A 112,890-nucleotide genomic window follows, 5' to 3' on the forward strand; every position below is an offset into this window, starting at 1 on the left:
GCCCAGCACCAGGTCATCGGCCATCGCCGATACCACGCCGGACATGTGCGAGGTGTACTGGCCCACGGCCAGGAAGCCGCCGGCATTGACGGCCCCGGCCACAAAGGCCAGCGAACGGCCCAGCTGGCGGTTGGACGACTCGGAACGGGCCGGGCTGGTGAGCCGGCGCAGGTAATTGATGGGCATGGCGATTCCAGAGAAAGCGGCGCACAAGCTTTGCACATTTCATGCCATTGCCGTGCGCCGGGCGATGGTCAGGCTCATCTTCAGTCAATCCTACAGGCACAGACGGCGAGTTCTTGCTGTCATCGGCCGGCACGCTTTCTATGCTGGAAGGGAGGATGTCTAGGATACGTCCTCTTGAGCCGATTCGCTGCCCTGGCGGCGGGTCAATGCGGCGCGGCGTGACGCAGATCAGGCCGATGGCGGCGATCTGCCCCCGATGCGCGTCCGTGCAACACCCGATAAACCTCAACTGAAGACAGGAGACGCCATGTCGATCCCGGTGGACTTGCCCGGTGGGCAGAAGATGCACGAATGGCCGGCGCCCAACATGCAGCCGGGCGTGGAGCAGATCGCCGGCGGCGGTTTTCGCGGCGTGGTGCTGATTGGCCGCGCCGAGGGCGGCGAGCCCAGCACCTATCTGTGCGAACCGGTGCGCGCGCTGCGCGATGCCGCCTATGACGACGCGCTGCAATATGTGGCGCAGCACCAGTCCGCGGCATACAAGCGCGACGACGTCAGCGAGCATTTGTAGGGCGTGCCAGGATATTCAGGTCGAACGGCCAAAAAAATGGCCGCCTGGGGAGGCGGCCGGAGGGGGAGGGATATAAGACGCCGGAGATCGGGGGAATCTCCGATGAATTTCTGCTTATGAAACGACCCGTGGGGATAAACCGATTAGGGGTGGACATCTTTCATGGCACGACGGAGGGGGACGTTCGTGCCGGAAATTTGCTGTCCTCGGTTTCGAGTTCGTTGGAATGCATAGTAGCCATGCACTGCAAAAAAGAAGATCGGACAGCGCCCCATCCGCGTGTCAGAAAAACCCTTACAAGAGCGGCCCGGGCGTTCAGCTGCGTCCCAGATTGACTTCGGCCAGGTCGGCATTGACCACCTCCGGCAGCTCATATTCGCCGGAGCGCGGCACATTCGGGCGGCGGCGTGCCGGGGCCGCCGGCAGGGAAATCTCGCCCAGCGCGCCGGCGATGCCGCTGTTCTGCGTCTTGGCGGCGACGTCGCCCAGGCTGACGATGCCCACCAGCTTCTTCTGGCGATCCATCACCGGCAGGCGGCGGATCTGGCGCTGCACCATGTCGTCCAACACATCGTCGACCGGCTCGTCCTCATAGCACCATAGCACTTCATGGCTCATCACGTCCCTGAGGCGAACGGAGTCGTTCAAACGATTCTTGGCGACCGCGCGCAGCACGATGTCGCGGTCGGTCACCAGGCCGACCAGCTGTTCGCCGTCGCAGACCGGCACGGCGCCGATATCGAGCTCATCCATGGTCTGCGCGGCCAGGATCACCGAGTCGTCGGGTTTGAGCGTATGGGCGCCGCGCGTCATGACGTCGGCAATGGTGCGGGTGGGATGCATGGCAGTCCTCCTGGGGTGTGGTGTGAATGTCCGGGATGCGCGCAAGCCCTGCGGCTTCCCGGGCTGATATTTCAGCCTAGGCAACAGCGCCTTATGCCGCAATGCCGCATTTCCCCTTTGTGGCGTCGGCAGATTCGCGCAGCGCTGCCGGAAAACACCGACTGCCGCATGCCTGAGCCATCGGTCACCGCCGGTGCAGCATCGCTGCCCCGCCAAGCTCGACGCTGGCCGATGCCAGCTCCGCCGGTGCTCCTTCATTGCTCCTTGATTCTTACAAGCGTCATTGGCGCCGTCTGATGCAAAGCGGGCGGGGCGCTGGCTAAAGTGAAGTTATTGACGACACAGAGAAAAGGAAACGCCATGCCCTCCATTCTTCGCCCTCATGCCCAAGCCGTTGGTTCGCGCACCTCCGGCAAGTTGCGCCGTGTAATAGGCACTACCGCCTTGTGCGTTGCCGGCGTGGCGCTGGCGATCAATGTGCAGGCCGAGAGCGTGCCCGGCAAGGACAAGAGCTTCATGGTCAAGGCGGCCGAAGCGGGTAACGCCGAGGTCGCCGCCAGCAAGGTGGCCTTGGAGAAGTCCAGCAACCCGGCCGTGAAGGACTTTGCCCAGAAGATGATCGATCAGCATACCCAGGTCGGCGACGAACTCAAGCAACTGGCCTCCAGCAAGGACGTCAGTCTGCCGTCGGAGCCCTCGGTGGCGCAGCGCGCCAAGATCGCCGTATTGGACAAGCTGAGCGGCGCCACCTTCGACAAGCGCTACGCCAGCATGATCGGCGTGACGGCGCACAAGGACGCGGTCAAGCTGTTCCAGAAGGCCTCCACCTCGGCGCAAGATCCGGATGTGAAGAATTTTGCGGCCAAGACTTTGCCGGGCCTGGAGCAGCATTTGCAGATGGCTACCGAGCTCAAGAGCAAGGTCGATGCCGCCAAGTAAGCTCCAGGCAACAGCAAAGAACCAAGGCGAAACAGGAGTAATGGAGGGGGAACGCGGCACGCCGCCCCGGCCACGACCGGGAAGCGTTGCGCGCCGGCCGCAGCCTGATGGCGCGGCTGGACAGTGCGATGCAGCAGGCGCATCATCCGCAACGGAGCCGGTGCTTTCACAGGAAGCGCCGGCTCCGGTCTGTTGACTGATCTTTCCGGCTTCCGGCATTTCCGCGATCCCCCGTTTTGCTGTTCGTGTCTGCTTCATGCCATGCGGCAAAGGAGTGCGCTCATGAAACGTCTCGCCAAATCCGCCGACAAATCCCACGGCAAAACGGCCCATCAACCGCTTGCAGCGATGTCGTGCGCCGAGAAGTTCTTGCCGCGCGTGGCCAAGCTGGACAAGAACAAATATGCGGCCTATGTCGATCTGCCTCTCGGGTATTTCTGGGAAATGGCCCAGCAGGAAGCGCCCCCGGTACGCATCTGCAAGAAGCGCAAGAGCGCCGAGAAGGCAGCGCTGGCGCTGGTAGCCATGGTGAGGAAGCAGGAAGGCGCAACGCGCAAGCGCGCCTGATGCGCGGGATGGGCCTTGGAAGGCTGACTTTCCGGGGGCATCGCGCCAAGTTAATCGGCAGGTCCGTGCCGCTTAAAAAAACGGCGGATGAAGATCGCTCTTCATCCGCCTTCGTTTTGCTCCTCATCTGGTCGCTGATTCCTCGGACGTCCATCCCTCTGGCAAAAGCTCGCTCCCGGCGCCAAAGCGGCCGGAAGGGGATGCGTACGCATCAACCGTCGCTCTGGTGCGACTGCCCGTGCGCCACCGCAAAAGCCTCGCTCTCGTGCTCGGCCGGCGCCGAGGGCGCGGTACCCTTGCCGGACAGCTTCTTCTTGCCGGTCATGTCGGTACCGTCCCCACCTGCTTCATCGCCGGCGGCAGCCGGAGCCGGCGGGTTCAGTTCACGTTTTTGCTGCTCGTCCAACAGCTTCATGAATTCATTGTTGAAGGCCGGAATGTCGGCCGGTTTGCGCGAGGAAACGAAGTTTTCGTCGCGCACCACCTCCTGGTCTACCCATTGGCTGCCGGCATTCTTGAAATCGTCTTGCAGGCTGGGCCAGCTGGTGACGGTGCGTCCCTTGGCCACACCGGCCGAAATCAGCAGCCAGCCGCCGTGACAGATGGCGGCGATCGGCTTTTCGGCATCGTTGGCCGCGCGCACGAAAGAGCGCGCCTGCGGCAGCATGCGCATGGCGTCGCCATTGACCACGCCACCCGGCAGCAGTACCGCCGAGTAATCATCTGCGCGGGCCTCGTCGATGGTCATGTCGACCGAGACCACCTCACCCTTGTCGACGTGCTTGAAACCCTGCACGCTGGATTTCTTGTCCGACAGGATGTGAACCGTGGCGCCGGCCGCCTCCAACGCCTTCTTCGGCTCCAGCAGTTCGGCCTGTTCAAAGCCGTCCGTGACGAGGACGGCAACCTTCAGGTTACTGAATCGGTTTGCCATAGCGATATCTCCCTTGAAAAATGAAAAGCGGCCGCGGCGCAAGACCGGGCCGCCTGCCGTATGGATGAAATTCAGTGCTTGCCGGACTTCACCTGATTTCGGTTCTGGTGGTCGCCGCGAGCATGCGCCATGTCGGGCGCCTTTTTGATGCGAGTGATGTTGGACGTGGCCACCGGATCGCTGTTGGGAAAACTCATCTCGTTGGCCTCGTCCAGGGTCACCTCGGAGGGCGTGTCATAGTCGTTGGGGCGTTCATTCTTGCCTTGTTTGGATGCAGTCATGGATATCTCCTTTGAGTCTTGCCGTAAAAAGAGCTTACTGCCGGGCGCGTTGCAACCGATATAAGCGGGCTCCTCAAGCGCATGTAAGAAAGAACGCATATTGCTGAGGCGTAAGCGCGGCCGTGCGCGGTCATTGCGGCGTCACGGCCAAGGCGCAGGCGTGACATCCTCGAATTGCGCTTGCTGTCTGCCGCCGGCCGGCACTGCACCGGTTTGGCGGCCAGGATGCAGCATGGCGCCGGTGATCAGCTCCAGCTCGCGCTCGGCGGCGATGAAGGCGGCGTCGGTGAGGGCTTGCTCCTGCACCGGCCAGTTCGCCATGGCCCAGCGCTTGTACTCGGCAAAGCGCGCGCGCAGCTCGTCGGCATAGCGCTCACGCTGGCGTTCCAGGGTGTCGTCAGGGGAATGCATGTCAGCCTCCTTTCATTGCAATCAGGCTTTCGCGCACCTTGGCCATGCCGAAGCGCCAGATCTGTTCCATCTTGATGTGCGGCATGGTCGGCAATTCCGAGGCGTCGATGAAGACGTTCAATACTGCCGGGCCGGGCGCGGCCAACAACTGCGCGATGCCGTTGTCGAGCTCGTCGGGCGTGCGCGCTGTGAAGCCTTGCGCGCCGCAGGCCAGTGCAAAGGCGGCGAAGTCGGGGTTGGGGAATTCAGAGCCTTCAAAGGCCGGCAAGCCGGCTTCTTCCATCTCCAGGTGCACCAGGCCCCATTCGCGGTTGTTGAACACCACCACCTTCACCGGCAGCTTGTGCTCGACGCTGGTCATGAATTCGCCCAGCAGCATGGTGAAACCGCCGTCGCCCACCGCCACCACCACCTGGCGCGCGCGATCCAGCGCCTGAATGCCGTTGGCCTGGCCCAGCGAGGTGCCTACTGCGGCATTGTTGAACGAGGCCAGAATGCGCTGGCGACCGCTCTGGCGGATCCAGTTGCCGCACCACAGCGTGACTACGCCGGTATCCACCACGAACACCGCATTGTCTTGGGCCAGGTCGCCCAGGCGGCGCGCTGCGCGTTGCGGCTTGATCTTCTTGTGGTGGCGCTTTTCCTCGGCGTCGCGGTCCAGCGATGCGTTCCATTTCTCGCGGTCGGCGTTGGCCTTGTTGAGGAAGGCGCCGTCGGTCTTGCCGTCCACCCGCGCCAGCAACTGCTTGACCGCGGGCGCCACCGAGCCGGTGATGCCCAGCTCCACCGGTGCGCGCCGGCCCAGCACGAAGCCGCGCTCGTCGATCTGGATCACGCGGGTCTTGGTCGGCAGGAATTCGGAATAGGGATAGTCGGACCCGAGCATCAGCATCAGCTCGGCGTCATGCAAGGCGTCGGTGCCAGGCGCGCCGCCGATCAGGCCGACGCCGCCGATCCAGTGCGGATGGCTGAACGCGGCCATGTCCTTGGCCTTGAAGGTGTGCACCACCGGCGCCTGCAGCTTGGCGGCCAGCGCCAACACATCGTCGATGGCCTCGCGGCAGCCGTTGCCAGCGAAGATGGCCACCGTCTTGGCGGCGTTGATCAGCTTCGCCGCAGCCTCAATTTCGCTTTCGGCCGGCGCCAAATCGGCACGGCGGCGCAGCGTGGCGATGCTGGGCACCGACTGCGCCACCTTGGCGCCGATCACGTCGGCCGGGATGTTCAGGTGCGCCACGCCGCGCTGCGCATAGGCCTGGGCGATGGCCTGGTGGAACACCGCCGGCGCCTGCTCGGGGCTGGTCACGGTCTGGGTGTAGCAGGCGACGTCGCGAAACAGGATATCCGGGGTGTTCTCTTGCAGGTAGTCGGTGCCGCGCTTGGCGGCCGGCACGCCGCCGGAAATCGCCAGCACCGGCGCATGGTCCTTGCGCGCTTCATACAGGCCCGCCACCAGGTGATTGGAGCCGGGGCCGGTGGTGCCGCAACACACCGCCAGCCGCCCGGTCAGTTTGGCCTGGCCGGCTGCGGCCAGGGCCGCGCCTTCTTCGTGGCGCACGCCGATCCACTCGATGCGCTTGTCGCGGCGGATGGCTTCGGTCAAGGGATTCAGGGCGTCGCCGACGACCCCGAAGATCTGGCGTACGCCGATCTGGTAGAGCGTGTCGACAAGGGTTTCTGCAACGGTGGCGGACATGGCGGCTCCATGGAAAATGATTCGGATCATGCCGAGACTAAGCCCGGCCGCGCCGCGCCTGTATCGGCGGGAGCGGTAAATCCCTGTAGGAAAGCCTGATCTTGTAGTCGGCGCGCTGCCTTGATGCACAGCAAACCGGGACAAGCTCAAGCAGGGGACGACCGGCCGGAAGTCAGCCCGCAGCAGGAACGCATTCCTACGCCGCCTTCATCCGCCGGCTGACTGCGGGGCTGCGGCTGCGCTTCGATAATCAGGCATGGGACCAAGGGCCAAAGCGAGGGCCAAAGCGCCCAACGCCAACGGAGACTGCCATGCGCCGCGCACTGTGGAAGGGAGCGATCAGCTTCGGCCTGATCAACATTCCCGTCGAACTCTTCACCGCCGAAAAGAACGATGAGCTGGACTTTCATCTGCTCGACCAGCGCGACCTGGCGCCGGTGGGCTACAAGCGCGTGAACAAGAAGACCGGCCGCGAGGTGCCGTGGGACAACATCATCAAGGGCTACGAGTACGAAGAAGGCAAGTACGTGCTGATGTCCGACGAGGACCTGCGCCGCGCCAACGTCGAGGCGACGCAGAGCATCGATATCCAAAGTTTCGTCGAGGTGGAGCGGGTGCCGATCCTCTACTACGAACAGCCGTACTACCTGGCGCCGGCCAAGGGCGGCGACAAGGCCTACGCCTTGCTGCGCGAAACCCTGCTGGCCAGTGGCAAGATGGCCATCGCCCAAATCGTGATTCGCACCCGGCAGCATCTGGCGGCGTTGCTGCCGCAGGGCGACATGCTGAACCTGATCACCTTGCGTTACCCGACCGAGCTGCGCGCGCCGGACGACATTTCGGTGCCGTCGCGCACCGCGAAAAAATCCGGGGTGTCGAAACAGGAAGTGGAAATGGCGCGCGCGCTGGTCGAGCACATGTCGGCCGACTGGGCGCCGGCGCAATTTCGCGATACCTACCGCGACGACGTGCTGGCGCTGATCAACAAGAAGATCAAGAGCCGCCAGACGCACGCCGTGGCCGAGCCGGACGAGCAGGCCGCAGCACCCACCGGCAGCGGCAAGGTGGTGGACCTGATGGCCTTGCTGAAGAGCAGCTTGGAAGGGCGCGGCAAGGCGGCGAAGTCTTCCCGCAAGAGCGCCGATGCAGAGGACGGCGACGCACCCAAACCGCGCGTCGCCAAGGGCGCGAGCGTGCACAAGCTGCCGGCGCGCAAGCCGGCGGCCAAGAAGACTGCCGCATCCAAGACCAAGCCGAAGGCAGGCAAAGCAGCTGCGGCAGCACGCCCCGCGCGAGCTGGGACCGCGCGCGGCGCTGCGAGGAGGGCTCAGGCATGAGTGCCGGACACCTCGACCGTTACCGCGCCAAGCGCAATTTCAGCATCACGCCGGAGCCTTCCGGCACCCCCGCGCGCAAGGCGGGCAAGGCCGGCCGGCGCGCGCAGCCGCAGGCGCTGCAGTTTTTCATCCAGCGCCACCATGCGCGCCGCCTGCATTACGACTTTCGCCTGGAGCTCGACGGCGTGCTCAAGAGCTGGGCCGTGCCCAAGGGACCGAGCCTGGATCCGCATGACAAACGCCTGGCGGTGCGGGTGGAAGACCATCCGCTGGACTACGGAACCTTCGAAGGCGACATCCCCGAGCACCAGTACGGCGCCGGCCACGTGGTGCTGTGGGATCGCGGGGAGTGGGAGCCGCATGGCGACCCTGATGCCGGCCTGAAGAAGGGGCATCTCTCCTTCGCGTTGCGCGGCGAAAAGCTGGAAGGCTGCTGGGCGTTGGTGCGCATGGGCAAGGCCGATGAACACGGCAAGGAGAACTGGCTGCTGATCAAGGAAGATGACGAGGCCGCCGCGCACGGAAAGGACGCCGCCGTCACCGAGCTGAGGCCGGAAAGCGTGGCCGACCGGGGTGACGAGGCACCGCAGAAAGCGCGACAGAAGGCGGCGCGCAAGCTCGCCAAGGCCAAGCCCGCCGAGATTCAGGTAGCCGACCTCAAAGCTGCGCGCATGCCCGCGCGGGTCGAGGCCGAGCTGGCCACGTTGGTGGAACGGCCGCCGGATGGCGACGAGTGGCTGTCGGAAATGAAGTTCGACGGTTACCGCGGCCTGTGCCGCATCGCGCGCGGCAAGGCCCGCATCCACACGCGTGAAGGCCTGGACTGGAGCGCGCGCTGGCCGGTGCTGGTGCGCGCGCTGGAAAAACTGCCGGTGGACGACGCCTGGATCGACGGCGAGGTGGTGGCGCTGGACGAGCACGGCGGCATCAGCTTCGAAGCGCTGCAGAACTACACCAACGGCGAGCGCCAGCAGGCCGGCGGTGTGCGCTTGGCGCTGTATGCCTTCGACCTGCTGTACCTGAACGGACATGACCTGCGCGAGCTGCCGCTGATCCAGCGCAAGCAGTTGCTGCGCGAGCTGATACCCGGGGCCGACGACGAAGGTTTGCTGCTTTACAGCGAGCACATCGTCGGCCACGCGCGCGAGGTCTTCAGCCATGCCTGCCGGCACGGCATGGAAGGCATCGTGACCAAGCGCGTCGACGCGCCCTATACCGGACGGCGCGACCGCAACTGGCTCAAGATCAAGTGCGAGCGCCGCCAGGAGTTCGTGATCGGCGGTTACACCGATCCGGCCGGCCGGCGCAGCGGCTTTGGCGCGATCTTGGTGGGCGTGTACGACGGGCAGGGCCACTTGCAATATGCAGGGCGCGTGGGCACCGGTTTCGACGAGAAGCTGCTGGGTTCGCTGCTGAAGAAATTCAAGACGCTGGAGCAGGATGGGCCGGCCTTTGCCAATCCGCCCACCGGCCGCCAGCGGCACGGGGTGCACTGGATCGCGCCGACGCTGGTGGCGGAGGTCAGGTTCGCGCAGTGGACCAAGGCCGGCATCGTGCGCCACGGCGCCTTCGTGGCGCTGCGCGAGGACAAGAAGCCGCGCGACATCGTGCGTGAGGAGCAGCAGCGCAGCGCGCCGGTGGAGCGCGATGCCAGCGACAACAACAGCGACAACAAGCGCACGCCGCCGGCGCGCAAGCGAGCCGGCGCCCGCGGCAAGCCCGACCAGTCGTCGCCGGTGACGGTGGCGGGCGTGCGGCTCACGCATCCCGGCAAGATCCTGTTCCCCGACACCGGTTTGACCAAGCTGGAGCTGGCGCGCTACTACCAGAGCGTGGCCCGGTGGATCCTGCCCGAGCTGAAGCAGCGCCCGCTGTCGCTGGTGCGTTGCCCGGACGGCCATGCCGGCAAGTGCTTCTTCCAGAAGCATGCCGGCCAGGGCATGCCGGACGCCATCGAGCCGGTCGAGGTGCCCGAAGGCGAGGGCACGGCGCAGTACATGATGGTCAACGACGTGGCGGGTCTGGTGGCGACGGTGCAGATGGGCGTGCTGGAGCTGCACGCCTGGGGCTCGGATGCCGGTGCATTGATGCAGCCCGACCGCGTCGTGTTCGACCTCGATCCGGCGCCTGACGTGCCGTGGCCGATGGTGGTGGAGGGCGCGCAGCTGCTGCGCGGGCTGCTGCAGGAGGTGGGGCTGGAGTGTTTCCTCAAGACCTCGGGCGGCAAGGGCTTGCACCTGATCGCGCCGATCCGGCCGGAGCACGACTGGGACCTCGTCAAGGACTGGGCGCATCGGGTCGCCGCGCACCTGGCCCGGCATCTCCCGGAGCGCTTCATCGCGCGCATGAGCAAGTCCGCGCGCGCCGGCAAGATCTTCGTCGACTACCTGCGCAACGCGCCGGGAGCGACCACGGTGGCGGCCTATTCTGTGCGCGCGCGCGCCGGCGCGCCGGTATCGGCGCCGATCACCTGGGAGGAGCTGGAAGACGGCGTCAAGCCCGACGCTTTTCGCGTCGCCAACATGGCTGAGCGGATCCGGCAATTGCAGCGCTCGGATCCCTGGAAAGGCTTTGCAAGCTCACGCCAGCGGCTGAGCGCGGCGATGTTGAATGCGTTCAAAAAGATATGAATTTAGAAATATTTCTAATTTGAAATAAAGACTGAAAAATACCCCGTTGACCATTGTTTTAGGGAAATATTTTCCGTGTGATTCTTTGCCCCGCCTGCACCGGAACGGAAGACGGAAGGGGAGACACCTCATGTGGCGCAATGTCCTACACGATCTTCATCTTCCTGCCGACTGTGCGCGTCATAGGGCAACTTCATAATTCACTTTAAGTTTTTGGGGCGATATGCGCACGGCGGGAGCCGGCATGCCGATCCCGCCAATCGACCGACAGAGCACGTTCAAACGTGACATGAAGAACAACGAGGATATGGCAACCGCCATGAATACCACCAGCTATCGCCACTCCCTGACCCAGCTTTTCACCCGTCACCTGATGCACGCCTCCATGCCCGGCCTGATGCCGGCCGGCCCGGCGACGTCGCGTGCGGAAGCGCCCGGACGCATGCCTGCCGTGCTGGTCGAGCGCCTGCTGCGGCAGGAAGAAAAGCGCGGCGTCAATGCGCTCAACAGGCTCGGCCAGGGCCTGCCCATCGCGACCTTCAATGCGCCGCAGCCGGCCGCCCATCGCGCCGCCACCTACAGTTACCCGATCCACATCGAGCGCGCCAGCATCGACGCCTTGCCGGCCTCGGCCGGGGTGTATATCTTCCGCGGCGCCAACGACATGCCGCTGTACGTCGGCCGCAGCGTCAACCTGCGCAGCCGCGTGCTGGCTCATCTGCACAACCATGAAGAAGAAATGCTGGTGCGCCAGACCCGTCGCATCGAGTTTCGCCGCACCGCCGGCGAGCTGGGCGCGAGCCTGCTGGAGCAAAGCCTGGTGCGCGACCTGCAGCCGCTGCATAACAAGAAGCCGCGGCAGAAACGTTGCCTGTTCACGCTGCGCCTGAGCCTGGACGGTCGGCCGCAGGTGGCGCAGGTGGCCGAGCGCGACTTCAGCCGTGCCGAAAACCTGTTCGGCATCTTCGCCTCCGAGCGCGCCGCGCAGGAAGCCCTGCAAAAACTGGTGGAGCAGCATGAGCTGTGCTCGGTGGCCACCGGCCTCGAAGAGAGCGCCGGCGAAGGCATGGCCTGCTTCGGCCGCCAGATCCGCCGCTGCCGCGGCTGCTGCACCGGCGAAGAATCGCCCGAGCTGCACCAGCAACGCCTGATGCAGGCGCTGGAAGACCTGCGCATCCTGCCGTGGCCGTATCAGGGCCCGATGGGTGTGATCGAGGAAGTCGACGGCTGGCGCCAGGTGCATGTGATCGACCACTGGCGCTACCTGGGTTCGCTCGACGAAGAGCACCAGCAGCTGCGCGCGCGTCCCGCGGCCAGCATGAAGGGATTCGACCTCGACAGCTACAAGCTGCTGATCAAGCCTTTCCTGTTGCAGCAGCTGGACCTGCATGCCTTGCCCGGACTGAAGCTGCCGGCACTGGCCTGAGCGTTTTTCCTTCCTTGCGGCGCCTGTGCGGGCGCCGCGTTTTTGCTCGCCCGCAGAATGCGCGCGTCGATGTAAATCCTCACCGTCGATTGAACATTTTGCGCCGCAGCGTTTCATACCTGCGCTCAGAGGCGGTTTCAAGCCTTCCTGTTCGTCTCCCTCAGACGAGGTTTCGCCCGGGCATGGCGGCGCGCTCAAGTCGCCTTGCACCGATGTTTTACAACGCACAACAACGAGGATCTTTAATGCGAGGCCGACTCCATTCGCTTGCAGCAGTCATGCTGCTGCCCGGCGCCGCCACCATGGCCTGGGCCGCCGACGCCAACGGCAACCTGTGCTCCCCCGATCTCAAGGTCGACAAGGACAAGCTGGCCGCTTACCTGATCAAGACCTATCCCGTCAGCACCGGCTACCTCGCCGTGGGCGACAATCCGGCGCCGCTGAACTCGCCGCGCGCACTGGCGGCCTGGCTGCTGAAAAAGCGCGCGGCCGAGAAGGCCGCCGGCGGTGCGGCCAACGGCGACAGCGCCAACGTCGACCACATGGCCGACGACCTGCAAAGCCTGCTGGACGGCAAGGACGGCCAGTTCAAGGCGTCCCGCCGGGTCGACGCGCAAGCCTTCTTCGGCAGCGGCAACGAGGCCGGGCTCTCCTGCGTAGTGGCCGATGCCCGGCCGACCTTGGCGCATGCCTCGTCGGCAGCCGTCATGACGGCCGCGGCCGCGCCTACCGGCACTTCCGGCCAGCCCACCGTGGCGGCCGTGCCGGCTGCCGCGCCGCCGGCGCCCGAGCCGAGCTGGATGGATCACGTGCGCGTGCGCGGCAACCCCGACCAGTTGTCGATCGACCGCAACAACAAGGCCGGCTACGCCTCGGTGGAGCGCGCCCGCGTGACGCTGGCCAACGACGACGTGGCGGCGTCGCGCACCAACGACATCGTGGCCTACGCCGGCTATTCCTTCGACAAGCGCCCGATCGGCGAGGCCGGCAGCACCTATGAAGCAGTGCCCTACGTCGGCGTGAAGCAAAACCGCGTGACCGCCTACAGCGCCGCCGGCAATACCGTGACCACCACGCGCACCACCCAGATCGGTATGCTGTCGGCCTTCCACTTCACGCATCCGGACTCGGCCAATACCGAAGACCTGACCGCGCGACCCGACTACCTGATCAACAACACCGACGGCAGCCGCCTGCTGACGCTGAACTTCACGCTCACGCCGGTGCGGCCGGGCATCTTGAACGACTTCATCCGCTGGAACAACGGCCTGGCCTTCAAGCCCATCCTGATCGGCCAGAGCCGCAACGGTACCTACATCGACCGCGGCGACCCGGCCGTCTACGACCAGCACCAGGACTTCATCCGCCTGGGCGCGCAGGCCGGCTTCACGCTGGCCTCGACCAACCCGTCGCTGCCTTTCGATTTCACCACTACCTATACCGGCCTGAAGGCCTTGCAGGGCAATCGCGGCATCCACTACTGGAAGTCGGTGCTGACCTACAACTTCAACCAGAACGTAGGCCTGAGCCTGGATTACTCCAACGGCGTGCTGCCGGAAACGGCGGATCCGGAGCGCAAGTGGGGGCTGGGACTGTCGTCCAAGTTCTGAGTCGCCTGCGGCTCTCGGCGCGCGCGTACCTGCGCGGCGCGAAAAAAAACGGCGGATCGCTCCGCCGTTTTTTTTATGCCAGGATCAGGCTTGCGATCACTGGAAGGTGGTCGCCATCTTCTCAGGCAGCGGCACGTTGAGCCATTTCTTGACGATGGTGTTGAGTTCGCCGCTCTTCTTGGCGGCGGTGATGGCGTCGTTGACCTTGGCCATCAGGGCCGGCTCGCCCTTGTTCAGGCCCACGCTGCAGCTGGACTCATGGATGATGTACTTCAGCACCGGCTTGTTGCCCGGCGCCTTCTCGGCCAGCGCATAAGCCACGAAGTCGCCCGTGCCCACCAGTTGCACCTGGCCCGAGACATAGGCCGAGATCATGGCGTTGTTGTCTTCGTAGCGCTTGATGGTGGCGGACTTGGGGGCGGTTTCGGTCAGCTGGATATCCTGGAAGGTGCCGCGCGCCACGCCCACGGTCTTGCCGGCCAGGTCGGCGGCATTGGCCACCTTGACGGCGGCCACGCCGAACACGCTGTTGTTGTAGGGCGCATAGGCCTGCGAGAAGTCGATCACCTTTTCACGTTCGGCGCTCTTGCCCAGGGTGGAAATCACCAGGTCGGCCTTGTGCGTCTGCAGGTAGGCGATGCGGTTGGCGCTGGCCACCGGCACCAGTTGCACCTTCACGCCCATGTTCTTGGCGATCAGCTTGGCCACGTCGATGTCCAGGCCCTGCAATTGCAGCTCGGTATTGACCGAGCCGAAGGGCGCGAAATCCTGCGGCACGCCGATGCGGACCACGCCGGCTTTCTGGATGTCGGCCAGAGCGTCGGCGCGGGCTTGCGCGGCGGTCAGCGACATCAGCCCGAAGGCGATGGCCAGCACAGGGTTGACTGACTTCATTGGATTGTTCTCCTAAGCGATTGTTGTAGATGCAGGCGCCGTCCCGAGGGCGGCGCATGGCGATGGTGTCTGCGCACCTGGATCCCGCAGGGCGCGGGCCGTGGACGATGATACGCCTTTTTGCACAACGGCCTCAGTTGTCCAGTTGTAGGATGCGGTCCTCGGCGGCGAGGAAGATGCGCTGGCCCGGCTGCGGCTCGATGCGGTAGCCGCCGGTGAACGCGCCAAAGGCCGGCAGCATGGCCCAGTTGCCGTCGATCACGAAGCAGGGCAGGCGCAACGCGTCGCCGCCGGCGGCCAGCCGATACACAGGATGCAGGTGGCCGACGATGGCGAACGCGCCGTGCACCGTCTGCGGGTGGTGGCAGAAGGCCAGCGGCCCGAGGCGCCATGGCTCGTCCACCGCCTCGATCCCCAGGCCGGCAGGCGGGTCTCCGGCATGGCGGTCGTGGTTGCCGCGCACCAGCGTCAGTCGCAGCGCGGTGTGGCGCGCGCGCCAGTCGGCCAGCGCCGCTAGCGTGGCCTCGGCGCGCGCGGCCCTGGCGTGCAGGAAGTCCCCGAGGAAGACGATATGCCGCGCCGCATGGCGCTCGATCAGGATATCGAGCAGGTCGAGGTTGGCGCGCGTAGTGCCATGCGGCACCGGAATGCCGCCCGCGCGAAAGGCTGCGGCCTTGCCGAAATGCACGTCGGCCACCACCAGCATGGCGTGCTCGGGCCATAGCAGGGCGCGCTCGGGCAACATGGTGAGGCGTGCGCCGCCGGCGTCGAATTGCTGTAGCAGACTCATGGTTTGCCTTTCGCCGACGGCTTGTCCGCCGCGCGCTCCAGTTCACGCAGCATGCGGGCGACGCGGTCGGCCAGTTTTTCGGTAGAGAGTTTTTCGCGGAAGCGCTCGACCATCAGCGGCAGCGCGAACGGCGTGGGCCGCGCCGGGCGCTGCAGCGTCAGCGTGCGCGCGCGCAGCTCGGCCAGCGTGGCGCGCAGGCGCTGCAGTTCCAGCTCCTGCTCCAGCACTTCGGCCTGGGCCTGGTCCAGCAGCAGATTGCCGGCGTCGTGCTTGCGAAACACCTCGAAGAACAGCGCCGAGGATGCCTGCAGCTGGCGCGCGCTTTTGGGCTGGCCGGGATAGCCCTGCGAGACCAGCCCGGCGATGCGCGCGATCTCGCGAAAGCGCCGCTGCGACAGCTCGGTGGCGTTCAGGCTGGACAGCACGTCGGCCAGCAGGTTTTCCTCACTGAACAGGGCCTGTGCCTGCTCGGGCGCCAGCAACGAGAGATCGGCCTGCTGCGCACCCAGCAACTCGAAGCCGTAGTCGTTGACCGCGATGGAGAAGGTCGCCGGCTGCCCGCGCGCCAGGCGCCATGCCAGCAACGAGGCCAGTCCCACATGCACCAGGCGGCCGGCGAAGGGGTAGAAGAACAGGTGGTGTCCCTCGCGGCTCCTGATCGCCTCCACCACCAGCCGCTGCGCCGTCGGCAGCGATGACCAGTCGCGCTGGAGCTCCAGCAGCGGGCGCACTGCCTGCATCTCGGGGCCGATGAATTTGTCATGCGCGGCTTCTTCCAGCCGGTCCAGCACGGCGTGCGCCAGCGTCGACGACAGAGGCATGCGTCCGCCTTGCCAGCGCGGCACGGCGCCGCTGCCGCTGCCGGCGCGGCGCACCCAGGCAGTCATCTCGTGCACGCGTACGAACTCCAGCATGCGTCCGCCGAAGAGGAAGCGGTCGCCCGGCTTGAGGCGGGCGATGAAGCCTTCCTCGATCGTGCCGATGCGCCCGCCGCGCAGGTATTGCACGTGCATGCTGGCGTCCGAGACGATGGTGCCGACGTTCATGCGATGGCGCCGGGCGATGGCGGCCAGCTCGACCCGGTAGACGCCGTCGGCGTCGGCGCGCACGCGGTGGTATTCGGGATAGGCGGTCAGGCTCTGGCCGCCGCGCACCACGAAGTCCAGCGCCCATTGCCATTGCGCGTCGCTCAGGTTGCGGTAGGACCAGGCCGAGCGCACTTCGGCCAGCAGTTCGTCGGCGCGAAAGCCGCCGCCCAGCGCAATGGTGACCAGGTGCTGCACCAGCACATCCAGCGGATGCTCCGGCACCGGGCGCTGCTCCACCTGGCCGGCGGCGACGGCGTGCTGGGCCGCGGCCGACTCGACCAGCTCCAGGCTGTTGGTTGGCACCAGCGTGGCGCGCGAGACCCGTCCCGGCGAATGGCCGGAGCGTCCGGCCCGTTGCAGCAGGCGGGCCACGCCGCGCGGACTGCCGATCTGAAGGACGCGCTCCACCGGCGTGAAGTCCACCCCAAGATCCAGGCTGGAGGTGCAGACCACGGCCTTGAGCTTGCCCGTGCGCAGGCCTTGCTCGACCCAGTCGCGCACCTCGCGGTCCAGCGAGCCGTGGTGCAGGGCGATCAGCCCGGCCCAGTCCGGTCGCGCCTCCAGCAGGTGCTGATACCACAGCTCGGCCTGCGAGCGGGTGTTGGTGAACACCAGCGTGCTGGCGCTGGCCTCGATCTCGGCCACCACCGCCGGCAGCATCTGCATACCCAGGTGGCCGGCCCAGGCGAAGCGCGAGGGATGGGGCGGCAGCAGGGTGTCGAGGACGATGCGCTTGCGCTGCTCCCCGCGCACCAGCACGCCTTGCGGCGCATCGCGCGGGCCCAGCAGTGCCTGCATGGCCTGCTCCAGGTTACCCAGCGTGGCCGACAGGCCCCATACCGCCAGTTGCGGCCGCCAGCGCCGCAGGCGGGCCAGCGCCAGCTGCACCTGCACGCCGCGCTTGTTGCCCATCAGTTCGTGCCATTCGTCGACGATGATGGCGTCCAGCTTGCCGAAGCGTTGCCGCGCATCGGCCTGCGAGAGCAGCAGCGACAGGCTCTCGGGCGTGGTCACCAGCGCCTGCGGCAGCGATTTCATCTGGCGCGCGCGTTCGGCCGAACCGGTGTCGCCGGTGCGCATGCCGGCCTGCCAGTGCGGCAGCAGCTCCGCCAACGGCGCCTGCAGCGCGCGCAGAGTGTCGGCGGCCAGCGCCCGCATCGGCGTGATCCACAGCACGCGCAGGCCGGTGGCCGAGGTGGGGGCGGACGACGTGCCAAGCATCGGTTCGGCATGCAGCAAGGCGCCGAACCAGACCGCGTAGGTCTTGCCCGAGCCGGTGCCGGCATGCAGCAAGCCGCTGCGACCCGAGGCGGCGGCTTGCCAGAGCTCGCGCTGGAAGTCGAACACCGACCAGCCGCGCGTCTGGAACCAGTGCTCCACCGCGGCCAGACCTGCGCCGTCTTCGGCGATTCTTGTTGCGGCGTTACGTGCCATGCACGTCCTCCGTGGTATGCGGCAGCAGGGCGCGCAGGGTAGCGAGGGTGTCGGCCTGGTCGACCGTCTTGTCCTCGCGCCGGCGCAGGATGCGTGGAAAGCGCACGGCGATGCCGGCCTTGTGGCGGCTGGAGGCGGCAATGCCTTCGAAGCCGATCTCAAACACCATGCAAGGGCGCACGCTGCGCACTGGCCCGAACTTCTCGATGGTGCTCTTGCGGATGATCTGGTCGACGGCGGCAATCTCGGCATCAGTCAGGCCCGAATAGGCCTTGGCAAAAGGCACCAGCGGCCGCTCGCCGCCGGGCTCTGCAGGCTCGCCCCAGAGCGCGAAGGTGTAGTCGGTGTAGAGCGAGGCGCGGCGGCCGTGGCCGGCCTGGGCGTAGATCAAGACGGCGTCGATGCTGTAGGGATCGATCTTCCATTTCCACCAGGTGCCGACGTTGCGGGTGCGGCCGATGCCGTAGCGGGCGTCGACCGCCTTGAGCATCATGCCTTCCACGCCGCGCTCGCGCGAGCTCTGGCGCAGCTCGGCCAGCGCGTCCCAGTCAGCGGCCTCAATGCGCGGCGCCAGCATCAGGGCCGGGCCGGCATGGCGGGCGAGCAGCGTCTCCAGCCGGGTGCGTCGTTCTTGCTGCGGCAGCCCGCGCAGGTCGTGACCATCCTGTTCCAGCAGGTCGTAAGCGATCAGAGCGGCCGGCAGTTCGGCCAGCAGCCGTGCGGACAGGGTCTTGCGGCCGATGCGCTTTTGCAGTTCGGCGAACGGGGCGATGCGGTCGGCCGCGCCATAGCCGTCCGGGCGCCGGATCACGATCTCGCCGTCCAGCACCGTGCCGTCAGGCAAGGCCAGCGCGGCCAGTTCGGGGAAGCGCTCGGTGATCAGTTCTTCGCCGCGTGACCATAGCCAGCTGGCGCCGTGGCGGCGCACCAGCTGGGCGCGGATGCCGTCGTATTTCCATTCGGCCTGCCAGTGCGCCAGCGAGCCCAGCGTGCGCGGGTCGTCCAGCAGCGGGTGGGCGAGGAAGAACGGGTAGGGCTGGCCACTTTCCGACCGGTGATCCTGGCCGCTGTCGGGCGCGATCAGCTGCGTGAAGCGCTCGCCCGTGGGGCGCGCGCGGGCGTCGGTCCAGCCGACCAGGCGTTGCGCCACCAGGGTGGGGTCGAGCTGCGCAACCGCCGCCAGCGCGCGCGTGACCAGCAATTTGGACACGCCGACGCGAAAGCTGCCGCCGATCAGTTTGGACAACAAGAAGCGGCCTTGCCAGTCCAGCTCGTCCCAGGCGGCGAACAGCGCCGTGCGGATGGTTTCCGGGTCGGCGCCGCGCAGTCCGGCAATGCGTTCCCCCATCCAGCGCGACAAGCCAAGGTCGGCGGTATGCGAGGCCGGCGGCAGGATGTGGGCGATGGTTTCGGCCAGGTCGCCGACGGCGTGGTAACACTCCTCGAACAGCCATTCGTCGATCTGCGCGTATTGCATGGCGCAATGCTTGAGCAGCTTGGTCGGCACCGCCTGACGCGGCTTGCCGCCGGCCAGAAAATAAACGGCCCAGGCGGCGTCGTCGGCCTGCGCCCGTGTGAAGTAATCCTGCAGCGCGGCCAGCTTGCGAGAGGTCGAGGTGGTGGCGTCGAGCTCGGCGTAGAGCCGCGAGAACTCACGCATCGGCGGCCTCCGCGATGACGCCTGCGCCGTCTTCGGCTTGTTCTTCGCCGTATTCGGTATCGAAGGCGCCGGCGTCCAGGCCGCTTTGGCGCAACCAGCGCACCAGGGTGGCGACCTGGCCATGGGTGACGATCACCCGTTGTGCTCCCGTGTCGCCGATGGCTTGCAGCAGCGACGGCCAGTCGGCGTGGTCGGACAGCACGAAGCCGCGGTCCACGCCGCGCCGCCGCCGCGTGCCGCGCAGGCGCATCCAGCCGCTGGCGAAGGCGTCGCTGTAGTCGCCGAAGCGGCGCATCCACGGCGAGCCTGCCGCCGAGGGCGGCGCGATCACCAGCGCGCCGGCATAGGCTTGCCTGCTCCCTTTGCCGCCCTTGCCACTTTTGCCGGCGGATTCAATGTCGGTTACCGCCAGCGTGTCGGGCAGGGCGACGCCAGCCTCGCGATAGAGATGATTCAGCGGCGTCACCGCCCCGTGACAGACGATGGGGCCGATGCCTGCGTCAATGCCGTGCAGGATGCGCTGGGCCTTGCCGAAGGCGTAGCAGAACAACACGCTGGCGCGACCCTGGTCGGCGTTGGCGCGCCACCAGCGGTTGATGTCGTCGAAGATTTCGGCTTGCGGCTGCCAGCGGTAGATCGGCATGCCGAAGGTGGATTCGGTGATGAAGACGTCGCAACGCACCGGCTCGAACGGCGCACAGGTGCCGTCGGCTTCCAGCTTGTAGTCGCCCGAGGCGACCCACACCCGGCCCTGGTGCTCCATACGCAATTGCGCCGAGCCCAGCACGTGGCCGGCCGGGTGCAGCGACAGGCGTACGCCGTTGTGGGTGAGGGATTGGCCGTAGGGCAGCGTGTCCAGCGCGATATCAGCGCCCAGCCGCGCGCGCAGGATGCCGGCGCCGGCTTCGGCGGCCAGATAACTGGTGTGGCCGCTGCGGGCGTGGTCGGCGTGGGCGTGCGTGATCACCGCGCGCGCCACCGGGCGCCACGGGTCGATATAGAAATCGCCGGGGATGCAATACAGGCCTTCCTTGCGTACCACGACCATGTCTTCCATGCGCCGCGTCTCCTTGCCCGAGCTTGTCGAAGCTTCAGCTTACCCGCGCCGGCTCTGCCGTGCCGTCGGTGCAGGGCGCATTTTCCTGTCAGCGTACGGCCGGCAAAACTCGCAAATATTTGAATGGCGCATCGCAAAATGTAAATGTATTAGGTATCCTAGCGAAACCGTTCTTGCCTCTTCAGAACTTTGCATCCTGACAATCACCGAGCGATCAATGTCGACCTACATCGAAACCAAAACATTTCGTGAACTGCAGGATTCGGAAGTCTTGCCCGCGCCGTCGGGCGTGCGCCTGAACATCATGCAGATGTGCCAGCAGGAAGATATCGCGCTGCCCGAGCTGGTCTCGCAGGTGCAGGGCGATCCGGTGCTGGCCGGGCGACTGATCCAGATCGCCAACATCCCCAACATCAACAAGGGCCGCATGGTGGCCTCGGTCAACGTCGAACTGCTGCTGATGGTGGGCCTGCATGCCGTGCGCCAGATGGCGCTGGCGATCTCGCTGACCGAGTCGGCGCGCCGCGGCGACTGCAAGGAATTCAACTACGACGCCTTCTGGGCGCGCTCCACTGCGATGGCCTGCGCCGGACAGGCGCTGGGCGAAATGCTGCAACTGGCGCCGCCTGCCGAAATGTTCACCAACGGCTTGCTGGCCGGTATCGGCCGCCTGGGCCTGGCGTCGGCCCGTCCCAAGCGCTATGGCGAACTGCTGGCCGAGGGCGCGCAAGGGCAGGCGCTGCTCGACAAGGAACAGGAGGCCTTTGGCTTCGACCACCTGCGCCTGGCCGCGGCGATGATGGAAGACTGGCATTTCCCCAAGCTCTTCTGTACCGCCGTGCTGCATCACGAGAACCCCGAAGCCTCCGGCCTGGACGAGGATGACCGCCAGCAGCAGCTGGTGCGCATGCTGGAGTTGGCCGGTTGCGTGGCCGATGTCTGCGTGGCGACCTCGGTGGAGGCGCGCGCGCAGTTGTTGCCGCGCCTGCTGAAGCTGGGCGAGCGCTTCTCGCTGCCGCTCTCCAGCATGGAATACATCTGCGGCCGCGTCTCGTGGGACTGGAGCGACTGGGGCGCATTGCTGCACGTGCCGACCCAGGTGCTGCCGGAAATCGGCGCGGAACTGGCCGAGGCGGCCAAGGATCCGGCCTGATTTTTCAGCCTGGCGGCGAGTCGAGGCTCGCAAAATGCGACTTGTTTCGATTTGCCGCTGGTCATCTGTTGGAAAATGGTACAAACGCCGTTTTTGTATTTGTACCGTCAGTCTTGAATGCTAGTATGGCGCCCGTTCTGGAAGCAAACATCCGGCGCCGTCCCGCCCGCCACGGAACCCGGCGCCCTCGTCGATATCGACACTGCGGCTCGCATTCCAGTGCCGCATCCTACCGTTGAGCTTCCAGGCCGGAGCGAGGACAGTCCGATGCCGCCGGCATCGTTGTCCCGTCCACCAGGACGCGGCATCTGCCGCCATCAATAACCAGAAAACGTAGCGGGGCTGTTCCGTCAGCTTGCATCAGCCATGTCGCCAGCATTGCCGGCGCGGCGCACGTCCGTGCGTCGCGGGGAACCGGAGGCGGCGTGCGCATTGCCTGCCGATGACCCGCTGCATTCATCGCTTTAAGAACAGGTGGTTTCATGAAAAAAATCCTGTGCGCAACCTGGATCGCTTGCGCAACGATGAATCAGGCATACGCCGCCCACCCGCTGGTCACCGACGACGCAGGCGTGCAAGGAGAGGGGCGTCACCAGATCGAAGTCAACACCGATTGGAGCCGGCAAGCCGGCCAGTCCGGCCATGTCGGGGCCTTTACCTACACCTACGGGGTTACCGACAAGCTGGACCTGTTCGCCAACCTGCCGTTGACCTTCCAGGCCAAGGACGGCGCCGGCGTGGGCGACTATTCACTGGGCGCCAAATGGCGCTACTACGATGAGGAAGGCCTGGCGCTGGCGTTCAAGCCCGAGTTCTTCGTGCCCAGCGGCGACGCCGAAAAAGGCCTGGGCAACGGCAAAAGCGGCCTGGGCCTGACCGCCATCGGCTCCTACGAGACCGGCCCGTGGACGCTGCACGGCAATGCCGGCCTGCGCTACAACCGTTATCAGCTGGGCAGCGACGACCAGTCCAAGCGCAAGCTGGTGTGGCGGGCCTCGGCGGCCACCTGGTATGCGTTGAGCGAGCAGTGGCGGCTGGTGGCCGACACCGGCCTGGCGCAGAACCAGGACAAGGCCAACCGCACCTGGCCGGCTTACGCGCTGCTGGGCGTGATCTGGTCGCCCAACAAGAGCGTCGACCTCGACGTCGGCGCCAAATTCGGCGTGAACAAGGCCGAAGTCACGCGCCAGTTCGGCGTCGGCGTCACGCTGCATTACTGACAACGCACGGCCCGTGAGGGCTGTGCAGTGCAGCATGAGACGCGCTGGTAAGCGCCGCCAAATCTGCTATCTTTGACCTTGGCAAAGGCCATGCCACGATGGGCCACGACAAAGGAGATGACACATGGATCTGGTGGAAAAATTCGATGCCAAAGGCAAGACCGGCGCACCTTACCACGTAGAGGTGTACCAGACGCAGCAGGACGAAGCCGACGCGGCCGCGCGGGCATTCAGCCGGACTTACCAACTCGCCGACGGACGTGCGCTTGATCCCCTGACCAACGAGAAATTCCGGATCGTGCAGACCGGGGAGAAAATCTACCGGGTCTGATATTCCGCATCAGCCACGAAAAAAGCCGGCACCGCAAGGTGGCCGGCTTTTTCTTTGCCCGTTTCGTGGAGAGGTCGTTGCCGCCGCCACGCCGCTGACGTCGGGCGTCTTGCCCGGCCGCATGAGCGCCGGCGGCAAATCAGCGGGCAGGGTGCCCGCAGCGATCAGAACGCGTCGCCCGGCACCCGCACCCAGCCTTCCATCAGCACGCGCGCACTGCGGCTCATGACGGCCTTGGTGACCACCCACTGTGCGCCTTCCAGTTTTGCCTCGGCGCCCACGCGCAAGGTGCCTGACGGATGGCCGAAGCGCACGCTGTGACGTTCACCGCCGCCGGCGGCGAGGTTCACCAGCGTTCCGGGAATGGCCGCGGCGGTGCCGATGGCGACCGCCGCCGTGCCCATCATCGCGTGGTGCAGCTTGCCCATGGACATGGCGCGCACCAGCACGTCGGCGTCGGCCGTGGTGACCGTCTTGCCGCTGGAGGACACATAGTCCTTCGACGGCGCCACGAAGGCGACCTTGGGCGTGTGCTGGCGCGTGGCGGCTTCTTCCACCTTGCTGATCAGGCCCATGCGGATGGCGCCGTGGGCGCGGATGGTCTCGAAACGGGCCAGCGCCGCCGGGTCGCTGTTGATGGCGTCCTGCAGCTCGGCGCCGGTATAGCCGATCTCCTCGGCATTGAGGAAGATGGTGGGGATGCCGGCGTTGATCATGGTGGCCTTGAAGCTGCCCACGCCGGGCACCTCCAGCGTGTCGACCACGTTCCCGGTGGGGAACATGGCGCCGCCGGCGCCGTCTTCTTCGGCCGACGGATCCATGAATTCCAGTTGCACTTCGGCAGCCGGGAAGGTCACGCCATCAAGCTCGAAGTCGCCGGTTTCCTGCACCTGGCCGTTGATGACGGGCACATGGGCGACGATGGTCTTGCCGATATTGGCCTGCCAGATGCGCACCACGGCGATGCCGTTCTTGGGCACCTTGTCCGGGCCGACCAGGCCGGCGGCGATGGCGAACGGGCCGACCGCGGCCGACAGGTTCCCGCAGTTGCCGCTCCAGTCGACGAAGTCCTTGTCGATCGAGACCTGGCCGAACAGATAGTCGACGTCATGGCCGGGACGGTTGCTCTTGGAAATGATCACCGTCTTGCTGGTGCTGGAGGTGGCGCCGCCCATGCCGTCGATTTGCTTGCCGTAGGGGTCGGGACTGCCGATCACCCGCTGCAGCAGCTTGTCGCGCGCGCGGCCGGGCACGCGGGCGGCCTCGGGCAAATCGTCCAGCTTGAAGAACACACCCTTGCTGGTGCCGCCGCGCAGGTAGGTGGCGGGGATGCGGATTTGGGGGACTTGGCTCATGGTCTTGTTCCTTTTTTGGGTGCTGCTTTGTCTTGTTCGGCGTCTTTCGGTTTGCGGACAACGACGCTGGGTTCCTGCTTTCGCAGGAACGACAGGCCTGCTGTACATCAACCTTCGTCGCCCCTGCGAAAGCAGAGGCCCAGCGTCGTTCGCCGCGTTTCAGCGCCGGCTCTTCAAACCGCCTTGCGCTCGCCCTTGCCGGCAGAAGCCTCCAAGAAGTCCTGCGCAAATCGCTGCAGCACGCCGCCGGCCTCGTAGATCGAGACTTCCTCGGCGGTGTCCAGCCGGCAGGTGACAGGGACTTCAACGCGCTCGCCGTTCTTGCGGTGGATCACCAGCGTCAGGTCGGCGCGCGGCTTGCGCTGGCCGATCACATCGTAAGTTTCGGTGCCGTCGATGCCATAGGTGTTGCGGTTCTCGCCGGCCTTGAACTCCAGCGGCAGCACGCCCATGCCGATCAGGTTGGTGCGGTGGATGCGCTCGAAGCCTTCGGCCACGATGGCTTCCACCCCGGCCAGGCGCACGCCCTTGGCGGCCCAGTCGCGCGAGGAGCCCTGGCCGTAATCGGCGCCGGCGATGATGATCAGCGGTTGCTTGCGCTCCATGTAGGCTTCGATGGTTTCCCACATGCGCATGACCTTGCCCTCCGGCTCCAGGCGCGCCAGCGAGCCTTGCTTCACGCTGCCGTCTTCTTTCTTCACCATTTCGTTGAACAGCTTGGGGTTGGCGAAGGTAGCGCGCTGCGCGGTCAGGTGGTCGCCGCGGTGGGTGGCGTAGGAGTTGAAGTCTTCTTCCGGCAGGCCCATCTTGTGCAGGTATTCGCCGGCCGCGCTGTCCATCAGGATGGCGTTGGACGGTGACAGGTGGTCGGTGGTGATGTTGTCGCCCAGCACTGCCAGCGGACGCATGCCAGAGAGCGTGCGTTCGCCGGCCAGCGCGCCTTCCCAGTAGGGCGGACGGCGGATGTAGGTGCTTTGCGCGCGCCAGTCGTACAGCGGGCTGACGGCCTGGCTGCGGTCCACGCGCGCCGAGAACATCGGCGTGTAGACATTGCGGAACTGCTGCGGCTTCACGGCCGCCTTGACCACGGTGTCGATCTCTTCGTCGCTGGGCCAGATGTCCTTCAGGCGGATCTCGCGGCCGTCGGCGGTGGTGCCCAGCACGTCCTGCTCGATGTCGAAGCGGATGGTGCCGGCAATCGCATAGGCCACCACCAGCGGCGGCGAGGCCAGGAAGGCTTGCTTGGCGTAGGGGTGGATGCGGCCGTCGAAGTTGCGGTTGCCCGACAGCACGGCGGTGGCATACAGGTCGCGGTCGATGATCTCCTGCTGGATCTTCGGATCGAGCGCGCCGGACATGCCGTTGCAGGTAGTGCAGGCGAAGGCGACGATGCCGAAGCCCAGTTTTTCCAGGTCGGCGGTGAGGCCGGCTTCTTCCAGATAAAGCTCCACCGCCTTGGATCCCGGCGCCAGCGAGCTCTTCACCCACGGCTTGCGGGTCAGGCCCAGGCGGTTGGCGTTGCGCGCCAGCAGGGCGGCGGCGATCACGTTGCGCGGGTTGCTGGTGTTGGTGCAGCTGGTGATGGCGGCGATGATGACGGCGCCGTCGGGCATCTTGCCGGATTCGTTTTCCACCTTGCCGGCGATGCCCTGCGCCGCCAGCTCGGACACCGGCAGACGCTTGTGCGGATTGGAGGGGCCGGCCAGCGTGCGCACCACGGTCGAGAGGTCGAAGTGCAGCACGCGTTCGTACTCGGCGTTTTTCAGGCTGTCGGACCACAAGCCGGTTTCCTTGGCGTAGGTTTCCACCAGCTTGACCTGTTCGTCCTCGCGGCCGGTCAGCTTCAGGTAATCGATGGTCTGCTGGTCGATCGAGAACATGGCGGCGGTGGCGCCGTATTCCGGAGCCATGTTGGAGATCGTGGCGCGGTCGCCCAGCGTCAGGCTGGAGGCGCCGTCGCCGTAGAACTCCAGATACGCGCCGACGACCTTTTGCTTGCGCAGGAATTCGGTCAGCGAGAGCACGATGTCGGTGGCGGTGATGCCGGGCTGGCGCCGGCCGGTCAGTTCGACGCCGATGATGTCGGGCAGGCGCATCCAGGAGGCGCGGCCCAGCATGACGTTCTCGGCCTCAAGGCCGCCCACGCCGATAGCGATCACGCCCAGCGCATCCACGTGCGGCGTGTGGCTGTCGGTGCCGACCAGGGTGTCGGGGAAGGCCACGCCGTCCTTGGTGTAGATCACCGGCGACATTTTCTCCAGGTTGATCTGGTGCATGATGCCGTTGCCTGGCGGGATCACCTCCATGTTCTCGAAGGCTTGCTTGGTCCAGTCGATGAAGTGGAAACGGTCCTCGTTGCGACGGTCTTCGATCGCGCGATTCTTCTCGAATGCCTGCGGGTCGTCGCCGCCGCATTCCACCGCCAGCGAATGGTCCACGATCAGCTGCACCGGCACCACCGGATTGACCTTGGCCGGATCGCCGCCCATGTCGGCGATCGCGTCGCGCAGGCCGGCCAGATCCACCAGCGCGGTCTGGCCGAGGATGTCATGGCACACCACGCGCGCCGGAAACCATGGGAAATCCAGATCGCGTTTGCGCTCGATCAGCTGGCGCAGCGAATCGGTCAACGTGGCCGGATCACAGCGTCGCACCAGGTTCTCGGCCAGCACGCGGGAGGTGTAGGGCAGGCCGTCCCAGGCGCCGGGCTTGATGGCGTCGACGGCGGCGCGAGCATCGAAATAGTCCAGCTGGGTGCCCGGCAGTTGCTTGCGGTATTGAGTATTCATGGCGGTTGGCTCGTGGTTGTCTCGGTGAATTGATCTAGGTATCGGTATCGGGGGATGGGGCTCAGGCCTGGTCGCGCTTGAGGTCGGCCTGGGCGATCTGGTGCTCGATGTTGCCGCGTGAGGCGCCGATGTGCCGGCGCATCAGCAGGTCGGCCAGTTCGCCGTCGCCGTCGGCCAGCGCATCGAGGATGCGATGGTGTTCGGCGAAGGCCTGGCGCGGCCGGTTGGGGGAAGAAGAGTTGGCGGAATACTGGATGCGGTACATGCGCGCCAACTGGTACAGCTCGCCGCACAGGATGCGGGTCAGGATCTGGTTGCCGCTGGCCTGGATGATCTTGTAGTGGAAGTCGTCGTCGCCGTCCTGCTGGTAATAACCGCGGCCGGCCTGGAAGGCTTCGTCCTTCTCATGGGTGTCGAGCACGCGACGCAGTTCGTCGAGCTCGGCGCGACTCATGCGCTGGGCCGCCAGGCGGCAGGCCATGCCTTCCAGCGATTCGCGCATCTGGAACAGCTCCACCAGCCCCTCCAGCGTCAGCGAGACCACGCGCGCGCCCACGTGCGGCACGCGCACCAGCAGGTTCTGGCCCTCCAGTCGATGGATGGCTTCGCGCAGCGGACCGCGGCTGATGCCGTAGGTGCGCGCCAGTTCAGGCTCGGAAATCTTGCTGCCCGGGGCGATTTCGCCCTGGACGATGGCGGTTTGGATCTTTCTGAACACATGCTCGGAAAGCGTCTCTCCGTCGCGTTCTGAGCCTGGTAAAGCAATCAGCTCACTCATGGTGTCGACAATCCTGTGTTTTTTGTTGCGCCAACTATAGCACTTTCATTGATTTTCGCGACAAGTGTCGACAGTTAAATATTTTTGGATCCAACCGGTTAAAAAATAGCATGAGGTTTTTTTCGTCTCCGGTGAGAAAATTCGCCGATTCTTTGAGAAATTGCGAAATCGGATCCAAAATTTTTCAAAAATATTTCTCGTCGTGAGAGAATCGATTACCGAAATTGAGAATTTAACTTTATATTGCGCACCATGGACTCTCCACAGACCTCTACCATCGTCGACCGCGTACTACATGTTCTAGCCGGCGTAGCCCGCGCGGGCAAGCCCGTCAGTGCCAAACAGATCGCTGCCATGGTGCAGCAACCGGTGAGCACGGTGTATCGCCACCTGGCTTCCCTGAAGAAGTGGGGACTGCTGCAGGAACACATGAACTCCGGCACTTTCGAGCCGGGGCCGACCGGCGTGCAACTGGCTTGGGGCTTCGACCAGAACTCCAACCTGATCAGCCAGAGCCGTGAAGAGATCAGCTCGCTGGTGGAGCGCAGCGGCGAGAGCGTGGGTCTGCTGGTCTATATCAACGGCGAGATGGTCTGTATCGCCATGGAAGAGAGCACCCAGCCGCTGCGCTGCTCCTTCACCAAGGGCCGTTCGCATTCGCTGCACAAGGGCGCCTCGGCCAAGAGCCTGCTGGCCTTCATGCCGCGCAAGCTGCAGCAGAAGCTGCTGCTGGATCAACTGGGCGACAAGCCGGAAGAAGTGGCGGCGCTGGAAGTGCAGCTCGAAGAGATCCGCCGCCGCGGTTATTCCATCAGCGAAAGCGAGGTGGATCTGGGCGTGTGGGGCGTGTCGGTGCCCATCCTGTCTTCCAATGGCCGCCTGGAAGGCACCATCACGCTGATGGCCCCGGCACTGCGCGTAGGTCAGCGCGAGCAGGAACTGGTGCGTATGACGGTGGAAGCCGCGCAGCGCATATGTAATCGTTTTTAAGCGCATCTGCCGCGTCGGCGCCGAGGCGTCGGGCTCATACCATAGCCCATGCCGATACGGCATGGGCGCGCAAAAACAGTTTTGTTGTTGTCGTCCCGCCAGGAAATCAGCCGGCGTCAGTCCGGTCCGTTGCTTCTACTTGAGGAACCCATGATGAAAATTTCCAAGCTGCTCTGTACCTTCACCGCCGCGTTCGCCATGCTGACCGCGCTCGCTCCCGCGGCCCACGCCGCCGACAACGTGATCCGCGTCGGCACCGATGCCACCTTCCCGCCGATGGAATTCGTCAAGGACGGCAAGCGCACCGGCTTCGACATCGAGCTGATCGAAGCGCTGGCCAAGACCATGGGCAAGAAGGTCCAGTGGATCGACATCGACTTCAAGGGCCTGATCCCGGGCCTGATCTCCAACCGCTTCGACATCGCCGCCTCGGCCATCTACATGACCGACGAACGCCGCAAGGTGGTCAACTTCAGCGACCCGTATTACCGCGGCGGCCTGGCCGTGCTGGTGCGCCGCGACGACGCCAGCATCAAGGTGCCGGACGACCTGAACAAGGGCAAGAAGGTCTCGGTGCAGGTCGGCACCAAGTCGGTCGGCTACCTGAAGGACAACTTCCCGGGCGTTGAGCGCGTCGAGGTGGAAAAGAACCAGGCCATGTTCGACTTGCTGACCACCGGCCGCGTCAATGCCGCCGTCACCGGTCGTCCGGCCGCCGTGGAGTTCGCACGCACCCAGCCGCAAGTGCGCGTGCTGGACAAGGGCCTGACCACCGAGCTGTACGGCTACGCCATGCGCAAGGGCGACACCGAACTGGCCGAGCAACTGAACAAGGCGCTGCAGACGCTGCGCGTGAACGGCACCTACACCGCGCTGACCGACAAGTGGTTCGGCAAGAGCGAGTAATCTTCCTCACCTGAACCACGAACAAGCCGCGGCTGCACCGCACCCGGTGCGGCGGCCGCGGCCGCGATGGCCGCCCGGTCATCGCGCCACGACGTTTTTCCACTTTTCATGAAGGTCCGCCGCCGCCGGCCATGTGGCGCGGCAGCATGATTCACCTTCCGGAGCCTCCAATGGATTTCGACTTCTCGCCGATCTGGGACAGCTGGCATTCGCTCGCCGCCGGTACGGCCGTCACGGTGGAGATCACCGCCGCCGCGCTGGTGCTGGGTTGCGTGCTGGGCCTGCTGGTCGGCCTGGGGCGCCTGTCGCCGCAACGCCGCATCATCTACGGCATCTGTACCGTATACCTGACCCTGGTGCGCGGCACGCCGCTGCTGGTGCAGCTGTTCATCTGGTTCTTCGGCCTGCCGCATTTCGGCATCCTGCTGCCGGCTTATGTGTGCGGCATCCTGGGCCTGGGTATCTACAGTGGCGCTTATGTGTCGGAAATCGTGCGTGGTTCCATCCAGTCGATCGAACGCGGCCAGATGGAAGCGGCGCGCTCGCTGGGCCTGCCTTACAAGATGGCGATGCGTCGCGTGATCCTGCCGCAGGCCTTCGTGCGCATGATCCCGCCGCTGGGTAACGAATTCATCGCGCTGATCAAGAACTCGGCGCTGGTGTCGCTGCTGACCATCGCCGACCTGATGCATGAAGGTGAAAAGATCATCAGCGTCTCCTATCGCTCGCTTGAGGTGTATCTGGTGATCGCCGTGATCTACCTGGTCCTGACCAGCGTCACCACATTGATACTGCGCCGCATCGAGAAGGTGCTGCGCTCGGAAGGGAGAGTGTGATGAGCCAGGCGATCGTCGACGTCAAGGGCCTGAAGAAATCCTTCGGCGAGCACGTGGTGCTGAAGAACATCGATTTCAGCGTCCAGCCCAGCCAGGTGGTGGTGGTGATCGGCCCCAGCGGATCGGGCAAGAGCACCTTCCTGCGCTGCCTGAATGGCCTGGAAACCGCCGAGGGCGGCACCGTCGTGGTGTCCGGCCATCCGGTGGTGGAAAACGGCCGCATGATGCCCGAGGCCAAGCTGGACGCGCTGCGCAGCGAGGTGGGCATGGTATTCCAGTCGTTCAACCTGTTCCCGCACCTGTCGGTGCTGGACAACATCACGCTGGCGCCCACCTGTCTGCGCGGCGTGCCGCGCAAGCAGGCCGAAGAGTTGGGCATGCGCTTGCTGAAGAAGGTCGGCCTGGATCACAAGGCCAAGGTCTATCCCGGCACGCTGTCGGGCGGCCAGAAGCAGCGCGTTGCCATCGCGCGCGCGCTGGCGATGGAGCCCAAGGTGATGCTGTTCGACGAGCCGACCTCCGCGCTCGACCCGGAACTGGTGGGCGAGGTGCTGCAGGTGATGAAGGATCTGGCCGCCGAAGGCATGACCATGTTGATCGTCACCCACGAAATGGGCTTTGCCCGCGAAGTGGCGGACGTGGTGGTGGTGATGGACCATGGCAGCATTGTCGAAGCCGGCGCTCCGGCCGATATCTTCACGGCGCCAAAGGAAGCGCGCACCCGCAGCTTCCTGCAGACCATGCTGGCGCGCGAGGCGGTGCATGGCGGTTGATCCCAGAATTGACATGTCGGACGCCATCGTCGCGGTCGGCAATCTGGCCCGCGTCGATGCCGTGCCCTGGAAGAACGAGGGTGGACAAACGCGCGAGCTGTGCGTGGAGCCGCCCGAGGCCGGCTTTGCCGATTTCGTCTGGCGCGCCAGCGTGGCCGATGTCGGTCGCGACGGCGATTTTTCGACCTTCGACGGCATCGACCGCACCATCGTGCTGCTGGAAGGCGGCGGTTTCACCATCGCGTCCGAAGGCCGCCCGCTGCATGATTTGCGCGACTGCTTCGCGCCGTTCGCCTTCGCCGGAGAACTGAAGGTCTCGGTCCAACTGCATGGCGCGCCGACGCTGGACTTCAACCTGATGATCCGGCGCGAGCTGGCCGAGGGCGAGGTGGTGATGATGACCGAGCAGAACTCGCGGCGGCTGGATGCCGACACAGCCTTGCTGTACGTCGCGCAGGGCGCGGCCTGCCTGTCGGACCAGAACGGGCTGCAATTGCAGTTGCGCACCGGCGAATTCGTGCGGCTGCGTGAAGGCGCGCTACTGCCCGACCTGCTGTGCGCGGCGGGCGCGGTGGTGCTGGCGGTGCATATCCGCCGCAAGCATTGATGCAGACACTGATGCAAGAATTTCCACCTTCCGCGTGCGCCGAGAGCGCCGCGGATGCATGAAGGCAGCAGCAGTAGTCCAATAAAACCAATAAAGGGCGCTTAGATGGCAACGCACAACGAGCAACATCCGAATACCCCAGGCGGGCAGTTGTTCTGCCGCTCGGCCTTGCTGCCGCAGGGCTGGCGCAGCGACGTGCTGCTGCGCTGGAATGCTGACGGCGACCTGACCGAGGTCACGCCGGACAGCGCGCCGGGCGACGCGCCGCTGGCCGCCGGCGCGGTCATCCCGGGCATGCCCAACCTGCATTCGCACGCGTTCCAGCGCGCCATGGCCGGCCTGACCGAGACCATGGGCAGCCCGACCGATTCCTTCTGGAGCTGGCGCACGCTGATGTACCGCTTCGCCCAGCGCCTGCAGCCGCAGCACCTGGAGGCAATCGCCCGTCATCTGTATATCGAGATGCTCAAAGCGGGCTACACCTCGGTGTGCGAATTCCACTACCTGCACCATGCGCCGGGCGGCGTCGCTTACGACGATCCGGCCGAGTTGTCGCTGCGCGTGATGCAGGCATCGCAGGATGCCGGCATCGGCATGACGCTGCTGCCGGTGCTGTACCAGTACGGCGGCTTCGGCAGCGCCGCGCCGCTGGAGCACCAGGCGCGCTTCATCTCATCGCCGCAGTGGATGCTGGACTTGCGTGCGCGCCTGCAGCAGGCGCTGCCGGAGAACGGCATGCGTCGCTACGGCGTGGCGCCGCACTCGCTGCGCGCGGTCGACGCCGACGGACTGGCGCAACTGGTCGCCAGCCTGCGCGCCCAGCCGGGCGGGGCCGACGCGCCCATTCATATTCATATCGCCGAGCAGACGCGCGAGGTCGACGATTGCCTGGCCTGGTGCGGCAAGCGGCCGGTACAGTTGTTGCTGTCCCAGCAGCAGCTCGACGCCCGCTGGTGCCTGGTGCACGCCACGCACATGTCGGACGACGAGTACGCAGCCGTGGCGCAAAGCGGCGCCGTGGTGGGCCTGTGCCCGACCACGGAGGCCAATCTCGGCGACGGCATCATCGACGCGCAGCGCCTGCTGGCCGACGGCGCCAACTGGGGCGTGGGATCGGACAGCAACATCGCCATCAATGTGCGTTCCGAACTGCGCCTGCTCGAATATGGGCAGCGCCTGCACCATCGCCGGCGCAATGTGCTGGCCTCGCAAGCGGCCCCGGCCGTGGCCGACCGGCTGTTCACGCAGGCCGTGGCGGGCGGGGCGCTGGCCACCGGCCGTCGCGTGGCGGGCCTGGCCGCTGGCCAGCGCGCCGACTTCGTGGTGCTGGACGGCGACGACATCAACCTGGCCGACCGTGCGCCGGAGCAGCTGCTATCGGCGCTGGTATTCTGCGAACACGAAGGCAACCCGGTGCGCGACGTGCACGTCGGCGGCCGCCGCGTGGTGGCCGACGGGCGCCATGCGCTGGAAGAGGGCGCGCGCGCCGCTTACCGCGCCACGGTGTCTGAGCTGTTGAAAGACTAAGAACCGAACAAGGAAAGACTATGACCCAGGAAGTATTCACGCTGCGCCAAGGAACGGCGCCTCTGCTGATTTCCATGCCGCACGTTGGCACCCAGCTGCCCGCAGACCTGCAACCTGCCTTCAGCCAAGTCGGCCTGCAGGTGGACGACACCGACTGGCACATCGGGGAACTGTACGATTTCGCGGTGGAGATGGGCGTGTCCATCATCCGCCCGACCTATTCGCGCTACACCATCGACCTCAACCGTCCGGCCGACGGCCAGAGTTTGTATCCGGGCCAGAACACCACCGGCCTGTGCCCGCTGACCACCTTCGACAACGTGCCGCTCTACAAGCCCGGCATGGAGCCGGACGAGGCCGAGATCGCGCGCCGCCTGCCCTTGTACTGGAAGCCTTACCACGAGGCGCTGCAGGCCGAACTGGAGCGCATCAAGTCCATTCACGGCTACGCCTTGCTGTGGGACGCTCACTCCATCCGCTCGCTGATCCCGCACCTGTTTGAGGGCGAGCTGCCGGTGTTCAACTTCGGCTCGGCCAGCGGCGAATCCTGCGCCCCGGGCGTGGCCGAGGGCTTGCTGCAGCAGGCGCAGCAACTGGCGCCGCACTATCCGGCAGTGCTCAACGGCCGCTTTAAGGGCGGCTATATCACCCGCAACTACGGCAAGCCGGCGCAGAAGGTGCACGCCGTACAGCTGGAGCTGGCGCAGCGCAGCTACATGCAAGAGCAGGCGCCGTACGCGCTGGACGCCGGCCTGGCCGGCAAGTTGAAGCCGGTGCTGGCGGAGCTGATCAAGACCTACCTGGCGTTCAAGCCGGCCTGACCGTACCGGTTCGGCAAAACAAGACGGCCTGCAGCGATGCAGGCCGTTTTGCATTGGGGGAAGGCGCTGACGACAGCGGCGATTTGATCCAGCGCAAACGCCGCGTGCGCCACTGCAAAGGCTGGCGCTGGCTTGATGCACGTCAAGCCGCAGGGCAGCGCGCGGGCATAGGATGCAGTCATACGATTTGTGTCCACCTGGCGAGGTCATCATGTTCAAGAACATCCTTTTGGCAACCGACGGTTCCCGGCTGTGCAATGAATCGGTGAAGGCGGCGATCGCCCTGGCGAAAAGCTGCGGCAGTCGGCTGGTCGGCCTGTCCGTGGCCGGTAACCTGCGGGCGTTGTCCATCCCTGAAGTCAGCGTGGGGGTGGATCTGCAGCAGTCCGATGAAGCCGGTCGCGCCAAGGCGCTGGCCAGCATCGCGATGATCACCGAGATGGCGCGCGAACAGGGCGTGGATTGCACGGTGCAGGTGGCGCAGGGCGGCCGTCCCTACGAGGAGATCATGCGCGTGGCCGAGCGCGAGCATTGCGACGCCATCTTCATGGCCTCCAAGGCGCGCTCGACGCTGGGGCGCATGTTGATGGGCAGCCAGACGCAGAAGGTGCTGGCGCGCAGCAAGGTGCCGGTGCTGGTGTTCCGTTGATTTGCTGGTGACGGGGAGACGCGACAGACAAAATACAGGTTTGTGGTGTGGAGGGCAGGGCCGCTCTTTGTGGAGAAGAGCGGCCCTTTTTTTGTTGGCGCAGATGATTTGGAGAAACGCCCTACAGTTGGTACAGTTTGCCCTTGTCCAAAGATGAGTCGCAACGAAGGGAGCAATATTGGCCAAGGCAGAACACCACAACGACGGCGGCAACGCCTTCACCCGTTTTTTTGCGCATGAGGCCGCCGGCGGCATCGTGCTGGCGATCGCCGCCGTGCTGGCGCTGGTCATCAGCAATTCCGGCTGGCGCGAGGCCTACGAGGCCTTCACCAGGGTGCGCGGCACGGTCGACGTCGGCGGTCTGGTGGTCTTGTCCAAGCCCTTGCTGCTGTGGGTGAACGAGCTGTGGATGGCGGTGTTCTTCTTCCTGGTCGGCCTCGAGATCAAACGCGAATTCGTCGAAGGCGAGCTGGCCTCGCGCAGCCAGGCCATCTTGCCCGCAGTTGCCGCGCTGGGCGGCATGGCGGTGCCGGCGCTGATCTATGCGGCGATCAATCTGGGCGACCCGGTGGCGCTGCGCGGCTGGGCGATTCCGGCAGCTACCGACATCGCCTTTGCCATCGGCATCGTAATGCTGCTGGGTTCGCGCGTGCCGACCTCCCTCAAGGTGTTCCTGACCGCAGTGGCGATCATCGACGACCTGGGCGCCATCGTGGTCATCGCGCTGTTTTATACCGACCAGCTGTCGCTGCCGATGCTGGCCGGCGCCGGCGTCGGCACCTTGCTGCTGATCTTGCTCAACCGCAGCGGCGTGCGCCGTGCCGACGTTTATCTGGTGGTCGGCCTGGCGATCTGGGTCTGTGTGCTGAAGTCCGGCATCCATGCCACGCTGGCCGGAGTGGTCACGGCGCTGGCGATCCCCATGAAGGATGGCGAGGGCAAGCCGCTGGCCGGCGCGCTGGAGCATGGCCTGCATCCCTGGGTGGCGTTCCTGGTGCTGCCGATGTTCGCCTTTGCCAACGCCGGTGTGTCGTTGCAGGGCATGTCGCTGGACAGCCTGTTCGATCCCATTCCCCTGGGAATTGCCGCCGGACTGGTACTGGGCAAGACCATCGGCGTGTTCGGTGCGGTCTGGCTGATGGTCAAAAGCGGGCTGGCGGCCATGCCGGCCGGCGCCAGCACGCGGCAGGTCATCGGCGTGTGCGTACTGTGCGGGATCGGTTTCACGATGAGTCTGTTCATCGGCGGTCTGGCTTTCCAAGGACTGAGCCCAGACTTCGAGGCCAAGCTGAAGCTGGGGGTGCTGGGCGGATCTATCCTGGCGGGGCTGCTGGGCACCGCCGTGCTCTGGCGAAAACCCGCCCAGACATAAGCAGCCTGAATGGCGCGCCGGGTCGGACTGCCGGCGTCGCCGGCCGCCAGGCGCGGCCTAATTTTTTATATCGTTTCTCTCCGCGGAGCTGCTTCAGTCGCCGAACGGCGACTATCTCGACACTTTCCGTATTGCGACGCAGGATGTCAGTCTGCCAACAATGGAAAACTCGTCAATCTTCAACTCCCGCATTCCTGCTGGAAAAGCTGCAAGCGAGCAAATGTTGTCACGCTGCTTTCGATTTATGACAGCGGGAAATTGCTGCTGCGCGAAATAAGCCGTTGTTTACATGAGGATTTGGCAGGAGCAAGATGGGCTGGAACCTCAAGGCCTGCGCGGCATCTGCCAGTAACGGGCAGGTTGGAATGGCAACATGCAGTGTGCAGCAAGCCGGAATGCACCAATCTGGCGCGGTTTTCAAGGCCTGAGCAATAAGCTTCGTGAATATTGCGTGGCGACAAGATACGGAGGAGACAATCATGAAAATGATCGAGCTTTTGATGGGGTATGGCGTTCAAGCTCTGCTGTGGTACGCTCTCTACGTTGTCATTGGCAGCTGTGCCTTCGGCGCCTACGTCTGGCGCCGCACGGGTTACGGCCAATGATGCTTTAGAGTGGCGAGGCCAGCGGCAGGGGATGCCGGGCATCGCCCCGAGTGCTTTTAGCTGGGGAAGTTGTCATGCATATTGTGGATAAGCTCATGTCGTGGGGCATGACTTTTCTGAGCTGGTACGTGGTCTACGTGCTGGTTGCCGGCGGCGCGTTTGCCGCCTGGCTGGTTTATCGGGTGTGGCTGCAGGATTCCGTCAAGGCCAGGCATGGGCAGCAGGCTTCGCATCATCGTCGGGTCGACTGATCCCGCATCGTCAAAAAATTTTCGGCGGCGTCGCGCAGTGTTGTGTGACGCCGCCTTCGTCTTTTTAGGCTCCCGCGGTCGTCGAATTTGCCTTTGCAGATCCGGCCCGGCACGTGTAAAGCACAGGTGAAGTTGCTGTTCGACAGGCAACTTTAATTATCTTTACTCTAATTGTTGCCATCTGCCGGTGTACATGCGGCGCAACAAAAAGCAGATACAGTCATCAGACCACTTGCTATCCATTAATTTATGCCCCATCATCCCACCCGCTAATAAAACAAAGCATCAGTTCGGTTTGTCGTTCGCCATTACTGTTCAAACAATAAAAGCCATCGTCTTCGCGAAAGAGAAGGAGAGACAGCTACCAACAAGAACAGTAAAGGAAGAAGCATGTCCACGTATTTCAAGAATTTGGGCGTCGGCGTTCGCCTTGGCGCCGTGTTCACCCTCATCGTGACGCTGCTGGCCATCGTGGCCATCACCGCAGTCGTCAAGATCGGCAACATCAATCACGCGATCAATCAGATCGTCTCAGACCGTTACCTCAAGGTGCGCTGGGCCTTCGACGTGCGCGACGGCGTCAACGACCAGATCAAGTACCTGCGCGGCATCGTCATCGACGCCGGCCGTCCGGGCATGAACGACAAGCGCTACGATCAACTGGCGGTGTCGGTCAAGCAGACCAAGGAAGCCATCGACAAGATCGCCGCGCGCCAGAGCACCGAAGTGGGCAGGAAAAAGATCAAGGTGCTGGACGACGCCCGCGTCGTCTTCGACACCAGCAAGGAAGAATTGCTGGCGCTGGCCCGATCCGGCAACGTGGATGCCGCCGGCGAATATGCGCTGCGCAAGATCACTACCGCCCAGAACGCCTACCTCGACACCGCGACCGCCTTCGCCAATTCGCAGGACCAGCAGCTGCAGGCCGAAGGCGTGCAGGCAATCGAAGATGGCGCGCTGGCCATCAACGTCACGCTGGCATGCTCGACGGTGGCGGTGCTGGCCTCAATCGTGCTGGGCTATCTGTTGACCCGCTCCATCGTGCGCCCCCTGCGCGAAGCCGTACGCGTGGCCGAGAACGTCGCCGCCGGCGACCTCACCACCCGCATCGATGACAGTGCCAAAGACGAGACCGGCCAGCTCATGCATGCGCTGCGCAAGATGAACGACAACCTTGTTTCCATCGTGTCGGGCGTGCGCCGCGGTACCGACTCGATCACCACCGCGTCCAATGAAATCGCCAGCGGCAACCTCGACCTCTCCGCCCGTACCGAGCAGCAGGCCGGCTCGCTGGAAGAGACCGCGTCGGCCATGGAGGAGATGACCTCGACCGTGCGCCAGAACGCCGACAACGCCCGCCAGGCGAACCAGATGGCGACTTCCGCTTCGCAGATCGCGATCCAGGGCGGCGCCATTGTGGGTCGCGTGGTCGATACCATGGACGAGATCAACACCTCCTCCAGAAAGATCGTCGACATCATCGGCGTGATCGACGGCATTGCCTTCCAGACCAACATCCTGGCGCTGAACGCCGCTGTGGAAGCGGCACGGGCCGGTGAACAGGGCCGCGGCTTCGCGGTGGTGGCAACCGAAGTGCGCAGCCTGGCCCAGCGCTCGGCCGCCGCCGCCAAGGAAATCAAGTCCCTGATCGACGACTCGGTGACCAAGGTCGACGGCGGTAGCAAGCTGGTGGCCGAAGCCGGCGCCACGATGGAGCAGGTGGTCAACAGCGTCAAGAGCGTGACCGACATCGTCGGCGAGATCACCGCCGCCAGTTCGGAGCAGAGCACCGGCATCGAAGAGATCAACCGCGCCATCACCCAGATGGACGAAGTCACGCAGCAGAACGCCGCCCTGGTCGAAGAGGCCGCCGCCGCCGCGCAGTCGATGCAGGAGCAGGCGCAGAACCTGTCGCAGGCGATCAGCATCTTCAAGTTGGCGCACCTGAACGCCGCACCGTCGGCCGCCGTCTACCAGCCGTCCCCGGCGCAGCTGAAAAAAGCCGCGCCGGCCGCGCCGCGCCTGGCTGCCGCCGCGCCGGCACCGAAGTCCCGTCTGCAACAGGATGAAGACGCCTGGGAAACCTTCTGATCCAGGGGCGCAGTCACCAGCTGCAACGACAATGAAAAAGAGCAACCATCCGGTTGCTCTTTTTTTATGGCTGTTTCGACCGCCTGCTGTTAATCAAGGGCCACCGTTGGATGCTCGCCGGAGCGCAGCATCACATTGGGCGACTTCAGGCAAATCAGCAAGGCCACAACCATCGCCGCCGCGATGCCGAGGAACATCACCGAGAACGCCGCCGGCGCCACGCTGACGGCCGGCATGATGGCGCCGTGCAGATCCATCGCGCCGGAGGAGCCCGGCAGATGCAGCTGCGACTCCAGATAGGCGCCCACCGCCGCGCCGCCCAGCATGCTGCCCACCGACCGCAATAACAGCAGGGTGCCGGTGGCGGTGCCGATGTCGCCCTGGCGCGCGGCGTTTTGCACCGCCATCAGCGTACCCACCATGGTGCAGCCCAGCCCCACGCCGGCCAGCGCCGAGAACAGGATGGTGCCGGCCAGCGGCAAGTGTGGCGCCAGCACCGACAGCAGCAGGAAGCCGGCAATCGAAAGAATCGCGCCGGTCACTACCACCGGCTTCATGCGACCCATCTTGCGCGCCAGGTGGCCGGTGGCGTAGTTGCCCAGCACGTTGGCCACCAGGAAGGGGATCATCAGCAGCCCGGCATTGGTGGCGCCGCTGCGGAACATGTTCTGGTAGAAGATCGGCAGCACGAACAGCGAGGCGAACACGCCGCCGGCGGCCAGGGTGGAGGCCAGGGTACCGGTCAGCAGGGCGCGGTCGGTGAACAGGCGCGGCGGAAAGAGACCGTCCACCTTGCGGATCTGCTGCGCCGCCAGCAGGCCGAAGCCGATCACGAACATCAGCGCCAGACCCAGCATGCCGGCTGAAGCCCATGGCAGCGCCTTGCCGCCCAGCGTCAGCATCAGCAGCAATGAACTGACGGTGGCGATCATCAGCAGGCTGCCCAGGGTATCGAAGCGGGTTCGGTAGTCGCGAGCCTTGAAGGTTGCCGGAAGGCCGCGCCGGCACAGGTGCAGCGCCAGCAGGCCTAGCGGCAGGTTGATCCAGAACAGCCATTTCCACGAGGCATGATCGGCCAGGAAGCCGCCCACCAGCGGCCCGGCAATCGAGGCCAGCGCCCAGACCCCGGCCAGATAGCCCTGATAACGCCCGCGTTCGCGCGGCGTTACGGCGTCGGCGATGGCGGCCTGGGCGAGCGACATCAGGCCGCCGCCGCCCAGGCCCTGCAGGGCGCGCAGGAAGATCAGCTGAGTGATGCTCTGGGCGAAACCGCAGGCCACCGAGGCGACGATGAAGATCACCAGGCAGATCTCCAGCAGCTTGCGGCGGCCGTAGGTGTCCGACAGCCGGCCGTAGATCGGCGCGACGATGGTCGAGGCCAGCAGGTAGGCGGTCAGGATCCAGGACAGGTTGCGGCTGTCATGCAGGTCGCGCGCCATGGCGGGGATGGCCGGGATGACCACCGTCTGGTCCAGCGCCGCCAGGAAGATGCAGATCACGATGCCGCTGAGGACGCGCATCACTGCCTTGTGTTTGAGCTGCGCCTGGTCGGCGGTCGTATTGTCCATCAGTTGCCTGTCGTGCAGCACGTCATCATAAATGCGAAAAAGTGCGGGGAAATAAAGGAAAGTGCGACATTGTAGTCCGGTCGGAGCCGCTTGGCCGCGGCCATTCCCGCCGCCAGGAACTCGCCCGGTCGGTTCAGTCGTCAACGAATTCCAGCAAGGCCTGGAAGGCGGGCAGAGCCAGCACCAGCCGGTCGGCGTCTTCTTGCAGCGGCAGGCCCAGGGCCCGTGCGCGATCTGCGATGGCGGCGCGGTCGCCGCCGCGCAGGCGGATGGCGGCAAAGAAGGCATCGCGCTGCGGCACATGCGCGGCCAGCGCGCCGAAGCGGCCCCGCAGGCTGGCAGCATCGGCGAATTCCAGCGCGAAATCCGTACCCCATGCGCCCAGCTGCGCGTAAGCCGCCTCCGCCTGTGCAGGATCGCGGTCGATCACCAGCAGGGAGGAAATGCCCGTCACGCCGTTGGGATGCGCCATCCATTCCTCACGCCACACCAGCTCGGGCGTGAAATGGCGGCAGGCATACACGCGGCCGGCGAACTGGCCCGGCACCAGGCGCACCGTGGAAAAGCGCGCGTCCACCGCGCGTCCATCCAGCTCCACCGGACGCGAGAAATGCTGCACCGGTTGCGCGTCCAGGCCCAGCGCGATCCAGCGGTCGTGGCAGGCCGGCACGTCCTCCACCGCATAGACCAGGCCATCGATGCCGATCGGGCTGTCCAGGATTTCCTGGCGCACCTTGGCGCTGTCGCGCGGCTGGCCGATCAGCTCCAGGTAGCCACCGGCCAGCACCACCAGGTGGTTGACCGATCCCAGCGTGTGATAGCCGCGCGGCGTGACGATGAACCCGAGCGTCTCCAGTTGCGCCTGGGCGGCGTCGATGTCGTAGTGGGTGTTGAGGACGAGATGGTCGAGTTGCGCCGCAGGCGTGCTGGAATTCATGGCCGGTAAAGAGAGTAAGTTGAAAAAAGGCAAGGGCAGCAGCTTAGCAGTTTGACGAGATTTGCGCCCCGATCCGTCTTGGCTGGCTGCGCTTCGATGTTATGCTCCAAGGCTTACTACCAAGCCCGCGAACGATCGCGAAAAACGAGAGGCCCTATCTTGAACAATGAACTGGCATCGCTCAGCCGTGCCGCGCTGGAGGAAGAAGTCGCTCTGAGCCGGGTGCGGCGCCTCGCATTGTTCGAAGCGATCGACGACGGCTTTTGCATCATCAAATTCATCGACGGCCCGCACGGTCCCTTGAGCGACTATGTGCACATCGAGGCCAACTCCGGCTACGAGCGCCATACCGGCATCAGCGGCATCGTCGGCAAACGCCTGCGCGAGATCGAGCCGGAACACGCCGAGGTCTGGCTGGAGGTCTACGGCAAGGTGCTGCGCACCGGCCAGACCGTGCGCTTCGAACAGGAGTTCGTCGCCGCCGGGCGTCATATCGAGGTCTCCGCCACCCGGGTCGGGCCGGAGGAGATGCATCAGGTCTCGGTGCTGTTTCGCGATGTGACCGCGCGCAAGAAGACCGAGGCCGAGCTGCGCGACAACGTGCAGCGTGTGCAGCTGGCCATGGCCGCCGGCGCCATCATCGGCACCTGGCTGTGGGATGTGGCCGCTGACAAGTTCAGCGTCGACGACGGCTTTGTGCAGGCTTTCGGCCTCGATCCCGCCAAGGGCCGTAGCGGTCTCAGCCTGGAGACGGTGATAGAGAAGGTTCATCCCGACGATCGCGCCGGCTTGGCGACGGCGATGCGCGAGGCGCTCGAACGCGGCGGCGCCTACGCCCACCAATACCGCACGCGCCGCCAGGACGGCAAGTATTACTGGCTGGAAGCCAACGGCCGGGTGGAGCTCGCCGCCGACGGCACGCCGAGCCAGTTCCCCGGCGTGCTGATCGACATCGAAGGCCGGCGCGCGGTGGAGGCCGAGCGTGACGGCGCCCTGGCCGCGTTGCGCTCGCTCAACGAGACATTGGAACAGCAGGTCGACGAGCGCACCGCCGCGCTGCTCAATGCCGAGGAAGCGCTGCGCCAGTCGCAGAAGATGGAAGCGGTCGGCCAACTTACCGGCGGCCTGGCGCATGACTTCAACAACATTCTCGCCGGCATCGGCGGCAGCCTGGAGCTGATGAAGATCCGGCTGGCGCAGGGTCGCATCGCCGACATCGACCGCCATCTCAACGGCGCGCAAGCCGCGGTCAAGCGCGCCGCCGGTCTTACGCAGCGGCTGCTGGCTTTCTCGCGCCGGCAGACGCTCGACCCCAAGGCGGCCAACCTCAACCAGGTGGTGGCCGGCATGCATGAACTGATCGGCCGCAGCGTCGGCCCGGCTATCTCGGTGGAGACGGTCGCCGCGGGTGGGCTGTGGAGCGCCTTTGTCGACATCGGCCAGCTGGAAAACGCCTTGCTCAACCTCTGCATCAACGCCCGTGACGCCATGCCTGACGGCGGCAAGCTCACCATCGAGACCGCCAACCGTTGGCTGGACGAGCGCAATGCCGCCCAGCGCGGCGTGACGACCGGCCAGTACGTGTCCCTATGCGTGAGCGATACCGGCACCGGCATGACGCCTGACGTGGTGGCGCGCGCCTTCGATCCCTTCTTCACCACCAAGCCGACCGGGCAGGGCACGGGCCTGGGACTGTCCATGGTCTACGGTTTCGCCGGGCAGTCAGGCGGCGCCGTGCGCATCTACTCGGAGCTGGGGCGCGGCAGCATGGTCTGCATCTACCTGCCGCGCTTCCTCGGCGAAGGATCGCCGGAAGACAGCCCGTCCGCCGAGGGTCCGGCGCCGGCGGCGTCCGGGCGCAAGACCATCCTGATCGTCGACGACGAGCCGCTGGTGCGCATGGTGGCAGTGGAGGTGCTGGAAGACCTGGGCTATTTCGTGGTGGAGGCCGAAGACGGCCCGTCAGCCATGAAGACGCTGGCGCTGCATCCGGAGATCGACCTGCTGGTCACCGACGTCGGCCTGCCCAACGGCATGAACGGCCGCCAGCTGGCAGACGCCGTCAGGTCGCAACGACCGGAGGTGCCGGTGCTGTTCGTCACCGGCTACGCCGAGAACGCGGTGCTCAACCACGGCCATCTGGAACGCGGCATGCAGGTGCTGACCAAACCGTTCCCGGCCGAGGCGCTGGGCCGACGCGTCAAGGAACTGATCGGCGGGGAATAAGCCTTCCATGCCGATCCTGCCGCGCTACGGCAGGATTTCCTTATACCGATAGTCGCAGACCGTATTACATGTACGGCGGCAGTCGCATTTACACTCCGAAAAATGCACAAGCCTGGGATCAGGCGTTCATGCCTGGCCTGCGGGCGCGCACCGCAGCGCACCGCACTGGGTACACGCCCAAGTCGCCCCGATCCCTGGCGTGCAAATAATTCGAATCAAGATATTCGGAGACACGCATGCCGAGCAGGCGGAGCATCCAGCTTCTCCGACGGCATCCACTTTTGATGTTCACCTGACGACCGCATGGGAAAGCGAGGGCGTTCTTTCGCCTGCCTTTTCTGCCGCTGGTCGGCCAATGCCAGTTGAAAGGACCGTTTCATGAGCGACACAATTCATAACCCGATGGGCCTGGACGGATTCGAGTTCGTCGAATTCGCCGCTCCACGCGCAGGAGAGCTGGAGCCGGTGTTTGAGCGCTTGGGCTTCACCAAGGTGGCGATGCATCGGTCCAAGCAGGTGGCGCTGTATCGCCAGGGCGACATCAATTTCATCATCAACAACGAACCCAACAGCTACGCCGCGTACTTCGCGGCCGAGCATGGCCCGTCGGCCTGCGGCATGGCATTTCGCGTCAAGGACGCGCACCAGGCCTATGCCCGCGCGCTGACGCTGGGCGCGCAGGCGATGGATATTCCCACCGGGCCAATGGAGCTGCGCCTGCCGGCGATCAAGGGGATCGGCGGCGCGCCGCTCTACCTGATCGACCGCTATGAAGAAGGCAAGTCTATCTATGACATCGATTTCGAGTTCATCGAGGGTGTCGACCGCCACCCGCAAGGGCATGGCCTCAAACTGATCGATCACCTGACGCACAACGTCTATCGCGGCCGCATGAGTTACTGGGCCGGCTTCTATGAGCGGCTGTTCAACTTCCACGAGCTGCGCTTCTTTGACATCAAGGGCGAATACACCGGCCTGACCTCGCGCGCCATGAGCGCGCCGGACGGCAAGATCCGCATTCCGCTGAACGAAGAGGCGGCCGGCGGCAGCGGCCAGATCGAGGAATTCCTGATGCAGTTCAACGGCGAGGGCATCCAGCACATTGCGCTCTTCACCGACGACCTGCTCGCCACGGTCGACCGCCTGCGCGACGCCGGCATGCCGCTGATGGCTGCGCCGCCGGACACGTACTACGAGATGCTCGATGCGCGCCTGCCCGGCCACGGTGAAGACGCCTCCGAGCTGAAGATGCGCGGCATCCTGCTCGACGGCGCGATCAGGGAGCAGGGCGAGGCGCGCTTGCTGCTGCAGATTTTCTCCGAGACGGCACTGGGGCCGGTGTTCTTCGAATTCATCCAGCGCAAGGGTGATGAAGGTTTCGGCGCAGGCAATTTCAAGGCCTTGTTCGAATCCATCGAGCGTGACCAGATCCGGCGCGGGGTGCTGCAGATCGCCTGATTTCTCAAGCCCGTAAAAGCACAAGCGCTCCAGCAGAAGAGCGCCTTCCAACTCGACGGAGACATCACCTTGACGCAAATTTCCTCTTCCCGATCAGGCTGGCTGACGGCCGGCCTGTGCTTTCTTGTCGCCCTGCTGGAGGGTTTCGACCTGCAGTCCGCAGGCATGGCGGCCGCCGGCATCAGCGCCGAATTCCGCCTAACGCCCGCGCAACTGGGATGGCTGTTCAGCGCCGGCCTGCTGGGCCTGCTGCCCGGCGCACTGTTCGGCGGCATGCTGGCGGACCGTTTCGGGCGCAAACGCGTGTTGCTGTGTGCGGTTCTGTTGTTCGGCCTGGCCTCGGTCGGCACTGCCTGCGCATGGGACCTGGCCAGCCTGCTGCTGTCGCGCTTCCTGACCAGTGCCGGCATCGGCGCGGCATTGCCCCTTGTGATCGCGCTGGCGTCCGAATCCGCCGCACCTGAACACCGCAGCCTTGCCGTCAGCGTCACCTTTTGCGGCATGCCCCTGGGCGGGGCATGCGCGGCCGCCCTCGGCATGACGGGCGGCCTGTCCGACTGGCGGCTTGTGTTCTACGTAGGCGGTTTCGCGCCGATCGGTGTGGCGTTCATGCTGGCGTTCTGGCTACCGGAGTCACGGATGTTCCGGCAGCAGGTGCTGCAGCAGCAACTCGATGGCAATGCGCCGGTGGCGAATTTTTCAGAGTTGTTCGCCGGCGGCTTGTGGCGCTCGACGCTGTTGCTCTGGTTGAGCAGCTTCTTCACGCTGACCGTGTTGTACATGCTGATGAACTGGTTGCCCAGCCTGCTGCTGGGGCATGGTTTCGGCAGACAGGTGGTGGGGCAGGTACAGATACTGTTCAATCTGTGCGGAGCCTGTGCGGCGGTGCTGACCGGGCGCCTGCTCGACCGGGGCCATGTCGCAAGGACGGTTTGCCTGGGCTACGGCGCGATACTGGCAGGCCTCGCCGGCCTGGGGCTGGGGACAAACACCCTCGCGATCCTCGCCGCCGGCGCCGTCGTCGGCTACGGGCTGATGTGCGGCCAGGCCATCCTCTATGCCGTGGCGCCGACGCTGTATTGCACGCGCGTGCGCGGCACGGGCGTCGGCCTCTCCGTCGCCGTGGGGCGGCTGGGCTCGATCGGCGGCCCGCTGGTGGCGGGAACGCTGCTGTCAGCCGGCGTCGGGATAGGCGGTATCGTCATGGCGGTGGTGCCCGGCATCATCATCGCCGCCGGCGGTGCTTATGCGCTTCTCGGGCGTCGGGCCGCATCGGGCAGCAGCCAGTGAGCTTCATGCCGTGTCATGCGGCGCGGGCTCGCACAGCAGGGCATGCCATCGTCCCGCATGGATCGCGTGGCGCATGACGTCGCGCAGCGTGACGGCCACCTGTTCGATCGCCGGGGACTGGGCAAACAGCCGCGACGTGCCGACATACACCGTACGCTGCAGATCGCATCCAGCCAGCGCCACGGCGTCGATCTCCTTGTTGCGCAGCGCGCCCTCGAGGCCCGCCAGCGGCACGATGGAATAGCCGAAACCGGCCTTGACGGCTTCCAGCAGCAGCGGCGGCGAATTGATTTCCGCCGTCACGCGGCAACGAAGACCCGCTGCCAACCAATGGCGCTCCAGCATGTCACGCACGGGATTGGGGCTGCTCATCAGGATCATCGGCAGCGCGGCGGCGTTTTCCAACGTCATGGAATCCTTGTCTTTCAATGACGCATAAGGCCCCACCAGAAACAGCGGTTCGCGCGCGACCGCATGCATCGACAGGCCGCTCCTGGCCATGTCGCTGAAGGTCACCGCGATATCCAGCTTTCCCTCGCCCAGCAGATTGAGCAGCAGGGAACTGGGCCCTTCCACAATCTCCAGTCGCACCAGACTGAGCCTGGTTCTGACCTCCCGCAACAACTCGACACCGATCAACGTTGTCAGCGACCAGGGCAGACCGATGGTCACCGTGCCCGCCGGCCCATGGCTGGCCTGGGCGGCAATGGTGCGCGTCGCCTCGACCTGTTTGAGGATCAGCTTGGCCTGCTGATAGACGGCCAGGCCCGCGGCGGTCGCGGCGACGCCCCTGACGGACCGCTCCAGCAATTTGACGCCCAGTTCATCTTCCAGCTGATTGACCTGCTGGCTCAATGCCGGCTGCGCGATATGCAGCAACTGCGACGCGCGGGACAAACTGCCGGACTCGATGATGCGAGATAAATACAAAAGCTGGCGCAGCTGCATGGCGGGCGACCTCTGTGGTCTGGCTAAGGGGCAGCCATGATAGAGCGGAGTGATTCCGGCGCGCGCAAGGTTCCGTCCAGGAATGAAGACCTTCCGCGAAAGTCGGGCGGTGTTCGGTGCTATTCGATACTCGTTGAACACTGATGTTGATCAGCGCATAGAACGATACGTAGATCGCCGGGATGAGCGCATCAGCACGGACAGCGCCAACCGAATCGGCACGAAAAGGTGCCAAAACAGCACCGGGATGGAAATGGCCGTCCCTATACTGCGGCCATTCATAAAGCCACTGCGCGGCCAGCGCGGGACCGTATCCGCCGTCGCGGACGCGGCATACCAGATGGAGACATCCCATGACGACACAATCACCCCAGTATCAACATCCACATCAACAGGGCGCAGAGCGGGGCGAGGGCGCAGCTGCCGTCGCCACTGCTGCCCAGGCGGGCAGGCGCAATCCCTGGAAGGAGATCTGCGCCGCCAGCATCGGCAACGCGCTGGAGTTCTACGACCTGCTGATCTACGGCTATTTTGCGGTGATCATCGGCAAGCTGTTCTTCCCGGCCGACAATGAAACCACATCGCTGCTGCTGAGCGTCGGCACCTTCGGCATCTCCTTCGTGATGCGCCCGCTGGGCGCCGTCGTGCTGGGCGCCTATACCGACCTCAAGGGGCGCAAGGCCTCGCTGACAATGTCGATCGCCATCATGATGGTCGGCACTGCGATGATCGCCTTTGCGCCCACGCATGACCAGGTCGGCCTGCTGTCGCCCGTCATCGTGATCGTGGCGCGCATGCTGCAGGGCTTCTCCACCGGGGGCGAGTTCGGCGCCGCCACCGCCTTCATGGCCGAACATGCCGACGCCAAACGGCGCGGCTTCTTCGCCAGCTGGCAGCTCTCCACGCAAGGCCTGGCCACCGTGCTGGCGGCCGGCATGAGCGCCTTGCTCAGCGTCCTGCTGACGGATGTGCAACTGGCAGAATGGGGCTGGCGCGTGGCCTTCGCGCTGGGCCTGCTGGTGGGCCCGGTCGGCTTCTACATCCGCAGCCAGATCGACGAGTCGCCCGAGTTCGAGCGCGCCAAGGCCGCCGCCAAGCCGAGCGACGTATCGCCGTTGAAGACCGTATTGACGCACGAGCGTCTTAACCTGCTGTTGGGCATCGGCGTGGTCTCCGGCGCTACGGCCTTCAACTACGTGCACAAGCTCTACATGCCCACCTACGCACTCAAGCAGCTGCACATCCCGGCCACCTCATCGTTCCTGGGCGCGCTGGTCACCGGCGTGATCCTGATGATCGCGGCGCCCGTATTCGGCTCCCTGTCGGACCGGTTCGGGCGCTTTCGCGTGCTGAGCCTGTCGCTGGCGGCCATCGGCCTGTCCACCTATCCGCTGTTCTGGGCGCTCAACGCCTGGCCGACGCCACAGACACTGATGACCGTACAAGCCCTGGTCGGCCTGCTGATCGCCGCCTGCCTGGGACCGATCCCCGCCATGCTCTCCGACATCTTCCCAACCCGCACCCGCGGCACCGGCCTGGCCCTGTCCTATAACTTCTCCGTCACCATCTTCGGCGGCTTCTCCCCGCTGATAGTGACCTGGATGATCGCCAACACCCACAGCAACATGTCGCCCAGTTTTTATGTGATGGGGACTGCGTTGATTAGCGTGGTTGCTGTGGTGGTTTTGGGGAGGAGGGCTGGCAGGGGGATGGCTGGTTGATGTTGAAGGAGCAGGTAAGTCTTCATGAAAGACAGCTCGTAGACACAGACCAAGTAGAAGGGATATATAGGCGCTAGCATCACTGAAACAGCACTTAGTACTGACCAGCGTCGAGAAGAAAGCGGTTCTGGATTTCCGGTCTTGCTAACAGCTTAGATACTGTTGCTTGGGTGAAGGCTGCCAATTCTTTTGATAAGCTTTCATATCCAAGCAGGGGGCTTGGGTTGATAAAAAAGGAGGGGTATGAAAATTCGGCAACTACGCATCCATAACTTTCGTTCAATTATTGATGCAGATATCGAGGTTCACGATTACACCATGCTTGTTGGTGCAAATAATGCGGGCAAAAGCAATCTCTTCTGTGCACTTAGAGCATTTTACGAAGACATAAAATTCAGCGCGGATGATTTTCCAAAGGTAGGAACATCAGATCAGGAGTCGTGGGTTGAGATTACTTTTGAACTTGATGATAAAGAGTGCGAAGGACTCGCTGATAAATATCGCAATAGCGACAAGTGCTTAACAGTGAGGAGATATTTTGCATCATCAGTCAAAGAAGTAAAAAGTACTAACAGCAATATTTACGCCGTCGTTAACGGCACCGCTGACAATGACTTGTTCTACGGTGCTAAAAATGTAAGCACTGCGAAGGTCGGAAAACTTATCTACATTCCGGCACTAACTACTGCTGCCGAGCAGATGAAGACTACAGGCCCTTCTCCATTGAGAGAGATGTTGAACTTCATGCTAAAGCGGGTTATGGCGGGAAGTACAGCTTACAACGAGCTTGAATTAGCTTTCAAAAAACTTGACGAAGAATCGAGAGGAGATAACGGTTTCCTGTCAAAAATTTCGGGGCCAATAAATCATGCAATTGCTCATTGGGATGTGCAATTCGATATGGGAATTAATCCTATATCACCTGAGGAAATCACCAAGAACTTGGTGCGACACGGATTTGTTGATGCGATGCTCGGTAGCTCCGTTTTTGCTTTGGAGCGTTACGGCCATGGATTTCAAAGATCTTTCCTGTATGAGTTGTTGAAGTTGGCGCCTACGTTTGAGGAAGTGAAGTCTGCTCCCAAAAAAGAGTTTGATCCAGATCTGACGCTGATTTTATTTGAAGAGCCGGAGGCATTTCTTCATCCGAGTCAGCAGGAAAATATGTCGTACCATCTTCGAAGTATCGGGCAGCAGAAAACATCGCAGGTTCTCATCACCTCGCATTCACCACTATTCGCAGGGAAGGCCGCCGACTCTCTTAGTCAAATCGTCAGGGTCGGGCGTACCAAGGGCGTATCAACCGTTTCACAGATTAAGCGGGAGGCGCTTACCAATGTCTTCGGCGAGGGAGCAGCATTGATCACGGCTTTGAAGGCATTTGTGGCGGACGAGCAAGTACCACATGCGGCAAAAAAAGCTGCTATTGCTATGTTAGAAAGTGCGCCAGAAAAGGATGAAGTCGCCTTGCAGGAGGAGCGCTTTCGTTATCAGTTGTGGTTAGACTCGGAGCGATCAGCGATGTTCTTTGCGGATCGTGTATTGCTAGTCGAGGGGGCTACGGAGAGGGCATTGTTCTCATATTTGCTAGCGCGTGAATGGCACGACCTCACCTTAAAGCGGATTTGTATCGTGGATGTATTGGGTAAATACAATTTTCATCGCTACATGTCATTGCTAGATGGATTCTCAATTCCGTACGGTTTAATTTTAGATGATGACAATGGGAAAAATCATCACAAGGCCGTTAACGACATGCTGGCTAATTTGCCTAATGTTAGTAGGTTGGCCGAGCCTGTTCTAATTCCCGATTGCTTAGAGAGATTCTTGGACACAGATCTTCCAGGCCGTGATGACAAAAAACCGGTAGAGATTTTAAAGGCGCTAGAGGCGGGGAGTATTGAAGCTAGCAAAATAGCAGCGCTGAGAGAGCTGGTTGAGCGAAGTTTAGATATCCAAGGTTAGAGGGGGTGGATATGAATAATCGGTTAGATGCAGAATGGGTGACGCTCAATGCAATGCGTGGTCTGACGAAAATTGCCTCACATGGCGATATCGCGAAGTCTACTTATGACAACGCACTGAACCTCGGTGGCGTGTTATATCCTGAACTTTTGGGTGCTGATGCTAGTATTTTGCGCCGGGAGAGAATGAGCGATATTTCTCGTGAATATCGACAGCGAGCATCATTAAAAACAATCAAAGAGCAAGTTGTTGTTACGCCTTTAGAGCTTCTTCAGGCCGACATGGCGGATCTTGAGGACCTGCTGTCGCTGGCAAAACAACAGAAATCTGGAAGGTCCGAGACAGATCAATTGCAGCGAAAGTTAGCAGGACTTCGTAAGAGTGAGAATGAATTAAAACTTGAAAGTCATACGGAAAACCAGTTGATCTTCCGTGACGCACACAACGTCGATAGAGAGATGCCGGCCATTAATTCGGGCAAAGGCTTTAGGGACTTTGAGTTACCAAACGGAAATGTCTTAAGGGTTCGGGTACTGCACCCTGATCAACCTGAACATATCACTGGAGCAGACTTTATTTACGAGCGCCATTCTGCTGACGATATGGTCAGCATCGTTGCGATCCAGTACAAGATATGGGAAGAGGATAAGCTGTACTTGAATGATCCCAGAATGCAGACGCAACTCGAACGATTAAAGGCGTTTGTATGCGACAGGAATTCGTGTGTAGGCGATAAGGAAGCAGAGACTTATCGCTTTCCTTGTTGTGCAGCTTTTTTACGTCCGACCGATCGTCTGCAAGATCCAAACCAGAAATTTATTACTCGAGGCGAGCATATTCCTATTTGCAAAATTGAGAAGTATAAAAGTCCTGGTTCGCGAGGAGGCGACTTGTTGGAATATGAAAAGATTAAGGAGGTATCTCTCTCTGCAGAGACATTTGAATTTTTGTTTAACAATGGAAAAATCGGATCAAGATTGCTGGCTCAAGATGATTTGCTGGGACTCTATCGTGACTTGGAGATGAATGTGCCGGACGATCGGGTCGTGATACTTGCGCAGGAGTTCGGGAAGCGCAGCTTGTCAAGAGAAATTGTGTAGAAAAAAGCCCGCCGAAGCGGGCTTTTTTCTACATGGGGAGTAGGTCAGACATGAACACAACAAATTCAACTATTACCTCGGTAATGATATTTTACATAATACAAATTATGCGAAATCAAAGAGCAAAATCAAATGGAGGGCGCAGCCCGCAAACGCTCGGAAATAAATACCGCGGTGTCCAGAAAGTCGCGGCTCTTGGCCATATCACAGCCGAAACTGTTGATTGGCATGGCACGTGACGGAACCGCCTGCGCATGCTTGGCCACTGAATGCGACCGGGTTGCGCTTTCGCTTTCCTGGGCGTTGTGGTTTCCCATTTGCTTTTCTTATCCAGGAGCCTCGCATGACATTCATTTCCGTCGTTCGCCTTTCGGTCGTCGCATTGTCGCTGCTGTCTTTGCCTGCCTGCACGACGTCTCCCGTTGCCACACTGATGCCGCTTGAGGATGGGACTTACCGCAGCGTGGCGTACTCCGAGAACGAGCAGCAGGCGCTGGGAAATTCGCTTCGGCTAGCCGAGTCCACTTGCCGCGAGCGCAACCTGAATCATGCCGTCGTCAATGCCGATACGCATTTCCGCGGTCTGCCGGTGCGTCGCGCCGAGCCGCAGGAGACTGCCGCAGGACTGGCCACATATGTGGCATCGCCACGTTTTCCGTCACTGGTCGCCAATGACGATTATGAGGCGAAGGTGCACTTCAAATGCGTCTAGCCTGATCCTGGGGAACCGCGCACCTTGCCGTGACACCCATGGGTAGATGGATTTCACGGTGCCGGTGACGCTTGCGATGCTTGTTGCAACGGCGTGCCTGCACTACTCAATCCGCGTCCGGCAGCCATGAGCGCACCGCATCGCGGCAACTTCTTTCTCAGGAACACGCCATGCAAGTCAACCCAACCAATAGCTCCACGATCACCGGCGCCCAAGCCGACGAGATCAGCGTACTGCCAACACGGCACCCTTCTCCACCTCCCTTGCCCTCGACCGGCACCGTGTCTGCTGAAGCCGTGCGGCGCGGTGGCGCGATGGAACTTACGCTGCGCAACGCCTCCGGCGCCGCAGGCATCGTCACCGAAAGCCATGAGGCCAGCCAGGAGCGCTTCGACGCCTTGCTGACATTGGCCCGCAGCAAAATGATCAAGGGCAATCATGAACTGCCGGGTGAGTTTGAGGCGCGCGTCATGCAACGCGCGCGCCGGATGCATGAACGCGGCGACAATCCCCATCAGCTCGAGGCCATGTTTACCTTTGCCAGCTTCGGCATCGACCTGCCCGCCGATGTGCTGGACGGATTCGCCAAGGGGGCGCCCTTCGCCTTCGCCAACTTGATTGCGAAATTCTTGCCGGCGATGGACCCGGCCAAGGGCGGCGCCTTATCGGGAGCGATCACGATCCTGTCTGTGCATCTGCTGGGTCCCGTGTTCGGCGCCGGCGGAGAAACGCCGCGCTGGGGCAACACCACCAAGCCGCTGGAGGGCATCCTGCCGGAGGACGATCCACGCAACAATCCCCTGACCGCTGCGGATGTGTTCAAGAAAATCGGTCTGACTTTCCAGCTTTTCCCTTTGTCGTTCGGAGGCTCAGGGGCAGTCAATTCTGCCATTGCCAACGCCGATCTGGACGCTGGCCTCAAGGCGCAATACGGCATTGGCCCAAGCACGGCCCTCGTCGGCAGCGGCATTGTCGGCGGCGCGGGCAACCTGTTTGATCACTATGCCGGTCGCACCGATCCGGGTCGCATCCTGTCGGAAGAAGATTGGGAGGGATCGCTGGACGAGCTCAAACAGGCGACCTTCAAGGATGCGACCGGCAATGGCCTGAAGCACGTATTCAGCAAGGATACGTTGGCGCGTATGGGAACCGGGCTGGCTGACGCGGTCATCAAACTTCCCAACCTGTCGACGTTGGCGCAGGCGACCGTCTGGACCGGTGGTATCTCGCTCTATAGTTATGTCACCGCCGAGATCAACAAAAATCCGAACCTCTCGGAGAGCGACAAATTCATCCGCCAGCAGATGATGTTCGCCGCTGCGTTGGTTCCCATCACCTTCTTCTGGACTGCGGCCATCGCCATCGGGCCCGCACTGGACAGGAAAGCCGGCGCAGCGCTGGCGAAGGTGTGGGAGGCCTTGCCACAGTGGAAGCGCGAACAAGCGCAATTGCAGCAATCGGCAGGCCAATGAATGGATTGAGGCAGGTTGCGCAATAGCCTCTGGCGGCGTGGCGCACAACGCGACGCCGCCCTGCGTCTCAGTGTCTTTCGCCCAGCAGGCGTTTCACGGCAGACCATATCGATGCCGTCCGGCCGCCGCGCCCTTCCGGGCCCGGCGGCTGACGTCGTTCGGGCCGACTGCGTTGCACCGCATCGGCGCAACGCAACAGCAGCTCTCCCTCCGTCACCCCACTCCTCCCCTTGCTGTTACTCGAACCATTCCATGCATCCATTACCTGTCTCCCGGCGCAAGGTAGCGCCTTGGTGATTGCGGTTGCCCGTGCGGTTTGCACCGCCATGGCGTGGAACGTATCGGCAAGCAAAAAACAGGCCACGCCGAGGGCGCGTCGTGTGGCGCGATGATCAGTCGGCCACACGCACCACCGCCGTTTGCGGCCTTTCTTCGACGACCAGCTTGAATACGTCTGCACGGGCGTAATGGCCGGCGACATCGAAGTCGAATTTGCCACGAACCACATCGTCCATGTCCAGCTCCGCGGTGAGAATGGTTTCGCCGGTATAGTCCGGTCCCGCCAAGACTTGACCGAGCGGATTGACGATCATGCTGCCGCCGCGCATGAGCACGTGGCTCTCGTCGTCCGAAATCAGGTTGCGCATGGTCGGAGGGAAGTTGGCTCGGGTCAGGTATTGGCATGCCGACAAGACGAAGCAGCGCCCTTCCAGCGCCACATGGCGCATGGTGGAGGCCCAGCCGTCGCGGTCATCGGCAGTGGGCGCGCAGTACAGCGACAGGCCTTTGTCATACATCGCCATGCGCAGCAGCGGCATATAGTTTTCCCAGCAGATGACGGCGCCCATCTTGCCCCAAGGCGTATCAACGGCGGTCAGCGTGGAGCCGTCGCCGAAGCCCCAGCATAGCCGCTCGGCGGCAGTAGGCATGAGCTTGCGGTGCTTGCCCAGGAGGCTGCCGTCTGGTCCGAAGAAAAGCACCGTGCAATGCAAGGTGCCGCCGGCACGTTCGATGACGCCGATAGTCAGGTAGATTTTGGCTTCGCGCACGGCCTCCCCCAGTGCTTTGGTAGCCGGCCCCGGTACATCGATCGCATTTTTGTAATACGAGGCGAACTCCTCGCGACCCTCCGGGGTCCGCATGCCGATACGGATATCGAAACTGGCGCCCTTGGGATAGCCGCCGATAAAGGCCTCAGGGAAAACCGCCAACTGCGCGCCCTTCCTGGCGCACTCGGCAATCAGGCCGGCGGCCTTGGCTATGGTGGCGACCACGTCTCCTGCCACGGGGGCGGCCTGTACGACACATGCGATCATTTTTGTCATGCTGTTCTCCGTCAGATTCCTAGATAAGTCCTGCGAATTTCATCGTTGCTGGCCAGCTCCTCCGTACTGCCGGCCACGGCGACACGTCCACTCTCCAGCACATAGCCTCGGCTGACGATCTTCAGCGCGGACGATACGTTCTGCTCCACCAGCAGCACGGCAATGCCCCGCCGGTTCACTTCGGCGATGGCGGCATGCACTTCCGCCACCATCAGGGGGGCAAGGCCATGACTGGGTTCGTCGAGCAGCAGCATGGCAGGCTTGGCCATCAGCGCGCGACCGATAGCAACCATCTGTTGCTCGCCGCCGGACAAGGTGCCCGCCTTTTGCTGCTGCCGTTCGCGCAGTCGCGGAAAGAGCCGGAAGCAATCCTCGATATCCCGTGCCTCGATCCCGCGTCGGCGGTGGTAGGCGCCCAACAGCAGGTTGTCTGTCACGCTCATGTCGGTGAAGACGTGTCGTCCTTCCGGCACGCAAGCCAGCCCCCGCTCTACCCGTTTGTGGGCCGGCACACCGGAAATGTCATGACGGTCGAACTCGATGCGGCCGGCGCAGCGCGGCAGCAGGCCAAGAATGGCGCGGATCAGCGATGTCTTCCCGGCGGTGTTGGCGCCCAGGATGGCAACCGTTTCGCCGGCTTGCACGTCCAGCGACACATCGTCAAGTACGCGCCGCGGCCCATATCCACCCGATATTTCATGCAGGCTCAGCATGTTCGCTCCCGAGATAGGCTTCGATCACTTTATCGTCCCGGGCCACGGCCTCTGGACTGCCGTCGGCGATGAGCTTGCCGAAATTGAGCACCAGGATGCGCTCGGACAAATTCATGATGGCGCGCATGTGGTGCTCCACCACCACCATGGTCAGTCCGCTCTTGTCGCGCAGTTCGCGCAACGTGGCCATGACGCGATCCATCTCCAGCGGCGTCAGCGCAGCCATGACTTCGTCCAGCAAAAGTATCCGGGGCCGCGTTGCCAGCGCTCGCGCCACTTCTCCCAGCGCCTTCTGCGGAAAAGTCAGGTCGTCGACCACCTCCAGAGCCGCCTGTGACAGGCCCACCCGCTCGATGCACTCGTGCGCCAGCGTGCGCGCACCGTGCACCGTGTTATTGAGCAGCGCGGCCGTCATCACGTTGTCCAGCAATGTCATGCCGGGGAAAAGCGCCGTGTTCTGGAAGGTCTTGGTGATGCCGGCGCGAGCCACCACGTGCGGCCGTTTGCCTTGCAGCGGCTTGTCGCCAAGCTCGATGCGGCCCGAGGCCAAGCGTTGCAGCCCCACCAGCGCACTGAACAGGGTGGTTTTTCCCGCGCCGTTGGGGCCGATCAGGCCGACGATTTCGCCGCTTCCCAGCGTAAAGCTGACATTGGAGACGGCAGTCAGTCCGCCAAAGCGCACGGTAAGCCCTTCTGCATTCAAGAGCGGGGTCATTTGGCGGTCCCTGCAGTGCGTTGCGGCCACAGCGATGCCAGGCCTTGCGGCCGGGCCAGCACGACTATGATCAGCATCACGCCGAAGATGAGCGGAGCGGCGCCGGCGGCGCGGTTGGAAAAGCCTGCGTTGAGCAGTTCCTCGACCAGCACCACGAATACGGCGCCGATAACCGGCCCCCAGAGGTTCCCTACCCCACCGACGATGGCGATGAGTGCGGCCCGGATTGACACCCCGGTCACGCTGAACACGCTGTCCGGATCGAAGAACGCGGTGAACTGGGCAAACAGCGAGCCGGCCAGCGCGGTCATCGAGGCAGATACCATGCCGCCGATCAGCTTCACCCGCAAGGTATTGACGCCGGCCATCTCTGCGGCATCTTCATTCTCGCGGATGGCCCTCAAGTAGTAGCCCATGCGGCCGCCGGCCATCAGGTGAAAGACCGCGCACACCAGCACGAAGAAGCCGGCCAGCACCGGGACATAACCGCCGGCGCCACGGAACTGCAGCATGCCCCACGAATTACCAATGAATGGGATAGACACTCCCTGAGGCCCGCCCGTCAGTTGCGGAAACGAGACCGCCACGATGTGGCAGGCTTCGCCAAACGCCAGGGTGGCCAACGCGAAGTATGGTCCTTTCAGTCGCATGGTCGGCAAGGCGATCAGCCAGGCCGCGCAGCTGGCCAGAACCATGCCCACCGGCATGCCCAACCAGGGGGAGATACCCCAGCGGATCTGCAGGATCGTTGAGGCATACGCTCCGATGCCGAAGAAGGCGGCATGTCCCAGCGAGACCTGATTGGCCAGCCCGCCGACGATATTCCAGCATTGCCCCAGGGAGGCCGCCATCAGCACCAGGCACAGAATGCGTACCGCATACCCGGTCGGCTGCAGCAATGCCCCTGCGGCAACCGCGGCCACGCCGCACAGCACGATAAGCCAAAGCGATCGGTTCATTTTCTTGCTCCTCCGAGCAGCCCTTCCGGCTTGAAGGCCAGCAGCGCGATGAAAAATACAAACAAAGTCAGGTTCTGCATCTGAATCGGCATGAACAGCGCCGAAAACGCCTGCACCACTCCCACCACCAGGCCGCCGGCCAGCGCACCCATCACGCTGCCCAGCCCGCCCAGCACCACCACCGTAAACATCAGCGTGACGAATTGCGCGCCCGAGGTCGGATTGACCGAGGAGTAAGACAGGATGATGCCGCCACCGAAGGCGGTGAGGCCGGTGCCCAACCCGAAGGCGACGCCATAGATCAGATTGGTATCGATGCCGAACAGGCGCGCCGCCGTCGCATTTTGTGCGGTAGCGCGAATCGCGCGCCCGGTCCAGGTGCGCGTGAGGAATAGCCATAGCAGCACGCAGATTCCAGTGCCCAACGCGAAGGCGATCAGGTAAGGCACGGAAATGAACAATTCACCCAGCTCCAGCGCAGCCGCCTGATACGGCGTGCTGACGCTGCGAAAGGTCGAGCCGAACAACATCAGTGCGCCGTTTTCCAGTACCGCCAACAGGCCGACCGTCAGGAAGATTTGGGCCATCGGCGAGGCATGCAGCACGCGGCGGATCAGCAGCCACTGGCAAACGAAGCCCAGAGCAAATCCGGCCGCCAGCGCGAAGAACGCGCCGGCGATCGGGTCGATCCCCAAATAGTGCGAGGCAAACCAGGCGGCATACATGCCCAGCATCAGGAATTCGGCCTGGGCGAAATTGACGATGCGCAGCACGCCGAACACCAGTGACAGCCCCACTGAAATAACGCCATAGACGCCGCCGATGAGCAGGCCGTCGACCAGCGATTGAAGCAAACCGTTCATATCATCCCCAAGGTGGGTTTACTTGAGTTCCTTGCCGGCCCAGCGTGGCGTCTGGCGCGCGGCCTCCTTGGGAAACACCGTCACCAGGTCGGCGCCGCGCCATTGGACGAAGATCGGATAGGCAGTGGCGCTCAGGCCGCTCGCGTCGAACGCCGTACAGCCGCCGGGGATGCCGCGCGCCAGTCCTTCGCAATAGCGCAGCTGGGCAATTGCATCGCGCAACTTGGCATGGTCGTGCGACTTCACCTTGTCGGCCGCAGCCACAACGTGCTGCAGGGCTGCGCCATACATGATCGACTCATGGGCCATGAACATGCCGTACTTGGCCTTGTAGCGCGCCGCCAGGTCCGGCACGGTGTCATAGTTGGCCGGCGCAATCGAGAACACGTCTTCGGCAAAGGAGCCGAGCGCCTTCTGGAAATCGGGAATGATGTAGCCGGCGGCGCCGCCGACGATCGGCAGATCCACCCTCTGCTGTTTCATGGTGCGGATGATCAGGATGCCGTCATTGAAGTAAGACACCGGAAACACCACCTGCGCCTTGGAGCGACGCAACTTGTTGATCAGCGGCGCCACGTCGGTGATGCCAAGCGGATAGGCATCATCGATCACCACCTCGATGCCGGCCTTGGCCGCCGCCTTGCGAATGCCTTCGGCCTGGGCAGTGCCGTAGGCGGTGTCTTCATAGAAGATCGCGATGCGTTCGATCTTCCCGCCGGCCTGTTTGGCCAGATCCAGCGCATATCCCAGCTGCTTTTCGCCGAAAGTGGAAGCCTTGGGCGTGACCTGGAAAATGTACTTGTAGCCGCGTCCGGTGATCTGGTCCGCGAACGAATGGGTAATCATCGGCACGCCCAGGCGCTCGGTGGCCTCCGAGGCGGCCAACGTGATCGAGCTGACGAACGAACCAATGATGGCCGCCACTCCATCCTGACTGACCAGTCGCTGCACGGCGGCGGCCGCGCCGTTGGGCGTCGGCACGTCGGCGAACACCAGTTCCACCTTGTCATCGGCAGGACGATTCTTGTTGATGTCTTCCAGCGCCAGTTCCATGCCGTTGCGCGCGTTGGCGCCAAATTGCGCGTTGGCGCCGGAAAGTGGAAACAAGGCGCCGACCTTCAGCTTCTCGGCATACGCGTGGGTAGCAAACAAGGCCATTGCAATGGTCGGTGCGGCAAGCAAGCGATTCATGGTCATCCCCAAATTTTGGTTGGCGATGAAAATATAGAACCTTAGAAATTTTATGTCAAAGAGTTTCGACATAAAATTTGTATTAATCATTTATTCCGCTTGCGTATGCTTTACAAGGAAGATTGTTGCGAGATATATTTCTGTCGAACATTATCGACATGGAGCGTGGAATGCGTGACAAGCTTGCCGCCGTTGGCCTGGATGAAAAGGAGCAGCGCTTTTATCTCGCCGCATTGGAGTTGGGCAGCGCGCCGGTTACCGCAGTGGCCATGCGCGCAGGCGTCACGCGCACCAATGGATATGACTTGCTAAGCCGCCTGGAGCGACGCGGATTGCTGATGCAGGTGCAGGGAGAGGAAGGCATCAGACAGGTAGCTCCGGCCGATCCCAATGTGCTGATCAAGGAGTGGGAGCAGACTCGCGGCATGCTTGATGAATTGGTGCCGGAGCTGCGCTCCATGTTCAACAACACGCCGCGCAAGCCGCGCATCCGCTTTCACGAAGGCGATGAGGGCATTCAGCGCGCCCTGTGGGGTACGCTGGACTGTCAATCCAAGCATCTGTACGGCATTCTGTCGATGCACGAGCTGCTCGAGGTGCCCGGTCCGGACTGGATGGATCACTACATTGCCGAGCGCATTGCGCGCGGCATCCAGCTCGATGTGGTGCGCTCTTACTCGCGCGAGACAGAGCCGATCTGGCCGGCTGCCCGCAGTGAATTGCGCGAGCTGCGCCTGGCGCCCTCCGAGCTGGATCTCGGCATGACGGCATATATCAGCGACGATACTGTCGTCTATATCTCGTCAAAGAGTGAAAACTACGCCCTGACCATCGAAAGCCGCGAGCTCGCCTCGCTGCAAAAGAGCCTGTTCCAGTCGTTGTGGCGACTCTCCAAGCGCCACAAGTAGCGACGCGGGCGGGACGCCGCCCTGCTTGCGTGCCCGCCGCGATCGCCGCAGCGACTATTGGTCCGACTGCACCCGCAGTGCGCGGGCGTAGGGCAGGATGCCAGTGGCGGGATGGCAATTGATGTACTCGAACACATTGCCCAGCTGCGGCACGAACAACTCGTGCCAGGTGACGACTTCCCGCTTTTCCTTGTAAAGCCGGTTCATGGCGATGGCGTGTCGGTAGATGTCGAGATGGGTTTCGTGCGAGGCGGCCCAGGCCTCGAGCTGGGTCATCGACATGAAGCTGGCGTAGACCGATGTCTCGGCCCGCGGGCTGCCGTCCTCATTGACGTTGGTCATGATGCGAAGGGATAGGCAGCCGGTTTCGCCGCGTTGCGCCATCAGGTGCTGCATGCCGCGCATCAACTTGGGCTGCAGGCGCTCGAGGTAGTCCTCCAGTTGCTCTTGCCCGGCGCCCTCCCAGTACTGGCCGGAGCGCAGCACGGTGGCGTTGTGCGGAAGTTCCGCAACCCAATGCCCGGCAGTCGAGGTGCGCGGCGCCGGCGGCGGCAGGAAGCCGTGCAAGGGACTGTCCAGCGTATCCACGGCCGAAAGCGGCAGGCGATCGCGCGCCGCGCCGAAGAAGCCGTTGGTGGTAATCGGTACGATCGTAGCCCCGGGTGTGCGGGCAAAGCCAACCCTGTAGTTGGGCGCGGAGTAAATAGTCTCGTGGCGGTCGTAGGGAATTACCAGTGGCTCCAGCCAGTAGCCTGCGCCGCCCTGCTCTTTCGCGTGCGCCTCGAACCATGGGCGGAAGTCCGATGTGCCCAGCCAGCGCGCATAGATCGTCGGGTCGGTCCAGTAGCCGACCACGATGGCATTCTCCAACCCGGCCTCATCCGTGCACTGCATGACTTCATGAGCTTGTGGGCCGTCGCCCTGCGCCAGGAAGTCGCGCATGCGTGCGAAGAACGCAAGCTTGTCGCCCGCCGTGAGCGCGCTGTGCTGCATGCCGAAATACACGCTGACCAGCGTCAGGTGGGGTGTGGGCCAACGCAGGGAATATCGGGGCGCCGCAGGGGCGTGCCCTTCGGGTCTGCGCTCCGGCACCAGGCGCTCATACTTGACTTCAAACATGATCCTCCTCCTCTGTGAATAATTTGCAGGAGCCTAGTCGCAACAGGGCGGCCACCACTCCTTCCAAAACGATGCGGCGCACCATAAAAATGCACCAATTTGTGTCGAGAATATTCGACGAAATATCAAAAGCACCGCCACAAGCCGGAAATTGCACCGAATCAAACCATCGGCGCCTTGTTTTGCACTGCCGCAGGCTTGGCTCCGATCTACTGGCGCTGTGACTAGCGGGGCCGGCGCCTCATCAACAAGTCTGAAATAACAGACATAACATTACCAAGATAAATCCTTTTATATCAAGCGTTTGAAGCTATATAAATATTTATAAAAATATTTTGTCGATATTAATTGACATAAAAATCGGTGCTAATTATGATGTGTTCATGACAAAGGGATGACACGACGAATCGCGCCTTGGAGGGGCGTTTTGGTGTCGAAAAGCAAAACTTAGATTACCGTCAGGGCGACAAAAAAAGCATAATTGTCGAACGCTCTCGACTTGCCTCAGGCACGACCAGATTCACCCGGCTCCGCCCGCGAAAATCAACCCTGTTCCTCGCAGCCGGGTCACTGACATTTCTTCTTCAGGAGACAGCTATGCCAGTACCAGCCCCGAACCAGCAACAGATCGCCGAGATCGCCGGCGAACTCGGCATTCACCTGTCCGAGCAGCAGTTGCAAGCTTATCGCCAGCAGTTCGATGCGGTGGCCCGCACTTACGAGATCCTGGATGCACTACCGGTAACGCTGCCGCCGGTGAAGTATCCGCGCAGCCAGTGGTCCTATCCCGACGCTCACGAAAATCGCTGGAACGCCTGGTATGTAAAGACCGAGATCAAGGGCGCGCCCAACGGCAAGCTCAAGGGCAAGCGCGTCGCCCTGAAAGACAATATCGCATTGGCGGATGTGCCGATGATGAACGGCTCCTCCGTCCTGGAAGGCTACGTGCCGGAAATCGATGCTACTGTCGTTACGCGCCTGCTTGACGCCGGCGCCACCATCGCCGGCAAGGCGCATTGCGAATATTACTGCCTCTCCGGAGGCTCCCACACCGGCGCCAAGGGGCCGGTCCAGAATCCGCTCAAGCCCGGTTATTCGGCAGGCGGATCTTCCTCCGGGTCGGCCGCGCTGGTGGCGGCAGGCGAAGTCGACTTCGCACTCGGCGCCGACCAGGGCGGTTCGATCCGCACCCCCTCCTCCTTCTGCGGTCTGGTCGGGCTCAAGCCCACCTGGGGGCTGGTTCCTTACACCGGCATCATGCCCATTGAATTGACCGTTGACCACGTCGGCCCGATGACGCGCACCGTCGCCGACAATGCGTTGGTGCTTGAGGCCATCGCCGGCCCCGATGGTCTGGATCCGCGTCAAGGCGCGCTGGCCCAGCCGCAGGCCTACACCGCAGTACTGGACCGGGGCGCACGCGGGATGCGGGTCGCGGTCGTGACGGAAGGTTTCGGCTGGGAGAACTCCGAGCCGGAAGTTGACCGCAAAGTGCGCGCCGCCGCCGATGCCCTGCGCCGCCTGGGCGTCATCGTGGACGAGGTGTCCATCCCCATGCATCGCGCAGGCACTCACATCTGGAGCGCGCTGATCACCGAAGGCTCCACCCAACAGATGATGAAGGGCAACTGCTTTGGACACAACTGGAAAGGCTTGTACCTGCCGTCGATGATGCAAGCGCATGCACGCTGGCGAGAACGCGCCGACGACCTGTCGGAGACCTTGAAGTTTTCCATGGTGGCGGGCGAATTCATGACCCGCGCCGGCGGCGGTGCTTACTACGCCAAGGCGCAGAACCTGGTGCGGCCCCTGCGGGCGGCTTATGACAATGTCCTGGCCGATTATGACGTGTTGCTCATGCCCACGCTGCCTATCAAGGCCACGCCGCTACCGCCGGCGGACGCGCCGCTGTCACTGGTATTCCAGCGAGCCTGGGAAATGATGCCCAATACATCCCCTTTCGACATCACCGGTCATCCGGCCCTGCAGGTGCCATGCGGTGCGGTGGACGGTCTGCCAATCGGCATGATGCTGGTGGCGCCCCATTTCCAGGAATCCCGTTTGTACCAGCTGGCCGCCGCCTTCGAGCGCGATGCCGACTGGCGCACTCGCTGAATCGCCTCATCCGGGCCGGGGCGCGAGCCCCGCCGCTAAACAAGCACCACTGTAGTTCCCCACATCCACCAACAGGAGATCCAACGTGAGCTTCACCCGCAGAAACGCGCTGAAAACACTGGCTGGCGCCGCCGCCCTTGCCGCTACTCCACTGGCCTCGCTGGCCAAGTCCGACGATATCGTCATCGGCAGCCTGCACGATCTGTCCGGCGGCCTTGATATCCTGGGCAAGCCGATGCAGGACGCCATGCAGCTGGCAGTGCAGGAGATCAACGACGGCGGCGGCCTGTTGGGCAAGAAAGTCGCCATCGCCACGATGGATCCGCAGTCGAACATGCAACTATATGCGCAATACGCGCAGCAGATGGCGCTCAAGGACAAGGTCACGGCCTTGTTCGGCGGTATTACCTCCGCTTCGCGCGAAGTCATCCGTCCGGTGATGAAGCGCTTCAATACGCTGTATTTCTACAATACTCAGTATGAAGGCGGCGTCTGCGATCGCAACACCTTCTGTACCGGACAAACACCTGCCCAGAACGTCGACAAGCTGGTGCCGTACATCACCAAGCGTTGGGGCAAGAAGATCTACGTGGTAGCCGCCGACTACAACTACGGCCAGATCACCAACGACTGGATCAAGAAGTACGCCGCGCAGACCGGCGCCACCGTGGTAGCCAGCGACTTCTTCCCGCTCGACGTCAACCAGTTCGGCCCGACCATCCAGAAGATCCAGGCGGCGCAGCCCGACGTGGTGATCTCGGTTCTGGTGGGCGGCGCGCATATGGCGTTCTATCGCCAATGGGCCGCCGCAGGGATGAATAAGAAGATTCCCATGGCATCGACCACCTTCAACAACGGCAACGAACATATCGTGTTGTCGCCGGCGGAGTCTGACGGCATCGTCACTGCCTTCAGTTATTTCGAGTCCATCGATTCGCCCGTCAACAAGGCGTTCGTGGAACGCTGGCACAAGAAGTTCGGCGCCGACTATCCCTACATCGGCGAGCTTGCCGCAGCCACCTATCAGGGCGTGCATCTGTGGGCCGCCGGGGTGCGCAAAGCCAATTCGGTCGACCGCATGAAGACCATCCAGGCCCTGGAAAGCGGCATTTCTTTTGATGGACCCAGCGGCAAGGTCACCATCGATCCCGCTACTCACCACTGTACGCTCGACATCCAGATCGCCGAATGCAAGAACAAGAAATGGAAGATCCTGGAAAGCTTCAAGCAACAGAAGCCGGTCGATACGGCGGCTGTGTGCGACCTGATCAAGCACCCCAATGAGAACAAGCAATACGTGATCAAGGTGTAAGCGCACTCATCCGACCAAGGGATGGGTTGAAGAATGAATCAAGGAGGAATGAGTGGATTACGTAGCCGTTGTAAGTCTTGAGGTGCTCAATGCGGTCGCCGCGCTGCTGCTGGCCAGCATCGGCCTGGCGATCGTATTCGGCATGATGAAGGTCATCAATCTCGCGCATGGCGAATTCATCATGATGGGCGGCTACGCCGCTATCGCCGCGTCCCGTTTCGGCGTCAACATCTGGGTCGCGACGCTGGTGATAGCGCCGCTGGTGGTCGGCCTGATCGGTTTCATCGTCGAGCGCGCCATCATGCGCCACCTGTACGGCCGCATGGTCGACACCATGCTGGCCACCTGGGGGCTCTCGCTGCTGTTTATCGGCATGGTGACCACTATCTTCGGCAACACCACGATCGGCTTGTCCTCCCCGTTGGGGGCGATGTCGGTGGGCGCGTATCAGGTCAGCTTGTACACGGTGTTCATCACGGCGGTGGCGGCCCTCGTGATGGTTGCGCTGTACCTGCTGCTCACCCGCACCAGCTTCGGCCTTGTGGCGCGCGGCGTGATGCAGAACCCGGGCATGGCGGCAGCGCTTGGGGTCAACCCTGCGCACGTGTATTCGGCGACCTTTTCCCTGGGTGCGGCCCTGGCCGGCCTGGCCGGCGGCGTACTTGCGCCGATCACCGGCGTGGTGCCCACCATCGGCGTGGCGTATGTAGCCAAATCTTTCATCACTGTTATCGGTGGCGGCGCTTCCATCATCACCGGCGCGCTGACTGCCTCGGGCCTGTTCGGCGCGGTCAACCAGCTCACCACGTTCGCGACCACGCCGGTCATCGGCGAGGTCGCGCTGCTGCTGGTGGCCATCGTCCTGGTCAGGCTGCTGCCGCAGGGCATTACCGGTCGTTTTTTCCGAGGACGCATCTGACATGAATAATCGCATTCCCATCATCGCCTGCCTGCTGCTCGGCGTGGCCGCCATCGCCGCCCTGCCCGTGCTGCTGGAAACCTTCACGCTCATGGAGCTCTCGGTCTACGTGATCATGTCCATCCTGGCCTTGTCGCTGGGCTTCGTCTGGGGCTACGGCGGTGTCCTTTGCTTCGGCCAAGCCGCGTTCTTCGGCCTGGGTGCCTATGCCTATGCCATCGCCGCCATCAACTTCGGCGAATCCACCGGGGCTTTCCTGGTCGCCGTGGCCGTTCCTGCGCTGTTCGCGCTGGCGCTGGGCTACTTCATCTTCTTCGGTCGCATCAGCGATGTCTATCTGGGGGTGATCACGCTGACGGTCACCCTGATCCTGTTCAATCTGGTCAATTCGACCTCGGGAGAGCAGTATCGGATCGGCGAGGCAGCCATCGGCGGTTTCAACGGCATCCCCTCCATTCCCACGTTGAACGTACCGTTGCAGCCGGAGCAGGTGCTGTCACCCGAGGTCTTCTTCATGGTATGCGTGGCGTTCCTGATGGCGTCCTACATTGGTCTGCGGCTATTGCTGGCCAGCCATTTCGGCCGGGTGGTGGTCGCGCTGCGCGAGAACGAGACGCGGGTCGACCTGCTCGGCTACGACTCGCGCAAGTACAAGCTGGGGGCCTTCGCCATCAGCGGCGCGCTCGCAGGCGTGGCCGGTTGCCTCTTCGCCAATTGGGGCGCGTTCACCAGCCCCACCGTCTTCAGCCTGACGCAATCGGCGCTGGTCATCATCTGGGTGCTGGTGGGCGGCGTGGGTACGCTCCTGGGGCCGATTATCGGTTGCTTCTTCGTGCAATGGCTGACCAGCTACATCGGCGGGCTCGGCTTCATCAATCCCAACCTCATGTTGGGCGCGGTGCTGATCGGCTTCGTGCTGCTGTTGCCCAAGGGGCTGGTGTCGCTACTGGGCGATGCCGGCAAGCTGTTCAAGTTTGGCCAGCGCATCAAGCCGGTCGACACCCATACGGCCGAAGCGCGGCCGGCCAGCCAGGGAGCCAGACAATGAGCGCATTGGTGCAAGCCCAGGGACTGGGCGTGAGCTTCGGCGGCGTGCATGCCGTCCACAACGTCGACTTCACGTTGCGGGCAGGCGAATTGCGTTGCCTGATCGGCCCCAACGGCGCCGGCAAGAGCAGCTTCTTCCGCCTGCTGTGCGGTCAGTACAAGCCTACGCGCGGCAGCGTTTCCATCAAGGGCCAGTCGATCGCGGGAATGCAGTCCTACCAGATCGCCCGACTCGGGCTGGGGATCAAGACTCAAGTGCCAAGCGTGTTTGACGGCCTGTCGGTGGAGGAGAACATCTGGCTGTCGGCGCGTCGCGTACACCCGGCCCGCGAGGCGCGATCCGCAGTGCGCGAAACCATGGACCTGGTGCGGCTCTCAGCCGTCGCCGGCAAGCAGGTCGGCACCCTTTCGCACGGTCAGCGCCAGTGGGTGGAGCTGGGCATCGTCTGCGCCACCCGCCCCGACCTGATCCTGCTCGACGAACCGGCGGCAGGCATGAGCGACGAAGAGGTGCTGCGCACCGCCGAGCTGATCAAGGCCGCCAACGAGCGTAGCGCATTGATCGTGGTGGAGCACGACATGGAATTCATCCGCATGATCGCCAAGACGGTGACGGTCTTCAACCGCGGCAGCGTGCTGATGGAGGATTCGATAGACAACGTGCTGGCCGACCAGCGTGTCAAGGATGTCTATCTGGGCAAAGACCTGGAAATGAGGGAGTAACTATGCTGACCATCAAGGACGTCCAGTCGGGCTATGGCGATATACGCGTGCTGCGCGGAGTCAATCTGCAATTGCGACAGGGCGAGTTCGTCGGCCTGTGGGGACACAACGGCATGGGAAAGTCGACACTCATGCGCACCCTGCTCGGCTATCTGCCGGCCAAGAGCGGCAGCATCAGCTTCGACGGCCAGGACATCACCCACCTCGCGACGCACCGGCGCGCCCGCATGGGCATCGGCCTGGTGCCGCAGGGGCGCGCCATCTTTCCGCATCTCAGCGTGCTGGACAACTTGCGCATGGGCGCCGTCACTACCGGGCGCGAACGCGAGCAGATCGTGGCATCGGTGCTCAAGCATTTTCCGCGGCTCAATCATTATCTCGATCGCGCCGGCGGCTTGCTCTCGGGCGGCGAACAACAGCTGCTGGCGCTGGCGCGCTGCCTTTGCGCCAAGCCCAAACTGATGCTGCTGGACGAACCCACTGAAGGCATCCAGCCGTCGATCATCTCGGAGATGGTCGATACGCTGCACGAAATCCGCAAGCAGACGGGGCTCACCTTGTTATTGGTAGAACAAAACCAGGCGTTCATCGGCAGCCTGGCCGACCGGGTCATGACCATGCAGAAGGGAGTGCTCACCAACGAAAGCAGCACCGGCGATTTCCTGAGAAATACACATGCCTTCTCATGACGTCGCGACCATGACGCCATGACATCCTGATCCGGCAGCAGACCCGCTGCCATCCATTGCACTGACTGTTCGACCGCCTCAATGGCGGTCGGGGGAGATTGTTGCCTGAAGATCCTGCAGACCACGTCCTTTCGGTAATCCGTAATCCACGCGCACCGCTCCGGTGTCGCGTTCATCCATCGCAACCATTCATATTGGGACAGCAGCCCCGGGGCCCCCTTGCGCCAAAAAAAGGCGCTCCACAAGAGCCCGCTTGCGATGACGCGGCGCAAGCCGCATCACCACGGTCGCATTGTCGGCGTTCTCGCGTTGCGATCTTTGTCGTTCACATCGTTTCACCACAGGGAGAGGTTAATGAAACTGAAGTCCAAGCATGTTGCTGTATTCACCTTGCTGTGCGCGGCCGCCGGCGCCGCCAGCGCACAGAGTTCGGTCACCATTTCCGGCTTGCTCAATGTCGGCCTGGCGCGCGGCAACAACGGTCAGACGCAGTTGGATGGTACCAGCGCCAACGGCCGTTTCGCCATGAACGACCTGCTGTCCAATTTTGCATTCTCCGGCAAGGAAGATCTGGGCGGCGGCTATTGGGCCGGCTTCCAGTTGGTGTCCTTCTTCCAGGTCGACAACGGCGCCTTGTTCCAGAACGACAGTTTCTTCAGCTCGCGTTCCGTCTTGCGCGTCGGCGGCGGCTTTGGCGAGGTGTACATGGGGCGCTCGCTCACACCGGCCAACTTCCAGATCCTGTTCTACGACCCATGGGGCTGGAACGCCAGTTCCGCCCAGGTCGGCTGGCAGATCCAGACCGCAAACTATAAGAGCACCTCCTACCTGCGGACCAACAACACCATCGGTTACGTGTCTCCGCAACTGCATGGCTTCACGCTCTCCCTGGCGCACTCCACCGGTGAAAACACGCTCTCCAACGATGATGGCGCATCGCTCGATTACAAGAACGGCGCGCTGTCGCTGGGCGTAGGCTACGACCAGAGCAACGGCATGAACAACAGCGCGACCAAGGATCACATGGCCGACGTCGTGGCGGCCTATGACTTCGGCTTCATCAAACCGATGGCGACCTTTACCTCATCGAAAGTCAATAACGTCAACTACCGCTCCTATTCGCTGGCCGCTACCGCGCCGGTGGGTGTGCAGGGAACGTTCAAGGCCGCCTATGGCCGCCTGAATGACTGTGCATGCGTGACGGGACAGCGTGCCGCGCTTTCCAAGTTCTCGCTGGGATATCAGCATGACCTGTCCAAACGCACTGCCCTGTTTGCCAACCTGAGCCGTGCCAAGGCGCAGACCTTGTCGGCCACCAACACCATCGAGCTGGGTATACAGCACGGTTTTTAACGGTAAAAAGCCGGCGTCACGCGCCGGCCTCCAATATTGACATCCCTCGTTCGGGTTCGCGGCCGATCCGGCGCGAACCTATTTTTTACCGGCCGGGGTCTTCGCCGAGATCGCCCAGATGCCTTCGAACATGGCCCGGTTCAGCGATGCCAGTTCCTGGCTTTCGATCACAAGTCCGTAATTCTCGCGTTTGGAGGAGAGATAGGTGACTTTGTCGTCATGAATGTACATGGTCATGCCCAGGTCGATGGAAGGCGGCGCGAAACGCAGTTCGCGCATGTCTTCGGAGGAAGTCGGCCAGACCGTCTCGACGTCGCGTGCCTGCGAGCGCAGTACCCGTAGCACGATACCGCGCCTGACCCGTTCGTCGATGATGGCCGCCATGGCGTCGCGTCCCGGCGCCTCGTTGAGTTCGTGCATGGACAAGATGCCGAGCAAGGGGCCGTTATGGCATTCCAGCGTGCCCCGCAAGGCTTTCAGGATGCCCTCCTTGCCTTCGTAGAAATGAATGCGCGGCTTCAGTTCCGATGTATTGAACATCGACTTCAGCTGAGGCACCACGTCGTCGAGCAGAGCGCGGCTGCGTTGCCACTGCTCGATCAACACCGCGGGATCCTCGGCCACGACGTGCATCACCCCGTTGTCCTTGGCCAGCTGGGACACCAGGCCGCGATTTTCCAGTTTGGCAAGCAAGGCATAACCGTTGGTACGGGACACGCCGGCACGTTCGGCAATCGCCGTCACGGGCGCGGATCCGCAATGCAGCACCGCCAGGTAGAACCGTGTCTCCTTGGCGTCGAGCCCCAACTCTTCCAACTGTGATTCGATCTTGGACATGATGTGCGCGCTTGCAAAAAAGTAAGGACTCGTATTATGCCAACTAAGCTGCTTGCCAAGAAGCCCGTCGCACATTGTCATGAGTTGTATCGCGCCGGGAAATTGTTTTACCCAAAATCAAACTGGAGCATGGAATTTCCCAATTACAACGTGGAGTTTTAGTCTAATATAGCTGTTCCCGAAATTCGGGAGGGAACCTGCAGCACCCCCCTTCTTTCAAGTCCGCACCATGCCAAGTGCTGCGGCAAAGTGGCCATAACACCGACCGATAGTCAGCCAATGAACATCGCATGTTATATCCGCAATTCCAACGTCTACGACCAGGTCAGAAATGCGCTGGCCCGGGTCGGCTATCTGTCGACGCAGTTCGATGCAGAAACTTCTTTGCTGCGCACCCTCAAGCGCAAGACCTTCGACTTCGTCATCATCGACCTTTCAAGCGCTGAAAGCGAAGACAGCATTTTTTCATGGCTGAGCCTGCGCAGCGGCGACCCTATCCCGACCTTGATCCTGTCTGCAGCGCGCGGTGGCGATATCGCCGCCCGCGCCCTGGATAACGGCGCCGACGATTTCCTGCAGCGCCCTTTTGAGCCGGTGGAACTGGTCGCGCGCATCAACGCGGTGATGCGCCGCTGTGCGCCGAAAAATAATCGGCGCGTGATCGAGTACGCCGGATTCCAGCTGCAGCGCGACACCGCGAAGTTCAGTTACCAGGGCGCCTCCATCTCGCTCACGCCGCGCGAGTTCAGCATGGCTTGGTTGTTTTTCTCTTCTCCCGGGGTCTATATCTCACGCGAAACACTGGGTTCGGTGATCTGGAGCACCGACAGCGAGATCGCCGGCCGCACTATCGAGCAGCACGTCTACAAGCTGCGCAAGAAACTGCAAATCGACAACCGCAATGTGGTCGTTATCCGCACGGCTTACAGCCAGGGTTACCGGCTCGACCCGGTCGACCATGAAAGCGCGCCGTCGCCTGCACTTGATTAATGCTGACTTGTCGTGAATTCCTGACAGAAAGACAAGTCCGATGCCGGCGGTTTGCGGGGCCTGACACCGAGGCCATGCACTGCATGCATCTCCGTCATTATTGTCAAGAAATAGGGTGATGAGCGCGAGTGAAGCCACATGTCGCCACCAGCCGGACCGATGCGCCACGAAACAGCATGTCCGACAACAATTCCGCCTAATTTGTCGAAAATTATTGACACGAAAAATCGACAAGCCCTATAGTGCGACAAGGCGCCCTTGGAACAGTCGGATCAACTCCCCCTCCGGATCTCCGGCACATCATCGTATCGGTGCGCAGCAAGTCAGCCCCGCCTTCTTCGGCGGTCAACGCCAATGCATGGGCCATTTGCCCACACCTACTGACGGATATCACGATGAACGCGCGTGTCCCCCCCTCCTGCGTCGAGCTGGAAACCAAGAAGCATGGCCTGTCCAAGGTCGGCTGGGTCTGGATCAATCGCCCTTATGACGGCAATACAATCGACCGCCTCACCGCCCAGGAAATCATTCGCGCCGTCGGCGCGTTCGCCAAGGACGCGCAGGTTCGGGCCATCGTGCTGGCAGCCCGAGGTGACAGTTTTTCGCGCGGCATCGAAGTGCAGTGGCTACGATCCCAGGCCGAAGCGCCGATCAACGGCGCGCTGGAAGACGCCCGCAAGCTGGCCCAACTGCTACAGGTGTTGGCCGAATGCGAAAAACCGACCATCGCGCGCGTGCAAGGCGATGCTGCCGGCATCGGCGCCGGCCTGGCGGCAGCCTGTGATATCTGCATCGCCGCCGACCACGCCTGCTTCACCATGGGCGACGACAGGCTAGGTATGGCGCCATCCGTCATCACCCCGCATTTGGTGCGCGCTATCGGCGCACGGCAATGCCAGCGCTATTTCCAGACCAATGAACCGCTGACCGCGGCGCGCGCCTGTGCGCTCGGGCTGGCGCACGAAACGGTGCCGGCCGAACTCCTCGACGACAAGCTGACAGCCTTGCTGGCGTCGCTGTTGCTGGGCGACGTACATGCCCAGCACAGCGCCAACAAACTGATTCGTGCCATTGCCGCCGCTCCACCTGCGTTGGACATGACGGCCGACGCGGTGCGCATCGGCGCGCGTATGCGGGCCTTCCCGTCGGTGCGTGAGCGCCTTGGCCTGCAAGCCGAACGCAGGTCGCCGGCAATGCATCGAATCACATTGGACAGCCAGCGCTGCGAAGCCGACTGAAGGCGATCACCGGTCACGGCCCGCGCTGAGGGGATCGGGATCGGGATCGCGTCCTCGGCCGGTTCGCCGCCGACAACAAAAAAGGCAGGGGTCGAAACCCCTGCCTTTGTCTTGTACCTCACATCATGGTTCTGGCGCAGAACGCCGGACTTGCCGACCTCCCTTTATCCCCGGGTGCTCAAGCCTCGGAGACGCTTGTTTCATTGCGCGTCGGGAAGTTGTCGCGACGGCGAACCTTGGGTTCGGTCAGGCGTCCCTCGGCAAATGCCAGTGCGTCCTTGTAGACCGCCTGGTGCACATGCAGCGGATAGTCGATCGAGCGGGCAAACAGCTTTTCCGGGCTGGCCGGGTTGAACTTGGCCGGCTTCTGCGCGGCGTAGTCGACGCCGGCTGTCACGAAGGTGCGCATACGGTCATCGCCATCCACGCCGAAGAGCTCACGGTTTGCATCCATGTGCTTGGCGACGACGCCGGCGGCTTGTGCGCCCAGTTTGCTGCTGGCAAACAGGTTGGCCAGTACGCCGAAGGTGTCGCCCTTGTTCAGGACGGTGGCGTCTTCCCTGATCGCCTTGTCGACCGCGTTGGCGAACGCCGCCTTGTGCTGACTGGAGTCGAACGCATCGCTGAACTGCGCCACTTCCGCATCGAAGGTCTTGCGATCGACCGCCGAGTGCTTCGCATACAGCTTCTCGACTTCCTCGAAGGCGGCGCCCGACAAGCCCACCGCATACAGGTGTTCCTGTGCCATGCGACGCAATGTCATGCCCGGGCTGACGTCGTAGGCGGAGTCGCGGTTGTTCACGTCATATGCCACCAGGCCGACCTTGGAGCGATTGCCCAGTGCGACGCCCAAGCCGTTGAGGCTCAAATCCTGGATCGGCAGAAGCACCTTGCCATCTTCATATTCCTTGGTGCTGGTCATCAAACGATTGCCGCTCAACGCCGGCAGATCCGGGTGGTCAGGGTGAATCGACTCGACCTTGCCGGACAGCGAGTCCAGCACTTTCTCGGCCTTGCGATCAAAGGTAGGCGATACGACGAACGCATCGAACTTGGCGGGCTCCTTCATTTGCTTGCCCTGGAACGAGATCTGCGAGTCGCCGGGCTCTGCCTTGAAGGCGTTGTAGCTGCCCTGCTGATACTTCAGGATGCCGGCCTCGGCCAGCATCACGGCAAAGTAATGCACGCGGAACGGCGACGCCGTAATGTCGTTGGTCAGCGTTGTCAGCACATCCATCTCACTCTTGTTGCCACGACCTTCCGCGACCTCGGCGGTGGTCACCCCGGCCGGTTGGGCGCGCTCCATCAGGTAGCCGTCGCGGCCCTTGAAGGTCAGCGGCGCCAGCTCGGCCATGTGCTGGATGGTCTCGGTAGGATTTTCGGTCATGCCAAAACCCAGGATCATCGACAAGTAAGCCTGGCGGCGCGCGCCTTCCAGGGTCCACGTTGCTTCCTTCACGGCCTGTTCGCGTGCAGGGCCGGTCAGGCTGCTTGCTTCGACCAGCTTGTCGATGTGCTGGCGGGTGGATGCGCCTTGTTCCGTCAGCAATGCTTCGGTGGTCAGGCCGTTTTGATGCACTTGTTCCGGTGTCAGGCCCAGGGTGCGGGCCACCGAGGCGATCGCCAGCGAGGCGTAGCTTCGATAGACTTCCTGTCCGTCTTCATGCAGGAACGCGGCATGCAGTTCTTCGGGCGACACCAGCGGCGGCTGGGCTTGGGTCCATTGCGGCGTATTGGTGTGGCGCGGCGAGATCCACTTGCCGGCGGTGAAGCTGACCACCGTCAGCGCGTCCTGGTACTTGGCCTTGGCTTCATCGGTCAGCTTGTAGCCGAATGGCGAGCTTTCATCAACCTCCATCAACTTCATCGAACCGTGCAGAGCGATCAGCTGGTCATATAGCGACAGGCCGGTGCCGCCTACCAGCAGCTTGGCGCCTTGCTTGAGTTCGCCATGTTCGTCCAGCAGTTGCTTCTGGGCGAGGAACTCGTTGAGATGTTCCGGGTTCATTGGCTGGGCAAAGGTGTGCTTGAGCACTTCCGGATCCGAAATCGGATTCTTGACGGTGGTGCCGGTGTTGATCACCACGCCGCGTGCGCCCAGCGCCACGGAGCTGGATGGATTGGCCTTGGATTTGACCAGCACCTTGGGATTGGCCGGGTCGGACACGTCGATACGATCTACCGAGGCTTCGGTGATGACATTGATCTTCAGGAACGGGAATGCGGCATGGGCCTCCTCGCACAGTGCATTGAAGAAGTCCTGCTCTTCCTTGCCCTGATCAGCGCGGGTCAGCGCTGCACGGCCAGTGGTGGGGTTGTCCGCGCTGCCTTCCGGCGCCTTGAAGGCGGTGTTCAGCGCCGAGTGGGCGATCGGGTTCTGTTCCGCGTATTTGGCGGAGAGTTCGTCGCGATTGGCCTTGTACATCTTGGCTAGCCGGTTCTTGTGATCTTGCGCTGCTTCCGGCGACGTGTTGACGGTGCCCACGCCTTGGTCGGGACCCCAGCCATTGCCGCGAGCGACGTACTCCTTCGACTTGCGGTCGATCAGGGTGGTCTGGATATTGTATTCGGCGCCCTGCCCCATCAGTTTTTCGAAATCTGCCCGATTTTTCAGCATGAACTGCAGGTCTTCGATGACCTGTGCGGTGCCGCGCGGTCCTGCGCCGATGATGATGCGGTGGTTGACGTTCTGGCCCGGCTGCATCTTGGCGAATTCCTCGAGCGATACGTGCAGGGTCTTCGGCGCCGCTGGGCCTTGCGTGCTGGACGAGGCGGAACTGTTGTAGGTCTGGAAGGACTGGATAGAGGTAGCCTGGTGCAGGCCGGGTGGATTCAGGGTTGTCATGATCGTGCGACTTTCTTTAATGTACGTTGAGTGGGCGCATGATTGCGCGATGTGCCGCATCGAGCCGCGAGGTTTTCGATGCGGGCAGGTATTCGTCAGACCGTCCGCGAAACCGCCTTGGCGGCGGTCGTCAAGCTTCCAGTCTGAACATGGGTAACATCCCCGCCCGGTCCGGTTCCATGCATTTTTTGCCCGCGCCGGCCACGGCCGCCATGGACAACGGCCCCGGTCCGCGTGAACGGAACCGGGGCCGCGGATGCTACGTGCGCGACAGCAGTCAGGCCGCGACCGGCGCGTACGCCGCAGGCATTTCGCTTTCCGCCTGGTACTCCCAGGGCCAGCGCAGGTAATCCTCGGGCGAGGCCGGCAAGCTGTAGTCGGGCACGTACATGTCGGGCGCATCGCAGCGATAGACGCAGAAAGTGCCGGTGACATTGCCCAACGAGGCGCAATGCGCCCGCGCCCGCTCGAATGTCCAGCCGCTGCCGCACACGTCGTCCACCAGCAGGATGCGGCGACCGCGGGGAGAACGCGCCGAACCGTCCAGGAAATGCGGCTCGGCGTTGCGCCTGCTGCACACCAGGTAATCGATCGGCATGCCGGTGTGGCGCGCAATGAGCGCGGCCACCGGGCTGCCGGCGCGCAAGATGGCCACCAGCAGGTCGTAACGCGCGGCGATCTCTTGCAGATGGGGCCGCACCATGTCTTCTATCTCCTGCCAGCGCACCACGCGGGTGCGCCGAAAATTCATCCACGCCGGCGGCTGTGATTGGGTCAGGTCCAACATGCTGGTCTCCTTGCTTACGGATCGTCACGCTCGTCGCCGGGGCGGCGCGGCCATGGCAGGTTCCCGCTCAAATGGGTCTGCTCGGGGAAGGAGGTCTGCTGATAGTCACGTACCTCTGCCTGCTGCAGCGTTTCTATCAGCTTGCCCTGGAACGCCGAGCGGCGCGTCGCATAAGCGTGGGACGCTTTGTCCAGCGCAGTGTGGCTGCGCTGCCAAGCGGCCTCATAGGCCTCCTTCTTTTCCGAATCGGGGAACCCCGCCAGCTTGGCGTTGGCCATCGCCACCTCTGCCCCCGCCCGCTGCAAGGCGCGCTTGTTGCGCAGGTTGCTTACCCCCAGCGCGAAGCGCGCCAGCCTGCCGGGCTTGCGTTGGACCGTCTGCTGCTCCTCCGCCTCCTTCTCGTCGAAGGAGTGAATGCTCGAGGCGTCGCTCGCCGCGTCGGTGGCTGCCTCGCCGGTCGCAGGAGCTAGCGGCCTGGGGGAATAGAACTGGTTCACCTTGCGATCCCAGAAACGGGTCTGCGGCGGTTTGATGCCATCTTGCGATGCCCGCACTACGTAGGTCGGCAGGTCCTGTCCATTCTGACCTTCGCTGGCGGCCTGGCGCCTTGCGGCATCGGCGATCTGCTGCTCCACGGTTTGGCGATAGGATGCATTAAGCGCCTCGTTGCCGCCCAACGCCCCCTTGAGCATGTCGCGCTCCTGGCGCGCGCGGGCCGATCTGACATCCATGCGGGCGCGGCTGCCCTGATCGAGCATGCGGCTGCCGGCCATGACCCCTGTCACTCCGCCCGTGAGCGACAGGCTGGCGCCCTTGATGCCGACCAGAGCGTGTTGCATGGTGCTGCGGGCGCGCCGGGAAATCCCGCTCGCGCCGCGATCATGGTCGGCACTGACCTGGTTGGCCACCATGGCGGCCAGGCGCGGTGGGCCGTCCGAATGGATCTTGATGCGATGGCCGTCGTCGACGGAGCTGAGGTAGCGACTGGTCACGCGTTCGTGCTCAACATCGCGCAGCCCCTCCAAAGGCTGGTAATCGAGCGACCGGAGATGAGCCTGCAGGTTTTCCTGGGCCATTTCAGTTTCGTCATTAAGGGCTTTTTGCACCGCTGCCTTGCCGATGGAGCGCTTGTCCACGAGACGCATGTCCTTGTGCTCGCGGCGGCCAACCGACTCCTGCAGGCGCTGCATCTTGTCGCCGGTTTCGCCTTTGGCGCGCAGGTCGTCGACCTTGTTGCGCGCACTGTTCAGACGATTGCGGTTCCACGATTGCCGGATCGACAGGTCAAAGTCACGCACCGCGTTGACCATCCCGGCCATGCGCGGCATGTCCATGCGGGCGAATTTGTTGGTGATCTTGTTGTTGGGGCTGGGGTTGTACGTCGCCCGTCGCGCGGTCGCCGTCTTGCTGGTATCGTCGACGTGGTGGAAATAGCCCGCCGTGATATTCGTGTTGTCGTTGATTGGACCCATGACGGCTCCTCGTTTGGATGGAAGGTGGTGGGATGAAGGTCAAGCGTCCAGGAAGTGGTCGGTGCGCCAGTCCCGGGCTTGCTCGGCCAGGTTCAGGAAGATGTTCATCAACTCCGGGGCGCGCAGTTCATTGAGGCGGCATTGATAGCCGAATGCCACGCGCTGGTCGGGACCCAGCATGAAGGCGGGCGAGTTGGCCGCATAGATGAGCATGTTGGTTTCAAGCAAAGCCTGGTAGGCCTCAAGCAGCCGCGCCTGCGGCGGCTGACCGAAGTCGCAATAGACGATCAGGTGGTCGGGGGACAGCTCTTCATCGTATTGCACGAAGAAATCGACGCCATCGACTTCGATGGCATTGCCCTGCGCCATCAGCTCGGGCTGATCGATATGGGCGATCTCACAGAATTCGTTGGTCAGTTCGATAAAGCGGCTTCTGGACATGGGGTTCCCCTCGTTGTGGAATAACCCATGGGTGCCATTGGCAGGCATTGCGGTTCCGGCCGGTGAGCATCATTGAGGCAAAACGGCGGCAAAAAAATACGGCCTCGCAAGGAGGCCGTAGATAGCGTGACTGCGGGAGGCGAGCGCCAGCCCGGCCCGACGCGGGATTCAGCGCTTTGCGCTGTTGAGCATCTCGTGCAATTCAAGGCGGTTGTATGCCACCCGCAATGCGTCGCGCGCCGACACGCTCTTCTTGTGCACCAGCTGCAGCAGCACTTCATTGAGACTGCGCGACATGTTGTCCTCTTTGCGCTTCATGAAGTCACCGATCAGATGAAGCTTGGCCGGATCGTTGATGAAGGGCGCGATCTGCTGGTTGTTGTTGAACACCATCTCGCTGGCCATCACGTGGTGTTCGCCGTCCTCGGACGGCAACAGGCTTTGGAAAATCACGCCCACCAAGCTTTCCGCGAGGGTCGCAGCCCGCTGGGCGCGCTGTTCCTGGGGGAAGAATCCCAACAATTTTGTGATCGCGCGCACTGCGCTGCTGGTGTGCAACGTCGCCAGCACAAGATGGCCCGATTCCCCGGCATGCAGCACCGTGTCGGCAGTATCGAAGTCGCGGATCTCCCCCACCATCAACACATCCGGTTTTTGCCTCAGCGCCTCGCGCAGACCAGAGGAAAAGCTTTCAGTGTCAGTCGGCACTTCCTTTTGCGAAATCATCGACTGCTTGCGTTGCAGTTCGTATTCGATGGGCTCTTCGATCGTGATGATATGGCCGTGGCGGGTGGCATTGATATAGTCGAGCATCGACGCGATGGTGGTGGTCTTGCCGGCACCAGTCGGACCAGTGACCAGGATGATGCCCTTGGTCGCCTCCAGCACGGTCTTCACATAGCTTGGCAGGCCGGTGCGTTCCAGCGCCAGCGGTTCCAGCGGGAAGCGGCGAATCGATACGGCCACCTTGCTCCCGCGCGCCATGCGGTAGATATTGCAGCGCAGCCGCCATTCGCCCAACACATAGGGGCAATCGAGCGCGCCGTCGATGATCTTGTCTTCCCAGTCTTCGTCGATCGCCGACAGCAGCGGCGCCAGGTTTTCGATCGCCACCGGCACATCATGCACCGGCTGCCACCCTCGCGGGGTCTTCAGCATGAGCGGCTGATCCTGCTCGATATGGATATCGGAAAACGTCTGGGAGGAATTGACAAGCGCCAGCAGTTCTCTTTGCAGGTCCCGGGCGAGGAAAAGATCATTTGACATTCAGCCACCTGATTTGTTAGCACTTTTTGTCTTGATTGACGGCGTTTGGTGAGACGCCAGCGAAGGAGTCTACTATACCTGCTTCGCGCGTCGCAAATGTTCAAGGATGTTCAACGATCGGGGGTTAATGGTGCATGCCACGGGCGTTTCAAGCCCGCGGCATTGAGCAAAAAATGAGGCGGCGAGCTAAAAATCAGTGTTTTCCCATCTCTTTTCTCACCGATCCCCTCCCCGTGCATCTCATGATGCGTCAAGCCGGCGCCTCTCACTGCGCTGCTTGGGCAATCGCCTCCTGCGGTATGTTCTTGTAGACCTTCTGGGCGTACTTCACGCGCAGCTTGGGGTTGCGCGCATTGTAGGCGCCCACGGCATCCCAGGTCAGGCCCATGCGCTGCATGTTCTGCGCCAGGATCCACGCGCCGACCTGCAGGTTCACGCAGGGATCGCGCAGGTTTTCTTCGGTTACGCCATATTTGCGCAGCGTAGGCAGCCAGCTGCTGTTGATCTGCATCATGCCGATATCGTAGCTGCCGTTCTTGTTCTTGTTCATGGCGTTCGGATTGAGGTTCGATTCCGTCTTGGCGATAGCGTAAAGCAGGTGCACGTTGACGCCATACCAGGAGGCGGTCTCGTTCCAGCAGGCCAATGCAAGCGCCGGGGCATAGGCCAGCGCAGCCAGCATCAGCGCGACGGCTTGCCATATCAGGCGTTTGCGCCAAATTGATGGTTCAGGGTGAATAGGTTCCATTTGCGTATCTCATCGTTTTGTCCACGCCGCATATCAGCGGCACATAATTGGCATCCATGACCACCGTCCCTACCGGGAACGTAATGTGCGTCGTGCCTTCCCATGGGTCCCATTCCGAATAGTGACAAGGCGCGCCGGCAACGAAATAGTTGATGCCGACCGTGAACGCCGGGCTGGATGCCCAGCGGTTCACCTGAAGCCCTTCCGTCACCACGTTATGGGCGGCGTACAGGTCGACCGTATTGACCGCATGCGCGGCATTGACGTCGTGCGCCGCACTGATGTCATAGTCGGCCGACACGGACCCACCTGTACTAATGTCCTGATCGGCATGAATGGTTCCATCGGCCAGGATATTTTGGGTCGTGCGCACATTGGCCGCCGTCATCGTGGACGGCACGTTCAGGTTCCCGTTCTGGTCCACCGCCAGGGCCACCCAACTGCTGCCGTTAAAGGTAAAGGCACGCGACAGGCCGGTCACCATGCGCACATCACCGATGCCGTTGCCCGAGGCGGGCAAGCCCGCATAGCTGGCCACCGGGCTCTTCCATTGCGAGGGTGAAGTCCAAACGCCTGCCGTGCCGCATACCACCAAGCCGCGCGTGGCGGTATCGATAGCCATGCCGGCCTCGGCGACGCCGGCGCTGTTGAGACAAGATGAACCGATCGATACCAACGCCGCACTGGCCATGCGGATCGGCGTGTTCATCCGGTTCAGCTCGGGACGGCCCGGTACCGCGCTGCGGTACAGGAAGTCGGTGGCAACCTGCCCCGGTCCGTCATAGAACAAATTGGAGGCCAGATGCCCGCCGTCGCCGCTGCCGCCCGTCAGGTTGCTGCCTCCGCTGCAGGTGGTGCTGCGATATAGCGCGGTGCTGTTGCTCCAGTTACTGCCGCGGGCGTTGCCGGGATCGGTAGTGTTGATATAGCCGCCCCCGGGGCCGGCGCTGGCGGCGATCATGGCGATCGCCTTTGCCGGGATCTGAGTGCCGCCGCTGGTGACCACCATGGCGTCGAACTGTCCGGGCGCTCCCACCGGGTCGGGCTGGCGAATCAGCAGGCAAGGTGTCTGACCGTAGACATTCTTGGTCAGCGTGCCGGCCGCCAGGAACTTGCCGGCAATCAGTTGCGGCACGCCCACGGCCACCAGCGAAGACGCCGCCGGCAAGGAACCCTGCAAGCTGCCGCTGTTGGCGGCAATGTATTTTTGCGACGCGGCCACGATTTGCGACTGGTGATACGCCGCCTGCTGTCCTTTTACATCCTCCAGCGAGGTATCCATCACGCTCGACAGGCCCATCACCAGGGCTGCGCCGATGGCAAGCGCACCGAGTATTTCAATCATGGCGATACCGCGCTGGCGGTGCGCCTGGGAAGGCAATCTGGTCGGTATCTTGTTCATTTCGTCATTGCGAGCCATACCGGCGCGCCATTGGGAATCGACATCGAGGAAATCGCCGACACCGGGATGTCGGTTTCTCCGTACACGGGAGACTGCAAGGTGGTATGGGTGCTGTCATAGATGCCCAGCAGTACCGAGTTGTTCGCCAGCCTGGCCAGTTCGGCCGCCAGGTTTTGCGGCGGCAGGCTGGTGCCGTAGACATAGATGACACCGCCGGCATCGCGGAAATTGGCCCAGGTCAGCGGCGCGCTCTGCTGGTACAGCCGACTCCAGGCCGGCAGGTAACCGCCGCTCTTGAGCGTGGCAGTCGACACGCTGGCGTTAAGCACATTGTGGTCGCTGAAATAGTCGATCACGGCATTGCGATAGACACCCATCTCGGCCGCATCGGCGGACGCCAGCTGCTCATGCGCCTGGCCGAGCGTCTGGAAATTACGGGTGGTGTAGACTCCCGCGGCCGCGATCATCACGGCCAGCACCACGACATTCCACATGCGCGACTCCTTCGCGAAGCGTGCCGCCGGCGCGACGCCCGGCGGCAAGGTTGGAACGCTGGAACAGCAGACTGGGCGATAGCCTGATGCTCAGCTTGACGTATAGACAACCGAGTTGTCCGAAGCAGTGCAAAGGCCGGTGGCCTGGGTGGCGCTTACCGGGAAGGACTCGATGGCAGTGCCTCCGTTGGCGTTGACCGCAGTCCAGCCGTTGGCGCCCGAGAGCATGCTCACGCAGACATCCTTGGGTACCTGGGGATAGGTAATCGTGAAACCGGTGCCGCTACCGGCCACGGCCACCGTGCCGCCCCAGCTGTTTTTGAGGGTGGTGCCGTCCACTGCCAGCGTGCCGGGCACGGCCTTGGCAGCAATCAGGGTATCGACCACCGCTGTGGTGGGATAGGTTTGTCCCATATACAGCTTGCGCACCGCGGTGCGCAGGCCGATCACCTCTTCGTTGGCCTGGTTCGATTTGGCGCTGCTGAATGCCCCGGTCAGCAGCGAAATGGCCCCCATCACCACGATCGCCGCGATCCCCAGGTAGGCGATGCCTTCCAGCAGCGAGGCGCCTTGCTGGCGTTGCTGCCGGTTGTCCGAACGGATTGCTTGTCGATGGCTGCCTTTTACTTTTTCGTCTTGCATGATGAACCCCTATCAAAGTTGAGTGCCAGGTAAAACATGTTGAAAAACTTCGCGTTCCCTGCCATGTCGCATTGCTAATGCGCACGGGCAAGCGCCGCGATTTCCTGCTGGATGCCAAAGAACCCGATCACCAGCCAGCCGATGACCACGGCCATTGTCACGACCGCAAAACCATTAACTACCTTCATACGCAGTGAAATCATCTCCACCCCCTGCTCCATCCACTCGTCCGCCAGCAACTTCAAGGCTTCGGCAAAGCCTTTGTATTCGGCATAGACGCACAGATCGTCAATGACCTCCCGCGACGGAAATCCATAACCGGTATTGCGTAAGGCTTCGCCGCAATTGAGCCCCGAACGCACCCCCAACAAGGCCCCGTCAAGGCGTTCACGCAGCCACGGCTGGGCCACGCCGGACAAGCGCATGAGCGCCTTTTCGACCGTGACGCCGGCGCTTTGCAACGCCGAGAACGCCATCAGGAAACCGCTGCCCACCATCAGCCGATAGATCGAATACGGCGGCGCGCGGTCGGCCCAGATGCGCAGGCTGCCGCGCCAGCGGGGCATCGAAACGAACAGCAGCACGATCACCACCGCCAGACCCACCAGCGTGTAGGCCATCCACTGCTGCACCCACAGAGACAGCAGATACAGCGAGCGCGCCGCGCCATGCCATTTGGCGGGATCCATCATCAAGGTGAATTGCGGGATCACCTTGGCGCCGAACAGGTAGACGTAGGACAGCACCAGTCCCAGGATCGCCAGCGGATACGCCATGCCGCCCACGATCACCGAATGGATCTTCTTGCGCGCCTGCACCACGTTGACCACCGCCACCAGCGTGCCTTCGAGCTTGCCGGACTGCTCCCCGGCCATCAGGATCATCTGTTCGGCGCGCGGCGCCCATCCTTCCAGCGCCTCCGACAGCAGTCGCCCGTTCTGCACGCTGCGGCGACAATCGTCGAGAATGATGGCCAGCGGCTCCTTGGGTTTCTTGCCGTAGTGAGACTCGCGGTCGCGCAACTCTTCGAGCACCTTGAGCAACGGCAAGCCGTTGCTCAGCATCTTGGACATCTTGCGATACAGACGCAGACGCGAGGCGTCAGTGAATTGGGCCCTGGCCCACCAGCGGTTCAGATCAGGTAGCACTGCGCCCCTCCACCACGGTCAGAAACGGCGCCACCGGCGCGCGTTCGTAAATCAGGTGACCGACCACTTTCTCGGCCATGCGCGGGTCAAGCTCGCCGCACGCCACCTTGTCGATGGCATGCGACAACATGGTCTTGCCGCCCAACTCGCCGATCCAGTATTGCAATGCCTCGCTCTTCTCGCCCTGGCGTACCAGGCGGAAGAAGTGGTCGTCGGGAATGATGATTTCGGCCACCACGGAGCGCCCGACGGTGCCCTGTCCGGAGCAATGTTCGCAGCCCGCACCGGTGACGCATACGCCTTCCAGGCTGGGCGACACCGCCTGGCGCACCCGCGCCAGCATCGCCGGCGGCAGCGCGTCAGGGCGCGAGGCAAGCGGCACGCGGCAGCACGGACACAGCTTCTTGACCAGGCGCTGGCTGATCAGGCCCGTCACCACCGCATGATCGGCCACCAGGCTGGCCGGCAGGCCCAGGTCGAGCAGCCGGTCGACGATCGCCAGCGCGCTGTTGGCATGCACCGTGGTCCAGACCTGGTGACCGGTCATCGAGGCCCGCAGCGCGTTCTGCGCCGTGGCGCGATCGCGCACCTCGCCGATCATGATGGTGTCCGGATCGAGCCGCATGGCGTTCGAGATGGCGGCGGCAAAAGCGCGCGACCGCTCCTCCTCGCTGCCGGCATTGGTGACAGCGGTCTGCACCGCGCCGTCGATCGGGTACTCCACCGGATCCTCGATGGTCAGCACGTGCAGCTTGCCCTCGGCCTCGATAATCTCTCCCGAAAGCACGCGCTGCAGCGTGGTCGACTTGCCGGAGCCGGTCGGGCCGCTGATGATGTTCATGCCCACCGGCTGTTCCTTGAGCTTTTGCAGCGCCGTCGCATGCGCCTCCGAGAACCCGAGCGGACGCAGATCGATGTTGTCGCCGGCGTCGTTGTAGAGCAGGCGCAGCACCATCACCGAACCTTCACTGGTGGGCACCGTGGCGATACGCACGCCATACAGCGCCGGCGGCAGCTTGTCGCGATCGGCGATGGCGGCGTCCTGGCGTTCGGTCGGCTTGTACGAACTGTCCGAGACCGAAGTCATGGCGCCGTACAGCGTGGCCAGCAGCCGTTCGCCGTATTCACGCGTCTGGCCGCCCACCTGCACCAGGTCGTTGTGGATGCGGAAATAGATTTCCGTGCAATTCTTGCGTACCCGCAGATGGATGTCCGACGCCCGCGAACGGCAAGCCTTGTTGAGCAGGTCCTTGGCGGTAACCTGCATCATGGTGTGCTCCTGGTGGCGCTCTTCCGGCTGCGGCCCGCCGATGCGCACGCTGATGCGGTTCATGCGATAGATCACCGCGATATCGCCGGGCACCAGCTGGTAGGGTTGCCCCAGGCGCTGCAGCCGCCCGATGTAGGACTGCACATGCGGGTTGAGCTCCTGTCCGGCAACCACCAACAAGCGGCCGTCGGCCAGCAGGCACAGCAGCTTTCGTTCTTCCTGGCCGGCTTCGAGCACGCCGGAGTGGCTCAGGATTTCGGTGCCGTCGAATCCCGGGACGACCTCGATGGCGCCGCCGGCGGGCGCCGGCGCCTGTTCGCGGCGACGTGGCAAGCGCAATTTCATCTTGCTGCTCCCCGTAGCGCCGCTCCTTGCATGCCCAGGCCAGGGCCGGGGAAATTCGGGTTGAAGCCATTGGCAGGCGGTGCATAGGCCGACAACCGCAGGCGACGGCCGTTCGACTGCGCCACCACCTCGCGCTGGCCGATGGCGACGATCTTCATGCCGCCCGGCAGGGTATCGCCCTGTTGCACATCGACGATGCTGCCGTCGCTCATCTGCAAGGTCGCATACATGCGTCCACCGATGCCTTCGATAGCCCTCACCACCGGATCGCCCACCACCTCGGCCTGGTTCATCGCCGCCGTCAGGCTCTGCTTGGCGGCGATTTCGTTTTGCCTGCCGACGATGCTGGCCTGGATTTCCAGCTGCTTTTCCCGCGCCTTCAAGACCATGGTCTCGGCCTCGATGCGGGTCAGGCTTTCAGAGGTCGTCTCGGCCGCACACGGCGTGGACCAAGAGGCGGCGAACGCGGCCATGGCCACGCTGAACAAGGCGTTGAAATGCTTACTTTGCATAGATCGTTCCCTCCATGATCCATTCGGATCCTTGATAAGACACCTTGTCGACCCGCACCCCGGGCCGGTTAAGAATTGCGGCGATTTCCTGAGGCTCCATGCCGGCGGCATTGAGCTTGAACAGATAACTGCGCCAGTTAGGCTGCCATTGCTGCTCCCCGCTTTGCAGCTGCGGGGTGGGCGCCGCCATCACCTTGATCGGCACCCCCATCATCTGCATACGCGAGAGCACCTGTTCCATCGCCTGCCGCTGTTCTTGCAGATCCTCGTTCTGCGCGGCGGCCAGCTTGAGCGCCCGCACGTAGCTGGCGCGCTCGCCCGAGGCATCAACCTGGGCCTCCGGCAGTTGCTCGCGCAGCATGGCGATGGAGGATGTTCCGCGCTTCCAGACATAGGCCTGCTGGTCCTGGGTGCAGGTATAAGAATCCAGCAGCCAGCCGCCTGCGGTCGGATGCGCGAATTGCTTCTGGCAGGCGCGCACCAGCACGGCCGGCGCCACGCGTTTGGACCAGGGCCGGGCCGCCGCCGAGGCTTCCCTCAGGATGCGTTCGCGCGCCTGCTGCATGGCGATTTCGCGTTCGTGCTCTTCCTTTTTCTTCTGGTAAAGCTGCCAGCCCCAGGCGCCGGCCAGCGAAACGGCAGCCAGTCCGGCCACGGCGGCCGCCATCGGTACCCACGAAGGTCGACCGCCGATCTGGCGCAATCCCCACCATTTGTGGATACGCAGGCTGCCGTCCGCGCGCTGCGGGATGAAGCTGCGGATGTCGCGCGGCTGGAAGTTGTGGAAGCCGAAGGGCTTGAGTTCCTCCTCTCCCAACACCACGTTCCATCCACCCAGGGCGTAGTCGTTATGCAAGCGGTCCAGCACCTCCTCCTTGCTGCCCACGAAGTCACCATTGGGCAAGAAGTTGGCGTCGCGCACGGCGAAGTAGATCCAGTTTCCTTCCGGCAGCTTGAATGCGCCCAGCCAGTTGTGAACCGGCTGCTGCTCACCGTCGTAAAACGCGCCTTCGATGGCCAGCGTCTTCGATACGACGGCCGCCAGCGAATACATACCGCGTCGGATACCTTCGCGCGATTGCGCAAAACCGGCCTGCGCGGTGGTGTGATCCATACGGATCACCATCAGATCGGAGTCGATCTTGCGACCGAGGTCGGCCGCTTCGCGGTTCAATTCGCGCGGCTTGGACAGGGACTGCCAGAACAAGCCGCCGACGAACTTGTGCTTGTCCAGAGTGGTGACGATGCTGGCCATGGCAACCCTTTACGAGGCGGCGCCCATGGCCACCGGTGTGATCAGCACCACGATCACTTCCTTGTTGGTGGTCGCCGAGACGCCCCCGCCCAGCAGCAGGTTCTTCGGATCGCCGACCCCGCTGCGGCCGAGATTCTCGTCGGTCTGTTCGAAGCCGCTGATGATCAGCGTCTCGTTGGACTTCATCGCTACGCGCTGCAAGAAGTTGCGCGTGTCCAGCTCGGGCGACTCGATGAGCGCAGTCGCCCTGCCGGTGGAGTCGGTGCTGGCCGTGATCTGGCGAATACGGCGCAGCGTCGAGATATCGGTCGAGAACTGCAGCATCACCGTACCGTTGGTCAGCATGTGCGGCAGGATGCTCATGTTGAATCCGGCCGTCACCACCCCGGGCGTGAGCGAGGTGGTAGTTCCGACCTGCGCCACCAGCGAGCTTTGCAGCGATTGCAGATAAGTCGTCTGGCGCGCCACTTGCACCGGCACCGGCTGGTTGTTGAGCGTAACCACCGAGGCGGTGGTCTGGCGTCGGACCTTGCCTTGCTGCGACAAGGCCTGGATCACCGCCTGGCTGCCGGAGAAGCCCGACGTTCCACCGGCCGGAATGCCCGCCGTGAACGACACCAGGCCGGTGCTCAAGGCGCCCTCGTAAGCATTGGAGATGCCGAAGGTGCTGTTGAGGCTGTTGTATACCGCCTTCCAATTGATGCCGTACTGGTCGTCGTCGCTTAAGGTGACTGACAGTACGGTGACGTTGATGGCGATCTGGCGCGACAGCGACTTGTTTTCGCCGTCGATGTACGTTGCGATGCGTTCCAGCGAATCGGGGGTATCCACCACCGTGATCGAGCCGGTCGCCGGCGAAGCCAGCACCTTGCCATAGGCAGAGAGCATCACCTTGATGGCAGACTCAATACCGGTATAGACCGACAGCTTGGAAGCCACGGCGGTGTTTTGCGTGTTGTTGGCATTGACCCCGCCGCCTCCGCCTGCACCGCCTCCGCCTGCACCGCCTCCGCTGCCACTGCCGCCGCCGCTAGTGCCGGCGGTACCGCCGGTCGAGGTTGCGCCGCTGGTGACGGTGGCCGAGAAGGTGGAGTCTCCCGGGATCGCGCTGATCTGGAAGTTGCGCGATTCGGTGTGGAAGAACTGGATCACGCCCTCACTGAATTTCCACGACACGCCAAAGCGTGCGGCGGCCGTATCAAGCAGGCCCTTGAGCGAACCGCTGTTATAGGCGATGCGCACGCCATTGGGCATGTCGGTAAATGTCGGCTGGGTCTGGCCGGTATTGGCGGCCGGTCCGCGGCCCGGCTGCACCGGGCTGCTATGGCCCTCACCGGGCGTTCCCATGGGCAAGGGAAGCATGCCGATCGCCCCTGCGGCCGGAGCCGCGCCCGGCAAGGCTGCACGCGTCGGCATGGCGCCGCCGCGCAGGCGGAACGCGGCCGACGATACTTCCAGCGCATCCGGCGTCACCTTGCTGGGCACACCCGAGCGCAAGGTGATGCGTTCAGCCAGTTCGGTGAGCGAGTTGATGGTGCGATCGAAGGTGGTCGGCTCATAAAAAATCGGCGGCAGTGACGGCTGACCCAGCTTGATCGCGGTTTTACCCAGCCAGATGCCCGATTCGTGCTTGACCAGCGGGGTCGACGGCAGTACCGAGCCCGGTGCGGTGCGCCCGACATCGCGACTCAGCTGGGTGGCGCGCTCGCCTTCCTGGTTGACGCTGCCCTCGATGCGGTCGGCTAACGCGCTGCAACCCGCAATAATCGCCACCAGCGGCAACAGTATCGGTAATTTCATGGATGCCACTTTCATTACTCGCTCCCTTTGGCAATGATGCGCAAGACTTTGTTACCCTGGTAGAACACTGCCTTCATCGGAATCTCGGCGCGTTCCATGCTGCGCGCCACGATCGACACCGCCTCCTCGAATGTGCCGGTCACGCGGGTGCGGGCCTCCACCGCATAGTCCACCGGTAGTTCCCACAGCAATTGCCAGCCGGCGGCGGCGGCCCAGCGCGCCATGGTGGCGTTGAGGGTCTTGTCGGAAACGATGATTTCCCAGTCGCGCGTCGCGCTGGCGGCCAGGCCCACTGCAGCCGGCGCGGCGGATGCCTCGGTCGAACCAGACAAGGCGCCGGCGGCTGCCGGTGCCGCATCGGTCCTGGTGGCGCCCGCGCCGGAGACTGTCTCGGCCCGCTCCTTCTTGCGGGTGGCGCTGTCGCGTACGGTTTTCTTGTCGATCTCCGCCTTGGCCAGCATGAATACCGTATCGACGGCCGGGCCCTGCGTCAGGCAATCGTCGGCCAGCCCGATATCGCCGGCCAGCAGTTCGAAACGTTGGTCGGCGGCGCCCGGGAAGCCCAGCGACGGGACGGCATCGGCCGGCGCCGAAATGCCGGCGGCGCGGGCATTTCCCGCCGTGCCCAAGGTTGCCAGGAACATGAGGACGCAGGCGGCGCCCATGGCTCCACTGCGATGCTTGCCTGCTGTGATCGTGCGATTCATATGCTTCCCATGAACATCATCGTTTAAGAAAAAAGGCAAACACCGTCCCCGGCTCCATGCGGAGTCCTGGGCCCACCGGCGGACGACGGCCGCCGGCGCCATCGATATCGCCGACCTTCTGGTACGTTCGGTTGCTGCTGATTGGTGCCGTTTGATGATTGCTACAGTTGCATCTTCCTCACCGCATCGCCTGTCATTGCGACAAGCGAGTTCTGCATCGGCGCGGTACGCCTCGCGATGGGATACTTCCTGGCAGGGCCGTTTGTTGCGCCCCGTCTGCCAAGCTTGTCGCTGATATTAACGAAAAGCCGGGAAAAATTTCTCAACAAATATGACCGCCTGGAACTGCATGGCGGCCATCTTGCTTCCCGGTCCGCGATCCATTCTTTGCGATCCGTCCGGTGGCCCCTTGTTTCTTGCTGTCTTCTTGCTGCGTGTTTGCTACGGCCCGACGCTCATCGACAGATGACCGGCGCCTGGCTGGCTATTCATGAGTGCGCGAGGCCACCGCGCCGGTTCCATCGATGGCCAATTATTTTTCTACGTTCACCGCCTACAGCATGCCGACGCTGCCCGGACGTGCGCATCGATTGGCGGTCTTGCGCAAAGGCATGCGTACCCCCATCAGCGATCCGCCGGACGGTCCGGCGCCCGCCAGCGCCGACGTGGTTTCTTGCTCCGCTCTGGGCGCCGGGGCGCCTGCCGGCAAGGGCAGCATGACCGGCGGAGCGCCGCCGGACGTCGCCGCTCCAGCGGGCGCCGGCAATGGCTGCGAGGTCTGGTTCGGCGCGGGCACCGGCGCGTTGGGCATGCCAGGCGCATTTGCGGGCGCCGTCGGCGGCGCCGTGTGCGCGGGGGAACCCGATCCATTACCGGAGCGAGCTGCGTTGGTATTGGATGCCAGGCGCGAGCCATCGAAGCTTGTAATGCGCGGCGTGATCAGGAACAAGCGTTCGCGGGTGCTATTGGAACGCGACTCGCTGCGAAACAGGCCGCCCACCCCGGGAAGATCGCCCAGCAGAGGCACTTTTTGCTTGTTGCGAATGAGCGATTCGGCGCGATAACCGCCGATCATCAGGGTCTGCTGCGCATCGATGATGGCCTGGGTGTTGATGGTCGAACGGGTCACGCTGGCCGCGATGGTGGATGCTCCGTTGGCGCCGGACGAATTGGAGCCGTTGTCGTTGTTACCGTTGTTGAGCGCGCCGTCCTCGATGTCGACCTCAAGCCGCACACGCGTCTGCCCGCCGTCGTCGATGATGCGCGGGATCACGCGCAACATGGTGCCTGCGGTAATGTCTGACATGTCCGCAACCCGTTCGCCGATGAGGGACACGTAAGCGCTCTGGCTAAGGTCGAGCACGGCAGCTACGTTATCCAGCGTCAGCACGGTGGGGGTCGCCAGAACACGCGCCTCGCCATTGGATTCCATCGCCTTCAGACGTGCATAGAAACGGGCTGCGTCGCTGATGAGCAGCGTCGCGCCCGGCAACGGCAGGTCGGTGCCGCTGGACTGCGTGGTGGTGCCGTTGACCGTGGTATTGACGACCCCGGCCCGCGCGCCCCACTCCACGCCCATCTCGGCCAGGCGGCTGCGGTCGATATCCACGATCAGGGCCTCGATCTCGACCTGCTGCGGCTTGACGTCGAGCTGATTGATCAGGGAGGCGTACATGTCGCGCTTGGCGATATCGTCATAGATCATGATGGCGTTGAGGCTGGAATCGGCCTCGATGCGCGGCTGCTGCTTGCCCTCCGGTTCCTGGGCGGGCGTCGCCGCTGCGCCTGAGGCCTCGCCGCCGTTGCCGGCCATGAGCTGGTTGCGATTGCCGCCCGGCGGTGCGAACAGCGGAGCAAACCGTTCGCCGCCGGCCTCGCCCCCCGCGTCGCCGCTATCGGCGCGACCGATGCGCCCGGTGCGCGAGCGCTTGCGGCTGTCTGCGTCGAAACGACTGTTGCCGGTCACCTTTTCGCCCCCATGCGCGCCCATTAGCAAATTGGTCAGGATGGTCTTGATGCCGGGAATAGTCTCGGCCTTGCCGCGTGAATTGATGACGCGGTCGTTGGCGCTGGCGTACTTCAGGCGGAACAGCATGATCTGCCGTCCGCGCAGCTTCTCCTTCTTGCCGGTCGGCATCAACACCTCTCGCGCCAGATCCACATAGGCCCGCGGGCCGCTGACGATCACCACGCCTTCATCGGGAAGTTCGCCCCAGCCGAAGCGTTCGTCAAACAATCCGAGACCCACCAGCGCAGCCTTGGCGTCCATGACGGCATCCTCCCCCACCTGCATGCGTGATGAGGTATTGTCAGCCGCCGGGGTCACGTACAAGGTGTCGTTGTAGACGAACCAGCGCATCCTGTGGGCGCCGGTGAGCCGATTGAGAAATTCGACGCCATTGTCGGCCTTGAGACGGCCCTTGACGATCTGTCCGCCGTCGGTGCTCAGATTCAGGCGCACGCCATAGGTGCGGCTGAACTCCTCCAGCACGCCGCGTACGGTCATGCCGTTGGCGCTGATGGAGAAGCCGCCGTCCTTCCAGGCCGGCGGCACGGCGGCGTGCAAGGTGGTGCCCCACAACAGCAATCCGGCCAGCAGCACGCCCATGCTCCAGGCCTTGATGATCTCTCGCGCTTTCATGATGTTCCCCCATTGAGGGCCGCGCGCATGCGCAGCTCGGCCCGGTTCGACTCTTGCGCCGGCCGCGCGGGCGACGGTTTCATCGCCGCCCGACACAAACTGGCCTGGTTGAGAAGGTCTTCCAGCGCTTCGGCTGCATCGACCCAGCTTTCGGCCTGGGCCAGCCAGCGGTTCAAGAGCAGTGCCCCGCTGTCCTCTGCAATGGCCAGGCCGCCGTCGAATTCCAGCGCGCACTGAAAGCCGCTGCGCATCGCCTCGGCAATCTGCACCTGGCTCGGCTCGCGCAGCAGCACCAGCACCAGCTCGGCGCCGTCGTCATCGACCAGCAGGCACACGCTTTCGCCGCCGATGTCGATCGGCTCGCCCAGCGGCAGCCCTTGCAGCCACTGCTCCGTTTCCTGGGAAACCATCGCCTCAGCGGGTTTCGTTGAGGACGGTCTTGAGCGGCTTTTGCGTCAGGCCGAACTGGGCCGCCATGGCGGTGCGGGTCACGGACTGCTTGCTCAGCAGATCCATGAATTCGGCGGGATCGGGATGTTCGCCGTCGGCCTGGCGACGGTTGAAATCGGCCAGCTCCTGGGCGGTGGAGTCAAAACGGGAATTGAGCTGGCGCAGGTTCTGCAGGAAGGGATTGGGCTGGGCTGACATGCTGTTCTCCTGGACGTGGCCGGACCGGCAGACGACTTGCCTGCGGCAGGCGGTTGACTAAGATGGATTCCTGGATAGGTAACCCCAGTGTCTGCCCGGTTCGCCCGGAAAAGTCTCAACTTTGTTCGCCGTCGCCCTCCTCTGTCTCGTCAGGCTCGCTGTGGCTTCCCGCCATCCACTGGGACAAGGCGGCGCGCAAGGCCTCGGCCGCCAGGGCGAATTCGGCGCGCCATTCACCGCTGGCGGCCTCCAGCCGGCAACTGCCGGGTGCGAGCCGGGCGTCGCCGCGCACCTCCCAGGGCAAACCATGTTCCTGCGCCAGCCCGGCCACGTCGTCGGGGTGCAGCCAGGCAACGGCATCGATCAGCTTGGGCGGCGCCTCTTCCCGCACGCGCCGGCAGGCCGCCGCTACTCGCTCCTGCGCAATGGTGTCGACCAGCAGGCGCTCGTAGATAGACTGCGCCAGCTCGATGGCCAGCCCGGCTACGCCATCGAGCATGACGGCCTCGCGTTCGCGCAGGCGCTCCAACAGTTCGCCGGCTTCGCGGGCAATGCGTCCCTGCTCGTCGCGCAGCGCCGCCATGGCGTCGGCGCGAGCCTGTTCGCGAATGTCCTCGGCCTGGGCCCGGGCTTGCGCCAGCAGATGCGCGGCGGCCGCACGGGCGTCCTCAGTCACCAGGAAGGCCTCGCCGCTCACCACGCCGTGGCGCGCACGCAGGTGATGCGGCAGGGAGAGCTCGGCGGTACAGAATCGATTCGTCGCTTGTTCCACGTGATGACTCGCTTGAGCAAATAAGATCAGGTCGCCAACGGCGCCCAGGATGAACGAGAGCCGGCGCGCGCCTGTGCCAGACACAGCTGCCAGCAATTGCGTTCACGTTCACGCGGCTGGGAAGGAAGCGACGACGGCGCCGCCAGCAGCGCGTGCTCGACCCGCTCGATCTCACGATCGGGCAGCAGTAACCGCAGGCGTGACCACAGGCCGGGAAAGGCGCGCTCCATCCTCAACGCCAGCTCCACCAGTCCGCTGCCACAAGGATCGCCGGCAAGCGGCGTGGCCCACGCCTGCAGCGGCTGGGCCAGCGCTACGCCGAGGCACCAGCGTCGCTGCGCCGGCGCCAGGCAGGCCAGGTCGGCCTCATCACGCCGGCGGGCGGCAAACAGGCCGCCATAGAGCGTGGCCGCATGCCTGAATTGGTCGCCATCGCGGATCTCGATCTGCCAACGCAGGTCGCCGCGCGCGGGCAGATCCGGCGTCACGCCGGCCAGCCGGCACCAGTCCCGATAAGCGTCGCGCCGCCCCAGCGCGCTCCGGTTCGATGGCAGTACTGAGCCGCGGGCATAGGACCATGGCGCGAACCACCAATCAAGGAATGACTCGCCCGGCGCAACCGGCGTCATGTGCCGCGTCCCGCGGTTGCCTCGGCGGCCTGCGCCTTTTCCTGCGCCTTCTTGATGCGCCGGGCGGCGAAGCCAGCCAGCATCCGCGCTACCCGCGGCTGGCGCAGAGCGCGCTGCAGGCCGATGTAGCCGAGGCTGGCCAAGGCCACCAGCAACAAGGCGCTCATGGTCAGCGCCAGCCCGCCGGCGGACGCCGCGGCCACGGTGAACGGGCCCAGCATGGTCCATTCGATGCCCGGAGTGGGCGGTTCGCCCGGCATCATCACCACCGACACCTTGCTGCGGCCATCCTCCCCGGCCAGCCCGGGAATGCTGGAGGCCACCAGCCGGCGGATGCGCGGCATCACCGCGTCCTCGTCCAGCGGCGGACGGTACTTCACGAACACGGCGGCCGAAGACGGCTGGATCGGCTCGCCCGGCGCGATGCGTTCGGGCAGCACCACGTGGACCCGGGCCGAGACCACACGGTCGAATTGCAGCATGGTCGACTCCAGCTCCTCCGACAGACCATGGATATAGCGGATACGCTCTTCCATCGGCGAGGAGATCATGCCCTGCTTCTTGAACACCTCTCCCAGGTTGGACAGGTTGCGACGCGGCAGGCCGGCGGCGTTCATGGTTTCGGTCGCGCGCGAGAGCTCCACGTCCTTGACCAGCAGGCTCACGCCGTCCTTTCCCTTCTGTTTGTCGACTTCGATGCCCTTGCGGTTGAGCACAAGGATGATCTCATTGGCATCGGCGTCATTGAGCGCGGCCTGCAGGACGACCATCCTGGAGCAGGCCGCCAGCGCGGCCAGCAACAGCAACAGGCAGCTTGCGCGCAGCATGCGGGCGGTAACAGACATCGGCGGCCTCTGCGGTTACTGGAGCTTGGTCAAGGAGTCGACCGAAGTCGACGCCTTGGACACGCATTTGGAGATGGTCTGCACGCGGATCTGGTAATCGCTCAGCGCCATCATCGCTTTCATGAGCTGCATCGAATCGCCGGTACGGGTCGCTTGCTCCAGCAATTTGGATACGTATAACTGGTCTTGCTTGACCTCGGAGGCCAGCGACGAGGTGCGCTGCGCCAGGGCGCTGCCCAGCGAATGAGTGTTGGGCTTGAGCCGCATGGCGTCCTTGTTCAGATACTGCTCGAACATGGTCTTGAAATGCTCGGCCTCGCCGGGCTGGACCTCGATGTGGATGCCGGCGCCGCGCGTGGCGCCGCCGGCGGCGGGATCATTCAGGGTGACGCTTTGCTGCCATGAGGCCTGTTGCATGTTGATGGCTCCCTCGAAATCTGAATTGGACAGTGAGTGGGTGGGCGCCAGCCCGTCGGCAGTTCCCCTCGCGCGGGAGTCACAGCGTCTCGACGCCCGCGCGGCTGCAATGCAGTGCGCCGCACCCGAGCGCGCAGGCCGGGTCGCAGCAGGCGTCTGCTCCAAAGCGCCGGCGCTTATCGAAGCGCGACGCGGCTTGCGGCTTCGCCACCAGCGGCTCGTCAGGCGCCGGTGCACCCGGCGTTGCGCGTGGGCGTACCGGACGAGGCGAGCGCAACGTCGCCTGCCCGGTGGCTGGCGCCAAGGCCAGATGGTGCGCGCGGTCGCCGCTGCCGATGATGGTCTCGACAACGACCTCGCCGTTCCCGATTGGCACCGGCGCATGGGCGCGCGCCGATTCGATCTCCGGCTCGGCATCGTGCCCCGGCGCCGCGTCGCCCAAGGGCACCTCGCTTTCCGGACCGTATCGCTCCGGCTGCGCGGCGGCTTGCAGCTCGGCCCGGCGCTGGGCAGGCCCACGCGGCCGGTTGCCGCCCGCGGCCAGCCGGCATGCGGCATCGGAGAGCTCGGTGATGTCGGTGGGACGCGCCATGCTCATTGTTTCGACGGAAGCTGGCCATCGGGCGGCTCACCGAGCGATTCCAGCTCGACCTCGCGCTGGAGATCGCCGCTGGCAACCAGCTCGTGCACCACGGCATAAACCTGCGCCACGGCCTGGTAGCTGGAGCGCGGCACCGGCATGTCGTCCCGGCAAGTAGCGTATAAGGTGCGCGCCAGCCAGACATGGCGGATCACCGGAATGCCGCAGTCGTGCGCGCGCCGGATCATCGCCTGGGCCACCTCATCCCGGCCCTTGGCCAGCACCACGGGCACCATCGCCCCGTCGGCGTCATAGAACATTGCCACCGCAAAGTGGGTCGGGTTGACCACCACGGCATTGGCGCCCTCGGTCTTGGCGGCCGGCGCTTCGTTGGCCCACTGGCGCGCCAGTTGCTTGCGCTGCCCCTTGACCATGGGATCGCCTTCGGACTCCTTGAATTCACGCTTGATCTCTTCCTGGTCCATCATCAGGTCCTTCTTGTGGAAGTACTTTTGCACCGCATAGTCGATCACTCCCAGCACCAGGCATACCACGATGATGAGATGGAAGATATTGCGCAGCAGGGTCACGAAGGCTTCATAGGCGTCCTTGGGTTCGCCGCCGGCCAGCGTGAAGATGGCGCCCAGCTGGCCGCGGATCGCGCCATACATCATGGCGCCGATCAGCGCTGCCTTGCCCACGGTGATGAACAGCTCGACCAGTTTCTTCTTGGAAAAGATCTGCTTCAGACCGTTGACCGGGTTCAGCTTGTCCAGTTTCGGCTCCAGCGCCTCGGTGGCGATCAGCATGCCGAACTGGCCCCAGTGCCCCACGACTGCGGCCAGCGGACAAATCACCAACACGGCGCAGAACACAACGGCCAGCAGGATCAGCGCGGCCATCAGCTGATTGTTCATGGCGGTGGGAAAGTCCTGCCCCACGCCCAAAATGCCGCCCTCCATCAAATTGAAGATGGCGCCCCTCCACAAGCGCTCCGACGCCAATGCCACTTCCATGACCGCCACCAGCGTCACCAGCCGGGCCAGGTCGCGGCTCACCGCGATCTGGCCCTTCTTCTTCGCATCCTCGATCTTTTTGTCTGTTGGCTCTTCGTTCTTGTCGTCACTCATGGTCGCCCCCTCGCCTTCTTAGCGCGCCGCCGTCAACGCCGTCAGCAGATCGAGCAGCTGGGCGAAGTCGCCTGCGACATAGTGCGAGAACGTTGACCAGTAAAGCAGCATGATCAGCAATCCGACCAGGCTTTTTACCGGCGCCGATGCGAACGACACCTGCAGGTTGGAGGCGAACACCCCGACGATGGCGAAGCCGAACTCGATGAGCACCAGCGGGATCAGCACCGGTGCGCCGTACACCACGATGTACCAGAGCAGCTCGCCGAAGCGCTTGACCAATACGTCGAAATGGCCAGGCTCGAAGGGCGGCGCCAGCGTGAAGGCCGGCCATACCGCATAGCTCTCGATGAGGATGCGGGCCATGCCGACGAACATGCCCGCCTGCACCATCACCAGCACCACTGCCTGCAGCAGCAAGGCGCCCACGGCGCTGGCATCGCGATCCACGGTGGCATTGTTGGCCTGGATCTGGATCGGCGAACGCTGGCTGTCGAAGATTGAGCCGATCGACTGCACCACCCATAGCGGGATGGCCATGAGTACGCCGAACATCAGCCCTATCATCGCCTCCTTGAACACCATGGCGCCCGTGGTGAGCATGTCGGGCGCGGTGCGCTGCACGAAATAAAACGTCGGCAACGCCGCCGGCAAAGCGATCGCCATGGCTGCCGTATTCTTGGCCAGTCCGGTCAGCACGTTCAAGCCGAAGCCAGGCAGGATCACCAGGCACACCAGCACACGCGGCGTCACCAGCGCCATGGTCACCAGTACGGCCTGGATGTCGAGCAATAGCGAGGCGGGCATGGTTCAGCGTCCGATGTCGGGCACCATGGTGAAGGCCAGTTCGGCCAGCCGCAGCATCTCCACGCCGATCCAGCGGCCCATACTGGCCAGGGTCACCGCCACCGCGACCAGCTTGACGACATAGGGCAGCGTCTGGTCCTGGATCTGGGTCACGGCCTGGATCAGCGAAACGCCAAGACCGCACAAGGTGGCGATAAGCAACGGCGGCGCCGACATGAGAATTGCCATCCACAGGCTCTGCTGGAAGAAATTGATGGTATCGGCCACGGCCGTCTCCTTGGTTTCAATGCAATGCGGGAACCGACCATGCGGCTTCAGACGTACGACAGCGCGAGCGCGTTGAGCAGCTTGGCCCATCCGCCCACCAGCGTGAACAGCAGCAGCTTGAGCGGAATAGTGATGGTTTGCGGACTGACCTGTTGCATGCCCAGCGCCATGAGCAGATTGGAGATCAGCAGGTCGATCACCACGAACGGAATGTAGATCAGGAAGCCGATCTCGTATCCGGTCTGCAATTCGGACACCACAAACGCCGGTATCAGAATCAGCGCATCGGTCGGTTGGGCGTCCCTGGCCGCCTCCTTGGGCCATAACTTCCTGGCCGATGCGAGGAACATTTCGCGCTGCTCGGCATGGCTCATCTTGAGCATGAACTTGCGCAACGGATCGAAGGCATCCTGGGCGCGCTGCAGGATGGGCACGGTGCGCGAGGCGGCCGGGTGGGTGGTGTCCACCGCCATGGCGCGTTTTCCCACCTCTTGCACGGTGGGCGCCATGATGAATACGGACAAGGCCAGCGCAATGCCGTAGATTGCCAAGGTCGGCGGCACCTGTTGCACGCCGATGGCGTTGCGCAATACCAGCAACACCAGGGAGATCTTCAGGAAGGACGTGGTGGTCACCACCATCAGCGGCACCAGCGCCATGAGCGCCAGCAATACCGAGAACGAAACGACATCGAAGTGCCCGCTCAACATGCCCCGCTCCAGCGGGTGAGGCGCACGCCCAGCCGGCCGTCTACCGACACCACTTCGCCCCGCCCCACTTCCACGCCGGCGCTGGTGATGGCGATCGATTGCGCATCGGCGCCATGCAAATCCAGTACGGCGTGTTCGCCCAGCGCACGCAACTGTGCCAGTGACAGCCGCAGGCGGCCCAACTCGAAATGCAGTGTCAGCTGCAGCTGCGCCGCCCCATGGTCGACCTCGGGATCGCCGGCCGCGGGCTGCAGCGCTTGATCGGCGTCATCTCCCGCAGCGGCGAGCGCATCGGATGCGTCGTCGGCGATTTCGGCATCCAGCTCTTCGGGCGGTTGCGCCAGGTCGGTGTCATGGGTCAAGGCATTCTCCTGTGAAAGTATCTGCAAGCGCTGGTGATCGACGTAGCGCACCCGCCACCGGCGCGCACCCAGTGTCAGCCGGCCGTTGCCGTGGACGTCGAAACAGGGGCGCGTGGGCAGCAGCAGGTCGCCGCAGCGCAACGCATCGAAAGCGCTCAGCGGCAGCCGGTGCGTGGCCAGCGTCGCTGTGACGGCGCACGGCAGGCGCAACCAGTCGGAAAGCGGCATCAAGATGGGTTCGGCTGCCGCCAGCAGGGAAATCCATAGCGCAGGCGTAGCCCAGGCCATGGTCTCGATAGCGTGGCTGGCGTCGCGCAGGCGCAGGCGCAGCCCGACCAGGCCGGCGTCGTCGACGGCGACAGCTGTGCATGCCTGGACGGCGCGCAAGCCGGCCAGGGGCGTGTGTTGCAGGCGTCCGGCCAGCGCGGCCGCCAGCCAGGGGGCGAATTCGCCGTCGGCGGCGCGGCCGGCGCCGGGGTCGATGCCGGTCAGCGCCGCCAGCAAGCGCTCTCCCTGCGCCAGCAACAATGCACCGTGGGCCGTCTGCAGTCGCAGATCCGGAACCATGTGATCGGCAGCCTGCGGCGAGGCGGGCAATACCAGGCATTGCAACTCGTCCGGGCCCAACGCCATGTGCATGCCGCGGCCCAGCAAACGGCTCAATTGCGCCCGTTCCTGCGCGACAGCCGGTGCGCCGGCGAGCAAGTCGAACGGCAGCGGTGAGCGCGACGGGGAGCAAACGTTGCCTGCGGCGTGCGGGCGGGAGAGTTCGGACATAAGAGCCTGTTCGGGTCGCTGGTGAAAGCGTCAGGCCGGCACGGAGACGAGCCGGCCCGGCCGCATTCTGCAGCCGCCTGCTACCGCCCCCGTTCTACAACACCGTCAGCCTGACTGGTGTTTCCATACGTTGCGCCAGCCTGTTTTCCAGTTCCGTCTTCTTCTTTTTTATTTGCGCCCGCAGGCGCTCGGTGGACGGCATGAGCAGGATGGAAGTGCTGCGCTGGCCGATGTCGACGGCCACGCCCAGCCGGGCGCCGCATGGCAGCAGTACGTCGAAGATGCCCTCCTCGCCGGGGACGGGCATGGAAGCGGCCAGCAGCGCGCAGTCGAGTTCGGCGGCGGCATCGACCGTGCCGTGGACGGACGCGCCGCCGGCTCCGCCGGCCTGCTCCTCGCCGTCATTGCCGCCTCCCCCGCCTTGGCCACGCTGGCCGCCCTGCCCGTCCACCACCAGCAGCAACGGCAGCCCGGCGGCGGACAATGCGTCTTGCGCGGCCGCGCTCCGGGTGTCGCGTTCGGTGAGCTGGCGCGGTGCGGCGCGCGGACTTGCCTGGCCCTGGTTGGCGTGACGCTGGGCGCGTTGCGGCGGCGCCGGCCTCGGCGCGGGTCGCGCCTCCGGCTCGGCGGCGCGCGCCACGGCGGGCGGCTTGGGAGTTGGCTTGATCCGGGCCGGCCCGGGCACCGCCGGCGCGGGATCGGGACGGCTTTGCTGCAGCAACGGTAGCGACAGCGCCTGCGACCATCCCGCCGGTAGCGACGACAGGTCAGGCCTGTTCATCTTGCATCGCCGCCAGGGCTTTCATCTCGTCGCGCAGGACGGTCAGTTTTTCCTGCTGCTTGTTGGCGTCCTTGACGCGCTGGCGTGCACTGAAGAAGTCGGCGCCGGCGCGCCGGCAATCGCGGGCCAGGGTCGCGCACGACAGGCGCATCCGGCCGGCCTCCAGTTTCATGCGTTCATAGACGGTCTTGGCGCGCGTGAACTCGGCATTGGTGATCGCCATGCCGAAGAATGCGGCGCGAGCCGCTGTCCATTCCGATTGCGCACGCGCGGCAGCTTCGCGCCAGCGGCGCTTGCTGTCGACCAGATCGGCGCGCAAGGCGCGCCACGACGAGCGCGCTTCATTACGTTCGCGTTCCAGCCGCCCCAGGCGCTGCTTACGCACGCTGAGCAACTGGTCGAGCCGACGGTCGGGTTTTTTCGGCTCGGCCACATCAAGCACTTCGCGCTTGCCGGGCCGCGCCCCGAGTGTGGCGCCGCTCCTCATTCTGCCATCTCCATCAGCGTGTCCAGCGTCTGCTGGTAATCGGAGCTGCCGCTGGTGTCCTGACGTAGAAAGCTCAGTTGCTCCGGGCGCAACTGCATGGCCCGATCAGCCACCGGGTCGGCGCCCGATTTGTATTCGCCCAAGCGGATCAGCAGCTCCATCTCCTGGTAGCGCGCCATCAGCTCGCGAAAGCGGGAAGCGGCGCGGCGATGCTCGCGCGAGGTCACGTTGCTCATCACGCGACTGATGCTGGCCAGCACGTCGATGGCCGGATAGTGCCCCTGCTCAGCCAGTTTCCGGGTAAGCAGGATGTGCCCGTCCAGCAAGGACTTGGCTTCGTCGCCGATCGGGTCGGAGCTAGACTCGCCGTCCACCAGCACCGTATACATGGCTGTGATCGACCCCTGCGGCGTGCCGCCGGCGCGTTCGATCAGGCGCGGCAGCATGGTGTAGACCGAGGGGGTGAAGCCGCCGCGTGCCGGCGGTTCGCCGGCGGCCAGGCCGATCTCGCGTTGCGCGCGGGCAAAGCGGGTAAGCGAGTCCACCAGCAGCAGCACCTTCATTCCGCGGTCGCGGAAGCCTTCGGCAATGGCGGTGGCGGTGAAGGCGGCGCGCGAGCGCTCCATCGAGGTGCGGTCGGAAGTGGCGCAGACCACCACGGTCTTGCGGATCAGCTCCGCATCCAGCTCGTGGTCGAGGAATTCATTGAGTTCGCGACCGCGTTCGCCGATCAGGCCGAACACGATGGCCTCGGCTTCGCAGCCGCGCGCGATGGCCGCCATCAGCGTGGTCTTGCCGCAACCCGGTCCGGCAAACACGCCGATGCGCTGGCCCAGCCCCATGGTCAACAGCCCATCGATGGCGCGCACTCCGGTGGCCAGCGGCGTGGCGATGCGTGGACGGCTGGTGGCGGGCGGCGCGTCGCGAATGACCGGCGACATGGCCCGCCAGGTGGCGACGTTTTCCTGCGCTGCCGGCGCACGGAACATCCAGCGACCGAAGCCGTCGAGCACGCAGCCGAACAGATGATCGCCCACCTCGATCGAATGGGAGCGCCGCAGGGGCTCGATCACCGTGCGGGTGGATACCCCCTCAAGCGGACTCAGCGCCGAGAGGATCGAGGCCTTGTCGGTGAACCCGACCACCTCCGCCAGCATGGTCTTGCCGGGCTGCTCCGGGTTGAACAGATTGCACAGCTCGCCGATCTGCACCGGCGGCATATGTGCTTCGATCAGGGTTCCCAGCACCTGCGCTACGCGGCCCTGGCTGGTGAAACCCGGCCTCGGCGGCAGGTCGCCCCGCCATCCCGGAAGACCCGCGCGCAAGGCGTCGAGCCGCTCGCGCAACTGCGCATCGAAGGTTTCGCGCGTCACCATGAGACGTTCAACGCCTGCTTGCCGGTGAACTTGATCTGGTTGCCCGCCACCGCTGCCAGGCGCACGCCGCGATACTCGTCGCCGACGTAGAGGCGGCGACCGTCATCGGTGACGATGCTGGGATCACTGCCGTTGAGTACCTGGATGATGCGAAACGGCAGCATGGACTCCGGGCTGCCGATCTTGACGTCGATCGGGAAGTCAATCACATGGGCCTTGGCGAAATCGCGCAGCATGCGCTGCAGGCGCTCGGCATCGTCGTCGCCCATGGCGCCGCGGATGGTCCAGGCCCCCTCGCGTAACTCAAGGGTCACCCGGTACAGCAGGTCGACCTCGGCCAGCCGTCGCCGCAACGCGGCCTCCAGCTCGGCCGCCGGCAATTTGCGCGGCAGCGCTGCAAGGCGCTTGAGTTCGTCCTCGCGCACGCGGGCATGCTCGTCGGAGGCAGCAGGATGGCTGGTCAGCGCGTAGGCCGCAGCGCCGGTGAGCGCGGTCGCCAGGAACAGCGGCAGCAGCACCATGCGATAGCCGCGTGCGCGCCGCGGCTGCGGCATTTCTGCTGCCGCGCTATCGGTTGCCACCGGCGCGTTCGCTGCCGGCGCCGGTGACGGCGTTTGATTTTCGGTGATGCCTGGCGGCGTGCCGTGCGGCATCGGATTGTCATCGTCGGCGCTGGCATCCTGCTGTTCGTCCGGCGGCGCCGGCGGCGCATCGCCCGGCTCCGGCGGAGGGTCAATCCACGGCGCGTCCTGGTCCACCACGGTCAGCCAGATGCGATCGGCGCGCGCCTGCTCGCCAAAAGCCAGCTGCAAGGTCGACGCGGTCTGGTTGGTATCGGCGCGGCGCAGGCAACCGTCCATCGCGGTCAGCGTCCAGCCGCCGGCCGTCAGGGCCAGTCGGGCGTGACGCCCCAGGATGCCGGGATCGGCCAGCACCACGTCGGCGTCTTCATGCGCGCCGAGAATACGCTCGCCACTGTCGGCCAGCGGTAATGTCGCGCCACGGTGGTAACCGTTGAGAATGCGCAGTTCTTGCATGATCTTGCTCCATCGGGCAGTGAGGCGCCGGGCGCGGCCTGAATCGCCGCATGCCCTGCTCGGCTATCTGTGCACGCGCCGGCGCGGCGGTTCCATCGCTTACCTGAAGGCGCTCTTGAGCAAGGCGATGAAAAAATTGTCGCTGGAACGATGGGTGGCCGGATTGCGAGGATCCCAGTCGGGATTGTCCATGTTGAACAGCGCACCCAGCACCATCGCCTCGGCCAGTTCACGGCGCTTGCGGGCCGCTTCTTCGCGCTTTTGCGCCGTCGCACGCAACGAGATGGCCGTCACCGCCTGCTCCGGCCTGCTCTTGAGCAGCGCCGGCGTGCGCTTTTCCTTCTCGGCAAGCGCCAGCGTCACTTCATCCATCATGTCGCTGACGAAGGTATAGCATTTGTCGCGCATCAGCTCGAGATCGCGCGAGAGGTATTTGTCCTTGCTGGCGCGCTCGATGATCTCCATGGCTTGGTCATGTGTCATCGGATGGGTCGGCGCTGCAGCCGCATCCGGCGAGCGCAACTGTTTGGCTGATAGGCTCATCTTTTCAGGCTCCGTTTTCACCACAATTGTTCTGCTTGCCGCCGCATGCCTGGCATACGGCGGCTGTTGCCACACCGCTTATAGAAGCCTGGGCGGCCGTGGCGGCGGCATGTCAGCGTCGTTGTCGGACTCCACCGTGGGCCGGCGGTAGGCTGCCGGCGGTGAAGACGGCGGCTGCAGCGGCGGACGTTCGTACACGACCGGACCGTGAGTGCTCTCGGTTTCCTGGAACAACACATCGCCGTTGGGGGCCAATTCGGGATCCCATGCGCCGCCGCTGACTCCGTGCTCATGACCCGGTCGCGGGCGCGGCGCCGCGCCGATGTTCTGCGCAGCCTGGTCGCGGGCGCGCTGCTCGAACTCAGTGCCGGCCGTGACGATGCCGAACAGCTTTTGTCCGTATTCGGGGTCGTTCGGATCGAGCTGCGCCACCAGTGAGCGCAGATGCGAAGGAATGACGTCCGGCACCCTCGGCGGCGGCCCGCCATGCTCGCGCTGGTGGCGCTGGCGCACCTGGAAATCCTCGAGCTCCTCGGTAATCTGCTGGGGACGACGCTCCAGGAATCGCGCCACGTTGCGCGGCACGCCTTGGAACAGATCGGCGAAGTGCCGATGCAGATGACTGCCCAGCGGATCGGTGGGAGGCGCCTGGAACTGTGGCGCAGGCGTAGAGCCCGGCGTGGCCGGCGGCGAGGCCCCGGATGTCGACGAAGGTCGCCGGCCAGCGGCCGCGGGGTCGTCATGTACGGGCGCGGGGTGCTCGAAATTCCATCCCATCTCGTGGCCGATGGCGCTCCAGAAATTGTCGACCCCTCGTTGAGGCGAGTAGGCGTTCAAAATTTGGGCCAGCTTGTCCTGGCCTCTGTTGCCGGCGAATTCTTCGACCCTGCGTGCAATGCGGGAAAAGCCCGGTGCGCTGTGGCGGCGATCGCCGTCATCTGATGTGCGCGAGGAACGGTCAAAGCGATCCTGGCTGCGGGAGACGCCGACATGGTCTTCCAGGCGGTTGAGGAAGTTGTTGACGATGTTAAAAGGCATGATGCTTCCTTATCGACCGCGGCGGCCGGGCACAAGCGCCGGTCCGGCCACGGCGGCATGGGGCGGTTATTGGCAAAGCGCCGTGAACGGCGCGCTCGAATGCGGCGATCTGGTCGCTCGCATCGCTTCCTCTATGAATGTCGCCGGCGTCGCGGCGGTTCCCCGAACCGGGGCCGCCGCTCTCGAACACCGGGTCAGACCTCGATCATGCCCACCGGCTTGACCTTGGCATGCTGGGTGAGCTCGGAAAACGCAAACACCGGTACCGGGAAGAACTCTTCTTCGATCAGCTTGCGCACTGAGCGCCGGATGTCGGCTGCGGTGACCAGCACCGGCGGCACGATGGGCGTGCTGACGTTGGTTGAGAGTTCATTGAGCCGGTCGAGGATCATTTGCTCCAGTTCGGAGTCGATGTCCAGATAACTGCCCTGGCTGGTCTGGCGCATGGCGTTGCGCAACTGATCCTCCAGCTCGGGCGAGAGCAGGATCACTTCGATCAAGCCCTCGCGCGAGGCCTCGAAGCAAAGCTGTCGCTTGAAGGCCAGCCTCACATAGTCGGCGATGACGTCCGGGTCACGTTCCTTGGGCGCCCAGTCCAGTGTGGTTTCCAGCAGCAAGCGCGCATTGCGCAACGACACGCCCTCGCGGGTCAGCCGTTGCACCACCTCGGTCAGGCGCGGCAGCGTGACCGTCTTGATCACTTCCTTGCCCAGTTCGGGATAGCGGCGTTCGGCCCAGCGGGTAAAGCGAATCACCTCGTTGACGCCAACGAACATCTGACAGTTGCGCAGCATCTCCACCTCGATGTCGGAGGCAAACACTTTCTCCCATGGCTCTGCCAGCAGGCCCGATTCTGCCAGTTTCTCCGGCTCCTCGGCCTTGACCCAGACGCGGCGGTGCCGCGAACCGGGAATGTTGCGTTCAAACGCCTGGAAGCCCAGTTCCTGCACCCGTTCCAGCGATTCCCGGGTGGCGCTCCAGCCCAGCATGATTTCAGCATCGACCAGCGGCACCTCGGACATCATGAAAAATACTCGCCCTTCCGGCACCATGGCGCTGAACTCGAAATCGATGGGCTTGAGGTCGGGAATCCCGCGCCGTTCCAGCATGGCGTTGCGCATGATGCGCACCGCCGTGCGAATCACCTCTGCCTCTGCCTTGCCGCGCATTGACTCGTTCATGCGCAAGATGAAGGGGGTGGTGGCGGCGAAGCTGGTCAGGTCAACGATGCCGGCGTTCTTGCGCTCCAGTTCCTCCGACTCGCGCGCCATCTCGGCGTCGGCCAGCGGTTTGAGGATGCCCACCACGCCGGCCACGCACAGCCCGATCGCCAAGGCCACGAAGATCGCCGTCGGCATCCCCGGGATCAGGCCAAACAGCAACATGATGCCGGCCGCGGTCAGCAGCGCCTTGGGTTCTCCAAAGAGCTCGCCGACGATATCGCGGCCGATATTGGTCTCACCCTCCTCGTTGTCGTCGCTCACGCGCGTGGTGATGATGCCGGCGCCCAGCGAGATCAGCAGCGCCGGAATCTGCGCGATCAGCGCGTCGCCGATGGAGAGGATGGAGTAGATCTGCATGGCCTGGCCGGCATCCAGTCCGCGCTGGACGATGCCGATCGAGATGCCGCCGATCAGATTGATGGCGACGATGCAGATGCCGGCGATGGCATCGCCCTTGACGAATTTCATCGCGCCGTCCATGGCGCCGTGCAGCTGGCTCTCCTGACCCAGGTGGGCGCGCTTGGCCTTCGCCTCTTCCGGAGTCAGGATGCCGGCCCGCAAGTCGCTGTCGATCGACATCTGCTTGCCGGGCATGGCGTCCAGGGAAAAGCGCGCCGACACTTCCGATACCCGCTCCGAGCCCTTGGTGATGACGATGAATTGCACCACCGTCAGGATCAGGAAGATCACCAGCCCCACCACCAGGTTGCCGCCGACGACGAAGTTGCCGAAGGTCTCGACGATGTGGCCGGCATCGGCTTCAAGCAGGATTAGGCGCGTCGTCGATACCGAGATGGCCAGCCGAAACAGGGTGGTCAGCAGCAGCACCGCCGGAAACGTGGAGAAGGCCGTGGGACCGGCCATATACATGGCGACCACCACGATCAGGCCGGAGGCGCACAAGCTCACGGCGATCAGGATGTCGAGCAGCCAGATCGGCATGGGCAGCACCAACATGAAAACGATGCCGATGACCAGCGCCGCCGCCAGCAATTCGGCGCGCTTGCCGAGCTGGATGGCGAACTTGTTGAGCAGCATGACGATGCCCATGGCTTTCATGGAGATTTCCCCTGTGATTCGTTTGAGACTGGCGCAAGCCGCCCGGCCGCGCCACTGTCCTGCCCGTTATGCCTTGTTATCGCAGGCGTATTGCAGCCGACGCAGCACCAAGTCCACCCAGGCCGCGTTTTGCGGCGTGCGCATGGCGTAAAGGCGCTGCCGGTCGACCGGCTCCAGCACCTCGGTGGCGGCAAAGTCGCGCATCAGGCTGAGTTTTTCATCATCGGGCCATAGCAGCAGGCAGCCGCTGGCCAAGGCATATGCCTCTTCATACTGATAGGCGTTGAGGTGGCCCCAGACCAGGCCGAGCGCGGCGACCAGCTCGGCCGGCATGCCGTCATGCTGTCTCTTCTTGCGCATGCGCTTGCTCCGTGTCGACGATTCCTGACTGCGCTTCGGAGTGCTTCATCTGCAGCCAGCGCAAGCGCATCCGGACCGCTGCTTCCACCTGGCGCAGGGCCTCCATCAGCGGCTGGCGCGCCGCACCTTCGGGCAAGCTCAGGGAATGCTCGACCAGCAGGCGCTGCAGCCCGCGCATGGAAGCCACCGGATCGCCGCGCCAGACAGGGTTGTCTGAGGTCAGCTTGGCGCCGAGGAAATCGGTGAGCACCCGTTGCAGCGGGTCGACCGGCAACTCCAGTGCGGGCAGCGAGGCGGCCTCCTCCTCGTCCGACAGCAAGGGGCGCGACTTCTGCTGGGGAGCGAGCGCGCCGGCGCTGTGGATCTCGGCCAGTTCGCCTGGATCTACCGGCAACTGCCGACCGACGACGGCCGGTGAAATGCGCGCGTTCAATTGAGCAACTCCAGCGCGGCGTCGAGCTGGCGCTCCAGTTCATCGCCCCCCTCTTCCTCTTCCGAGCTCAGGCGTCGCACCACATAAATGCCGCCGTCGTTGAACAGGGCGGGTAGCCAGCCGCCAAAGACGCGCAATTCGGCGCCGCGGCGGCGCAGGAGGTCCTCCGGGCGCATCGGCGCCTCGGCGCTCACGCCCAGGGCAACCAGCATGCCCGCATCCAGCGGATAGGCGAACACGTGCATGCCGTTGTCCAGATGACTCATGGCGACGGCTTGCTGTATGCGCGCCTCACCGATCAGCTTCATGACCAGTTCCTTCATTGTCGACTCACCTCTTTCTCGATGGCGCGCGCGCCGGCATGTCGCCGGCGGCGCGGTAAAGGGCATCCAGCTCCACGCGCCATGCCTCTTCGCGCAGTTCTTCCTGGGTCGGGAAATTCGACATACCCGCCTGCAATGCGGTCACCTGGCGGTTCAGCTCATCGAGCAACTCGCGTCGCGCATTGAGCTTGTCCTGGGCCCAGATGGTCAGCGGCAATTCGGCGATGGCATCGCGCACCAGCCGATAAGCCCGGGCCCGGGTGTTCTTGTCGATGCCGGCGATGTCCACGATCTGCGCCATCAGCTGCGGCACCTTGCCCTTGCCCCAGCCGGCCTCGGCAGCGGTGAGCAGGATCACGGTCAATCCGACGTCGTCTACTTTGACTTGCATTTATCACCTTCATCGAAAGCGGCCGCGACCAGTCCGCCGCGGCTCAGGACTTGATTTGGGACAGGTTCACCAGCAGCTGCCTGGAGACGTTCATGGTCGAACGCAATTGCATGAAACACTTGCTGTCGGAGATCGCCAGCGCATAGGCGCCGCGGTTGCGTACCGGGTTCTTGCGCAGGTTGTCCTGGTTCAGCGTGGCGCCGACCATCTGGCTGCAGATCACGTCGGCCATCTCGATGAAGCAATCGGGGGCATGCCGTTGCAAGGCGCGCGCCATGACCGCTACCGACAATTCTGTTTCCACCTCACTGTCGCGCGGCGCGCCGATGATGATGCGCAGCTCGCGACGCAGGCCGCGCTGCGGCTCCAGGCTGGGATCGCCGACCTCGGCGGCCTCCTGGACTCTCTTGAACTCGCCTCGTATTTCGCCCATGCGATTGCGGATCAGCGAGCCCAGGATCTGCGTGACGGAGTTCTTGAGCTTGTTGGACTTGAAAAGATCAGCGGGCGGCATACCGGCGCGACGTGCCTCGACATCGCGTCGCGCGCGCAGCATGGTGCTGACGGCATCGAGCACGGCATGCTCGCTCAAGCGCTGTTCCACCTCCTCACGCGCCTCGCGGTCTTTTTCGCGCGACTGGCCCAGCTTGCGCTCCAGCACGTCCTTCGGATCGAAGCCGGCCTCATCGACCGGCGCCTCCAGTAGCGAGAGCGCCGACGACCCGTCCTTTTTTTCACCCTTCTCGGATCGTCCGCGGCGGCCCGAAGCCTGCTCGCGCGGCTGCCTCGGTTGCACCGGCACGGCGAAGTGCTTCAGCGTCTTGCGGGCAAACGCCAGCGAACGCACGCCGGCCGGCATGTTGATCGCATCGAGCGGCACCACTTCCGTGTTGCCCAGGCCGCCGGGCGTCTGCCTTCCGAGGTGCGGCTTGTGGTGCGGCCCGCGAGCAGGCGTCAGCCCGGGAGGAAATCCCTGGCCGGCCTGGCCGGGCTGCGGTTGGCCGATGGATGGATTGAACGGTTTAAAGGAAGCCATGATGCCCTTGGGTGGCGGCATCGCGGCGGCAGGTTCCATTCATGCGTGGGCGGAGGCGGCCGGCAAGAAAAGAGGCGCAAAGCCGCTGTGGCGGTTCCCTCCCACGTAGGGCAATTCCTCAACATTCTTCAAAGTCTCACGAATGTTCAAAGAATGAATGTGCGTCGCGGGAGCGCTGATATCTTGCGCCCATGCCAAACGAGCGGTGGCGGAAGAACAGGTAACAACGCAGCGCTCGACCATCCAACACAGCTGACTCGCCAAGGAGAGCACGATGCACACCGCATTTCAAACAGAAGCAAGCCAACTCGACGCACACCATGCCTTCGCGCTGGCGACCCCGCCTGAAGACCATCATGGCGACGCCTGCGTGGACGTGGCCGAAGCGCCGCGTCAGGAAGCGGCCGGACAAGCCGCCGGCGTGGAGATCGATATCGTGGCGCTTTACACCAAGCATCGAACGCACCTGCTGCGTTTTGTGCTGCGCTACGTAGGCAACCACGAAGATGCAGAAGACGTGGTGCAGAACACCTTCATCGAGGCGGTCAAGTGCGCGCACCGCTTTTCCGGCCTGTCCAAGCCGTCCACCTGGTTGTTCGGAATCGCACTCAACCTGGCGCGCAATCAGGTTCGCCGCAACACCGCCGACCGCTATGAGATGGTTGACGAAAACTTCATGGAGCAGTTGGTCGATGCCAGCGCCGATCCGGCCATGGTCTACGAGCTGCGGCAGATCGCCCAGAAAGTCGACGACCTGCTGGGCGAATTGCCGCCGCATATTCGTCATACCTTCGAGGCCGTGCTCGACGGCGACGCCACCTATGAGGAAGCGGCCCAGCAATTGAGCATTCCGATCGGCACCGTACGTTCGCGCGTGTCACGCGTGCGGGCTGCGGTTCGCCATGAATACGGCGACGGCGCCGCCGGCGCCAAGCATGGCAAGGGGCGCTGAACGCGCGACGGCCCGGACGCAAGCCGGGCCGCTCGGACTACCGTGAGGATGGAAGGAGGACGGTGTGAAGGGAAAAAGCTCAGGGCGCGGCGCCGATGATCTCCCGGGCGCACTCCGTCGCCAGATCCGCCGTAACGAGGATTTCGTCCATCACGCTGCGTTCGTCGGTGAGCAGGCGCAGCGGCACCTTGCGCACCAGCACGTAACGGCCTTCATCGGCGTGCCAGAGAAAGTCGCAGGAACCGGCGGCGACCTTGTCCAGCGCAGCGGGCAGCGACAACAGCGCGGCTGCGGCCGCGGGTGCGTCGGCG

107 protein-coding genes and 1 pseudogene (2 of these 108 cut by a window edge) are annotated in these 112,890 nt (G+C 63.6%); 41 read left to right on the plus strand and 67 right to left on the minus strand.

All coding sequences use genetic code 11. The features are described from left to right. A protein-coding gene (locus tag J8I26_RS03845) for a YoaK family protein (protein WP_209604204.1) crosses the window boundary here: on the minus strand, window positions 1-186 show its 5' end (the start). Its footprint begins 570 nt before the window's first position; the window shows 186 of its 756 coding nt (coding positions 1-186); the start codon lies at window positions 184-186; its stop codon lies beyond the left edge, outside the window. 307 nt (window positions 187-493) lie between these two features. On the opposite strand from J8I26_RS03845, the gene J8I26_RS03850 reads away from it, so the two are divergent. Continuing rightward, window positions 494-757, plus strand: a complete 264-nt coding sequence (locus J8I26_RS03850) for a hypothetical protein (protein ID WP_209604206.1) — start codon at window positions 494-496, stop codon at window positions 755-757. A 315-nt stretch (window positions 758-1,072) separates the two neighbouring features. On the opposite strand, the gene J8I26_RS03855 is transcribed toward J8I26_RS03850, so the two are convergent. After that, entirely contained in the window at window positions 1,073-1,600 is a 528-nt protein-coding gene (locus J8I26_RS03855; protein ID WP_209604207.1) for a CBS domain-containing protein, read from the minus strand. 360 nt (window positions 1,601-1,960) lie between these two features. Between J8I26_RS03855 and J8I26_RS03860 the strand changes: the two genes are divergently transcribed. Further along, window positions 1,961-2,539, plus strand: coding sequence for a DUF4142 domain-containing protein (locus J8I26_RS03860; RefSeq protein ID WP_209604209.1), 579 nt, complete (start codon window positions 1,961-1,963; stop codon window positions 2,537-2,539). 282 nt (window positions 2,540-2,821) lie between these two features. Beyond that, window positions 2,822-3,106, plus strand: a complete 285-nt coding sequence (locus J8I26_RS03865) for a hypothetical protein (protein ID WP_245200032.1) — start codon at window positions 2,822-2,824, stop codon at window positions 3,104-3,106. A 406-nt stretch (window positions 3,107-3,512) separates the two neighbouring features. Here J8I26_RS03865 and J8I26_RS03870 read toward each other — a convergent pair. The 4 genes and pseudogenes from J8I26_RS03870 to J8I26_RS03885 form a co-directional block, all read right to left on the minus strand. Beyond that, window positions 3,513-4,040, minus strand: a pseudogene (locus J8I26_RS03870) (type 1 glutamine amidotransferase domain-containing protein); the annotation flags it as partial. Window positions 4,041-4,111: 71 nt separating this feature from the next. Continuing rightward, entirely contained in the window at window positions 4,112-4,321 is a 210-nt protein-coding gene (locus J8I26_RS03875; RefSeq protein WP_209604213.1) for a hypothetical protein, read from the minus strand. 141 nt (window positions 4,322-4,462) lie between these two features. Next, window positions 4,463-4,732 (minus strand): hypothetical protein, encoded by a 270-nt coding sequence (locus J8I26_RS03880; RefSeq protein WP_209604215.1) that lies wholly within the window; start codon window positions 4,730-4,732, stop codon window positions 4,463-4,465. 1 nt (window position 4,733) lies between these two features. Then, a complete protein-coding gene (locus tag J8I26_RS03885) occupies window positions 4,734-6,428 on the minus strand; it encodes a thiamine pyrophosphate-binding protein (protein WP_209604217.1) in 1,695 nt (564 codons plus the stop codon). Between the two features lie 311 nt (window positions 6,429-6,739). Here J8I26_RS03885 and J8I26_RS03890 point away from each other — a divergent pair, with 311 nt between their 5' ends. From J8I26_RS03890 to J8I26_RS03905, 4 genes are all read left to right on the plus strand, one after another. Beyond that, complete coding sequence (locus J8I26_RS03890) at window positions 6,740-7,765, plus strand: Ku protein (protein WP_209604219.1); 1,026 nt, start codon at window positions 6,740-6,742, stop codon at window positions 7,763-7,765. Continuing rightward, window positions 7,762-10,395, plus strand: coding sequence for a DNA ligase D (gene ligD / locus J8I26_RS03895; RefSeq protein ID WP_209604221.1), 2,634 nt, complete (start codon window positions 7,762-7,764; stop codon window positions 10,393-10,395). The genes J8I26_RS03890 and ligD overlap by 4 nt, the downstream gene beginning before the upstream one ends. A gap of 319 nt (window positions 10,396-10,714) precedes the next feature. Next, complete coding sequence (locus J8I26_RS03900; RefSeq protein WP_245200033.1) at window positions 10,715-11,821, plus strand: nucleotide excision repair endonuclease; 1,107 nt, start codon at window positions 10,715-10,717, stop codon at window positions 11,819-11,821. A 278-nt stretch (window positions 11,822-12,099) separates the two neighbouring features. Beyond that, window positions 12,100-13,431, plus strand: coding sequence for a hypothetical protein (locus J8I26_RS03905; RefSeq protein WP_209604223.1), 1,332 nt, complete (start codon window positions 12,100-12,102; stop codon window positions 13,429-13,431). 96 nt (window positions 13,432-13,527) lie between these two features. Here J8I26_RS03905 and J8I26_RS03910 read toward each other — a convergent pair whose 3' ends face one another. From J8I26_RS03910 to J8I26_RS03930, 5 genes are all read right to left on the minus strand, one after another. After that, window positions 13,528-14,325 carry a transporter substrate-binding domain-containing protein gene (locus tag J8I26_RS03910; RefSeq protein ID WP_209604225.1) on the minus strand — a complete coding sequence of 266 codons (798 nt, stop codon included), beginning with the start codon at window positions 14,323-14,325 and terminating at the stop codon, window positions 13,528-13,530. A 133-nt stretch (window positions 14,326-14,458) separates the two neighbouring features. Continuing rightward, the gene (gene pdeM / locus J8I26_RS03915) at window positions 14,459-15,115 is read right to left on the minus strand and encodes a ligase-associated DNA damage response endonuclease PdeM (RefSeq protein ID WP_209604228.1); all 657 of its coding nucleotides are present in this window, start codon (window positions 15,113-15,115) and stop codon (window positions 14,459-14,461) included. Further along, on the minus strand, window positions 15,112-17,637 hold the full coding sequence (locus tag J8I26_RS03920; protein WP_209604229.1) for a ligase-associated DNA damage response DEXH box helicase: 2,526 nt from the start codon (window positions 17,635-17,637) through the stop codon (window positions 15,112-15,114). Before J8I26_RS03920 ends, pdeM begins: the two co-directional genes overlap by 4 nt. Continuing rightward, window positions 17,627-19,297, minus strand: coding sequence for an ATP-dependent DNA ligase (locus tag J8I26_RS03925; protein WP_209604230.1), 1,671 nt, complete (start codon window positions 19,295-19,297; stop codon window positions 17,627-17,629). Before J8I26_RS03925 ends, J8I26_RS03920 begins: the two co-directional genes overlap by 11 nt. Then, complete coding sequence (locus J8I26_RS03930) at window positions 19,290-20,354, minus strand: ligase-associated DNA damage response exonuclease (RefSeq protein ID WP_209604231.1); 1,065 nt, start codon at window positions 20,352-20,354, stop codon at window positions 19,290-19,292. Before J8I26_RS03930 ends, J8I26_RS03925 begins: the two co-directional genes overlap by 8 nt. Before the next feature lie 217 nt (window positions 20,355-20,571). On the opposite strand from J8I26_RS03930, the gene J8I26_RS03935 reads away from it, so the two are divergent. The 3 genes from J8I26_RS03935 to J8I26_RS03945 all read left to right on the plus strand — a co-directional run bounded on the left by J8I26_RS03935 (window position 20,572) and on the right by J8I26_RS03945 (window position 23,058). Continuing rightward, on the plus strand, window positions 20,572-21,507 hold the full coding sequence (locus J8I26_RS03935) for an HDOD domain-containing protein (RefSeq protein ID WP_209604232.1): 936 nt from the start codon (window positions 20,572-20,574) through the stop codon (window positions 21,505-21,507). A 524-nt stretch (window positions 21,508-22,031) separates the two neighbouring features. Next, on the plus strand, window positions 22,032-22,727 hold the full coding sequence (locus J8I26_RS03940) for a transporter (protein ID WP_245200034.1): 696 nt from the start codon (window positions 22,032-22,034) through the stop codon (window positions 22,725-22,727). A gap of 124 nt (window positions 22,728-22,851) precedes the next feature. After that, the gene (locus J8I26_RS03945; RefSeq protein ID WP_209604234.1) at window positions 22,852-23,058 is read left to right on the plus strand and encodes a hypothetical protein; all 207 of its coding nucleotides are present in this window, start codon (window positions 22,852-22,854) and stop codon (window positions 23,056-23,058) included. A gap of 164 nt (window positions 23,059-23,222) precedes the next feature. Here the strand turns inward: J8I26_RS03945 and prpF are convergent, their stop codons facing one another. From prpF to J8I26_RS03960, 3 genes are all read right to left on the minus strand, one after another. Beyond that, on the minus strand, window positions 23,223-24,413 hold the full coding sequence (gene prpF / locus J8I26_RS03950; protein WP_209604235.1) for a 2-methylaconitate cis-trans isomerase PrpF: 1,191 nt from the start codon (window positions 24,411-24,413) through the stop codon (window positions 23,223-23,225). 173 nt (window positions 24,414-24,586) lie between these two features. After that, window positions 24,587-27,202: a Fe/S-dependent 2-methylisocitrate dehydratase AcnD gene (gene acnD, locus J8I26_RS03955; RefSeq protein WP_209604236.1), complete on the minus strand. Its 2,616-nt coding sequence runs from the start codon at window positions 27,200-27,202 to the stop codon at window positions 24,587-24,589. Between the two features lie 61 nt (window positions 27,203-27,263). Further along, window positions 27,264-27,980 (minus strand): GntR family transcriptional regulator, encoded by a 717-nt coding sequence (locus tag J8I26_RS03960; RefSeq protein ID WP_209604238.1) that lies wholly within the window; start codon window positions 27,978-27,980, stop codon window positions 27,264-27,266. 252 nt (window positions 27,981-28,232) lie between these two features. Here J8I26_RS03960 and J8I26_RS03965 point away from each other — a divergent pair, with 252 nt between their 5' ends. From J8I26_RS03965 to J8I26_RS04015, 12 genes are all read left to right on the plus strand, one after another. Further along, on the plus strand, window positions 28,233-28,970 hold the full coding sequence (locus J8I26_RS03965) for an IclR family transcriptional regulator (protein WP_209604239.1): 738 nt from the start codon (window positions 28,233-28,235) through the stop codon (window positions 28,968-28,970). A 153-nt stretch (window positions 28,971-29,123) separates the two neighbouring features. Then, window positions 29,124-29,876 (plus strand): glutamine ABC transporter substrate-binding protein, encoded by a 753-nt coding sequence (locus tag J8I26_RS03970; RefSeq protein WP_209604802.1) that lies wholly within the window; start codon window positions 29,124-29,126, stop codon window positions 29,874-29,876. Between the two features lie 170 nt (window positions 29,877-30,046). Continuing rightward, window positions 30,047-30,712 (plus strand): amino acid ABC transporter permease, encoded by a 666-nt coding sequence (locus J8I26_RS03975; protein WP_209604240.1) that lies wholly within the window; start codon window positions 30,047-30,049, stop codon window positions 30,710-30,712. Then, a complete protein-coding gene (locus J8I26_RS03980; RefSeq protein ID WP_245200035.1) occupies window positions 30,712-31,485 on the plus strand; it encodes an amino acid ABC transporter ATP-binding protein in 774 nt (257 codons plus the stop codon). Before J8I26_RS03975 ends, J8I26_RS03980 begins: the two co-directional genes overlap by 1 nt. Window positions 31,486-31,498: 13 nt before the next feature. Beyond that, window positions 31,499-32,092 (plus strand): HutD family protein, encoded by a 594-nt coding sequence (locus J8I26_RS03985; RefSeq protein ID WP_245200036.1) that lies wholly within the window; start codon window positions 31,499-31,501, stop codon window positions 32,090-32,092. Window positions 32,093-32,197: 105 nt separating this feature from the next. Continuing rightward, entirely contained in the window at window positions 32,198-33,619 is a 1,422-nt protein-coding gene (locus J8I26_RS03990; RefSeq protein WP_209604242.1) for a formimidoylglutamate deiminase, read from the plus strand. Window positions 33,620-33,639: 20 nt separating this feature from the next. Continuing rightward, window positions 33,640-34,440 carry an N-formylglutamate deformylase gene (hutG, locus tag J8I26_RS03995; RefSeq protein WP_209604243.1) on the plus strand — a complete coding sequence of 267 codons (801 nt, stop codon included), beginning with the start codon at window positions 33,640-33,642 and terminating at the stop codon, window positions 34,438-34,440. Between the two features lie 211 nt (window positions 34,441-34,651). Next, on the plus strand, window positions 34,652-35,089 hold the full coding sequence (locus J8I26_RS04000; RefSeq protein ID WP_209604244.1) for a universal stress protein: 438 nt from the start codon (window positions 34,652-34,654) through the stop codon (window positions 35,087-35,089). Between the two features lie 178 nt (window positions 35,090-35,267). Next, on the plus strand, window positions 35,268-36,461 hold the full coding sequence (nhaA, locus tag J8I26_RS04005; RefSeq protein ID WP_209604246.1) for a Na+/H+ antiporter NhaA: 1,194 nt from the start codon (window positions 35,268-35,270) through the stop codon (window positions 36,459-36,461). 479 nt (window positions 36,462-36,940) lie between these two features. Beyond that, window positions 36,941-37,066, plus strand: a complete 126-nt coding sequence (locus J8I26_RS22775) for a hypothetical protein (protein ID WP_280868266.1) — start codon at window positions 36,941-36,943, stop codon at window positions 37,064-37,066. 74 nt (window positions 37,067-37,140) lie between these two features. Then, window positions 37,141-37,317 carry a hypothetical protein gene (locus tag J8I26_RS04010; RefSeq protein ID WP_209604248.1) on the plus strand — a complete coding sequence of 59 codons (177 nt, stop codon included), beginning with the start codon at window positions 37,141-37,143 and terminating at the stop codon, window positions 37,315-37,317. A gap of 390 nt (window positions 37,318-37,707) precedes the next feature. After that, window positions 37,708-39,408: a methyl-accepting chemotaxis protein gene (locus J8I26_RS04015; protein WP_209604250.1), complete on the plus strand. Its 1,701-nt coding sequence runs from the start codon at window positions 37,708-37,710 to the stop codon at window positions 39,406-39,408. 89 nt (window positions 39,409-39,497) lie between these two features. On the opposite strand, the gene J8I26_RS04020 is transcribed toward J8I26_RS04015, so the two are convergent. Both J8I26_RS04020 and J8I26_RS04025 read right to left on the minus strand, forming a co-directional pair. Continuing rightward, entirely contained in the window at window positions 39,498-40,976 is a 1,479-nt protein-coding gene (locus tag J8I26_RS04020; protein ID WP_245200037.1) for an MDR family MFS transporter, read from the minus strand. A gap of 133 nt (window positions 40,977-41,109) precedes the next feature. Then, the gene (locus tag J8I26_RS04025) at window positions 41,110-41,913 is read right to left on the minus strand and encodes a VOC family protein (protein WP_209604252.1); all 804 of its coding nucleotides are present in this window, start codon (window positions 41,911-41,913) and stop codon (window positions 41,110-41,112) included. A gap of 195 nt (window positions 41,914-42,108) precedes the next feature. Here J8I26_RS04025 and J8I26_RS04030 point away from each other — a divergent pair, with 195 nt between their 5' ends. From J8I26_RS04030 to mhpT, 3 genes are all read left to right on the plus strand, one after another. Further along, the gene (locus J8I26_RS04030) at window positions 42,109-44,139 is read left to right on the plus strand and encodes a hybrid sensor histidine kinase/response regulator (protein WP_245200116.1); all 2,031 of its coding nucleotides are present in this window, start codon (window positions 42,109-42,111) and stop codon (window positions 44,137-44,139) included. A gap of 378 nt (window positions 44,140-44,517) precedes the next feature. Then, the gene (gene hppD, locus J8I26_RS04035; protein WP_209604256.1) at window positions 44,518-45,597 is read left to right on the plus strand and encodes a 4-hydroxyphenylpyruvate dioxygenase; all 1,080 of its coding nucleotides are present in this window, start codon (window positions 44,518-44,520) and stop codon (window positions 45,595-45,597) included. 69 nt (window positions 45,598-45,666) lie between these two features. Further along, a complete protein-coding gene (gene mhpT / locus J8I26_RS04040) occupies window positions 45,667-46,887 on the plus strand; it encodes a 3-(3-hydroxy-phenyl)propionate transporter MhpT (RefSeq protein ID WP_245200038.1) in 1,221 nt (406 codons plus the stop codon). Window positions 46,888-46,890: 3 nt separating this feature from the next. Here the strand turns inward: mhpT and J8I26_RS04045 are convergent, their stop codons facing one another. Then, window positions 46,891-47,835 carry a LysR substrate-binding domain-containing protein gene (locus J8I26_RS04045; RefSeq protein ID WP_209604258.1) on the minus strand — a complete coding sequence of 315 codons (945 nt, stop codon included), beginning with the start codon at window positions 47,833-47,835 and terminating at the stop codon, window positions 46,891-46,893. Between the two features lie 353 nt (window positions 47,836-48,188). On the opposite strand from J8I26_RS04045, the gene J8I26_RS04050 reads away from it, so the two are divergent. The 3 genes from J8I26_RS04050 to J8I26_RS04060 all read left to right on the plus strand — a co-directional run bounded on the left by J8I26_RS04050 (window position 48,189) and on the right by J8I26_RS04060 (window position 52,621). Then, on the plus strand, window positions 48,189-49,556 hold the full coding sequence (locus J8I26_RS04050; protein WP_209604260.1) for an MFS transporter: 1,368 nt from the start codon (window positions 48,189-48,191) through the stop codon (window positions 49,554-49,556). A gap of 243 nt (window positions 49,557-49,799) precedes the next feature. Continuing rightward, window positions 49,800-51,521, plus strand: a complete 1,722-nt coding sequence (locus tag J8I26_RS04055; RefSeq protein WP_209604262.1) for an AAA family ATPase — start codon at window positions 49,800-49,802, stop codon at window positions 51,519-51,521. A gap of 5 nt (window positions 51,522-51,526) precedes the next feature. After that, complete coding sequence (locus J8I26_RS04060; RefSeq protein ID WP_209604264.1) at window positions 51,527-52,621, plus strand: hypothetical protein; 1,095 nt, start codon at window positions 51,527-51,529, stop codon at window positions 52,619-52,621. Window positions 52,622-52,749: 128 nt separating this feature from the next. Here J8I26_RS04060 and J8I26_RS04065 read toward each other — a convergent pair whose 3' ends face one another. Next, on the minus strand, window positions 52,750-52,938 hold the full coding sequence (locus J8I26_RS04065) for a hypothetical protein (protein ID WP_209604266.1): 189 nt from the start codon (window positions 52,936-52,938) through the stop codon (window positions 52,750-52,752). Between the two features lie 26 nt (window positions 52,939-52,964). Here J8I26_RS04065 and J8I26_RS04070 point away from each other — a divergent pair, with 26 nt between their 5' ends. Further along, a complete protein-coding gene (locus J8I26_RS04070) occupies window positions 52,965-53,333 on the plus strand; it encodes a hypothetical protein (RefSeq protein ID WP_209604268.1) in 369 nt (122 codons plus the stop codon). 170 nt (window positions 53,334-53,503) lie between these two features. Then, window positions 53,504-54,805 (plus strand): hypothetical protein, encoded by a 1,302-nt coding sequence (locus tag J8I26_RS04075; RefSeq protein WP_209604270.1) that lies wholly within the window; start codon window positions 53,504-53,506, stop codon window positions 54,803-54,805. A 392-nt stretch (window positions 54,806-55,197) separates the two neighbouring features. On the opposite strand, the gene J8I26_RS04080 is transcribed toward J8I26_RS04075, so the two are convergent. The 6 genes from J8I26_RS04080 to J8I26_RS04105 are packed head-to-tail and all read right to left on the minus strand — an operon-like array spanning window position 55,198 to window position 60,571. Further along, window positions 55,198-56,130 (minus strand): nitrilase-related carbon-nitrogen hydrolase, encoded by a 933-nt coding sequence (locus J8I26_RS04080; RefSeq protein ID WP_209604272.1) that lies wholly within the window; start codon window positions 56,128-56,130, stop codon window positions 55,198-55,200. 11 nt (window positions 56,131-56,141) lie between these two features. Then, window positions 56,142-56,843, minus strand: a complete 702-nt coding sequence (locus J8I26_RS04085) for an ABC transporter ATP-binding protein (protein ID WP_209604274.1) — start codon at window positions 56,841-56,843, stop codon at window positions 56,142-56,144. Then, complete coding sequence (locus J8I26_RS04090; RefSeq protein ID WP_209604276.1) at window positions 56,827-57,558, minus strand: ABC transporter ATP-binding protein; 732 nt, start codon at window positions 57,556-57,558, stop codon at window positions 56,827-56,829. Before J8I26_RS04090 ends, J8I26_RS04085 begins: the two co-directional genes overlap by 17 nt. Beyond that, window positions 57,555-58,517, minus strand: a complete 963-nt coding sequence (locus J8I26_RS04095) for a branched-chain amino acid ABC transporter permease (protein ID WP_209604278.1) — start codon at window positions 58,515-58,517, stop codon at window positions 57,555-57,557. Before J8I26_RS04095 ends, J8I26_RS04090 begins: the two co-directional genes overlap by 4 nt. Continuing rightward, on the minus strand, window positions 58,514-59,380 hold the full coding sequence (locus J8I26_RS04100; protein WP_209604279.1) for a branched-chain amino acid ABC transporter permease: 867 nt from the start codon (window positions 59,378-59,380) through the stop codon (window positions 58,514-58,516). The genes J8I26_RS04095 and J8I26_RS04100 overlap by 4 nt, the downstream gene beginning before the upstream one ends. Window positions 59,381-59,398: 18 nt before the next feature. Continuing rightward, window positions 59,399-60,571, minus strand: a complete 1,173-nt coding sequence (locus J8I26_RS04105; protein ID WP_245200039.1) for an ABC transporter substrate-binding protein — start codon at window positions 60,569-60,571, stop codon at window positions 59,399-59,401. A 170-nt stretch (window positions 60,572-60,741) separates the two neighbouring features. Here J8I26_RS04105 and J8I26_RS04110 point away from each other — a divergent pair, with 170 nt between their 5' ends. Beyond that, window positions 60,742-61,479 carry a helix-turn-helix domain-containing protein gene (locus J8I26_RS04110; protein WP_209604281.1) on the plus strand — a complete coding sequence of 246 codons (738 nt, stop codon included), beginning with the start codon at window positions 60,742-60,744 and terminating at the stop codon, window positions 61,477-61,479. A 54-nt stretch (window positions 61,480-61,533) separates the two neighbouring features. On the opposite strand, the gene J8I26_RS04115 is transcribed toward J8I26_RS04110, so the two are convergent. Beyond that, window positions 61,534-62,598 (minus strand): phenylacetaldoxime dehydratase family protein, encoded by a 1,065-nt coding sequence (locus tag J8I26_RS04115; protein ID WP_245200040.1) that lies wholly within the window; start codon window positions 62,596-62,598, stop codon window positions 61,534-61,536. A 597-nt stretch (window positions 62,599-63,195) separates the two neighbouring features. Here J8I26_RS04115 and J8I26_RS04120 point away from each other — a divergent pair. From J8I26_RS04120 to J8I26_RS04150, 7 genes are all read left to right on the plus strand, one after another. Further along, complete coding sequence (locus tag J8I26_RS04120) at window positions 63,196-64,713, plus strand: amidase (protein WP_209604282.1); 1,518 nt, start codon at window positions 63,196-63,198, stop codon at window positions 64,711-64,713. Window positions 64,714-64,798: 85 nt separating this feature from the next. Further along, entirely contained in the window at window positions 64,799-66,025 is a 1,227-nt protein-coding gene (locus tag J8I26_RS04125) for a transporter substrate-binding protein (RefSeq protein ID WP_209604283.1), read from the plus strand. A 52-nt stretch (window positions 66,026-66,077) separates the two neighbouring features. Continuing rightward, window positions 66,078-66,944, plus strand: coding sequence for a branched-chain amino acid ABC transporter permease (locus J8I26_RS04130; RefSeq protein WP_209604284.1), 867 nt, complete (start codon window positions 66,078-66,080; stop codon window positions 66,942-66,944). A gap of 1 nt (window position 66,945) precedes the next feature. Beyond that, the gene (locus J8I26_RS04135; RefSeq protein ID WP_209604285.1) at window positions 66,946-67,992 is read left to right on the plus strand and encodes a branched-chain amino acid ABC transporter permease; all 1,047 of its coding nucleotides are present in this window, start codon (window positions 66,946-66,948) and stop codon (window positions 67,990-67,992) included. After that, window positions 67,989-68,714: an ATP-binding cassette domain-containing protein gene (locus J8I26_RS04140; protein WP_209604287.1), complete on the plus strand. Its 726-nt coding sequence runs from the start codon at window positions 67,989-67,991 to the stop codon at window positions 68,712-68,714. Before J8I26_RS04135 ends, J8I26_RS04140 begins: the two co-directional genes overlap by 4 nt. Window positions 68,715-68,716: 2 nt before the next feature. Then, window positions 68,717-69,403 carry an ABC transporter ATP-binding protein gene (locus J8I26_RS04145; protein WP_209604289.1) on the plus strand — a complete coding sequence of 229 codons (687 nt, stop codon included), beginning with the start codon at window positions 68,717-68,719 and terminating at the stop codon, window positions 69,401-69,403. 354 nt (window positions 69,404-69,757) lie between these two features. Further along, window positions 69,758-70,756 carry a porin gene (locus J8I26_RS04150; RefSeq protein WP_209604291.1) on the plus strand — a complete coding sequence of 333 codons (999 nt, stop codon included), beginning with the start codon at window positions 69,758-69,760 and terminating at the stop codon, window positions 70,754-70,756. Window positions 70,757-70,834: 78 nt separating this feature from the next. Here J8I26_RS04150 and J8I26_RS04155 read toward each other — a convergent pair whose 3' ends face one another. After that, entirely contained in the window at window positions 70,835-71,593 is a 759-nt protein-coding gene (locus J8I26_RS04155; protein ID WP_209604293.1) for a helix-turn-helix domain-containing protein, read from the minus strand. A gap of 279 nt (window positions 71,594-71,872) precedes the next feature. Here J8I26_RS04155 and J8I26_RS04160 point away from each other — a divergent pair, with 279 nt between their 5' ends. Both J8I26_RS04160 and J8I26_RS04165 read left to right on the plus strand, forming a co-directional pair. After that, window positions 71,873-72,583 carry a response regulator transcription factor gene (locus J8I26_RS04160; protein ID WP_209604295.1) on the plus strand — a complete coding sequence of 237 codons (711 nt, stop codon included), beginning with the start codon at window positions 71,873-71,875 and terminating at the stop codon, window positions 72,581-72,583. Between the two features lie 311 nt (window positions 72,584-72,894). Continuing rightward, window positions 72,895-73,821, plus strand: coding sequence for an enoyl-CoA hydratase-related protein (locus J8I26_RS04165; RefSeq protein WP_209604297.1), 927 nt, complete (start codon window positions 72,895-72,897; stop codon window positions 73,819-73,821). Between the two features lie 178 nt (window positions 73,822-73,999). Here J8I26_RS04165 and J8I26_RS04170 read toward each other — a convergent pair whose 3' ends face one another. From J8I26_RS04170 to J8I26_RS04365, 40 genes are all read right to left on the minus strand, one after another. Next, the gene (locus J8I26_RS04170) at window positions 74,000-76,666 is read right to left on the minus strand and encodes a hypothetical protein (protein WP_209604298.1); all 2,667 of its coding nucleotides are present in this window, start codon (window positions 76,664-76,666) and stop codon (window positions 74,000-74,002) included. A gap of 277 nt (window positions 76,667-76,943) precedes the next feature. Further along, window positions 76,944-77,453 (minus strand): phosphoribosyltransferase, encoded by a 510-nt coding sequence (locus J8I26_RS04175; protein WP_209604300.1) that lies wholly within the window; start codon window positions 77,451-77,453, stop codon window positions 76,944-76,946. A 14-nt stretch (window positions 77,454-77,467) separates the two neighbouring features. Continuing rightward, entirely contained in the window at window positions 77,468-78,925 is a 1,458-nt protein-coding gene (locus J8I26_RS04180; protein ID WP_209604302.1) for a hypothetical protein, read from the minus strand. 39 nt (window positions 78,926-78,964) lie between these two features. Continuing rightward, the gene (locus tag J8I26_RS04185) at window positions 78,965-79,366 is read right to left on the minus strand and encodes a CesT family type III secretion system chaperone (protein WP_209604304.1); all 402 of its coding nucleotides are present in this window, start codon (window positions 79,364-79,366) and stop codon (window positions 78,965-78,967) included. Window positions 79,367-79,534: 168 nt separating this feature from the next. Continuing rightward, window positions 79,535-80,632, minus strand: a complete 1,098-nt coding sequence (locus J8I26_RS04190) for an ATPase, T2SS/T4P/T4SS family (RefSeq protein WP_209604306.1) — start codon at window positions 80,630-80,632, stop codon at window positions 79,535-79,537. Between the two features lie 265 nt (window positions 80,633-80,897). Next, on the minus strand, window positions 80,898-81,314 hold the full coding sequence (locus J8I26_RS04195; RefSeq protein ID WP_245200041.1) for a lytic transglycosylase domain-containing protein: 417 nt from the start codon (window positions 81,312-81,314) through the stop codon (window positions 80,898-80,900). Between the two features lie 46 nt (window positions 81,315-81,360). Then, window positions 81,361-82,800, minus strand: a complete 1,440-nt coding sequence (gene pilV, locus J8I26_RS04200; RefSeq protein WP_245200042.1) for a shufflon system plasmid conjugative transfer pilus tip adhesin PilV — start codon at window positions 82,798-82,800, stop codon at window positions 81,361-81,363. After that, window positions 82,779-83,276, minus strand: coding sequence for a type IV pilus biogenesis protein PilM (gene pilM / locus J8I26_RS04205; RefSeq protein WP_209604311.1), 498 nt, complete (start codon window positions 83,274-83,276; stop codon window positions 82,779-82,781). The genes pilV and pilM overlap by 22 nt, the downstream gene beginning before the upstream one ends. A gap of 90 nt (window positions 83,277-83,366) precedes the next feature. Then, window positions 83,367-83,918 (minus strand): type 4 pilus major pilin, encoded by a 552-nt coding sequence (locus tag J8I26_RS04210; protein ID WP_209604313.1) that lies wholly within the window; start codon window positions 83,916-83,918, stop codon window positions 83,367-83,369. Window positions 83,919-83,992: 74 nt separating this feature from the next. Next, on the minus strand, window positions 83,993-85,066 hold the full coding sequence (locus J8I26_RS04215) for a type II secretion system F family protein (RefSeq protein WP_348635274.1): 1,074 nt from the start codon (window positions 85,064-85,066) through the stop codon (window positions 83,993-83,995). Beyond that, the gene (locus J8I26_RS04220) at window positions 85,056-86,681 is read right to left on the minus strand and encodes an ATPase, T2SS/T4P/T4SS family (protein ID WP_209604315.1); all 1,626 of its coding nucleotides are present in this window, start codon (window positions 86,679-86,681) and stop codon (window positions 85,056-85,058) included. The genes J8I26_RS04215 and J8I26_RS04220 overlap by 11 nt, the downstream gene beginning before the upstream one ends. Next, window positions 86,678-87,193, minus strand: a complete 516-nt coding sequence (gene pilP / locus J8I26_RS04225; protein ID WP_209604317.1) for a type IV pilus biogenesis protein PilP — start codon at window positions 87,191-87,193, stop codon at window positions 86,678-86,680. The genes J8I26_RS04220 and pilP overlap by 4 nt, the downstream gene beginning before the upstream one ends. Further along, window positions 87,183-88,448, minus strand: a complete 1,266-nt coding sequence (gene pilO2 / locus J8I26_RS04230; protein WP_209604319.1) for a type 4b pilus protein PilO2 — start codon at window positions 88,446-88,448, stop codon at window positions 87,183-87,185. The genes pilP and pilO2 overlap by 11 nt, the downstream gene beginning before the upstream one ends. Before the next feature lie 9 nt (window positions 88,449-88,457). Then, a complete protein-coding gene (locus J8I26_RS04235; RefSeq protein ID WP_245200043.1) occupies window positions 88,458-90,248 on the minus strand; it encodes a PilN family type IVB pilus formation outer membrane protein in 1,791 nt (596 codons plus the stop codon). A gap of 14 nt (window positions 90,249-90,262) precedes the next feature. Then, complete coding sequence (locus J8I26_RS04240) at window positions 90,263-90,892, minus strand: toxin co-regulated pilus biosynthesis Q family protein (RefSeq protein WP_245200044.1); 630 nt, start codon at window positions 90,890-90,892, stop codon at window positions 90,263-90,265. A 616-nt stretch (window positions 90,893-91,508) separates the two neighbouring features. Continuing rightward, window positions 91,509-93,692: a type III secretion system outer membrane ring subunit SctC gene (gene sctC / locus J8I26_RS04245; protein ID WP_348635275.1), complete on the minus strand. Its 2,184-nt coding sequence runs from the start codon at window positions 93,690-93,692 to the stop codon at window positions 91,509-91,511. Beyond that, entirely contained in the window at window positions 93,593-94,006 is a 414-nt protein-coding gene (locus J8I26_RS04250) for a hypothetical protein (RefSeq protein ID WP_209604325.1), read from the minus strand. The genes sctC and J8I26_RS04250 overlap by 100 nt, the downstream gene beginning before the upstream one ends. Window positions 94,007-94,010: 4 nt before the next feature. Further along, on the minus strand, window positions 94,011-94,244 hold the full coding sequence (locus J8I26_RS04255; RefSeq protein ID WP_209604327.1) for a hypothetical protein: 234 nt from the start codon (window positions 94,242-94,244) through the stop codon (window positions 94,011-94,013). Between the two features lie 115 nt (window positions 94,245-94,359). Next, window positions 94,360-95,016 carry a FliH/SctL family protein gene (locus J8I26_RS04260; RefSeq protein WP_209604330.1) on the minus strand — a complete coding sequence of 219 codons (657 nt, stop codon included), beginning with the start codon at window positions 95,014-95,016 and terminating at the stop codon, window positions 94,360-94,362. Window positions 95,017-95,042: 26 nt separating this feature from the next. Beyond that, on the minus strand, window positions 95,043-95,645 hold the full coding sequence (locus J8I26_RS04265) for a hypothetical protein (RefSeq protein WP_209604331.1): 603 nt from the start codon (window positions 95,643-95,645) through the stop codon (window positions 95,043-95,045). Next, complete coding sequence (gene sctJ / locus J8I26_RS04270; RefSeq protein ID WP_209604333.1) at window positions 95,642-96,490, minus strand: type III secretion inner membrane ring lipoprotein SctJ; 849 nt, start codon at window positions 96,488-96,490, stop codon at window positions 95,642-95,644. Before sctJ ends, J8I26_RS04265 begins: the two co-directional genes overlap by 4 nt. A gap of 15 nt (window positions 96,491-96,505) precedes the next feature. After that, window positions 96,506-96,907: an EscI/YscI/HrpB family type III secretion system inner rod protein gene (locus J8I26_RS04275; protein WP_209604335.1), complete on the minus strand. Its 402-nt coding sequence runs from the start codon at window positions 96,905-96,907 to the stop codon at window positions 96,506-96,508. A gap of 79 nt (window positions 96,908-96,986) precedes the next feature. Continuing rightward, window positions 96,987-97,499 carry a hypothetical protein gene (locus J8I26_RS04280; protein ID WP_209604338.1) on the minus strand — a complete coding sequence of 171 codons (513 nt, stop codon included), beginning with the start codon at window positions 97,497-97,499 and terminating at the stop codon, window positions 96,987-96,989. Window positions 97,500-97,501: 2 nt separating this feature from the next. Next, a complete protein-coding gene (gene sctU, locus J8I26_RS04285) occupies window positions 97,502-98,617 on the minus strand; it encodes a type III secretion system export apparatus subunit SctU (RefSeq protein WP_209604341.1) in 1,116 nt (371 codons plus the stop codon). Window positions 98,618-98,635: 18 nt separating this feature from the next. Continuing rightward, entirely contained in the window at window positions 98,636-99,424 is a 789-nt protein-coding gene (sctT, locus tag J8I26_RS04290; RefSeq protein WP_209604343.1) for a type III secretion system export apparatus subunit SctT, read from the minus strand. 3 nt (window positions 99,425-99,427) lie between these two features. Next, window positions 99,428-99,691, minus strand: a complete 264-nt coding sequence (gene sctS, locus J8I26_RS22780; protein WP_209604345.1) for a type III secretion system export apparatus subunit SctS — start codon at window positions 99,689-99,691, stop codon at window positions 99,428-99,430. Window positions 99,692-99,738: 47 nt separating this feature from the next. Further along, a complete protein-coding gene (gene sctR, locus J8I26_RS04300) occupies window positions 99,739-100,401 on the minus strand; it encodes a type III secretion system export apparatus subunit SctR (protein WP_209604347.1) in 663 nt (220 codons plus the stop codon). Beyond that, window positions 100,395-101,426: a FliM/FliN family flagellar motor switch protein gene (locus J8I26_RS04305; protein WP_209604348.1), complete on the minus strand. Its 1,032-nt coding sequence runs from the start codon at window positions 101,424-101,426 to the stop codon at window positions 100,395-100,397. Before J8I26_RS04305 ends, sctR begins: the two co-directional genes overlap by 7 nt. Before the next feature lie 208 nt (window positions 101,427-101,634). After that, complete coding sequence (locus J8I26_RS04310; RefSeq protein ID WP_209604350.1) at window positions 101,635-102,321, minus strand: hypothetical protein; 687 nt, start codon at window positions 102,319-102,321, stop codon at window positions 101,635-101,637. Continuing rightward, a complete protein-coding gene (locus J8I26_RS04315; protein WP_209604353.1) occupies window positions 102,308-102,808 on the minus strand; it encodes a hypothetical protein in 501 nt (166 codons plus the stop codon). Before J8I26_RS04315 ends, J8I26_RS04310 begins: the two co-directional genes overlap by 14 nt. Next, window positions 102,805-104,184 carry a FliI/YscN family ATPase gene (locus tag J8I26_RS04320; RefSeq protein ID WP_209604354.1) on the minus strand — a complete coding sequence of 460 codons (1,380 nt, stop codon included), beginning with the start codon at window positions 104,182-104,184 and terminating at the stop codon, window positions 102,805-102,807. The genes J8I26_RS04315 and J8I26_RS04320 overlap by 4 nt, the downstream gene beginning before the upstream one ends. After that, window positions 104,178-105,221 carry an FHA domain-containing protein gene (locus J8I26_RS04325; RefSeq protein WP_209604356.1) on the minus strand — a complete coding sequence of 348 codons (1,044 nt, stop codon included), beginning with the start codon at window positions 105,219-105,221 and terminating at the stop codon, window positions 104,178-104,180. Before J8I26_RS04325 ends, J8I26_RS04320 begins: the two co-directional genes overlap by 7 nt. Before the next feature lie 99 nt (window positions 105,222-105,320). Continuing rightward, complete coding sequence (locus J8I26_RS04330) at window positions 105,321-105,764, minus strand: hypothetical protein (protein ID WP_245200046.1); 444 nt, start codon at window positions 105,762-105,764, stop codon at window positions 105,321-105,323. A 78-nt stretch (window positions 105,765-105,842) separates the two neighbouring features. Next, window positions 105,843-106,802 carry a hypothetical protein gene (locus J8I26_RS04335; protein ID WP_209604359.1) on the minus strand — a complete coding sequence of 320 codons (960 nt, stop codon included), beginning with the start codon at window positions 106,800-106,802 and terminating at the stop codon, window positions 105,843-105,845. 194 nt (window positions 106,803-106,996) lie between these two features. Beyond that, the gene (sctV, locus tag J8I26_RS04340) at window positions 106,997-109,084 is read right to left on the minus strand and encodes a type III secretion system export apparatus subunit SctV (RefSeq protein ID WP_209604361.1); all 2,088 of its coding nucleotides are present in this window, start codon (window positions 109,082-109,084) and stop codon (window positions 106,997-106,999) included. A gap of 66 nt (window positions 109,085-109,150) precedes the next feature. Next, a complete protein-coding gene (locus J8I26_RS04345) occupies window positions 109,151-109,444 on the minus strand; it encodes a hypothetical protein (protein WP_209604363.1) in 294 nt (97 codons plus the stop codon). Continuing rightward, the gene (locus J8I26_RS04350) at window positions 109,422-109,877 is read right to left on the minus strand and encodes a hypothetical protein (RefSeq protein WP_245200047.1); all 456 of its coding nucleotides are present in this window, start codon (window positions 109,875-109,877) and stop codon (window positions 109,422-109,424) included. Before J8I26_RS04350 ends, J8I26_RS04345 begins: the two co-directional genes overlap by 23 nt. Next, window positions 109,874-110,185 carry a hypothetical protein gene (locus J8I26_RS04355; RefSeq protein ID WP_245200048.1) on the minus strand — a complete coding sequence of 104 codons (312 nt, stop codon included), beginning with the start codon at window positions 110,183-110,185 and terminating at the stop codon, window positions 109,874-109,876. Before J8I26_RS04355 ends, J8I26_RS04350 begins: the two co-directional genes overlap by 4 nt. A gap of 22 nt (window positions 110,186-110,207) precedes the next feature. Then, window positions 110,208-110,591, minus strand: a complete 384-nt coding sequence (locus tag J8I26_RS04360) for a hypothetical protein (RefSeq protein ID WP_209604368.1) — start codon at window positions 110,589-110,591, stop codon at window positions 110,208-110,210. A 43-nt stretch (window positions 110,592-110,634) separates the two neighbouring features. Further along, on the minus strand, window positions 110,635-111,627 hold the full coding sequence (locus J8I26_RS04365) for a hypothetical protein (RefSeq protein WP_209604370.1): 993 nt from the start codon (window positions 111,625-111,627) through the stop codon (window positions 110,635-110,637). 274 nt (window positions 111,628-111,901) lie between these two features. Here J8I26_RS04365 and J8I26_RS04370 point away from each other — a divergent pair, with 274 nt between their 5' ends. Further along, window positions 111,902-112,579: an RNA polymerase sigma factor gene (locus tag J8I26_RS04370; RefSeq protein ID WP_209604372.1), complete on the plus strand. Its 678-nt coding sequence runs from the start codon at window positions 111,902-111,904 to the stop codon at window positions 112,577-112,579. Between the two features lie 79 nt (window positions 112,580-112,658). Here the strand turns inward: J8I26_RS04370 and J8I26_RS04375 are convergent, their stop codons facing one another. Then, on the minus strand, window positions 112,659-112,890 hold the final stretch of the coding sequence (locus J8I26_RS04375) for a hypothetical protein (RefSeq protein ID WP_209604374.1). It continues 302 nt past the right edge of the window; the window shows 232 of its 534 coding nt (coding positions 303-534); its start codon lies beyond the right edge, outside the window; the stop codon is at window positions 112,659-112,661.

The sequence above is a fragment of the Herbaspirillum sp. LeCh32-8 genome (genome assembly GCF_017814915.1).
GTDB lineage: Bacteria > Pseudomonadota > Gammaproteobacteria > Burkholderiales > Burkholderiaceae_D > Herbaspirillum.

Excerpts from the sequence above, each read along its gene's own strand:
- J8I26_RS03850 (WP_209604206.1), top strand. The coding sequence starts at position 494 with ATGTCGATCCCGGTGGACTTGCCCGGTGGGCAGAAGATGCACGAATGG.
- J8I26_RS03855 (WP_209604207.1), bottom strand. The coding sequence starts at position 1,600 with ATGCATCCCACCCGCACCATTGCCGACGTCATGACGCGCGGCGCCCAT.
- J8I26_RS03860 (WP_209604209.1), top strand. The coding sequence starts at position 1,961 with ATGCCCTCCATTCTTCGCCCTCATGCCCAAGCCGTTGGTTCGCGCACC.
- J8I26_RS03865 (WP_245200032.1), top strand. The coding sequence starts at position 2,822 with ATGAAACGTCTCGCCAAATCCGCCGACAAATCCCACGGCAAAACGGCC.
- J8I26_RS03875 (WP_209604213.1), bottom strand. The coding sequence starts at position 4,321 with ATGACTGCATCCAAACAAGGCAAGAATGAACGCCCCAACGACTATGAC.
- J8I26_RS03880 (WP_209604215.1), bottom strand. The coding sequence starts at position 4,732 with ATGCATTCCCCTGACGACACCCTGGAACGCCAGCGTGAGCGCTATGCC.
- J8I26_RS03885 (WP_209604217.1), bottom strand. The coding sequence starts at position 6,428 with ATGTCCGCCACCGTTGCAGAAACCCTTGTCGACACGCTCTACCAGATC.
- J8I26_RS03890 (WP_209604219.1), top strand. The coding sequence starts at position 6,740 with ATGCGCCGCGCACTGTGGAAGGGAGCGATCAGCTTCGGCCTGATCAAC.
- ligD (WP_209604221.1), top strand. The coding sequence starts at position 7,762 with ATGAGTGCCGGACACCTCGACCGTTACCGCGCCAAGCGCAATTTCAGC.
- J8I26_RS03900 (WP_245200033.1), top strand. The coding sequence starts at position 10,715 with ATGAATACCACCAGCTATCGCCACTCCCTGACCCAGCTTTTCACCCGT.
- J8I26_RS03905 (WP_209604223.1), top strand. The coding sequence starts at position 12,100 with ATGCTGCTGCCCGGCGCCGCCACCATGGCCTGGGCCGCCGACGCCAAC.
- J8I26_RS03910 (WP_209604225.1), bottom strand. The coding sequence starts at position 14,325 with ATGAAGTCAGTCAACCCTGTGCTGGCCATCGCCTTCGGGCTGATGTCG.
- pdeM (WP_209604228.1), bottom strand. The coding sequence starts at position 15,115 with ATGAGTCTGCTACAGCAATTCGACGCCGGCGGCGCACGCCTCACCATG.
- J8I26_RS03920 (WP_209604229.1), bottom strand. The coding sequence starts at position 17,637 with ATGGCACGTAACGCCGCAACAAGAATCGCCGAAGACGGCGCAGGTCTG.
- J8I26_RS03925 (WP_209604230.1), bottom strand. The coding sequence starts at position 19,297 with ATGCGTGAGTTCTCGCGGCTCTACGCCGAGCTCGACGCCACCACCTCG.
- J8I26_RS03930 (WP_209604231.1), bottom strand. The coding sequence starts at position 20,354 with ATGGAAGACATGGTCGTGGTACGCAAGGAAGGCCTGTATTGCATCCCC.
- J8I26_RS03935 (WP_209604232.1), top strand. The coding sequence starts at position 20,572 with ATGTCGACCTACATCGAAACCAAAACATTTCGTGAACTGCAGGATTCG.
- J8I26_RS03940 (WP_245200034.1), top strand. The coding sequence starts at position 22,032 with ATGAATCAGGCATACGCCGCCCACCCGCTGGTCACCGACGACGCAGGC.
- J8I26_RS03945 (WP_209604234.1), top strand. The coding sequence starts at position 22,852 with ATGGATCTGGTGGAAAAATTCGATGCCAAAGGCAAGACCGGCGCACCT.
- prpF (WP_209604235.1), bottom strand. The coding sequence starts at position 24,413 with ATGAGCCAAGTCCCCCAAATCCGCATCCCCGCCACCTACCTGCGCGGC.
- acnD (WP_209604236.1), bottom strand. The coding sequence starts at position 27,202 with ATGAATACTCAATACCGCAAGCAACTGCCGGGCACCCAGCTGGACTAT.
- J8I26_RS03960 (WP_209604238.1), bottom strand. The coding sequence starts at position 27,980 with ATGAGTGAGCTGATTGCTTTACCAGGCTCAGAACGCGACGGAGAGACG.
- J8I26_RS03965 (WP_209604239.1), top strand. The coding sequence starts at position 28,233 with ATGGACTCTCCACAGACCTCTACCATCGTCGACCGCGTACTACATGTT.
- J8I26_RS03970 (WP_209604802.1), top strand. The coding sequence starts at position 29,124 with ATGAAAATTTCCAAGCTGCTCTGTACCTTCACCGCCGCGTTCGCCATG.
- J8I26_RS03975 (WP_209604240.1), top strand. The coding sequence starts at position 30,047 with ATGGATTTCGACTTCTCGCCGATCTGGGACAGCTGGCATTCGCTCGCC.
- J8I26_RS03980 (WP_245200035.1), top strand. The coding sequence starts at position 30,712 with ATGAGCCAGGCGATCGTCGACGTCAAGGGCCTGAAGAAATCCTTCGGC.
- J8I26_RS03985 (WP_245200036.1), top strand. The coding sequence starts at position 31,499 with ATGTCGGACGCCATCGTCGCGGTCGGCAATCTGGCCCGCGTCGATGCC.
- J8I26_RS03990 (WP_209604242.1), top strand. The coding sequence starts at position 32,198 with ATGGCAACGCACAACGAGCAACATCCGAATACCCCAGGCGGGCAGTTG.
- hutG (WP_209604243.1), top strand. The coding sequence starts at position 33,640 with ATGACCCAGGAAGTATTCACGCTGCGCCAAGGAACGGCGCCTCTGCTG.
- J8I26_RS04000 (WP_209604244.1), top strand. The coding sequence starts at position 34,652 with ATGTTCAAGAACATCCTTTTGGCAACCGACGGTTCCCGGCTGTGCAAT.
- J8I26_RS22775 (WP_280868266.1), top strand. The coding sequence starts at position 36,941 with ATGAAAATGATCGAGCTTTTGATGGGGTATGGCGTTCAAGCTCTGCTG.
- J8I26_RS04010 (WP_209604248.1), top strand. The coding sequence starts at position 37,141 with ATGCATATTGTGGATAAGCTCATGTCGTGGGGCATGACTTTTCTGAGC.
- J8I26_RS04015 (WP_209604250.1), top strand. The coding sequence starts at position 37,708 with ATGTCCACGTATTTCAAGAATTTGGGCGTCGGCGTTCGCCTTGGCGCC.
- J8I26_RS04020 (WP_245200037.1), bottom strand. The coding sequence starts at position 40,976 with ATGGACAATACGACCGCCGACCAGGCGCAGCTCAAACACAAGGCAGTG.
- J8I26_RS04025 (WP_209604252.1), bottom strand. The coding sequence starts at position 41,913 with ATGAATTCCAGCACGCCTGCGGCGCAACTCGACCATCTCGTCCTCAAC.
- hppD (WP_209604256.1), top strand. The coding sequence starts at position 44,518 with ATGAGCGACACAATTCATAACCCGATGGGCCTGGACGGATTCGAGTTC.
- J8I26_RS04045 (WP_209604258.1), bottom strand. The coding sequence starts at position 47,835 with ATGCAGCTGCGCCAGCTTTTGTATTTATCTCGCATCATCGAGTCCGGC.
- J8I26_RS04050 (WP_209604260.1), top strand. The coding sequence starts at position 48,189 with ATGACGACACAATCACCCCAGTATCAACATCCACATCAACAGGGCGCA.
- J8I26_RS04055 (WP_209604262.1), top strand. The coding sequence starts at position 49,800 with ATGAAAATTCGGCAACTACGCATCCATAACTTTCGTTCAATTATTGAT.
- J8I26_RS04065 (WP_209604266.1), bottom strand. The coding sequence starts at position 52,938 with ATGGGAAACCACAACGCCCAGGAAAGCGAAAGCGCAACCCGGTCGCAT.
- J8I26_RS04070 (WP_209604268.1), top strand. The coding sequence starts at position 52,965 with ATGACATTCATTTCCGTCGTTCGCCTTTCGGTCGTCGCATTGTCGCTG.
- J8I26_RS04075 (WP_209604270.1), top strand. The coding sequence starts at position 53,504 with ATGCAAGTCAACCCAACCAATAGCTCCACGATCACCGGCGCCCAAGCC.
- J8I26_RS04080 (WP_209604272.1), bottom strand. The coding sequence starts at position 56,130 with ATGACAAAAATGATCGCATGTGTCGTACAGGCCGCCCCCGTGGCAGGA.
- J8I26_RS04085 (WP_209604274.1), bottom strand. The coding sequence starts at position 56,843 with ATGCTGAGCCTGCATGAAATATCGGGTGGATATGGGCCGCGGCGCGTA.
- J8I26_RS04090 (WP_209604276.1), bottom strand. The coding sequence starts at position 57,558 with ATGACCCCGCTCTTGAATGCAGAAGGGCTTACCGTGCGCTTTGGCGGA.
- J8I26_RS04095 (WP_209604278.1), bottom strand. The coding sequence starts at position 58,517 with ATGAACCGATCGCTTTGGCTTATCGTGCTGTGCGGCGTGGCCGCGGTT.
- J8I26_RS04100 (WP_209604279.1), bottom strand. The coding sequence starts at position 59,380 with ATGAACGGTTTGCTTCAATCGCTGGTCGACGGCCTGCTCATCGGCGGC.
- J8I26_RS04105 (WP_245200039.1), bottom strand. The coding sequence starts at position 60,571 with ATGAATCGCTTGCTTGCCGCACCGACCATTGCAATGGCCTTGTTTGCT.
- J8I26_RS04110 (WP_209604281.1), top strand. The coding sequence starts at position 60,742 with ATGCGTGACAAGCTTGCCGCCGTTGGCCTGGATGAAAAGGAGCAGCGC.
- J8I26_RS04115 (WP_245200040.1), bottom strand. The coding sequence starts at position 62,598 with ATGTTTGAAGTCAAGTATGAGCGCCTGGTGCCGGAGCGCAGACCCGAA.
- J8I26_RS04120 (WP_209604282.1), top strand. The coding sequence starts at position 63,196 with ATGCCAGTACCAGCCCCGAACCAGCAACAGATCGCCGAGATCGCCGGC.
- J8I26_RS04135 (WP_209604285.1), top strand. The coding sequence starts at position 66,946 with ATGAATAATCGCATTCCCATCATCGCCTGCCTGCTGCTCGGCGTGGCC.
- J8I26_RS04140 (WP_209604287.1), top strand. The coding sequence starts at position 67,989 with ATGAGCGCATTGGTGCAAGCCCAGGGACTGGGCGTGAGCTTCGGCGGC.
- J8I26_RS04145 (WP_209604289.1), top strand. The coding sequence starts at position 68,717 with ATGCTGACCATCAAGGACGTCCAGTCGGGCTATGGCGATATACGCGTG.
- J8I26_RS04150 (WP_209604291.1), top strand. The coding sequence starts at position 69,758 with ATGAAACTGAAGTCCAAGCATGTTGCTGTATTCACCTTGCTGTGCGCG.
- J8I26_RS04155 (WP_209604293.1), bottom strand. The coding sequence starts at position 71,593 with ATGTCCAAGATCGAATCACAGTTGGAAGAGTTGGGGCTCGACGCCAAG.
- J8I26_RS04160 (WP_209604295.1), top strand. The coding sequence starts at position 71,873 with ATGAACATCGCATGTTATATCCGCAATTCCAACGTCTACGACCAGGTC.
- J8I26_RS04170 (WP_209604298.1), bottom strand. The coding sequence starts at position 76,666 with ATGACAACCCTGAATCCACCCGGCCTGCACCAGGCTACCTCTATCCAG.
- J8I26_RS04175 (WP_209604300.1), bottom strand. The coding sequence starts at position 77,453 with ATGTTGGACCTGACCCAATCACAGCCGCCGGCGTGGATGAATTTTCGG.
- J8I26_RS04180 (WP_209604302.1), bottom strand. The coding sequence starts at position 78,925 with ATGGGTCCAATCAACGACAACACGAATATCACGGCGGGCTATTTCCAC.
- J8I26_RS04185 (WP_209604304.1), bottom strand. The coding sequence starts at position 79,366 with ATGTCCAGAAGCCGCTTTATCGAACTGACCAACGAATTCTGTGAGATC.
- J8I26_RS04190 (WP_209604306.1), bottom strand. The coding sequence starts at position 80,632 with ATGTCAAATGATCTTTTCCTCGCCCGGGACCTGCAAAGAGAACTGCTG.
- J8I26_RS04195 (WP_245200041.1), bottom strand. The coding sequence starts at position 81,314 with ATGCTGGCTGCGCTGGCCTATGCCCCGGCGCTTGCATTGGCCTGCTGG.
- pilV (WP_245200042.1), bottom strand. The coding sequence starts at position 82,800 with ATGGCTCGCAATGACGAAATGAACAAGATACCGACCAGATTGCCTTCC.
- pilM (WP_209604311.1), bottom strand. The coding sequence starts at position 83,276 with ATGTGGAATGTCGTGGTGCTGGCCGTGATGATCGCGGCCGCGGGAGTC.
- J8I26_RS04210 (WP_209604313.1), bottom strand. The coding sequence starts at position 83,918 with ATGCAAGACGAAAAAGTAAAAGGCAGCCATCGACAAGCAATCCGTTCG.
- J8I26_RS04220 (WP_209604315.1), bottom strand. The coding sequence starts at position 86,681 with ATGAAATTGCGCTTGCCACGTCGCCGCGAACAGGCGCCGGCGCCCGCC.
- pilP (WP_209604317.1), bottom strand. The coding sequence starts at position 87,193 with ATGCAAAGTAAGCATTTCAACGCCTTGTTCAGCGTGGCCATGGCCGCG.
- pilO2 (WP_209604319.1), bottom strand. The coding sequence starts at position 88,448 with ATGGCCAGCATCGTCACCACTCTGGACAAGCACAAGTTCGTCGGCGGC.
- J8I26_RS04235 (WP_245200043.1), bottom strand. The coding sequence starts at position 90,248 with ATGAAATTACCGATACTGTTGCCGCTGGTGGCGATTATTGCGGGTTGC.
- J8I26_RS04240 (WP_245200044.1), bottom strand. The coding sequence starts at position 90,892 with ATGTTCCTGGCAACCTTGGGCACGGCGGGAAATGCCCGCGCCGCCGGC.
- J8I26_RS04250 (WP_209604325.1), bottom strand. The coding sequence starts at position 94,006 with ATGGTTTCCCAGGAAACGGAGCAGTGGCTGCAAGGGCTGCCGCTGGGC.
- J8I26_RS04255 (WP_209604327.1), bottom strand. The coding sequence starts at position 94,244 with ATGTCAGCCCAGCCCAATCCCTTCCTGCAGAACCTGCGCCAGCTCAAT.
- J8I26_RS04265 (WP_209604331.1), bottom strand. The coding sequence starts at position 95,645 with ATGACGCCGGTTGCGCCGGGCGAGTCATTCCTTGATTGGTGGTTCGCG.
- sctJ (WP_209604333.1), bottom strand. The coding sequence starts at position 96,490 with ATGTCTGTTACCGCCCGCATGCTGCGCGCAAGCTGCCTGTTGCTGTTG.
- J8I26_RS04275 (WP_209604335.1), bottom strand. The coding sequence starts at position 96,907 with ATGCAACAGGCCTCATGGCAGCAAAGCGTCACCCTGAATGATCCCGCC.
- J8I26_RS04280 (WP_209604338.1), bottom strand. The coding sequence starts at position 97,499 with ATGGCGCGTCCCACCGACATCACCGAGCTCTCCGATGCCGCATGCCGG.
- sctU (WP_209604341.1), bottom strand. The coding sequence starts at position 98,617 with ATGAGTGACGACAAGAACGAAGAGCCAACAGACAAAAAGATCGAGGAT.
- sctT (WP_209604343.1), bottom strand. The coding sequence starts at position 99,424 with ATGCCCGCCTCGCTATTGCTCGACATCCAGGCCGTACTGGTGACCATG.
- sctR (WP_209604347.1), bottom strand. The coding sequence starts at position 100,401 with ATGTTGAGCGGGCACTTCGATGTCGTTTCGTTCTCGGTATTGCTGGCG.
- J8I26_RS04310 (WP_209604350.1), bottom strand. The coding sequence starts at position 102,321 with ATGAACAGGCCTGACCTGTCGTCGCTACCGGCGGGATGGTCGCAGGCG.
- J8I26_RS04315 (WP_209604353.1), bottom strand. The coding sequence starts at position 102,808 with ATGAGGAGCGGCGCCACACTCGGGGCGCGGCCCGGCAAGCGCGAAGTG.
- J8I26_RS04320 (WP_209604354.1), bottom strand. The coding sequence starts at position 104,184 with ATGGTGACGCGCGAAACCTTCGATGCGCAGTTGCGCGAGCGGCTCGAC.
- J8I26_RS04325 (WP_209604356.1), bottom strand. The coding sequence starts at position 105,221 with ATGCAAGAACTGCGCATTCTCAACGGTTACCACCGTGGCGCGACATTA.
- J8I26_RS04330 (WP_245200046.1), bottom strand. The coding sequence starts at position 105,764 with ATGAGCCTATCAGCCAAACAGTTGCGCTCGCCGGATGCGGCTGCAGCG.
- J8I26_RS04335 (WP_209604359.1), bottom strand. The coding sequence starts at position 106,802 with ATGCCTTTTAACATCGTCAACAACTTCCTCAACCGCCTGGAAGACCAT.
- sctV (WP_209604361.1), bottom strand. The coding sequence starts at position 109,084 with ATGAAAGCCATGGGCATCGTCATGCTGCTCAACAAGTTCGCCATCCAG.
- J8I26_RS04345 (WP_209604363.1), bottom strand. The coding sequence starts at position 109,444 with ATGCGCAAGAAGAGACAGCATGACGGCATGCCGGCCGAGCTGGTCGCC.
- J8I26_RS04355 (WP_245200048.1), bottom strand. The coding sequence starts at position 110,185 with ATGAAGCTGATCGGTGAGGCGCGCATACAGCAAGCCGTCGCCATGAGT.
- J8I26_RS04360 (WP_209604368.1), bottom strand. The coding sequence starts at position 110,591 with ATGCAAGTCAAAGTAGACGACGTCGGATTGACCGTGATCCTGCTCACC.
- J8I26_RS04365 (WP_209604370.1), bottom strand. The coding sequence starts at position 111,627 with ATGGCTTCCTTTAAACCGTTCAATCCATCCATCGGCCAACCGCAGCCC.
- J8I26_RS04370 (WP_209604372.1), top strand. The coding sequence starts at position 111,902 with ATGCACACCGCATTTCAAACAGAAGCAAGCCAACTCGACGCACACCAT.